General features: G+C 70.5%; 108 protein-coding genes, 1 tRNA gene and 1 pseudogene (1 of these 110 running past the window's edge). 61 read left to right on the top strand and 49 right to left on the bottom strand.

Going from position 1 to position 111,674, the window contains the following annotated elements:
- The first annotated feature begins 126 nt into the window (after positions 1-126).
- The 4 genes from AC3AGO_RS34595 to AC3AGO_RS34580 all read left to right on the top strand — a co-directional run bounded on the left by AC3AGO_RS34595 (position 127) and on the right by AC3AGO_RS34580 (position 2,858).
- Positions 127-450: a carboxymuconolactone decarboxylase family protein gene (locus tag AC3AGO_RS34595; protein WP_487824256.1), complete on the top strand. Its 324-nt coding sequence runs from the start codon at positions 127-129 to the stop codon at positions 448-450.
- Between the two features lie 44 nt (positions 451-494).
- Positions 495-1,337: an SDR family oxidoreductase gene (locus AC3AGO_RS34590; RefSeq protein WP_487824255.1), complete on the top strand. Its 843-nt coding sequence runs from the start codon at positions 495-497 to the stop codon at positions 1,335-1,337.
- A 33-nt stretch (positions 1,338-1,370) separates the two neighbouring features.
- Positions 1,371-1,781, top strand: a complete 411-nt coding sequence (locus tag AC3AGO_RS34585; protein ID WP_487824254.1) for a (R)-mandelonitrile lyase — start codon at positions 1,371-1,373, stop codon at positions 1,779-1,781.
- Between the two features lie 90 nt (positions 1,782-1,871).
- On the top strand, positions 1,872-2,858 hold the full coding sequence (locus AC3AGO_RS34580) for an aldo/keto reductase (protein ID WP_487824253.1): 987 nt from the start codon (positions 1,872-1,874) through the stop codon (positions 2,856-2,858).
- 102 nt (positions 2,859-2,960) lie between these two features.
- Here the strand turns inward: AC3AGO_RS34580 and AC3AGO_RS34575 are convergent, their stop codons facing one another.
- Positions 2,961-3,848 carry an alpha/beta fold hydrolase gene (locus tag AC3AGO_RS34575; RefSeq protein WP_487824252.1) on the bottom strand — a complete coding sequence of 296 codons (888 nt, stop codon included), beginning with the start codon at positions 3,846-3,848 and terminating at the stop codon, positions 2,961-2,963.
- An 86-nt stretch (positions 3,849-3,934) separates the two neighbouring features.
- Here AC3AGO_RS34575 and AC3AGO_RS34570 point away from each other — a divergent pair, with 86 nt between their 5' ends.
- Positions 3,935-4,999: an AraC family transcriptional regulator gene (locus tag AC3AGO_RS34570; RefSeq protein WP_487824251.1), complete on the top strand. Its 1,065-nt coding sequence runs from the start codon at positions 3,935-3,937 to the stop codon at positions 4,997-4,999.
- Between the two features lie 364 nt (positions 5,000-5,363).
- Complete coding sequence (locus AC3AGO_RS34565; RefSeq protein ID WP_487824250.1) at positions 5,364-5,801, top strand: VOC family protein; 438 nt, start codon at positions 5,364-5,366, stop codon at positions 5,799-5,801.
- Between the two features lie 68 nt (positions 5,802-5,869).
- On the opposite strand, the gene AC3AGO_RS34560 is transcribed toward AC3AGO_RS34565, so the two are convergent.
- The 4 genes from AC3AGO_RS34560 to AC3AGO_RS34545 form a co-directional block, all read right to left on the bottom strand.
- Entirely contained in the window at positions 5,870-8,272 is a 2,403-nt protein-coding gene (locus tag AC3AGO_RS34560) for an ATP-binding protein (RefSeq protein WP_487824249.1), read from the bottom strand.
- 148 nt (positions 8,273-8,420) lie between these two features.
- Positions 8,421-9,482, bottom strand: a complete 1,062-nt coding sequence (locus tag AC3AGO_RS34555; protein WP_487824248.1) for an ATP-binding protein — start codon at positions 9,480-9,482, stop codon at positions 8,421-8,423.
- A 239-nt stretch (positions 9,483-9,721) separates the two neighbouring features.
- Positions 9,722-11,170, bottom strand: coding sequence for an argininosuccinate synthase (argG, locus tag AC3AGO_RS34550; protein ID WP_487824247.1), 1,449 nt, complete (start codon positions 11,168-11,170; stop codon positions 9,722-9,724).
- Positions 11,171-11,331: 161 nt separating this feature from the next.
- On the bottom strand, positions 11,332-11,883 hold the full coding sequence (locus tag AC3AGO_RS34545; RefSeq protein ID WP_487824246.1) for a TetR/AcrR family transcriptional regulator: 552 nt from the start codon (positions 11,881-11,883) through the stop codon (positions 11,332-11,334).
- Between the two features lie 111 nt (positions 11,884-11,994).
- Between AC3AGO_RS34545 and AC3AGO_RS34540 the strand changes: the two genes are divergently transcribed.
- The 4 genes from AC3AGO_RS34540 to AC3AGO_RS34525 all read left to right on the top strand — a co-directional run bounded on the left by AC3AGO_RS34540 (position 11,995) and on the right by AC3AGO_RS34525 (position 15,586).
- On the top strand, positions 11,995-13,008 hold the full coding sequence (locus AC3AGO_RS34540) for an NADP-dependent oxidoreductase (RefSeq protein ID WP_487824245.1): 1,014 nt from the start codon (positions 11,995-11,997) through the stop codon (positions 13,006-13,008).
- A 141-nt stretch (positions 13,009-13,149) separates the two neighbouring features.
- A complete protein-coding gene (locus AC3AGO_RS34535) occupies positions 13,150-14,286 on the top strand; it encodes an NUDIX domain-containing protein (RefSeq protein ID WP_487824244.1) in 1,137 nt (378 codons plus the stop codon).
- Positions 14,287-14,419: 133 nt separating this feature from the next.
- The gene (locus AC3AGO_RS34530) at positions 14,420-14,860 is read left to right on the top strand and encodes an OsmC family protein (protein WP_487824243.1); all 441 of its coding nucleotides are present in this window, start codon (positions 14,420-14,422) and stop codon (positions 14,858-14,860) included.
- Positions 14,861-15,025: 165 nt separating this feature from the next.
- The gene (locus tag AC3AGO_RS34525) at positions 15,026-15,586 is read left to right on the top strand and encodes a GNAT family N-acetyltransferase (RefSeq protein ID WP_487824912.1); all 561 of its coding nucleotides are present in this window, start codon (positions 15,026-15,028) and stop codon (positions 15,584-15,586) included.
- A 17-nt stretch (positions 15,587-15,603) separates the two neighbouring features.
- On the opposite strand, the gene hisG is transcribed toward AC3AGO_RS34525, so the two are convergent.
- The 6 genes from hisG to AC3AGO_RS34495 form a co-directional block, all read right to left on the bottom strand.
- On the bottom strand, positions 15,604-16,452 hold the full coding sequence (hisG, locus tag AC3AGO_RS34520) for an ATP phosphoribosyltransferase (protein ID WP_487824242.1): 849 nt from the start codon (positions 16,450-16,452) through the stop codon (positions 15,604-15,606).
- 108 nt (positions 16,453-16,560) lie between these two features.
- Positions 16,561-17,772 carry a cytochrome P450 gene (locus tag AC3AGO_RS34515; RefSeq protein ID WP_487824241.1) on the bottom strand — a complete coding sequence of 404 codons (1,212 nt, stop codon included), beginning with the start codon at positions 17,770-17,772 and terminating at the stop codon, positions 16,561-16,563.
- Positions 17,772-18,590: a thioesterase II family protein gene (locus tag AC3AGO_RS34510; RefSeq protein ID WP_487824240.1), complete on the bottom strand. Its 819-nt coding sequence runs from the start codon at positions 18,588-18,590 to the stop codon at positions 17,772-17,774. The genes AC3AGO_RS34515 and AC3AGO_RS34510 overlap by 1 nt, the downstream gene beginning before the upstream one ends.
- Positions 18,591-18,622: 32 nt before the next feature.
- Positions 18,623-20,458, bottom strand: coding sequence for a non-ribosomal peptide synthetase (locus AC3AGO_RS34505; protein ID WP_487824239.1), 1,836 nt, complete (start codon positions 20,456-20,458; stop codon positions 18,623-18,625).
- A gap of 151 nt (positions 20,459-20,609) precedes the next feature.
- Entirely contained in the window at positions 20,610-20,888 is a 279-nt protein-coding gene (locus AC3AGO_RS34500; protein WP_487824238.1) for a hypothetical protein, read from the bottom strand.
- Positions 20,889-21,057: 169 nt separating this feature from the next.
- Positions 21,058-22,011 carry a LuxR C-terminal-related transcriptional regulator gene (locus tag AC3AGO_RS34495; RefSeq protein WP_487824237.1) on the bottom strand — a complete coding sequence of 318 codons (954 nt, stop codon included), beginning with the start codon at positions 22,009-22,011 and terminating at the stop codon, positions 21,058-21,060.
- 325 nt (positions 22,012-22,336) lie between these two features.
- On the opposite strand from AC3AGO_RS34495, the gene AC3AGO_RS34490 reads away from it, so the two are divergent.
- From AC3AGO_RS34490 to AC3AGO_RS34455, 8 genes are all read left to right on the top strand, one after another.
- Complete coding sequence (locus tag AC3AGO_RS34490; RefSeq protein ID WP_487824236.1) at positions 22,337-22,489, top strand: hypothetical protein; 153 nt, start codon at positions 22,337-22,339, stop codon at positions 22,487-22,489.
- Positions 22,490-22,556: 67 nt separating this feature from the next.
- A complete protein-coding gene (locus AC3AGO_RS34485) occupies positions 22,557-23,597 on the top strand; it encodes a pyridoxal-phosphate dependent enzyme (RefSeq protein ID WP_487824235.1) in 1,041 nt (346 codons plus the stop codon).
- Between the two features lie 72 nt (positions 23,598-23,669).
- Positions 23,670-24,872, top strand: a complete 1,203-nt coding sequence (locus tag AC3AGO_RS34480) for an ATP-grasp domain-containing protein (protein ID WP_487824234.1) — start codon at positions 23,670-23,672, stop codon at positions 24,870-24,872.
- Positions 24,869-26,083: an MFS transporter gene (locus AC3AGO_RS34475; protein ID WP_487824233.1), complete on the top strand. Its 1,215-nt coding sequence runs from the start codon at positions 24,869-24,871 to the stop codon at positions 26,081-26,083. Before AC3AGO_RS34480 ends, AC3AGO_RS34475 begins: the two co-directional genes overlap by 4 nt.
- A complete protein-coding gene (locus AC3AGO_RS34470) occupies positions 26,076-27,308 on the top strand; it encodes an ATP-grasp domain-containing protein (protein ID WP_487824232.1) in 1,233 nt (410 codons plus the stop codon). The genes AC3AGO_RS34475 and AC3AGO_RS34470 overlap by 8 nt, the downstream gene beginning before the upstream one ends.
- A gap of 111 nt (positions 27,309-27,419) precedes the next feature.
- On the top strand, positions 27,420-28,427 hold the full coding sequence (locus AC3AGO_RS34465; protein WP_487824231.1) for an ATP-grasp domain-containing protein: 1,008 nt from the start codon (positions 27,420-27,422) through the stop codon (positions 28,425-28,427).
- Positions 28,424-29,746 (top strand): hypothetical protein, encoded by a 1,323-nt coding sequence (locus AC3AGO_RS34460; RefSeq protein ID WP_487824230.1) that lies wholly within the window; start codon positions 28,424-28,426, stop codon positions 29,744-29,746. Before AC3AGO_RS34465 ends, AC3AGO_RS34460 begins: the two co-directional genes overlap by 4 nt.
- A 114-nt stretch (positions 29,747-29,860) precedes the next feature.
- Positions 29,861-30,532, top strand: a complete 672-nt coding sequence (locus AC3AGO_RS34455) for a class I SAM-dependent methyltransferase (protein WP_487824229.1) — start codon at positions 29,861-29,863, stop codon at positions 30,530-30,532.
- Positions 30,533-30,616: 84 nt separating this feature from the next.
- Here the strand turns inward: AC3AGO_RS34455 and AC3AGO_RS34450 are convergent, their stop codons facing one another.
- On the bottom strand, positions 30,617-31,258 hold the full coding sequence (locus AC3AGO_RS34450) for a TetR/AcrR family transcriptional regulator (RefSeq protein ID WP_487824228.1): 642 nt from the start codon (positions 31,256-31,258) through the stop codon (positions 30,617-30,619).
- Positions 31,259-31,391: 133 nt separating this feature from the next.
- On the opposite strand from AC3AGO_RS34450, the gene AC3AGO_RS34445 reads away from it, so the two are divergent.
- Complete coding sequence (locus AC3AGO_RS34445; protein ID WP_487824227.1) at positions 31,392-32,021, top strand: MSMEG_1061 family FMN-dependent PPOX-type flavoprotein; 630 nt, start codon at positions 31,392-31,394, stop codon at positions 32,019-32,021.
- Between the two features lie 32 nt (positions 32,022-32,053).
- Complete coding sequence (locus tag AC3AGO_RS34440) at positions 32,054-32,959, top strand: PDR/VanB family oxidoreductase (protein WP_487824226.1); 906 nt, start codon at positions 32,054-32,056, stop codon at positions 32,957-32,959.
- 23 nt (positions 32,960-32,982) lie between these two features.
- Here the strand turns inward: AC3AGO_RS34440 and AC3AGO_RS34435 are convergent, their stop codons facing one another.
- Positions 32,983-33,531: a helix-turn-helix domain-containing protein gene (locus AC3AGO_RS34435; protein ID WP_487824225.1), complete on the bottom strand. Its 549-nt coding sequence runs from the start codon at positions 33,529-33,531 to the stop codon at positions 32,983-32,985.
- Positions 33,532-33,661: 130 nt separating this feature from the next.
- On the opposite strand from AC3AGO_RS34435, the gene AC3AGO_RS34430 reads away from it, so the two are divergent.
- A complete protein-coding gene (locus tag AC3AGO_RS34430; protein WP_487824224.1) occupies positions 33,662-34,921 on the top strand; it encodes a benzoate/H(+) symporter BenE family transporter in 1,260 nt (419 codons plus the stop codon).
- Between the two features lie 255 nt (positions 34,922-35,176).
- Here AC3AGO_RS34430 and AC3AGO_RS34425 read toward each other — a convergent pair whose 3' ends face one another.
- Both AC3AGO_RS34425 and AC3AGO_RS34420 read right to left on the bottom strand, forming a co-directional pair.
- Positions 35,177-36,535, bottom strand: coding sequence for a cation:dicarboxylate symporter family transporter (locus AC3AGO_RS34425; protein ID WP_487824223.1), 1,359 nt, complete (start codon positions 36,533-36,535; stop codon positions 35,177-35,179).
- Positions 36,536-36,701: 166 nt separating this feature from the next.
- Entirely contained in the window at positions 36,702-37,868 is a 1,167-nt protein-coding gene (locus AC3AGO_RS34420) for a mandelate racemase/muconate lactonizing enzyme family protein (protein ID WP_487824222.1), read from the bottom strand.
- 111 nt (positions 37,869-37,979) lie between these two features.
- Between AC3AGO_RS34420 and AC3AGO_RS34415 the strand changes: the two genes are divergently transcribed.
- The 4 genes from AC3AGO_RS34415 to AC3AGO_RS34400 all read left to right on the top strand — a co-directional run bounded on the left by AC3AGO_RS34415 (position 37,980) and on the right by AC3AGO_RS34400 (position 41,121).
- Complete coding sequence (locus AC3AGO_RS34415; RefSeq protein WP_487824221.1) at positions 37,980-38,663, top strand: GntR family transcriptional regulator; 684 nt, start codon at positions 37,980-37,982, stop codon at positions 38,661-38,663.
- A gap of 202 nt (positions 38,664-38,865) precedes the next feature.
- Positions 38,866-39,462: a TetR/AcrR family transcriptional regulator gene (locus AC3AGO_RS34410; protein ID WP_487824220.1), complete on the top strand. Its 597-nt coding sequence runs from the start codon at positions 38,866-38,868 to the stop codon at positions 39,460-39,462.
- A 136-nt stretch (positions 39,463-39,598) separates the two neighbouring features.
- Positions 39,599-40,333 carry an NADPH-dependent F420 reductase gene (locus AC3AGO_RS34405; RefSeq protein ID WP_487824219.1) on the top strand — a complete coding sequence of 245 codons (735 nt, stop codon included), beginning with the start codon at positions 39,599-39,601 and terminating at the stop codon, positions 40,331-40,333.
- An 80-nt stretch (positions 40,334-40,413) separates the two neighbouring features.
- Positions 40,414-41,121 (top strand): nitroreductase, encoded by a 708-nt coding sequence (locus AC3AGO_RS34400; protein WP_487824218.1) that lies wholly within the window; start codon positions 40,414-40,416, stop codon positions 41,119-41,121.
- Positions 41,122-41,223: 102 nt separating this feature from the next.
- Here the strand turns inward: AC3AGO_RS34400 and AC3AGO_RS34395 are convergent, their stop codons facing one another.
- Positions 41,224-41,958, bottom strand: a complete 735-nt coding sequence (locus tag AC3AGO_RS34395; RefSeq protein ID WP_487824217.1) for an AMP-binding protein — start codon at positions 41,956-41,958, stop codon at positions 41,224-41,226.
- A gap of 178 nt (positions 41,959-42,136) precedes the next feature.
- Between AC3AGO_RS34395 and AC3AGO_RS34390 the strand changes: the two genes are divergently transcribed.
- From AC3AGO_RS34390 to AC3AGO_RS34365, 6 genes are all read left to right on the top strand, one after another.
- Complete coding sequence (locus AC3AGO_RS34390; RefSeq protein WP_487824216.1) at positions 42,137-43,357, top strand: PucR family transcriptional regulator; 1,221 nt, start codon at positions 42,137-42,139, stop codon at positions 43,355-43,357.
- Between the two features lie 133 nt (positions 43,358-43,490).
- The gene (locus AC3AGO_RS34385) at positions 43,491-44,447 is read left to right on the top strand and encodes a MerR family transcriptional regulator (RefSeq protein WP_487824215.1); all 957 of its coding nucleotides are present in this window, start codon (positions 43,491-43,493) and stop codon (positions 44,445-44,447) included.
- A 91-nt stretch (positions 44,448-44,538) separates the two neighbouring features.
- Positions 44,539-45,432 carry a dihydrodipicolinate synthase family protein gene (locus AC3AGO_RS34380; RefSeq protein ID WP_487824214.1) on the top strand — a complete coding sequence of 298 codons (894 nt, stop codon included), beginning with the start codon at positions 44,539-44,541 and terminating at the stop codon, positions 45,430-45,432.
- A gap of 112 nt (positions 45,433-45,544) precedes the next feature.
- On the top strand, positions 45,545-46,762 hold the full coding sequence (locus AC3AGO_RS34375) for an MFS transporter (RefSeq protein ID WP_487824213.1): 1,218 nt from the start codon (positions 45,545-45,547) through the stop codon (positions 46,760-46,762).
- A 203-nt stretch (positions 46,763-46,965) separates the two neighbouring features.
- Positions 46,966-48,126: a sensor histidine kinase gene (locus AC3AGO_RS34370; protein ID WP_487824212.1), complete on the top strand. Its 1,161-nt coding sequence runs from the start codon at positions 46,966-46,968 to the stop codon at positions 48,124-48,126.
- Complete coding sequence (locus AC3AGO_RS34365) at positions 48,123-48,803, top strand: response regulator (protein WP_487824211.1); 681 nt, start codon at positions 48,123-48,125, stop codon at positions 48,801-48,803. Before AC3AGO_RS34370 ends, AC3AGO_RS34365 begins: the two co-directional genes overlap by 4 nt.
- Positions 48,804-48,846: 43 nt before the next feature.
- On the opposite strand, the gene AC3AGO_RS34360 is transcribed toward AC3AGO_RS34365, so the two are convergent.
- A complete protein-coding gene (locus AC3AGO_RS34360) occupies positions 48,847-49,206 on the bottom strand; it encodes a DUF4333 domain-containing protein (RefSeq protein WP_487824210.1) in 360 nt (119 codons plus the stop codon).
- A 333-nt stretch (positions 49,207-49,539) separates the two neighbouring features.
- Between AC3AGO_RS34360 and AC3AGO_RS34355 the strand changes: the two genes are divergently transcribed.
- Complete coding sequence (locus tag AC3AGO_RS34355) at positions 49,540-50,841, top strand: polysaccharide deacetylase family protein (protein ID WP_487824209.1); 1,302 nt, start codon at positions 49,540-49,542, stop codon at positions 50,839-50,841.
- A 253-nt stretch (positions 50,842-51,094) separates the two neighbouring features.
- Positions 51,095-52,435, top strand: coding sequence for a CapA family protein (locus AC3AGO_RS34350; RefSeq protein ID WP_487824208.1), 1,341 nt, complete (start codon positions 51,095-51,097; stop codon positions 52,433-52,435).
- A gap of 87 nt (positions 52,436-52,522) precedes the next feature.
- Here the strand turns inward: AC3AGO_RS34350 and AC3AGO_RS34345 are convergent, their stop codons facing one another.
- On the bottom strand, positions 52,523-53,086 hold the full coding sequence (locus AC3AGO_RS34345; protein WP_487824207.1) for a DinB family protein: 564 nt from the start codon (positions 53,084-53,086) through the stop codon (positions 52,523-52,525).
- 99 nt (positions 53,087-53,185) lie between these two features.
- On the bottom strand, positions 53,186-54,178 hold the full coding sequence (locus tag AC3AGO_RS34340) for a calcium/sodium antiporter (RefSeq protein ID WP_487824206.1): 993 nt from the start codon (positions 54,176-54,178) through the stop codon (positions 53,186-53,188).
- 285 nt (positions 54,179-54,463) lie between these two features.
- On the opposite strand from AC3AGO_RS34340, the gene AC3AGO_RS34335 reads away from it, so the two are divergent.
- The gene (locus AC3AGO_RS34335) at positions 54,464-55,423 is read left to right on the top strand and encodes a LysR family transcriptional regulator (RefSeq protein ID WP_487824205.1); all 960 of its coding nucleotides are present in this window, start codon (positions 54,464-54,466) and stop codon (positions 55,421-55,423) included.
- A gap of 77 nt (positions 55,424-55,500) precedes the next feature.
- Here the strand turns inward: AC3AGO_RS34335 and AC3AGO_RS34330 are convergent, their stop codons facing one another.
- From AC3AGO_RS34330 to AC3AGO_RS34285, 10 genes are all read right to left on the bottom strand, one after another.
- Positions 55,501-56,739, bottom strand: coding sequence for a vWA domain-containing protein (locus AC3AGO_RS34330; protein ID WP_487824204.1), 1,239 nt, complete (start codon positions 56,737-56,739; stop codon positions 55,501-55,503).
- The gene (locus AC3AGO_RS34325) at positions 56,736-57,491 is read right to left on the bottom strand and encodes an SRPBCC family protein (RefSeq protein ID WP_487824203.1); all 756 of its coding nucleotides are present in this window, start codon (positions 57,489-57,491) and stop codon (positions 56,736-56,738) included. Before AC3AGO_RS34325 ends, AC3AGO_RS34330 begins: the two co-directional genes overlap by 4 nt.
- Positions 57,488-58,420 carry an AAA family ATPase gene (locus AC3AGO_RS34320; protein WP_487824202.1) on the bottom strand — a complete coding sequence of 311 codons (933 nt, stop codon included), beginning with the start codon at positions 58,418-58,420 and terminating at the stop codon, positions 57,488-57,490. The genes AC3AGO_RS34325 and AC3AGO_RS34320 overlap by 4 nt, the downstream gene beginning before the upstream one ends.
- Positions 58,417-59,037, bottom strand: coding sequence for a nucleotidyltransferase family protein (locus AC3AGO_RS34315; protein WP_487824201.1), 621 nt, complete (start codon positions 59,035-59,037; stop codon positions 58,417-58,419). Before AC3AGO_RS34315 ends, AC3AGO_RS34320 begins: the two co-directional genes overlap by 4 nt.
- Before the next feature lie 2 nt (positions 59,038-59,039).
- Entirely contained in the window at positions 59,040-59,927 is an 888-nt protein-coding gene (locus AC3AGO_RS34310; RefSeq protein ID WP_487824200.1) for an XdhC family protein, read from the bottom strand.
- Between the two features lie 149 nt (positions 59,928-60,076).
- A complete protein-coding gene (locus AC3AGO_RS34305; RefSeq protein ID WP_487824199.1) occupies positions 60,077-62,476 on the bottom strand; it encodes an aerobic carbon-monoxide dehydrogenase large subunit in 2,400 nt (799 codons plus the stop codon).
- Entirely contained in the window at positions 62,473-63,015 is a 543-nt protein-coding gene (locus tag AC3AGO_RS34300) for a (2Fe-2S)-binding protein (RefSeq protein WP_487824911.1), read from the bottom strand. Before AC3AGO_RS34300 ends, AC3AGO_RS34305 begins: the two co-directional genes overlap by 4 nt.
- 2 nt (positions 63,016-63,017) lie before the next feature.
- Positions 63,018-63,947 (bottom strand): FAD binding domain-containing protein, encoded by a 930-nt coding sequence (locus AC3AGO_RS34295; RefSeq protein WP_487824198.1) that lies wholly within the window; start codon positions 63,945-63,947, stop codon positions 63,018-63,020.
- Positions 63,948-64,198: 251 nt separating this feature from the next.
- Positions 64,199-64,843 carry a DNA alkylation repair protein gene (locus AC3AGO_RS34290; RefSeq protein ID WP_487824910.1) on the bottom strand — a complete coding sequence of 215 codons (645 nt, stop codon included), beginning with the start codon at positions 64,841-64,843 and terminating at the stop codon, positions 64,199-64,201.
- 161 nt (positions 64,844-65,004) lie between these two features.
- Positions 65,005-66,042, bottom strand: coding sequence for an MBL fold metallo-hydrolase (locus AC3AGO_RS34285; RefSeq protein ID WP_487824197.1), 1,038 nt, complete (start codon positions 66,040-66,042; stop codon positions 65,005-65,007).
- A 262-nt stretch (positions 66,043-66,304) separates the two neighbouring features.
- On the opposite strand from AC3AGO_RS34285, the gene lysA reads away from it, so the two are divergent.
- Positions 66,305-67,615, top strand: coding sequence for a diaminopimelate decarboxylase (gene lysA, locus AC3AGO_RS34280; protein ID WP_487824196.1), 1,311 nt, complete (start codon positions 66,305-66,307; stop codon positions 67,613-67,615).
- A gap of 169 nt (positions 67,616-67,784) precedes the next feature.
- Here lysA and AC3AGO_RS34275 read toward each other — a convergent pair whose 3' ends face one another.
- Positions 67,785-68,219, bottom strand: a complete 435-nt coding sequence (locus AC3AGO_RS34275) for an ATP-binding protein (protein WP_487824195.1) — start codon at positions 68,217-68,219, stop codon at positions 67,785-67,787.
- 183 nt (positions 68,220-68,402) lie between these two features.
- Positions 68,403-68,837: a DUF3662 domain-containing protein gene (locus tag AC3AGO_RS34270; protein WP_487824194.1), complete on the bottom strand. Its 435-nt coding sequence runs from the start codon at positions 68,835-68,837 to the stop codon at positions 68,403-68,405.
- Positions 68,838-69,532: 695 nt separating this feature from the next.
- On the opposite strand from AC3AGO_RS34270, the gene AC3AGO_RS34265 reads away from it, so the two are divergent.
- Positions 69,533-69,940, top strand: a complete 408-nt coding sequence (locus tag AC3AGO_RS34265) for an STAS domain-containing protein (RefSeq protein ID WP_487824193.1) — start codon at positions 69,533-69,535, stop codon at positions 69,938-69,940.
- Positions 69,941-70,415: 475 nt separating this feature from the next.
- Here AC3AGO_RS34265 and AC3AGO_RS34260 read toward each other — a convergent pair whose 3' ends face one another.
- Entirely contained in the window at positions 70,416-70,610 is a 195-nt protein-coding gene (locus AC3AGO_RS34260) for a hypothetical protein (protein ID WP_487824192.1), read from the bottom strand.
- Here AC3AGO_RS34260 and AC3AGO_RS34255 point away from each other — a divergent pair.
- The gene (locus tag AC3AGO_RS34255; protein ID WP_487824191.1) at positions 70,600-70,968 is read left to right on the top strand and encodes a VOC family protein; all 369 of its coding nucleotides are present in this window, start codon (positions 70,600-70,602) and stop codon (positions 70,966-70,968) included. The two genes, AC3AGO_RS34260 and AC3AGO_RS34255, sit on opposite strands and share 11 nt — an antisense overlap.
- Before the next feature lie 203 nt (positions 70,969-71,171).
- On the opposite strand, the gene AC3AGO_RS34250 is transcribed toward AC3AGO_RS34255, so the two are convergent.
- The gene (locus AC3AGO_RS34250) at positions 71,172-71,525 is read right to left on the bottom strand and encodes a hypothetical protein (RefSeq protein ID WP_487824190.1); all 354 of its coding nucleotides are present in this window, start codon (positions 71,523-71,525) and stop codon (positions 71,172-71,174) included.
- Between the two features lie 402 nt (positions 71,526-71,927).
- On the opposite strand from AC3AGO_RS34250, the gene AC3AGO_RS34245 reads away from it, so the two are divergent.
- Positions 71,928-72,491 (top strand): dihydrofolate reductase family protein, encoded by a 564-nt coding sequence (locus AC3AGO_RS34245; protein ID WP_487824189.1) that lies wholly within the window; start codon positions 71,928-71,930, stop codon positions 72,489-72,491.
- 289 nt (positions 72,492-72,780) lie between these two features.
- Here AC3AGO_RS34245 and AC3AGO_RS34240 read toward each other — a convergent pair whose 3' ends face one another.
- Both AC3AGO_RS34240 and AC3AGO_RS34235 read right to left on the bottom strand, forming a co-directional pair.
- Entirely contained in the window at positions 72,781-73,392 is a 612-nt protein-coding gene (locus tag AC3AGO_RS34240) for a GNAT family N-acetyltransferase (protein ID WP_487824188.1), read from the bottom strand.
- A 298-nt stretch (positions 73,393-73,690) separates the two neighbouring features.
- A tRNA-Met gene (locus tag AC3AGO_RS34235) sits at positions 73,691-73,764 on the bottom strand.
- Between the two features lie 262 nt (positions 73,765-74,026).
- Between AC3AGO_RS34235 and AC3AGO_RS34230 the strand changes: the two genes are divergently transcribed.
- The 3 genes from AC3AGO_RS34230 to AC3AGO_RS34220 all read left to right on the top strand — a co-directional run bounded on the left by AC3AGO_RS34230 (position 74,027) and on the right by AC3AGO_RS34220 (position 76,738).
- Positions 74,027-74,287 carry a hypothetical protein gene (locus AC3AGO_RS34230; protein ID WP_487824909.1) on the top strand — a complete coding sequence of 87 codons (261 nt, stop codon included), beginning with the start codon at positions 74,027-74,029 and terminating at the stop codon, positions 74,285-74,287.
- Between the two features lie 124 nt (positions 74,288-74,411).
- Entirely contained in the window at positions 74,412-75,368 is a 957-nt protein-coding gene (locus AC3AGO_RS34225) for an MBL fold metallo-hydrolase (RefSeq protein ID WP_487824187.1), read from the top strand.
- Positions 75,369-75,661: 293 nt separating this feature from the next.
- Positions 75,662-76,738, top strand: coding sequence for a metallophosphoesterase (locus tag AC3AGO_RS34220; RefSeq protein ID WP_487824186.1), 1,077 nt, complete (start codon positions 75,662-75,664; stop codon positions 76,736-76,738).
- A 168-nt stretch (positions 76,739-76,906) separates the two neighbouring features.
- On the opposite strand, the gene AC3AGO_RS34215 is transcribed toward AC3AGO_RS34220, so the two are convergent.
- Together AC3AGO_RS34215 and AC3AGO_RS34210 are read right to left on the bottom strand one after the other, a co-directional pair.
- Positions 76,907-78,556: an FAD-binding oxidoreductase gene (locus AC3AGO_RS34215; RefSeq protein ID WP_487824185.1), complete on the bottom strand. Its 1,650-nt coding sequence runs from the start codon at positions 78,554-78,556 to the stop codon at positions 76,907-76,909.
- A gap of 53 nt (positions 78,557-78,609) precedes the next feature.
- Positions 78,610-79,011, bottom strand: a complete 402-nt coding sequence (locus AC3AGO_RS34210) for a hypothetical protein (RefSeq protein WP_487824184.1) — start codon at positions 79,009-79,011, stop codon at positions 78,610-78,612.
- A gap of 467 nt (positions 79,012-79,478) precedes the next feature.
- Here AC3AGO_RS34210 and AC3AGO_RS34205 point away from each other — a divergent pair, with 467 nt between their 5' ends.
- Positions 79,479-80,447, top strand: coding sequence for an MBL fold metallo-hydrolase (locus AC3AGO_RS34205; RefSeq protein ID WP_487824183.1), 969 nt, complete (start codon positions 79,479-79,481; stop codon positions 80,445-80,447).
- 254 nt (positions 80,448-80,701) lie between these two features.
- On the opposite strand, the gene AC3AGO_RS34200 is transcribed toward AC3AGO_RS34205, so the two are convergent.
- Positions 80,702-81,175, bottom strand: coding sequence for a hypothetical protein (locus tag AC3AGO_RS34200; protein WP_487824182.1), 474 nt, complete (start codon positions 81,173-81,175; stop codon positions 80,702-80,704).
- Between the two features lie 18 nt (positions 81,176-81,193).
- Positions 81,194-82,435 carry a helix-turn-helix domain-containing protein gene (locus AC3AGO_RS34195; RefSeq protein ID WP_487824181.1) on the bottom strand — a complete coding sequence of 414 codons (1,242 nt, stop codon included), beginning with the start codon at positions 82,433-82,435 and terminating at the stop codon, positions 81,194-81,196.
- A 981-nt stretch (positions 82,436-83,416) separates the two neighbouring features.
- Between AC3AGO_RS34195 and tgmA the strand changes: the two genes are divergently transcribed.
- The 5 genes from tgmA (at position 83,417) to AC3AGO_RS34170 (ending at position 88,393) form a co-directional block, all read left to right on the top strand.
- Positions 83,417-83,710 carry a putative ATP-grasp-modified RiPP gene (gene tgmA, locus AC3AGO_RS34190; protein WP_487824180.1) on the top strand — a complete coding sequence of 98 codons (294 nt, stop codon included), beginning with the start codon at positions 83,417-83,419 and terminating at the stop codon, positions 83,708-83,710.
- A gap of 182 nt (positions 83,711-83,892) precedes the next feature.
- The gene (locus AC3AGO_RS34185) at positions 83,893-84,039 is read left to right on the top strand and encodes a hypothetical protein (protein ID WP_487824179.1); all 147 of its coding nucleotides are present in this window, start codon (positions 83,893-83,895) and stop codon (positions 84,037-84,039) included.
- A 320-nt stretch (positions 84,040-84,359) separates the two neighbouring features.
- A complete protein-coding gene (dctA, locus tag AC3AGO_RS34180; protein WP_487824178.1) occupies positions 84,360-85,937 on the top strand; it encodes a C4-dicarboxylate transporter DctA in 1,578 nt (525 codons plus the stop codon).
- Between the two features lie 177 nt (positions 85,938-86,114).
- Entirely contained in the window at positions 86,115-87,044 is a 930-nt protein-coding gene (locus tag AC3AGO_RS34175; protein WP_487824177.1) for a LysR family transcriptional regulator, read from the top strand.
- A 266-nt stretch (positions 87,045-87,310) separates the two neighbouring features.
- Positions 87,311-88,393, top strand: a complete 1,083-nt coding sequence (locus tag AC3AGO_RS34170) for a tartrate dehydrogenase (RefSeq protein WP_487824176.1) — start codon at positions 87,311-87,313, stop codon at positions 88,391-88,393.
- Positions 88,394-88,601: 208 nt separating this feature from the next.
- Here the strand turns inward: AC3AGO_RS34170 and AC3AGO_RS34165 are convergent.
- The 5 genes and pseudogenes from AC3AGO_RS34165 to AC3AGO_RS34145 all read right to left on the bottom strand — a co-directional run.
- Positions 88,602-88,760: pseudogene (locus AC3AGO_RS34165) on the bottom strand (IclR family transcriptional regulator domain-containing protein); the annotation flags it as partial.
- 47 nt (positions 88,761-88,807) lie between these two features.
- Entirely contained in the window at positions 88,808-89,779 is a 972-nt protein-coding gene (locus tag AC3AGO_RS34160; protein WP_487824175.1) for a PDR/VanB family oxidoreductase, read from the bottom strand.
- Between the two features lie 97 nt (positions 89,780-89,876).
- On the bottom strand, positions 89,877-91,166 hold the full coding sequence (locus tag AC3AGO_RS34155; RefSeq protein ID WP_487824174.1) for a cytochrome P450: 1,290 nt from the start codon (positions 91,164-91,166) through the stop codon (positions 89,877-89,879).
- Positions 91,167-91,291: 125 nt separating this feature from the next.
- On the bottom strand, positions 91,292-92,461 hold the full coding sequence (locus tag AC3AGO_RS34150) for a serine hydrolase domain-containing protein (protein ID WP_487824173.1): 1,170 nt from the start codon (positions 92,459-92,461) through the stop codon (positions 91,292-91,294).
- A 47-nt stretch (positions 92,462-92,508) separates the two neighbouring features.
- Entirely contained in the window at positions 92,509-93,318 is an 810-nt protein-coding gene (locus AC3AGO_RS34145) for an SDR family NAD(P)-dependent oxidoreductase (RefSeq protein WP_487824172.1), read from the bottom strand.
- Between the two features lie 223 nt (positions 93,319-93,541).
- On the opposite strand from AC3AGO_RS34145, the gene AC3AGO_RS34140 reads away from it, so the two are divergent.
- The gene (locus tag AC3AGO_RS34140; RefSeq protein ID WP_487824171.1) at positions 93,542-94,162 is read left to right on the top strand and encodes a TetR/AcrR family transcriptional regulator; all 621 of its coding nucleotides are present in this window, start codon (positions 93,542-93,544) and stop codon (positions 94,160-94,162) included.
- A 317-nt stretch (positions 94,163-94,479) separates the two neighbouring features.
- Here AC3AGO_RS34140 and pdxA read toward each other — a convergent pair whose 3' ends face one another.
- Together pdxA and AC3AGO_RS34130 are read right to left on the bottom strand one after the other, a co-directional pair.
- The gene (pdxA, locus tag AC3AGO_RS34135) at positions 94,480-95,451 is read right to left on the bottom strand and encodes a 4-hydroxythreonine-4-phosphate dehydrogenase PdxA (RefSeq protein ID WP_487824908.1); all 972 of its coding nucleotides are present in this window, start codon (positions 95,449-95,451) and stop codon (positions 94,480-94,482) included.
- 83 nt (positions 95,452-95,534) lie between these two features.
- The gene (locus tag AC3AGO_RS34130) at positions 95,535-97,001 is read right to left on the bottom strand and encodes a four-carbon acid sugar kinase family protein (RefSeq protein ID WP_487824170.1); all 1,467 of its coding nucleotides are present in this window, start codon (positions 96,999-97,001) and stop codon (positions 95,535-95,537) included.
- 230 nt (positions 97,002-97,231) lie between these two features.
- Between AC3AGO_RS34130 and AC3AGO_RS34125 the strand changes: the two genes are divergently transcribed.
- The 9 genes from AC3AGO_RS34125 (at position 97,232) to AC3AGO_RS34085 (ending at position 106,528) form a co-directional block, all read left to right on the top strand.
- Entirely contained in the window at positions 97,232-98,908 is a 1,677-nt protein-coding gene (locus tag AC3AGO_RS34125) for an ABC transporter substrate-binding protein (RefSeq protein ID WP_487824169.1), read from the top strand.
- A 3-nt stretch (positions 98,909-98,911) separates the two neighbouring features.
- Positions 98,912-99,841 (top strand): ABC transporter permease, encoded by a 930-nt coding sequence (locus tag AC3AGO_RS34120; protein ID WP_487824168.1) that lies wholly within the window; start codon positions 98,912-98,914, stop codon positions 99,839-99,841.
- Positions 99,842-99,844: 3 nt separating this feature from the next.
- Positions 99,845-100,777 carry an ABC transporter permease gene (locus AC3AGO_RS34115; RefSeq protein ID WP_487824167.1) on the top strand — a complete coding sequence of 311 codons (933 nt, stop codon included), beginning with the start codon at positions 99,845-99,847 and terminating at the stop codon, positions 100,775-100,777.
- Between the two features lie 3 nt (positions 100,778-100,780).
- Complete coding sequence (locus tag AC3AGO_RS34110; protein ID WP_487824166.1) at positions 100,781-101,698, top strand: ABC transporter ATP-binding protein; 918 nt, start codon at positions 100,781-100,783, stop codon at positions 101,696-101,698.
- Positions 101,695-102,636 (top strand): ABC transporter ATP-binding protein, encoded by a 942-nt coding sequence (locus AC3AGO_RS34105; RefSeq protein WP_487824165.1) that lies wholly within the window; start codon positions 101,695-101,697, stop codon positions 102,634-102,636. The genes AC3AGO_RS34110 and AC3AGO_RS34105 overlap by 4 nt, the downstream gene beginning before the upstream one ends.
- Positions 102,633-103,613, top strand: a complete 981-nt coding sequence (locus AC3AGO_RS34100) for an aldo/keto reductase (protein WP_487824164.1) — start codon at positions 102,633-102,635, stop codon at positions 103,611-103,613. The genes AC3AGO_RS34105 and AC3AGO_RS34100 overlap by 4 nt, the downstream gene beginning before the upstream one ends.
- 73 nt (positions 103,614-103,686) lie before the next feature.
- Positions 103,687-104,487 carry an HpcH/HpaI aldolase family protein gene (locus AC3AGO_RS34095; RefSeq protein ID WP_487824163.1) on the top strand — a complete coding sequence of 267 codons (801 nt, stop codon included), beginning with the start codon at positions 103,687-103,689 and terminating at the stop codon, positions 104,485-104,487.
- A complete protein-coding gene (locus tag AC3AGO_RS34090; RefSeq protein WP_487824162.1) occupies positions 104,484-105,818 on the top strand; it encodes a sialidase family protein in 1,335 nt (444 codons plus the stop codon). Before AC3AGO_RS34095 ends, AC3AGO_RS34090 begins: the two co-directional genes overlap by 4 nt.
- Before the next feature lie 161 nt (positions 105,819-105,979).
- A complete protein-coding gene (locus AC3AGO_RS34085; protein WP_487824161.1) occupies positions 105,980-106,528 on the top strand; it encodes a YciI family protein in 549 nt (182 codons plus the stop codon).
- A gap of 58 nt (positions 106,529-106,586) precedes the next feature.
- Here AC3AGO_RS34085 and AC3AGO_RS34080 read toward each other — a convergent pair whose 3' ends face one another.
- Positions 106,587-107,015: a VOC family protein gene (locus tag AC3AGO_RS34080; protein ID WP_487824160.1), complete on the bottom strand. Its 429-nt coding sequence runs from the start codon at positions 107,013-107,015 to the stop codon at positions 106,587-106,589.
- A gap of 151 nt (positions 107,016-107,166) precedes the next feature.
- Positions 107,167-107,778 carry a TetR/AcrR family transcriptional regulator gene (locus AC3AGO_RS34075; protein WP_487824159.1) on the bottom strand — a complete coding sequence of 204 codons (612 nt, stop codon included), beginning with the start codon at positions 107,776-107,778 and terminating at the stop codon, positions 107,167-107,169.
- A gap of 142 nt (positions 107,779-107,920) precedes the next feature.
- On the opposite strand from AC3AGO_RS34075, the gene AC3AGO_RS34070 reads away from it, so the two are divergent.
- Both AC3AGO_RS34070 and AC3AGO_RS34065 read left to right on the top strand, forming a co-directional pair.
- Entirely contained in the window at positions 107,921-108,655 is a 735-nt protein-coding gene (locus AC3AGO_RS34070; RefSeq protein WP_487824158.1) for an SDR family NAD(P)-dependent oxidoreductase, read from the top strand.
- A gap of 33 nt (positions 108,656-108,688) precedes the next feature.
- The gene (locus tag AC3AGO_RS34065) at positions 108,689-109,312 is read left to right on the top strand and encodes an NADPH-dependent F420 reductase (protein WP_487824157.1); all 624 of its coding nucleotides are present in this window, start codon (positions 108,689-108,691) and stop codon (positions 109,310-109,312) included.
- A 189-nt stretch (positions 109,313-109,501) separates the two neighbouring features.
- On the opposite strand, the gene AC3AGO_RS34060 is transcribed toward AC3AGO_RS34065, so the two are convergent.
- Positions 109,502-110,458: a LysR family transcriptional regulator gene (locus AC3AGO_RS34060; RefSeq protein WP_487824156.1), complete on the bottom strand. Its 957-nt coding sequence runs from the start codon at positions 110,456-110,458 to the stop codon at positions 109,502-109,504.
- A gap of 96 nt (positions 110,459-110,554) precedes the next feature.
- Between AC3AGO_RS34060 and AC3AGO_RS34055 the strand changes: the two genes are divergently transcribed.
- Together AC3AGO_RS34055 and AC3AGO_RS34050 are read left to right on the top strand one after the other, a co-directional pair.
- Positions 110,555-111,394 (top strand): TauD/TfdA dioxygenase family protein, encoded by an 840-nt coding sequence (locus tag AC3AGO_RS34055; protein WP_487824155.1) that lies wholly within the window; start codon positions 110,555-110,557, stop codon positions 111,392-111,394.
- Between the two features lie 214 nt (positions 111,395-111,608).
- Positions 111,609-111,674, top strand: partial view of a hypothetical protein gene (locus tag AC3AGO_RS34050; protein ID WP_487824154.1) — the 5' portion only. It continues 483 nt past the right edge of the window; only the first 66 of its 549 coding nucleotides appear in the window; it begins with the start codon at positions 111,609-111,611; its stop codon lies beyond the right edge, outside the window.

The raw sequence follows: 111,674 nt of genomic DNA, 5'->3' as shown, positions 1-111,674 counted from the left end.
TTGGAGCCCTCCCGGCAGCAGTCGGGAACAGGGTCGCAGCGGCTGCCGCGGGACCGGCCCGGCCACACAGTGGCCCGTGCCGACCCCGCCGTTGTGACCCGAGAACCGAGGAACCGAGGAGCCGTCATGCCGAAGCAGTCCGCACCCCAGGAGCTGGCCGGGATCGCGCCGAAGCTGGTCGAGGTCACCGACGACGTCCTGTTCGGCGACGTGTGGGAGCGCCCCGGGCTCTCCCCGCGCGACCGCAGCCTCGTCACGGTGAGCGTGCTGGCCGCGCTGTACCGCGGCGAGCAGCTCGGCTACCACCTGGGCGTGGCCCTCGACAACGGGCTCAGCGTCGAGGAGCTGTCCGAGGCGATCACCCACCTGGCCTTCTACGCGGGCTGGCCCAACGCCATGACCGCGGTCAACCAGCTCAAGAAGATCGCCGACGAGCGCGGCGCCGCCTGACCCCACTGACCCACCCCGCAGCACGTACGGAGCGACATCCCCTCATGAGCAAGGTCTTCTTCATCACCGGCGCCGGACGCGGCCTGGGCGCGGACATCGCCCGCCGGGCCCTGGCAGCCGGCCACCAGGTCGTCGCCACCGGCCGCCGTCCCGAGGGCGTACTGGAAGCCCTCGGCGGCGAGCAGGACAACCTCCTGACCACCGCCCTCGACATCACCGACTCCGGCGCCGCCGAGACGGCCGTCCAGGCTGCCGTCGACCGCTTCGGACGCATCGACGTACTGATCAACAACGCGGCCAACTTCTACGCCGGGTTCTTCGAGGAACTCTCCGAGGCGCAGATCCGCGCCCAGATGGAGACGAACCTGTTCGGGCCGATGAACGTCACCCGGGCCGTGCTGCCCGTCATGCGGGCACAGCGTTCCGGGCACGTCATCACCCTCTCCTCCCTCGCCGGCGCGATCGGCGTCGACTTCTGTGTCGCCTACTCGACCGCCAAGTTCGGCGTGGAGGGCTTCATGGAGTCCCTGCACCACGACGTCGAGCCGTACGGCATCCGCACCACCATCGTCGAGCCGGGCTTCTTCCGTACGGAACTGCTGGTGGACGCCTCCACGACGTACGCGGAGCTGTCGGTCGACGACTACGCCGAGCGCACCGCCGAGACGAAGAAGGTCTGGGAGTCCATGAACGGGCAGCAGGCCGGCGACCCGGTGAAGCTCGCCGACGCGCTGCTCGCGGTCGCGGATCTGGAGCAGCCGCCGCTGCGGTTCGTCGCCGGTGACGACTGCCTCCAGGCCGTCGAGGCGAAGGCCAACGAGCTGCTCGCCCAGGTGGAAGCCTCCCATGAGCTGGGCTCCGGCCTCGCCCACGCGGACGCCGTCTGACACTCGCCCCACTGACCCGCACAGGAGACGACCATGGAACACACCACCTCGACCCCCACCGTGAAGACCCCGGCGGAGCGCTTCACCGGCGACGTCTACCTCAACCTGCTGGAGGCTCCGTCCGAGCCGGCGCGGCTGGCCGTGGGGCACGTACGGTTCACGCCCGGCGCCCGTACCAACTGGCACTCGCACGCCAACGGTCAGACTCTCGTCGTCACCGACGGCGTCGGCCTGGTCGGCACCCGGGACGGCGATGTCGTCCGCGTCAGCGCCGGTGAGACCGTCAAGTGCCCGGCCGGTGAGGAGCATTGGCACGGCGCCACGGACGCCAATCTCATGGCCCACATCGCCATCGTCGTCGGCGACGGGAACGGCGACGGCACCACTTGGCTGGAGCCGGTCACCGACGAGCAGTACGCCGCGGCGCTCTCCGCCACCAAGTAGCCTCCGGCGGCAGCCGGGCCCAACAGCGGCCGCTGGACAGGTACTTCACCCACCGACTCCGCCCCCTCTACCCGTACGAGGAGACTCACGATGCACAAGCGCACGCTCGGCCAGGGGCTCCAGGTCTCGGCCATCGGCCTGGGCTGCATGGGAATGTCCCAGAGCTACGGACCGAATCCCGGCGACCGGCAGGACATGATCGGCGTGATCCGTGCCGCCGTGGACCGGGGCATCACCTTCTTCGACACCGCCGAGGTCTACGGCCCCTACGTCAACGAGGAACTCGTCGGCGAGGCCCTCGCACCTGTACGCGAACAGGCCGTCATCGCCACGAAGTTCGGCTGGAACATCGAGAACGGCAAGATCGCCGGGCTGGACAGCAGGCCGGAACAGATCAAGCGGGTGGCCGACGCCTCCCTGCGCAGCCTGCGTACGGACTCGATCGACCTCTTCTACCAGCACCGGGTCGACCCCGACGTCCCGATCGAGGACGTCGCGGGCGCGGTCGGTGAGCTCGTACAGGCGGGCAAGGTACGGCACTTCGGCCTGTCGGAGGCGGCCGCCGCGACGATCCGCAAGGCACACGCCGTCCATCCCGTGACCGCCGTACAGAGCGAATACTCGCTGTGGACCCGCGACCCCGAGCCCGAGGTCCTGCCCACGCTCGCCGAACTCGGCATCGGCTTCGTGCCGTTCAGCCCGCTCGGCAAGGGCTTCCTCACCGGCACCGTCGACACGTCGACCGCGTTCACCGAGGGCGACATCCGTACGACGATCCCGCGGTTCAGCCAGGACAACCTCGCCGCCAACCAGGCCCTGGTCGACCATGTCGCCGCGCTCGCCCGAGCCAAGGACGCCACCCCGGGGCAGGTCGCCCTGGCCTGGCTCCTCGCCCAGCACCCGTGGATCGCCCCGATCCCCGGAACCCGCCGTATCGGACGCCTGGAGGAGAACGCCGGCGCGGCCCAAGTCGCCCTGTCCGCCGACGACATTGCGGACCTCGACGCCGTGGCGGCCCGCATCGGCGTACGCGGCGACCGCTACAACGAGACGCACATGCGGCTCGTCGGCAACTGATACGTCACCCCGGCGCTCTCCTTGCGCTCGGGCCCGGCGCATTCCCTGCGGCTCAGGCCCGGCGCATTCCCTGCGGCTCGGGCCCGGCGCTCTCCCTGCGGCTCAGGCCCAGCGCTTCACGAACTCGATCGCCGCGGAGCCGACCTCCGCAGGGTTCGAGGCGCTCAGGAAGTGCTGTCCGCCCTCGACGACTTCCAGCCGCGCCTCGGGAGAGCGGGTGAACATCCGTATCTCTTCCCGGGCGTTGGCCACGGAGTACACCTGGTCCGCGGTGCCGTGCAGCCACAGGACGGGGCAGCGTATGTCGTCGAGCCGGCCGTGGAGCCCGTCGCGGTCGCGCAGGTTCACCGTGCTGAGGCGCAGGCGGCGGCGCCCGGCGTCACCTGCGTAGTTGGCGCGGTAGGCGGCGAGCCAGAACTCGCGTTCCTCGCCCGGGACACCGCCCAGGGCCGTATCGAACACGCCGTCCACGACCTCGTCCGGCACGACCCAGTCCTCGCCGACCGGGTCTGCGAGCGCATCGATGAGCGGCGTGTTGAACTCGATCCCGTCCCAGCACCCCAGGTCGCGGCTGCGCGGGCTCTCGAAGTCCATCGACGTGCCGAGCGGGATCAGTCCCTTCACCACGTCCGGGGCGAGCAGCGCCATGCGGACCGCCACCCAGCCGCCCTGCGAGGTCCCCAGCACGAAGGCCTCGCGGATCCCGAGCGCGTCGAGGACCTGCAGGTTCGCAACCGCGCTGTCCCAGTAGGTGAAGTGCTCGTACGAGGCCCTCGTGCGGCCGTGCCCGTAGGGCTCCAGGGCAAGCAGGTTGACCGCGGACGTGAGCGCCGGGTCGTCGAACTGCGGCCGGTACAGCTCGGCCGAGGTGGTGTACGAGTTGATCAGGACCAGCGTCGGAAGCGCGGGGTCGTACGGCCCGGCGAAGGTGTACCCGACGGTCGACCCGCCCAGGTGGGGAATCTCGACGGTCTGCTCGATCCTGCTCATCAATTGCTCCTCGATCCGTACGTAGGGAATCTCTGAATCGCCTCAAAGGTTCTGGTCAAGCCTGCACGCGATCTTCAGGATGAGCTATGACAGAACGTCCGCAATCTTTGACCGGGACTCCGGACGATGGGCCTGCCGGGGCTCCGGACGGGGCGCCTGCCGAGCCTCCGGACGGTGGACCTACGGGGCAGTTCGCCCTGTCGTCCGACCTCATCAGCGAGCTGCTGACCAGCATGCGGCTGCGCGGTGTTCGCTACCGTCGCGTTCATGTCGGCCCGCGGTTTGGCCTCACTCTCGACGCCGAGCCCGGACGTTGTTATTTCCACTTCCTCGCCGCAGGATCCGCCGTCCTGCGCACCGCGGACGGAACAGTCCACGAACTCTCGGCCGGCAGCGCCGTATTCATGCCACACGGCGAGTCCCATCAGCTGCTCTCCGGTCCGGACATACCGGCCCGGCGCATCGACAGTTTCCATGAGTCCCCCCTGAGCGACGCGGTTTCCGACGTGGACACCTGCCCGAGCACCGACCCGAATCCCAGCGCGGTCTTCTTCAATGGCTTCATGGAGTTCGACCTCGGCGGAATGCAGGGCCTCGGCCGGCTGATGCCCGACGTCATGCTCGTCGACGCCGGGGGAAAGCGTTACCCCGGACTCGTGCCGATCCTCACGTCGATGAAGCACGAAGTCTGCGCCGGACGCGTGGGATTCGCCGGCGTGCTCGCCCGGCTGGCCGAAGTGGCGGCGGCCATGATCGTACGGGGCTGGGCCGAATGCGGATGCGACAGTACGTCCGGTCTCGTGGCCGCCTTGCGCGATCCGCGCCTGGCCTCCGCCCTCCTGGCCCTGCACAGACAGCCCGGGCATCACTGGACCGTGGCCGAGCTGGCGGCGGAGTGCAACGTCTCCCGGTCCGTCTTCGCGGAACGGTTCCAGACCACGATCGGCATGCCGCCCCTCCGTTACGCCACGGAGTTGCGGATGCTCCTTGCCGGCCAGTGGCTGGCCCAGGACACGTTGCCCATCCACTCCGTGGCACAACGCCTCGGCTACACCTCTCAGGCCGCTTTCAGCCGCGCCTACAAACGCGTCACCGGCCAACCGCCCGGCGCGAGCAGAGACACCCCACGTTCTGTCGAACTCGCAAGGTGAGCAGTGCAGTTCGGGCTCGGGGGCCCGGCGCTCGGCCCGTACGGCGCGCTCTGGATCACCGTGGCGAGCTGCCTGCTGTCCGCCGGGCTGCTGCGCCGCCCGCGCTCATCGTCGGCGCCGAGGGCTCAGCGGCGCTCGTCGCGCCCGGACTCAAGGGCTCACATCCGTACGAGTGCCGGAACGCACGAGCACCACTCGTTCCCGGACGTCGGCGGTGACGGGGACGCCGCGGAGCGCGAGCCGACGGACCGGTCGGGAAGGTGACGCGGTGTCAGGCCCGGGGCCGAAGAGGGGAGACCGGCGCCGCGTCACCGTCGTACTGGACCGATAGGCCCAATAGGCCCGGCTCGGTAGCATGCACTGTATGGCCATCAAACTTGAGAACGTCGGCATCGCTGTTCGTGACCTCGAAGCAACGATCGCCTTTTTCACCGACCTCGGCCTCACGGTCGTCGGCCGGGACACGGTCAGTGGTGAGTGGACCGACACCGCCGTCGGCCTTGATGGCAATCACGCCAAGGTCGCGATGCTCCAGACGCCGGGCGGTCAAGGTCAGCTTGAGCTCTTCGAGTACATCCACCCCGAAGCGATCGAGACGGAGCCCACTCTCCCCAACGAGATCGGCATGCATCGCGTCGCCTTCTCGGTCGACAACCTCGACGAGGCCCTTGAGACGGCCGCACGGCACGGATGCCGTCCGCTTCGCGGCGTGGCCACCTACGAGGACATCTACAAGCTCACGTACGTCCGCGGCCCCAGCGGCATCCTCGTGATGCTCGCCGAGGAGCTCAAGAAGAGCTGACGGCCGGTCGGGCCCGCCCGCTGCTCCAGGCTTCCGGGGCCTGGAGGCCGGTCAGCCGCGCGCGGCCGTCACTCCAAGCCCGTGATCTGGGTGCGGGAGGTGAGGCCGAGTTTGTTGAGGATGTGCTCGACGTGGGCGTCCGCGGTGCGTTTGGAGACGACGAGGCGTTCGGCGATCTCGCGGTTGGTCAGTCCCTGGGCGACGAGTGCGGCGACCTCCCGTTCCCGGTTCGTGAGCCCGCCCTGCCGTGCGGGCGCGCGGCCGCTTCCCCGGGAGGCCGCCGTAACCGACTCCTCGACGGCAGCGGGCACTTCCGCGGTCACAGGGCCTGGCGCGGGAGAGACCGTGTCGGACTCCGGGAGCGTGTCCCGGTCCTCCCGTGCGTACGTCACCGCCTCTCCTCTCTCCAGCGCCGCGCCGCGCGCGTACAGCGCGTCGTAGGCCGTGTCGCCGAGTGCCGTCCGGGCCGTGGCGGCCGCCTTGCGCTGCTCTTCGTGCAGGAGCTCGATGTCGAAGAACGCGCAGCCGATCTTGTCCCAGATGGTCCTCGCGGCGCCCAGCAGCCACGCGGCCCGCTCGCTACGGCCGGCCTCGGCGGCGGACCATGCCAGCAGATCCATGGCGATGCCCATGCCGAGCCGGTCGTCGATCATCTGCTTGAGAGTCAGGACTTCGCGGCCGAGCCGGTCGCGCTCCGCGGCCCGTTCCGCCGGCTCACGCGTACGGCCGTCCGTGGCGCCGGCGCGGGACTGCCAGAGCGCCAACTGCCGGTAGAGCAGGCAGTAGCTGCGGGTCCAGCACTCCCCGGGGACGGAGGCGAGTGCCTCCAAGCCCTCCCCCGAGATCTCCCACGCGTACTCCGCGTTCCCCTCCAGCGCCGCGCCGAAGGTGTGCTCGAAGGCGGCGATCGCCAGGCCGTCGCGGTCACCCAGCTCGCGGAAGCGGCGGCGCGCCTCTTCGAAGCCGCGGTGCGCCTCGGGGAGCCGGACCTGCATCATCGCCTGACACGCCTGGTACTGGATCACGTAGGCGGCACTGCGCTCGTCGCCGCTCTTCTCGACGATCGCCTGCGCTTCGCTGAGGCAGGCCTCGGCCTCCTCGAACTGCCCGAGGATCATGACCATCCAGGCGAGCCGGTGCAGTGCTTCGACGCGCTCGGGGCAGGGGTGCCGCACCGTGGCCAGGCCGGTGCGCACCCAGCGTGCCCCTTCCTGGAACCGCCCCGCGGTGACCCAGTGGGCCCACAGCCGGGTGGCGAGGACGAGTCCGCGCAGCGCCAGTTCGGGGTTTCCCGAGTCGAGGGTGTGACGCAGGGCGACGCGGAAGTCCTGGAGCCTCTCGCGCAGGGCGACCAGCAGCTGGACTTGTTCGTCGCTGTGGAAGGGGCTGTCGGCGCGGTTGGCCAGGGCCTCCAGGTGGGCGAGGTGCTGCAGGCGGTACGTGTTCTCCTCGCCGCTCGCCGCGAGTTGTTCCGCGCCGTACTCGCGCAGGGTGTCCAGCAGCCGGTAGCGCGCCGGTTCGTCGCCGACGCGGAGCACGACCGACTTGTCGATGAGGCCGATGAGCGGGTCGAGCACTTCCTCGGCCGGCAGTTCGCCGCCTCCGCACACGACTTCGGCGGCTTCGGCGCCGAAGTCCCCGGCGAACACCGAGAGGCGCCGCCACAGCAATTGCTCCTGTGGCGTGCACAGTTCGTGGCTCCAGTCGAGGGTGGCGCGCAGCGTCCGGTGGTGGCCGGGGACGGCGGCCCGGCGGCCGCCGGTGAGCGACTGGAGCCTGCCCTGCAGCCGGGTGGCGAGTTCACCGAGTGACAGTGCGCGCAGTCGTACGACGGCGAGTTCGACGGCGAGCGGCATGCCTTCCACCCAGCGGCACACGGCGACGACGTCGTCCCGGTTGGCTTCGGTGAGGGTGAAGCCCGGCACGACGGCTGCGGCCCGCTCGGCAAACAGTTTGACCGCCTCGTCGTCGGTGGGCAGCGGTGTGATCGGGAGGACGAACTCGCCAGGAGTATCGAGAGGTTGGCGGCTGGTGGCGAGCACCGTCACACCGGGGGCCATGCGGAGCATCAGATCGGCGAGCATCGCGCAGGCGTCCAGCAGATGCTCGCAGGTGTCGAGCATCAGGAGCATCCGCTTGCGGGCCAGGTAGGTGACGAGGAGGCTCAGCGGGTCCCGGTCGGCCTGCTCGGACAGCCCCAGTGCCGCGGCGACGGTGTGCGGCAGCAGCACCGGGTCGCGCAGCGAGGACAGTTCGACGAAGCAGATGCCGTCGGGGAAGCGCGGCTGTGCCGTACGGGCCGCCCTGAGGGCGAGGCGTGTCTTGCCGACTCCCGCGGGCCCGGTGAGGGACACCAGACGGGCCCGGCTCAACAGGGCGGCGGTCTCCCGGAGTTCCTGCTCGCGTCCGACGAAACCCGTGACCTCCAGGGGCAACTCGCCTGCACGTTCCCTGACATATCCCAGCCGCATGGTCGCTCGCCCTCTGCCTGGTGTGCGTCCCGGAGTGGCATTTTCCAGATTACGCGGTGCGGCATCCCTGCGATGCGGTTCTGCCGGGACCTCCATGACGGCCCGGAAGCGCGGCGGGGCGCACACCTCACGGCGGGCTACAGGCCTTTCATTCCTCCTCGTCGCGCAGCGACCACGACAGGCAGCGCTGGAGGAACTCGCGTTCCTCCCCGAGCCGGCTCAACTGCTGCCGCCCGTACGCCCGTGTCGACCACGGCATGCGGAACGTCGCACCGTACGGCTCCTGCCGTACGATCAGCGCCTGCCGGTCCAGGGCCTGGAACGCCGCGCCCAACGTGTCGTACGGCAACCGGTCGTCGGCGCACACCTCTTGCGCGTCGTCCAGTCCGAAGGGGCCGGGGAAGACGGTGCCGCGCGCCCAGAGCAGCCGCTCCTCGGGCATGCACAGCTGATGGGTCCTCAGCAGGACGTCCCGCAGCGTACGTTGCCGTGCGGGCAGGCCGGGAACGGTGAGGTCGAGGACGGTCTCTTCCGAGGGGGCACCGGCCGGTGCGGCGGGCGAGCGGTGGCCGGTCTCCTGGCGGGAGACCCGGTCGAGGAGCTCGGCGGGCGAGAGCCACGTGAGCTGCCCGGCCGCGATGTGGACGGCGAGCGGCAGCCCGTCCAGGAACGTACAGATGCGCTGGGCCGTCTCCGTGTCCGGTACGTCGGCAAGGCCCCACCGCCGGGCACTGGCGACGAACAGACGGGTGGCGGCTTCGAGAGACAGCGGCCGCAGAGGGTACTGGCAGGCGGCGTCCAGCGGTCTGCGACTCGTGGCCAGTACGGTCAATCCGGGGCAGGCGTCGACGAGTTCGCGCAGAACTCCGGCACACACCTCGGCCAGATGCTCGCAGGTGTCCACGGCCAGCAGCGCCGGAGAACTCCCCAACGCCCGCGCCAGGTCCGCGAGTCGGGGACGGGCCCACAGGTCGCCCCTGCCCAGTGCGCGGGCCAGCTCCCGCGTCAGCAGAGCCGGGTCGGCCAGCCCGATCAGATCGGTCCGGCCCACGGTCTCCCACCGTCCGGGACGCATATCGCGCAGCAGCGCCGTGACGAGCGCGCTCTTCCCCACTCCCCCGGGACCGGTCACCGTGACCATGCGTTCCGCCCGCAGCAGGCCCTCCACCTCGGCCAGCGCGACGTCCCGTCCGGCGAGAACGGCCGGCACGTGGTTCCCCACACCCTGCACGGACTGCCTCCAGCCATGCCCCATGCCCCTGGCCCCCGCGATCACCCCCACAGTCCCCGCCCCACCCCGCACCCCGCATCGGTACCACCCCCGACATGCGTATACCTCGGTACACCGAACCCGAGGCGGTCACCGAGACGGACCCGGACACGCAAAGACCGGCCCGGCGCCGTGTGGGCGTCGGGCCGGTCTTTGCGGGGGCTCCGCGGGGGTGGGTGTCAGTCCGTGCCGTAGTCCATTGCGGCGCGGTCGAGGGCCGAGTCGTCGCCGGGGGTGGCTTCGCCGCGGGAGGCGATGGCCTCGGCGCCGCCCTCGGGCATGGTGCCGATGAGGCCGGTCGCGGCGGCCTGGGCCGCGCCGATGGCGGGGTTGGAGGTGCCGATGAGGCCGATGCCGGCGTACTGCTCCAGCTTGGCGCGCGAGTCGGCGATGTCGAGGTTGCGCATGGTGAGCTGGCCGATGCGGTCGACCGGGCCGAAGGCCGCGTCCTCGGTGCGCTCCATGGACAGCTTGTCCGGGTGGTAGCTGAAGGCCGGTCCTGTGGTGTCGAGGATCGAGTAGTCCTCACCGCGCCGCAGCCGCAGCGTCACCTCGCCGGTGACGGCCGCGCCGACCCAGCGCTGCAGGGACTCGCGGACCATCAGGGCCTGCGGGTCCAGCCAGCGGCCCTCGTACATCAGCCGGCCGAGGCGCCGGCCCTCGTTGTGGTACTGGGCGACGGTGTCCTCGTTGTGGATCGCGTTCACGAGGCGCTCGTACGCCGCGAACAGCAGGGCCATGCCGGGCGCCTCGTAGATGCCGCGGCTCTTGGCCTCGATGATCCGGTTCTCGATCTGGTCCGACATGCCGAGGCCGTGCCGGCCGCCGATGGCGTTCGCCTTCATCACCAGGTCGACGGGGGTGGCGAACTTCTCGCCGTTGATCGTCACCGGGCGGCCCTGGTCGAAGCCGATCGTCACGTCCTCGGTGGCGATCTCGACCTCGGGGTCCCAGAACCGCACGCCCATGATCGGGTCGACGGTCTCCAGGCTGACGTCCAGGTGCTCCAGGGTCTTGGCCTCGTGCGTGGCGCCCCAGATGTTGGCGTCGGTGGAGTACGCCTTCTCCGTGCTGTCCCGGTAGGGCAGGTCGTGGGCGAGCAGCCACTCCGACATCTCCTTGCGGCCGCCGAGCTCGCTCACGAAGTCCGCGTCCAGCCAGGGCTTGTAGATCCGCAGGTGCGGGTTGGCGAGCAGCCCGTACCGGTAGAACCGCTCGATGTCATTGCCCTTGAAAGTCGACCCGTCGCCCCAGATCTGCACATCGTCCTCGAGCATCGCCCGGACCAGGAGCGTGCCGGTGACGGCGCGGCCGATCGGCGTGGTGTTGAAGTAGGCACGCCCGCCCGAACGGATGTGGAAAGCGCCGCAGGTCAGGGCGGCCAGCCCTTCCTCGACCAGCGCCGCACGGCAGTCGACAAGTCGCGCGATCTCGGCACCGTACGTCTTCGCACGTCCGGGCACCGAGGCGATGTCGGGCTCGTCGTACTGGCCGATGTCGGCGGTGTAGGTGCACGGAATCGCACCCTTGTCGCGCATCCACGCGACCGCGACCGACGTATCGAGGCCACCGGAGAAGGCGGTGCCGACGCGCTCGCCGGCGGGCAGGGAGGTGAGGACCTTAGACATAGGAAGATTATGCACCCTCGCGTATGCCCATGCAAAACATGGGGGCAGCTTCTTTTTCCGCAGCGCGCGTGACGCCTGCCGGCGCCTGGAATCCGCCGCTCCGACGACCCTACGGGCCGCCTCCACGCGCCACCTCACCCAGACCGGCACCCCCCTCTACATCACCGCTCACTCACCAGGATCGCGCTCGCGACCACGTCGAAGAGGTGGTCGGCGCGTGGCGCGAGCGAGGGCTGGTCGCCGAGCCACGCGAGCGCCGCCACCAGCGCGAACAGATCCGTGCCGTCGATGTCGGTGCGCGCCGCACCCGCGGACTGGGCACGGGCGAGGAGCCGCGCACCGGCCGTACGCATGGCGACGCACGAGGCGTGGAGCGCGGACTCGGCATCCTCGATGGCGGCCGCCATCAGCTCCGTCACGCCCCGGTACTCATGTGCGCACGCGACACAGTCGCGCAGCCACGACGCCAGCGCGTCGCCGGGGGCGCTCGACGCCTCGAACTCCGCCGCACTGGCCGTCAGTTCGTCGAAGTTCGTACGGAGCAGGTCATCGAGCAGGGCCTCGCGGGTCGGGAAGTGGCGGAGCAGCGTGGCGAGTCCGACGCCGGCCCTGCGGGCGATGTCGCGCAGCGACACGTCGACGCCCTGCTCGGTGATGGCGGTGCCCGCTACCGCGAGCAGGTGGTCGTGATTCTTCTTGGCGTCGGCCCGCATCTACCCCTCTTGACTATCCGGATCAGTGGTCCATATATTCGGATCAGTGGTCCGTTTATGTGGACCGCTGATCCGGATAAGCCTAACTCGCAGCGCACACAGGAGAAGACGATGCCGACACACACGATGAGGGCGATCCGGCTGCACGAGCACGGCAGCCCTGAGGTCCTGCGCTACGAGGAGGTGCCGATTCCCCGGCCGGGGCCCGGTGAGGTGCTCGTCCGCGTCCACGCGGCCGGCGTCAATCCTCCCGACTGGTACCTGCGCGACGGGATGTCCAACCTGCCGCCGGAGACGAGGCCGAAGTTCGACCTGCCCGTGATTCCGGGGACGGACGTCTCGGGCGTCGTCGAGGGCGTCGCCGCGGACGTGGACGGCTTCTCCGCAGGTGACGAGGTCTTCGGCCTCCTGCGCTTCCCCGGCTTCGACGGCCACGCCTACGCCGAGTACGTGACGGCGCCCGCGTCGGACCTCGCACACAAGCCGGCAGGCATCGATCACGTGCACGCCGCCGGGGCACCCATGGCCGGGCTGACCGCGTGGCAGTTCCTGATCGAGCTCGGCCACGACCACCCCTCGCCCTTCCAGGCGGCGCGGCATCGCCCGGTCACGCTCGACGCCGACACGACGGTGCTCGTCAACGGTGCCGCGGGCGGCGTGGGGCACTTCGCACTCCAGCTCGCGAAGGGGAAGGGCGCACGTGTCATCGCGGTGGCATCGGGCGCGCACGGATCGTTCCTGCGTGAGCTCGGCGCCGACCAGTTCATCGACTACACCGAGAGCCGGCCCGAGGAACTCGTACGCGACGTCGACCTCGTTCTCGACACTGTCGGCGGCAGCGAGAGCAGGCGCTTCCTGCACACGCTCAAGCGCGGCGGCGCCCTGTTCCCGGTGTTCTTCGGCGAGTTCGACGACGAGGAGAACGCGAAGCTGGGCGTCACGGTCTCGGGTACACAGGTCCGCTCGAACGGCACGCAGCTCGCTGAACTGGGACGCCTGCTGGACGCGGGCACGGTTCGCGTCGCGATCGACAGTACGTTTCCGCTCGCGGATGCCCGGGCAGCCCACGAACGCGCCACACGGGGCCACATCCAAGGCAAGATCGTGCTCACGGTCGCCGAGTAACGAGCCGTTTCATGGACAGGGTCGGTTCATGGGCAGAGCCGGTTCATGGACAAGGCCGGTTCGAAGACCGAGCCGGCGCTCGTCGTCCATCGGCCGACGCGTGGCGGCCTGAACTGACCGCCGTCCCCAGGGAGGGGCACTGTGGACACACCCGCCACCCCGGCATTCACCGCTCCCCCGCTGTCGCCGGCCGAGTACGTCCGCTCCCGGCACGCGGTGTGGACAAGCGCCTCCGCGGTGATCACCGACAGGCTGGGCCGGGTGCTGATCGTGCGCCCCTCGTACCGGAGCGACGGGCGGTGGCTGCAGCCGGGCGGCGGGGTGGAGGCGGGCGAGAGCCCGTGGGAGGGGTGCCGGCGAGAGGTGCGCGAGGAGGTCGGGCTCGAACTCGACGCCGGGCAGTGCTCGTTGCTCGCCACCTGCTGGGTCTCCCCGCAGGACCGGGAGCCCCTGCCCGGTTTCCCGGGCGGCGTGACGAACGTCTTCGACGGCGGGACCCTCGACGACGAACAGGCCGCCCGGCTGCACTGTGCGGACGAGGAAGAGATCGCCGAGATCGCCTTCCACGACTCGGTACGGGCCGCGGAGCTGCTCACACCGCTCGGTGCGCGGATCATGCTGGCCGCGCTGCGGGCCCGGCTTGGCGGCAGCGGCCCCGCGTATCTGGAGGGCGGACGCCACGTCGGTACGCCGCCGCCGCTGGACCGGCACGGCGTTCATGTATTCCCGCGCTCGGACCGCAACTGGCCCTGGAATCCCGGCAGTCCCGTACCGGACGGGCTGCCGGTGAAGCAGGCCTGGGGCTGGCTCTTCGTACCCGACGGACGGGTGCTCCTGGTGTTCCAGAAGCACCCCGACGTACGGATGCGGATTTCGATGCTGCCCGGCGGCACCCTCGAGGAGTACGACGCAAGCCCCACAGCGGCGCTGGCCCGCGAAGCCGAGGAGGAGGCCAACCTCACCCTGGGCGAGATCCGCACGCTCGGCTGGCTGCACGACATGGACGGCGCGTTGTACGGGGGCATCGGACCGTGCGCCCGTATGCGGCTGGCCGCCCCGGTCACCCGCATCGGGCCCGCCCGTCCGGACCCGGCCACCGGAGACACCTTGACGCGGCTGCTGGCCACGCCGGCGCAGGCAGCCGAACTGCTCGGCTCGGGCGACAACGGCCGCCAACAGGCCCGCCAGGCAGCCGCCTTGGCCACCGAACGCTGGGGCATCCCGGCCGCGCCGCCGTGCCCGGTCGAGGAGGTGCCGCTGGCGGGGATGGAGTGGTGAGGCCGGCCCGTCCCTGCACCGCGACGCTGCGGCCGCGACCGCGCGAACCGCTCCGCAGACACGGAGCGGGCTCGGATCGGGCTCGGATCGGGCTCGCGCTGCGCGCACGGTTCGTGCGGCTACTCTCGGCACCATGGATGATGATGCACTGCGTTCCGTCACCGTCGAGCGTGCGGGCCCGGGCCGGTTCACCGCGACCAACGCCCGCGGGGACGTGATGAGTTTTGGCACCGGCCCGGATTCCGGATTCACACCGGTCGAGCTCTTCCTGGCGGCGATCGGCGGCTGCAGCGCAGCCGACGTGGACGTCGCCACGAGCCGGCACACCGAACCGGACACGTTCCGAGTCACCGTGACCGGCAACAAGGTGCAGGACGAGAACGGGAACCGGCTGTCGGACCTCGAAGTCACCTTCTCCGCCACCTTCCCTGACGGGCCGTCGGGCGACCGGGCCCGGACGATCCTGCCCCGGGCCGTGAAGACCTCGCACGACCGGCTCTGCACGGTCAGCCGCACCGTGGAGGCGGGCACCCCGGTCAGCACCGCCGTATCCGGCACGCCGGAAGGCGCCTGACACGCTCCGGTGAACTGCCGCCCCTCTGTATCGAGTCGGACGCCGCTCACGGGGCACTCCGCCCACGTCGGGGCGCGCCGGAGACGCGAGTAATCCGCTACGGCCGCCCCACCCCCTCATGGGAGGATCCCGCCGCAGGTGTGCCGGCTCGACGAGGGGACGCGGGTGTACGCGATATCGCTGGGCGACGACGGGGCGGAGCTGCGGCCGCTGGAGCCGTGGCAGTCCGAGGAGTTCCTGGCCCACATGGACCGGGGCCGGGAGTTCGTGGGGCAGTACATCGGGCTCGCGGACGCGGTCGCCGATCCGGAGTCGGCCCGCTCGTACCTCCAGTCGTACGCGGAGAAGGCGGCGGCCGACACCGGCCGGATCTACGGGATCCGGCTCGACGGCAAGCTCGTCGGCGGCGTCCTGTTCCGGACGATGGACATTCCGGCCGGCACCGCCGAGGCGGGCTGCTGGCTGGAGCCGTCGGCTGCGGGCAGGGGCCTGGTGACCCGCGCCTCACGGGCGATCATCGACTGGGCCGTCGAGGAGCGGGGCGTGCACCGGATCGAGTGGCGGGCCGCCGCGGCGAACGAGTCCAGCATCGCGGTCGCCCGCCGGCTCGGGATGACGAAGGAGGGCGTGCTGCGGGAGAGCACTCCGCACCGCGGCAAGCGGCACGACATCGAGGTCTGGTCGGTGCTCGCACCGGAGTGGCGGGCGGGCAAGCAGACGCCCTGACCGGTCTGCTGTGCCGGTCAGAGGCGGCACGCGTGGATCGCCGTCGTGAGGATGGCCCGCGCGCCGATCGCGTACAGGTCGTCCATGATCTGCTGCGCCGCACCGGCCGGGACCATGGCGCGGACGGCTACCCAACCCTCGCTGTGCAGCGGTGAGATGGTGGGCGACTCCAGGCCCGGTGTCAGGGCGATGGCCCGGTCGACGTGTTCGGCGCGGCAGTCGTAGTCCATCATCACGTAGGTGCGGGCGACGAGTACGCCCCGCAGCCGGCGCAGGAACTGCCGCAGCCTGGTGTCCTGTTGGTCGGTGTCCGACCGCACCACGACCACCGCTTCGGACTCCATGAGGGGCTCGCCGAAGGCCTCCAGGCCGGCGTTGCGCAGGCTCGTACCGGTCTCCACCACATCCGCCACGGCCTGTGCGACGCCGAGTTGGACCGCTGTCTCGACGGCCCCGTCGAGCCGGACGACGGACGCGTGCACGCCCTGTTCCGCGAGGTACTTGGCCACGATGGTCTCGTACGAGGTGGCCACGGTGCGGCCGTTCAGGTCCCGGACGCTCTCCGCGGTGCCCGGCCTGGCCGCGAAGTGGAAGGTGGAGCGGGCGAAGCCGAGCGGCAGCACCTCCTCCGCGTTGGCCGCGGAGTCGAGCAGCAGGTCGCGGCCGGTGATGCCGATGTCCAGACGTCCGGAGCCGACGTAGACGGCGATGTCGCGCGGTCGCAGGTAGAAGAACTCGACCTCGTTGCCGGGGTCGGCCAGTACGAGCTCCTTCTGCTCTGTGCGCTGCCGGTATCCGGCCTCGCGGAGCATCGCCGCGGCGGGTTCGGACAGGGAGCCCTTGTTGGGCACGGCGATGCGCAGCATGACGTTCTGCTCTCTCTGGGAGGGGGAGGTGAGGAAGGACGGGGCGGCGCACACGAGAGGCGCGGCCCGGGCGGAAGAGCCGTGACCGTACGGTGTGGTGGCGGGGCGTCAGCCGAGGACGGTCTTCGGGGTGAGGCGGAGCGGGAGCGTGCGGAGTCCGTTCACCACGATGGAGTCCAGATACTCCGGCTCGCCGTCCACGGACACCTCGTCGACCTGCGCGAAGAACTCCCGCAGCACCGCCTTGATTTCCAGCTTCGCCAGCTGGGCGCCCACGCAGTAGTGCGGGCCCGCACCCAGGGCCAGCTGCCGGTTCGGGGTGCGGCGTATGTCGAAGACGTCGGGCTGCGCGAAGTGGGCGGGGTCGCGGTCCGCCGACGTCAGCCAGCACACCACGAGGTCGCCGCGGCGCACCGTACGGCCGCCGAGCCGCACGTCCCGGGTGGCGCGGCGCATGATGTGCGTGGCGCTGGATGTCCAGCGCAGGATCTCTTCGACGGCGGTGTCCGCCACGTGCGCGAAGTCGTCCCGCAGCAGGGCCCGTTGGCGTGGGTGGTCCAGGAGCGCCAGCATGCCGCCCGACATCGCCAGACGTACGTTCTCCGTACCGCCGACGAGTAGGTTGTCGCAGTTGAGGACCACGTCCTCGACGGGCAGGAGCTCCCCGTCACAGGCCACCCCGGCCAGCACGCTGACCAGGTCGTCGCCGGGCTCGACGCGACGTTTGTCCACCAGTTCGCCGAAGTAGTCGAGGATCTGGAGGTGGGCGATGCTGCGTTCCTCGGCGCTGCCGGCGCAGAACGCGTCGGTGGACCATGCGACGAGGTCGTCGCGGTCCTCGTCGGGGATGCCGAGGAAGGTGCAGACGACCTCCAGCGGCAGTTTCGCGGCGACGTCGTGTACGAAGTCGATCCGGCCGGCGCGTACGGCTGCCGCCACCATGGTGTGGGCGGCGGAGTTCAGCGAGTCGGTCAGCAGGCGCAGGTTCCGCGGCGCGAACCAGCTTGCCACCGCCCCGCGCAGGAGCTGGTGCCGCGGCGCGTCGGACAGGGCGAGGGTCCGGTTGCTGCCGGGGTCCTCGCCCTGCGCCAGGGGCCGCAGCAGGATGCCCGAGGACGAGCTGAACGCCTCGGCGTCCCGCAGGACTTGCTTCACCTCGTCGAACCGGGTCAGCGACCAGAAGCCCGGGAACACACCGGGCTCGTGCCACAGCACGGGATCGTTCTCCCGCATCCACTGCCACAGGCCGAAAGGGTTGCCGGAACGGTAAGTGGCGCCGTCCACAAGGCGGTTGACGTCCTCGCGCATGTCCTCCCCCATCAGAGATCCCGCCCGGCAGGCACAGGCTCCGGAACGGTCACAGCCACGGGCCCCGACACCGGCACGGGAACGGGCACGATCGTCGGGCCGGCCGTCCGCTCCCGCGCCAGCTCGGCGTGGAGCAGCGGGACAGGGGGTGCGGTGCGCAGGTAGAAGTGCCCGCCCGGGGTCACCACGGGGACGAAGTCGCCGTCCGTGTGGTCCCGCCAGCCGGTGTGCCCGGAGCGGATGCCGGGGATGTCGTCCTGGCCGACCACGGCCACCAGGCGGGCCGCGAGGCGTTTGCCGGCGTGCTCCCGGTATGCGGCGACCATGCGGAGGTCGTCCTTGATGTAGCCGAGGATCAGCTCGAACAGCTCCTCGTCCTCGCGGATCTCGTCGCCCACCGGCCCGTAGCTCTCGAGGTAGGCCAGCACCTCGGCGGTGCTCTCGTACGGCACCGGCGGGCGCTGTCCGGGTGCCGCCGCCGAGGAGACCACCAGCGTGGGTACGGGCGCTCCGGCCTGCTGCAGCCGGTGGGCGACCTCGAACGCGACATAGGCGCCCATGCTGTGTCCGAAGAGCACGGCATACCGTTCGGAACCGGCCAGGATCTCGTCGGCCACCGTGGCGGCGAGCCGGGCCAGACCGGCCGCGGGCGGATCGCCGATGCGGTCCTCGCGTCCGGGGTACTGCACGGCGTGCACCCGCGCCGGGGACAGCAGCGGCTGCCAGGAGCGGAAGGACGAGGCGCCGCCGCCGGCGTGCGGGAAGCACAGGACGGCGGGGCCGGAGTCCGCCGGGGAGCAGGACTTCCTGAGGGACGGGCTCGGGGTCATGAGGAACCTATCGGTGCGTCGGGAAGGGGAGTTCACGGGTTCGACAGGAGCGCGACCTGTTGCGGGATCGTGCCGCAGCGGTAGACGTGCCGTACGCCGACGGGCCGGCCGGCGATCTTCCCCAGGGCGCGGGTGAGCCTCAGTACGGACAGGGAATTCCCGCCGAGCTCGAAGAAGTTCGCCGGTTCCGCCTCGTGCACGGGTACGCCGAGCAGCTCCTGCCACACCCGGGCGATCTCCGCCGCCAGGCCGTCGTCCGGAGCCGGTGTGGCGGCCGGGCCCGGGACGGGCGTCGGCGCGGTCGGGGTCTCGCGTACCGAGGCGAGCAGCGCGGCGCGGTCGACCTTGTCGTGCGCGGTGCGCGGCAGGGACTCGGTGAACACGATCCGGTCGGGAGCGACGGCGGCCCCGAGTTCGCTCTCCACGAAGCGGCGCAGCGCACCCGCACCGGGCACCGAGTCGCTGTCCCGCAGCACGAATCCGTAGCAGGTGGCGCTCTCCGCGTCGTACGCCACGGCCGCGGCGTGTACGTCCGGGTGTGACGTCAGGGTCTCCTCGACGGTCTCCAGGTGGACGCGCACTCCGCGGATCTTGACCTCGTTGTCCAGCCGGCCCACGAACTCCAGGCCGTCCGTGTCCGACCAGCGGCCGAGGTCGCCTGTCAGATACACCTTCGCGGTCCGGCCGTTCCCGTCCGGCAGGTCGATGAACTTGGCGCGGGTCTCCTGCTCGTCGCCGACGTAGCCGCGCGTCACTCCGGGGCCGGAGAGGGCGATCTGCCCGGTCTCCCCCGCGCAGACCGGGCGCAGCCGGTCGTCGAGGAGGTGCAGTGTGGTGCCGGCGACGGGGAAGCCGACGCGGGGTTCGGCGGGCTTGTCGTAGAGCCGGTACGCGGCCCATACGGTGCACTCGGTCGGGCCGTACTCGTTGCCGAGGGTGACGCCGGGCAGGTGTGTGAAGTGCTCGTCGATGACGCTCCGCGCCAGCGGCTCGCCCGCGCAGACGACCAGGCGCAGGGAGGCCAAGTCGGCCTGCATGCGGTCGTCCTGACGGGCCGTCTGCAGCAGTTCGGCGTGGAAGCTGGGCACGGTCAGCGTCTGGGTGACGCGGTGCCGGGCGATGAGCGCGGCGAGTGCGGCGGGGTCGCGGCGTTCGTCCTCGCCGGCGATCACGAGGGTGCCGCCGGCGGTGAGGGTGCCCCAGATGCCGGCCATCGAGGAGTCGAAGTGGAAGGGCGACAGCAGCAGGAACGAGGGGGTGCCGAAGCTCGCGTACGCCTGGAGGCGGGCGGAGTTGGAGGCGGCGAGGTTCCGGTGGGAGACGGACACGCCCTTCGGCTTTCCGCTGCTGCCCGAGGTGTGGAGCACGTACGCCTCGTCGTCGAGGGCGGTGTGCCCCGGGCCCGTGCGGTGCTGTCCCGCGAGGGCGTGGGCGTCGGGGTGTGTCCGCTGCTGCCCGGTCCTGGGGTCGATGGTCACGGATACACCGGCCGAGGTTCTGATGTGCCGCGCGGTGCGTTCGGGGGCCGCCGGGTCGAAGGGGACGAACGAGCGGCCGGACAGGGATATGCCGAGCTGGCAGGCCGGTGTGGCCGCCGTGCGGTAGGCGTCGATTCCGATGCGCCGCACGCCGGCGTACGTCTCGTCCTCGTCGATCCGGTGCGCCAGGGCGGTGGCGGACGCCGCGAGCTCTCCGTACGTCAGGGTCTCGTTCCCGCATATCACCGCGGGGCGGCCGGGAAAGGTGGCCGCGTGCGCCATGACGGTGTCGCACACGCGCTCTTCCGGCTCGGCGAGGCGGGGTCCGGTCGCGATTCCTCCGGACTGCGCGCCCGGGAGGGGGAAATGCATCGAAGATGCTGTTGCCATGAACCCGTCTTTCCTGTCTCAGCCGGTCACTTGGATGCACCGGATCCTTGCCGAAGGTGGCGGCGGGATTCCAGGAAGAAGGGGTGGCACAAAGCGCTCCTGGCACAACTGTGCCGAATGTGGAGGGCCGGACCGTGCTGAATCCGGAGTGTCAGGAGGGCAGCAGCGGGGAGCAGTCGGAGAGTTGCCAGCCGGCCAGGGACGGTTCGTCCACGAGGGTGCGCGCGAGGAGTTCCCGGCATTGTTCCCTGGCGGTGGCCAGTGTCGGCGCGCTCATGAAGAGCACGCCCCGGGCTCCGGCGCGGGAGATGTGGATGCGGGCGTGTTCCAGGGCTCCGTGCCCCTCGCCCGCACGCCACAGAGCGGAAATCAGCGCGTCCGACGCGATGGTGGTTTCCCCGGCGCCACGGCTCAGCAGAACATGGAACATGAACAAGGCGACACCTCTGCGGAAGTAGGGGGCGCGGTAGAGCGCATCCTATGCGTACGAAACCGATACGCAAGGCGCCTTCGCCCCGGAAATCATTGCCGCATGTTCCGTACGGTGGCCGCCATGTCCCGTGCGATGCCCGCCTGTTCGCCTTTCGCGGCTGTCCCCGTCACTCAGGGGAAAGAAGTCGCCTTTCGGAAGCGCGCCGGCCCAGCTGGAACCGGCTCTGTGCGCCCAGCCTGGCGGAAATCTCGGTGATCATGCGGCGTTCGGTGCGCAGCGAGATGCCGAGTTTGCGGGCCGACGCCTCGTCGGTGAGCCCCTGGGACAGGAGTCGCAGCAACTCCTTCTCCTGCGGGGTCACTTGGTCCTCGGCGGTCTGTTTGGGTTCCGCGATGGGGGTGGCCGCGTCCCAGACGTGGTCGAAGAGCGCGCAGAGTGCGGCGACCACGCCGGGTTCCCGCACGACGGTGGCCCCCTTGGAGCTGTCCTCGGGGTCGAGGGGCACGAGGGCCGCGGTGCGGTCCAGGATCTGGAGCCGCAGCGGGAGAGTGGGCGCCGTACGGGTTTCCGCGCCCTGTTCGGCCAGCCACAGGGCGTGGCGGAGGCTGTCGCGGTCGTTGCGGACGCTGTCGAGGTAGACGGTCTTCAGCGTGACGGAGCCGGCGAGCAGCGTCTCGGCGAGGGGGCGGCTGGCCGCGCGGTTCTCCGCGGTCTGGGGGCCGCCGGGGGCAAAGGAGAGTGCCTCTGTCCGTGTGGTGGCGACGAGTTCGTCGAGCCGTACGCGTACGGCTTCGAGGCTGGTGAGCCGTTCCAGGGCCTGACCGCTTTCGCCGGAGTACTCGGCCTCGTACTCCATGGCCAGCCGGGCGGAGGCCAGCTTGATGTCCTCGATCTCCTGCTGTTTGCGGGCCAGTTCGGCCTGCCGTTCGGCGAGGACGACCTGGAGGGCGGCCTGCGGGCTGACGGGGAGGAGCGTGTCGGGGTCCTGCCAGGAGCGTCTGATCAGCATCAGGTCGGCGAGGGCGTCGAGGGCCCTGCGGACCTCGGGTTCTCCCAGTCCGAGCGTGTCCGCCAGCTCGGCGACGGTGCTGCCCGGCTTCCGCAGGAGAGTGCGGTACACGGCGTCTGTGGCGCCCTCCAAACTCCACGAGTCCAGCACCCTTGCTCCCCCAGCGACACGATATTGGCGTACTTCGCAGGCATTGTCAGCCGAAGGGGGCGCCCGCGCAAGGCTGATCGCGGCGCCCGCGGCCCATCTCCCTGCCGGTATGGGCATGTTGGTGGCGTTTTGACTTCTGTGTCGGCCTCCTGGTGGCTCCTCCCTGTGGGCACAGTTGTGCCAGGGGCGCTTTGTGCCACCACGTTCTGCTGGAATCCGGCTGCCGCATTCGGCAAGTATCTGAGCTGTCCGGCACGGAACAGATCATGAAATGGGAGTTTCCGCCATGCGCCTCAGAGTGCTCTTTCGTTCCTTCGTGGTAGCGGCCGTCGGTGCGGTCGTGCTTTTCTCCGGTGCGCAGCACGGCGGTTCCGCCGACTTCCAGGCGAAGGAGCTGCCGAGGGTGACGGATTCGCAGGACGACCTCGGCTGGCAGTGACCATCCCGTAACGCCCCGACGATCCTCCCCTGCCCTCCCAGGGCCTTCTCGGACGGAAAGAGCCGCCGTGTACAGAACATTCGCCGAAAAGCTGGCCGAGCCCGATCTCATAGATCTCGGAAACGGAATCCACGTCCTCCGTTTCGAGGTCATGAAGGTGACGTCGGTCTACGCGGCGGTCAAGGATCTGCTGGCCCGCGGTGTGATATCGCCGGGGCAGACCCTGGTGGACAGCTCCAGCGGCATCTACGGTCACGCGCTCGCCCTGGTCTGCCGTGAACTGGGGCTCAAGTGCCATGTCTTCGCCTCCGTGGCGGTGGACGCCGCGATCAGGACGCAGCTGAAATACCTCGGCGCGACCTACGAGCAGGTGCCCTCCAGCGGAGACGGCGGCCTCAAGCACGACCAGGAGACCCGGGTGCGGCTGGTCCACGGCTATCTGCGCGCGAACCCGGACGCCTACTGGATGCGGCAGTACCACGACGACGTGCACTACGTGGGGTACGAGCGCGTGGCGCGCTCCCTCGTCTCCGAACTGGGCACGGACGGGATCACGTTGGTCGGCGGGATCGGCACGGGCGCCTCCACCAGCGCGATGAGCCGCTATCTGCGGGCTGCGTGCACCGGCGTACGGGTGGCCGGCATCCAGCCGTTCGGCAGCCGCTCGTTCGGCTCCGAGTCGGTGCCGCTGGACGGGTTCATCATCGCCGGAATCGGCAGCGGCATCCGCTTCGACAACATCGACTACAGCGCCTACGACGACATCCACTGGCTCGACTTCGACGTGTCGGCGGCGGGCTGCCGCCATCTGCTCTCCACCACCGGCGTGTTCGCCGGACTCTCCGCGGGCGCCGGCTGGCAGGTCGCACGCCATCTGCGGGACACCGAGCCGGACGGCGGGCCGATCGTCTTCCTGGCGGCCGACCCCGGACACCGCTACGTGGACACGGTGTTCCCGCCGGACGGGCCGCTGGTGGCAGACCCGGCGTACCGGCCGCGGGTGATTTCGGAGCTCACCGACATCGCGGTGCCCTGGTCCACGATGAGCTGGGCCCGGCGGCCGTACAGCGTGGAGGACGACCTCCCGGTACTGGCCCTCCAGAACTGAACCGCCCCTCCCCCGCTTTCCCCGCCTCTGCCCCGCCACGGCTTTCCGCCGCGACTCCCCCAAGTGACACGCATGCAACGTGAGGCCGCCTCCATGACCCATATCGCCGTCATCAACTACGGTGCCCAGCACGACTATTCCGCCATGCTCCCAGAAGTGGCGGAGAACCTCCACGTGTTCAGCCACAACGAGCTGGCGAACACGGAGAAGTTCGCCCTCTACGAACACGTGGAGGACTGCGAGCACGTTCCGTACGCGGAGCTGCGGATCAGACAGCTGGCGCGGAAGCGGCCTTTCACGCACCTCATCACGGACAACGAATACGACCTGGAACGCGCGGCCCGCATCCGGGAAAGCCTGGGAATACCCGGCCAGTCGCAGCAGAGCGCGCTGTCGTTCCGCGACAAGGCGGTGATGAAAGAAATCGCCGGACACGCCGTCGCCACGCCGCACTTCGCCCGGCTGGAGACGTTCACCGATCTCACGGACCTCATCGCGGACAACGGATATCCGGTTGTCGTGAAGCCGGTGAAGCAGGGCGGTTCGCGGGACATCACGGTGCTGCGCGGCGAGGAGGACCTGCTCGCCTTCAGCCGACGGCACTGGCGCGACGACCTCATGGCCGAGGAGTTCGTCGAGGGCGACATGTACCACGTGGACGCGGTACTGGCCGAGGGCTACCGCTTCGTCTCCTCGTCCCGCTATCTGCGCAGCTGCCTCAGCGTGCTCTCCGGGCAGAACAGCGGCTCCATCCAGCTGCACCCGCGGGACAAACTCGCCCAGCGGCTGGAGGAGTTCCTCGACCGGATGCTGGAGATCTTCGACACCCCGCCGGCTGCCGCCTACCACCTGGAGGTCTTCCACACCGCCGAGGACGAGCTGGTGCTGTGCGAGGTCGCCTCGCGCGCCGCGGGCGCCGGCATTCCGGCGATCACCCGCACCACGTACGGCGTGGACCTCCACACCACATGGCTCCGGCTCTCCTGCGGGCTGCCCGTCAACCCGCCCCCGGCCGGCCCGCCCGCCGTGCTGCACGGCTCGGTCGGCATCGTGCCGCAGGGCCGCCCCGTACGGCCGCCGGAGCGGCTGCCCTTCGAGTGGGTGGCGCACTACAAGGTGAACGAAGCGCTCCCGCTCGGCGCGACGCCGCAGAACAGCACGTCGAACCTGTGCTTCGTGATCGTGCGCGGCGCCTCCTCCGACGAGGTCGAACAGCGCCTGCTGGAGGCCGAGTCGTGGATCCTGGAGCACCTGACCGAGGTGCCCGGCTCGTGAACGCGTGGCGCCAGATGTCGGCGACCGGACGCACCCTGCTGACAGCGGTGCTCCTCACCGGCCTCACCACGTTCATGTTCCTGCCGCTGCTGGCGATCCAGCTCACCGGGCAGGGCATCCCCGCGGGCAGGACGGGCTTCCTGGTGGGGCTGCTCGCCTTCTGCGGGCAGGGCTTCTCCCTCGTGTGCGGGCTGGTGGTCGACCGGTACGGCGCACGGTCCGTCATGACGGCGGGCTTCGCGCTGCGCGTCGTCGGCTACGTACTGCTGAGCTTCGGATTCGGCACGGGCACGGGCAGCGGAACCGAGACCGTACCGCTGGTGGCGGGCATCGTCGCCATCGGGACCGGCGGGTCGATGCTCGGCCTGTCCATCAAGACGCTGCTGGTACGGGAAGACGGCGTCGGACAGCGCGACATGCTCGCACTGCGCTCCACGTTCGTGAACTTCGGCGTCGTCCTCGGACCCGCGCTGGGGGCCGCGGTCTACCCGCTCGGCTTTGACTACATCCTCGCGGCGTGTGTGCTCTCGCACGTGGTGCTCGGCGTACGCCTGGCGCGCGGGCGGGCCGGTTCGGTTCCGCGGCCGGCGGCGGCAGCGGCCGGGAAACCCGCCGCCGAGGCGCCCGTTCCCGACGGCCCGAGCTGGGCCCGCTGGCACTGGGCGCCGCTGTCCCTGCTCGGCGTCGCGTACTGGGCGATCTACAGCCAGCTCAACTCGATCCTTCCGATCACCGCGAGCGAGATGACCGGCAGCACCGCGGCGATCTCCGTCGTCTTCACCCTCAACGGCGTGCTCGTGGTGCTGTGCCAGTACACGCTGCTGCACCGCGTGTTCCGCCGGGCGGCCACCCGCACCCTGCTCGTCGTCGGGTTCCTCGCGTTCGCCTGCGCGTACACGGTCCTGGTGCCGCTCGCCGGCTGGTACGGGCTGCTGCTGTTCGTCCTGCCCGTCACCCTCGCCGAGATGCTCATCGGCCCCGCGCTCGACGAGCAGGCGCTCAAGGCGAGTTCGCTGCGCCGTACCGGGCTGGCACTGGGAGCGATGAGTGCGGCCGGGGCCTGCGGCAGCCTCCTCGGCTCCGGCATGGGCGGCTATCTGCTGGAGACCCTGCACGGCGGCAGCGAGGTCTGGCTGACGATCGCCGGGCTGTCCGTCGCGGCCGCCGCTTCCTGCTTCCTCCTACCGAAGGTGCACACGCAGCATGCCTGAGACAGCCAACACAGCCCCCTCGTCCGAGACCCCCGGGACAGCCGGAACATCCGGGCCGCAGCCCACCGTTGTCCTGCTCAACCCTCGCGACCGCGTCGTCACCGCCGCGCAGGCGCTGGGCGCCACGATGATCGTCGTGGCCGACCCGGACCAGCCCGCGCCCGAAGAGGCGCCCGGTACGGTCCTCACCTCCCCGTGGACCACCGACCCCGAGGACCTCGTACGCCGGCTCCGGGCGCTCCGACTCCCCGCCCCCGTCGCCTGCTTCGGCTTCGGCGAACTGGGCTGCGCGGTCTCCGCCGTGGTCAACCGCAGCATGGGCTGGCCCGGAAATCCGCCCGAAGCCATGGAAGCCTTCAAGAACAAGGCAGCACTGCGAGCGGCCGTCGGCGACCGCGCCGGCACGCCCGTGGCACACGCCGTGTGCGGGGCGAAGGACGAGATCCTGCCCGCCACCGACAGAATCGGCTTCCCCTGCATCGTCAAACCGGTGGACGGCACCGGCAGTTCCGGAGTGCGCCACCTGGCCGGCCGGGACGAGGCCGAGGCGTACGTGGCCGGGCTCGACTTCCACACCCCGCACCTGGTCGAGGAGTTCCTCACCGGTACGGAGTACAGCGTGGAAGCGATGAGCTCCCCGGACGGACACCGGATCCTCGCCGTCACCGAGAAGTCCACCACGGGCGCGCCGCACTTCGTGGAGACCGGCCACACGCTGCCCGTACGGCTCGGCCCTGCCGACGAGGAAGCCGTCACCGCGCTGGTCACCGCCACGCTGGAGGCGACCGGCTACCGCTACGGCCCCTCGCACACCGAGGTGATGCTCACCTCCGAGGGGCCCCGGCTCATCGAGTCGCACGGCCGCCCCGGCGGCGACCGCATCAGCGACATGCTCGATCTCGCCCTCGGCGAGGACGTGTTCGGGCAGCCCATGCGCGACGTCTTCGGCCTGCCCGTCCCCGCCGCGCCCACCCGCAAGCGGGTCGCGGGCATCCGGTACGTCACCTTCGACACCGGGCAGCCGATGCCGGAGATCGACACGGCCCCGGTCGCCGCGCTGCCGGGCATCACCGAGGTCCATCTCCTCGTACCGGCGGGCGAATTCCCGCCCGCCGTCTCCAAGTCCGGCAGCCGGCACGCCTTCGTGGTCGCCGTCCGCGACACCCGCGAGGAGCTGGAGCCCGCCCTCGCCCGCGCCGTACGCGCCCTCACCTCGTCGTCCTGAACGAGCCCGTCCCGCACGAACGAGCCCGTACCGAACGAGTCCGAACCGCCCCGCCCCGTCCCGAACAGGCCTGCCCCGCGGGCCTGTTCCCTCCACCGCAAGAGGTTTCCCTTGTCGTACAAGATCCTGATCCTGGTGTCCCAGGCGGAGAAGTTCGAGCTCGACAACCACTCGATCATCCCCAGCGCGCTCTACCGCGAGGGCCACGAGGTGTACGTCGGCGACGTCGACACGCTCAACGTGCACGACTCCGTCGTGGTGTGCGACCGGGTCAAGCTCACCGAGGAGTACATCGCGGGCGCGGACTTCCCCTCGCTCAGCGAAAGCTACGCCTCCGCCGAGGAGTTCGACCTCGTCTGGGTGCTCGCCAGCACCCACCCGGAGGCGCTCACCGACCACTTCCAGCTGCTGTGGCTGCTCAACCAGCGCGTACCGTTCGTCAACGACGCCTCCGCGCTGTTCTACCTCAACTCCAAGAGCACCCTCAGCGCCGCGGTGCCCGCCGAGCACCTGCCCACGTCCTACGTGTCCAACGACTTCGACCAGCTGACCCGCCTGCTGGAGTCGGACAGCGACCGCACCTGGGTGGTCAAGCCGACCAACGACGGCATCGGCGCCGACGTCTACTTCCTCAACGCGACCGAGCGCAACCGCTCCGCGCTGCTCCAGTCCGCCACCGGCAACGCCACGCCGCGCTACGGCAGATACGGCCGCGACATCATCGGGATGGCCAAGCGCCACACCACACTCCAGGAGTACATCCCGCATGTGCGCACCAACGAGAAGCGGGTGATCATCGCGGGCGACGTCCCGGTGAGCGGCTTCCGCCGCTTCCACCCCGACAACGACGACCGGGCCAACGTCACCCTCGGGGCCAAGTTCGAAGCCCTCACCCTCACACCGGAGGAGGACGACTTCGTCCGCACCCTCGGCAAGCGCATGACGGAGCTCGGCATCTTCTACTCGGGCATCGACCTGGCCTATCCGTACGTCATGGAGTTCAACCTGGTGAACCCCGGCGGCCTCAGCTACGCCCTCCAGGCCACCGGCGTCGACGGCTCCTCCGAGGCCGTCAACACCGTACTGGCCGCCCTGCGCACCGCCGGGAAGCTGTCGTGAGCGCCTGGCGGCTGGACCCGCGCGCGGTGGCGGCGTGGTCGGACTTCGCCCGCACCCCGCAGGCCGGCCCCGACCGCACACGGTTCCTGGAGCGCCTCCACCGTCCCGACTGGCGGAGCATGTATCCGCCGCAGTTCCTCACCGAGTCCGCCGCCGGTGAACTGGCCGGCGTCGGGGTACGCCTCGCCGAGCTCGTATCCGGCTTCCCCCGGCGGGTGTTCGGCGACGACTTCGCGGCCTGGGCCCGCTGGCTCGGCGTGCCCGACGAGGACGCCGGCCTGATGTGCGCCGCGCTGGACTCCCCGCGACTGCGCCGCGCCGCCACCGCCATCATGCGCCCTGACCTGCTGGTGACCGCCGACGGTCTGAAGCTGGTCGAGATGAACGTGGCCGCCTCGATGGGCGGGACCAGCACCCTCGACCCGTACGCGGCCGCCGCCGAGGACTCCGCCTACAACGGGTTCCTCCAGGAGCGCGGCCTGAAGCTCCGGGGCCCGGGCATGGCGGCGGTGTGGCGGGAGATGTTCACCGGACTGGTACGTCCGCGCGGCGACCGCCCGCTGCGCGTGTTCGAGGCGGTCGCGGACCCCTCCGACGTCGACTCCGGCCGCCGGTTCTTCGTCGACATGATCCGCTCCATGGGCCACGAGATCAGCTGCGGGCTCGTCACCGACCTCCAACTGACCGGCGAGGGCGCGTACTTCGAGGGCGACCGCGTGGACGTGGTGGTCACCATGTACACCTGGCACGAGTCGAAGGCCTTCGTCCCCCCGGCGTGCACCCGCGCGCTGATGGACCTCGACACGGCGGGAGCGCTCGACTTCATCGGCTCCCCCGCCGCCGCGCTCTACGACAACAAGGCCAACCTGGAGCTGCTCACGGCACCGGAGTTCGGCACGTACCTGAGCGACGACGAACGGGAATGGGTACGGGCCCACATCCCGCGCACCTTCCGGTTGCGCGAGGAGACAGCCGCCCGCGCCATCGCCGGTCGCGAGGACCTGATCTGCAAGCCGGCCTCCGCGTTCGGCGGCAAGGGCGTCGCGTTCGGCTCCGCCATGGACGAGACGGAATGGAGCACACTGATCCGGGAACGGCTGGCCGACCCGCAGGAGCGCCATGTGCTCCAGCAGCGGCTGCGCCCCGAGGTCGTCGAGCTGCCGGGGATGACGCCGTCCGCCCGCGAAGTGCTGCTCGCACCACTGGTGTTCGCCGGCCGCCACGGCGGAGTCTTCCTCCGCGAGGCCCCGCCCGCCGCCGACTCGACCATCAACGCCAAGAACGGAGCCGAGGTCGCCGCGGTACTGACCCTCGCGTGACGCCGGCCCCCTCGCCGTACGATGCTTCGGCACCGTACGGCCCCGGTGCCCTTCCCTTTTGCTGTTCCGGCAAGCTTTCTGGCGGCCCTCCGGGGGCGGGTGCACCATCGCGGCATGAGCACCCATGACGAGCACCGCCACCAGATGACCGAAGACGAAGCAGCCGCCATGTTCGAGCCGCACGGCTGGGACGAGCGGTACGAGGCCGCCGAGGAGAAGTTCTGGAGCGGCGACCCCAATCCGCGGCTCGTCGCCGAGGCGGCCCGGCTGACTCCCGGCAGCGCCCTCGACGTCGGCTGCGGCGAGGGCGGCGACGTGATCTGGCTGGCCCACCAGGGCTGGAGGGTCACCGGCGCGGACTTCTCCGCCAACGGCCTGGCACGCGCCGCCAAGCACGCGGAGGAAGCCGGGGTCGCCGACCGGGTCGACTGGTGGCAGGTCGACGCACGGACCTTCGCGGCGGACGAGCGGTCGTACGACCTGGTCACGTGTCACTACCTGCACGCCCCGGACGGCGGGATGGTCGAGGTGACCCGCCGGCTGGCCGACGCCGTCGCACCCGGCGGGCATCTCCTCGTCGTCGGCCACACCCCGTCCGAGGAGTTCGCCGATCTGTCCGTGAGCCATCGCAAGGCCATGTTCCTCGCCGAAGAACTGCTGCCCGGCCTCCCGGAGGACTTCGAGGTCCTGGTCGCCGAACAGCTGCCGCGGAAGCTGAACCGCAACGGAACCGCCATCGAGGCCCACGACTCCACCCTCCTGGCCCGCCGCCGGGCCCAGTCCTGACCCGTACCCAGTCGCTGCCGCGGACCACTCCCCGCGGCAGGTGCCGCCCGCCCGCGCGGCGGTCCCGCGCGGGCGGACTCGGCGTCAGTTCCCGGGCGCCGTAGGCGGGTTGCCCGTCAGATAGCTGGTGAGCATGGTGACGAGTTCGTTCTCGAACCGCGTGGCGTCGATGTCGCCGGGCCCCGCCATCACCCTGTGCACCACCATTTCCACCGTGGAGACGACGAGCCGGGCGGCGACGTCGATGTCCGCGACCCGTACGTCCGGATGGTTCCGGAGGAGTCTGCGGGTGGAGGCGATCTGCCGGAGCTCATGGCGGGCGACCCGCTCCAGCAACTCCGGTGCGCGGGGCCCCTGTTCCATCATCACGCGGAGCAACTGCGGATCGTCGCGGTGGTTCTCGACCGCTCCCCGTACGTAGAGGCCCATGACGTTCTCGATGGACTCCGACAGCAGTTCGTCCTGGTCCGGCGGGGCCGCGGCCATCCCGGCATCGAGGTGGCGGGTCAGCAGCTCGACCAGGATCGCGTCCTTGTTCGGGTAGTACTGGTAAAGGGATCCGATCGACACCCCGGCCCGTTCCGCGATCCGGTTGGTGGTCCCCGCCGCGTACCCGTGGTCGGCGAAAACGCGAGCAGCGGCGTCGAGGATGCGCTGCCGGGTGAGCTCGGCCCGGACCTGACGGGGCTGTTTACGTGGGTGAAGTCCGCGGCGGCCGGACGTCATGGCACCTCCTGCAGGGTCCGTGAAAGCGAGTAGCGCACGACCTGAGTAATTGCTCACAATAGTGCGATGAACTGCGGCGATGCCGGGCCGAGTGTCCGCAGCCGCATGCCGTCACCCGTTTTCAGGAGGTGCCATGACGCATGCCCCGACGCGTCCTCGCCGGGTCTCTGCGGACGAGGTCCGGGCCCGGCTCGGGCAGCCGGAGCCGATGGTCGAGGGGAAGGTGAAGGACCGTATCGACGACTGGTTCCGCCGCTTCATCGCCCACTCGCCGTTCTTGATGATGGCCACGGCGGACGCGGCCGGGCGCGCCGACTGTTCGCCCCGCGGCGACTATCCGGGCTTCGTGAAGGTCCTCGACGAGCACACCGTCGCCCTCCCCGACCGCCCCGGGAACAAGATCGCCGACTCTTTCCGCAACCTCGCAGAGAACGACGGCGTCGGGCTGTGCCTCCTGGTCCCCGGCATGCGGGAGGTCCTGCGCATCAACGGCAGCGGCTACGTGACCGACGATCCCGATGTGCTGGCCCGCATGCGTACGGAGGCGAAGCAGCCGGAGTTGGCGATCGTCGTCGAGGTGGCCGAGGCGTACTTCCACTGCGGGCGGGCGCTGATCCGCTCCCGGCTCTGGGACCCGGACAGCCAGGCGCTCGCCGAGGAGATGCCGTCGATCGGTGAGATCGCGGCCGCGCAGTTCGGCGCCGGCGGGGACCCCGAACTGTTCGAACAGGTTCTGGAAGACGGCTACCGCAAGCTCTACTGACCAGGCCGCACCGGCAGACAGAGGAATCACCGATGCAACAGACCGTCGTCGAGCACATCGACCGGGTCGCCCAGGATGTCGCCGCCGTCACCCTGCGCGCCGCCGCCGGGGAGTTGGCGCCCTGGGAACCCGGCGCCCATATCGACCTGTCCCTGCCCAACTGGCTGACCCGGCAGTACTCGTTGTGCGGGGACCCGGCCGACCGGGACGCCTATCGCGTCGCCGTGCGGTACGACCCGCTCAGCCGGGGCGGCTCGGAGTACGTCCACCGTTTCCTGCGCCCGGGCCGCACCCTGGACGTCTCCCTCCCCCGCAACCACTTCCCGCTCGTTCCCGCACCGGGGTACCTGTTCCTCGCCGGCGGGATCGGGATCACGCCCCTGCTGCCGATGCTGCGCGCGGCGGTGGCCGCCGAACTTCCCGCGACCATGCTGTATTTGGGGCCGTCGGTGGACAGCATGCCCTTCGCCGGTGAACTGCGCTCGTACGGGGACCGGGTGCGGATCGTGGAGACCGGACGACAGGGCAGGCCGGATCTCGAAGCGCTCGGGGCCACGCTGGAGGCCGGCACTCAGGTCTACTGCTGCGGTCCCGCGACCATGCTGGCGGCGGCCGAAGCGGCGTTCCCCGCAGGGCAGTTGCACGCCGAGCGGTTCCAGCCGGTGGCCCGGACCTTCGGCCCCGACACGGCGTTCGAGGCGGTCTGCTCCCGGTCCGGGGACACCGTCGCCGTACCGGCCGACGAGTCACTGCTCGACGCCCTCGCCCACGCCGGACGTCCCCTCCCCTCCGGGTGCCGAGAAGGCGTCTGCGGCAGCTGCGAAGTCACCGTCCTGGACGGCGAACCGGAGCACCGCGACGACATCGGCGCCCCCGAGGGCCGCATGTACGCATGCGTGTCCCGGGCCCTGTCCCCGCGGCTCGTCCTCGACCTCTGAACTGCTCGTTGCGCACCCGAACGTCACGAAGCGTCCTTCGGGTAGCGGACGAAGAGGATGCCCTGGACCTCGCCGTCCGGTGCGCTGTAGGTGTGCGGGGCGTCGGCCGGCCAGTGGGCGTGGCCGCCGGGGCCGGCCGTCTGCGGCGCGTCCGGCGGGCCGACGACCGCCGTGCCGGACAGCACCATCAGGCTCTCCGTGGTGTGCGGGACATGCGCGGCCGACTCCTGGGTCGCGCCCGCGGCGATGGTGACGCGGAAGACATCGGTGGCCGCGCCTTCGTCCTCGTACCGCTCCAGGAGGACCGCGGTGACGGCGGCGCCGGAGACTCCGCCGGCGCCCTTCGCGACAGCGGGGACCGGATCGTCGAGGACGGCGCTGAGCGGGCAGCCGAGCACGGTCGTCAGGGCGTAGAGCGTTTCCAGAGTGGGGTTGCGGCGGCCCGTCTCGAGTTCCGAGAGCGTGCCCTTGCCGACTCCCGAGCGGCGCGAGAGCTCCGACAGGGAGAGGCCGCCGTCCTGCCGCAGCTGCTTCAGCCTGCGTCCCACCTCGTCGTTCAGATCCTGCCCCAAGGTCTCGACTCCTTCTCCGAGCTCGGCGCTTTGACGTGCCGCCACCTGCGTCTCTAGTGTTCCACAAACAGAACGTTCCGTTTACGGAACGCCTGGAGTCTGTCCCGCCCCCTCCGGAAGTGATGCCCGCATGTCCCCGCTCGCCCGCATACGCGCGACCGCACCTCCCTCGGCCGTGGCGGCGGGGCTCGTCGCGGTCACCGTCGGCGTGACCAGTACCGCTGCCCTCGTGTTCACCGCGGCGCGGGCCGCGGGGGCTGACGCGCGGGAGATCTCTTCGTGGATGCTGGCACTCGGCGTCGGGATCGCCGTGACCAGCGCGGGTCTGTCGCTGCGGCACAAGGCTCCGGTCGTCACCTCGTGGTCGACGCCGGGAGCCGCGCTCCTCGTCACGAGCCTGAGCGGGGTGTCCATGGCGCAGGCCGTGGGCGCGTTCGTGTTCAGCGGCCTGCTGATCATGGCGAGCGGTCTGACGGGATGGTTCGCGCGGATCATGGACCGGATTCCGGTACCGCTGGCTTCGGCGCTGCTCGGCGGTGTGCTCCTCGAGTTCGGGACGGGGCTCTTCTCCCAGATGGGCGGCAGTTTCGCGATCGCGTTCCCAGTGTTCGTGCTGTATCTCCTCGCGCGTCGGCTGCTGCCCCGTTACGCCGTCCTCATCGCGCTCGGCGGCGGAGTCGTCGCCTCCGTCCTCACCGGCGGCTGGCACCTGGAACGGGTCCGACTCTCGCTCGCGCAGCCGGTGTTCACGGCTCCCGAGCTGGACTGGAAGGTGCTGATCAGCGTCGGCGTGCCGCTGTTCGTCGTCACCATGGCCTCGCAGAATCTGCCGGGGGTCGCCGTGCTGCGCGGGTCCGGCTACGAGGTGCCCGTCTCGTCCGCCATGACGTGGACGGGTGCCGTACAGGCGGTGCTCGCGCCGTTCGGCGCTTTCGGCATCAACCTCGCGGCGATGACCGCCGCGATCTGCACCGGCGACTCGGCCCACCCCGACCGGCAGCGCCGCTACCTCGCAGCCGTATGGGCGGGCGTCTTCTACCTCTGCGTCGGCCTGCTCGGCGCGACCGTCGCCTCGCTGCTCACCGCGATGCCGCACGCGCTCGTCCTCGCCGTCGCCGGGGTCGGGCTGCTCGCCACGATCGAGGCGTCCCTGGCCAGTGCCCTGTCGGACCCCGCGTCCAGGGAGGCGGCCGTCGTCACCTTCCTCGCCACGGCCTCCGGTGTGACGCTGCTCGGCATCGGCTCCGCGTTCTGGGGACTGCTCGCGGGCGTACTCACCAGCGTCATCGCGTCGGCGGGACGGCGCCGCCGAGCCGGCGCATCCACGCCCGCGCCGGCCCCGCAGCCGGCCACGGCAACCTCGCGCACACCGGAGCGAACCTCCGCGTGAACACCGGCGACGCCGGGACCGCCGCGCCCTCATCGGCCCCGGCCCCGCGTGCGGCCGGCCCCTGCCGAAGCCGGGCCGGCCGCGCCCGCTCCCCACCGACGAACCGCTCGCCCTCCGCCTCCGGTTGGAACGCCACGTCCCAGGCCCACGCCCCGGCCCGGATCGCCCGGGGCGCAGCCGCACGGCCGCCAAACAGGAGGCGTTCGGCGGGAGTTCGGCGATCGCCAACGCCCGGATGTGAGCGCGGTGGAGCGGTCAGGTGTCGGCGCCGACCTTGGGGGTGTCGGCGTCGGCCGCCGCTCGGGGAGGTGCCGTGCCCGTCTTGCCGGGACGGAGTACGGAGCGGGCCTGCTCGGTGTCGAAGTCGTTCTCCCATTTGCCGATCACGATGGTGGCGACGGCGTTGCCGAGCACGTTGATGAAGACACGGCCCTCGTTGAGGATGCGGTCGATGCCGACGATCAGGGCGAGGGCGGCCAGGGGAATGTGGCCGACAGCCGTGATGGTGCTGGCGAGGACGATGAACGCGCCGCCCGCGATGCCCGCGGTGCCCTTACTGGTGAGCATCATGACCCCCACCATGATCAGTTGCTGCTGCCAGGAGAGGTCGACGCCGACTGCCTGGGCCAGGAACAGCGAGGCCATCGTCAGATAGACCGCGGAGCCGTCCAGGTTGAAGGAGAACCCGGAGGGGATGACGATGCCGACCACCGGCCGGCCGACCCCGAGGGTCTCCAGCTTGCGCACGAGTTGCGGCAGTACGGCTTCGCTGGAACAGGTGCTCAGCGCGACGAGCAGTTCGTCCTTGAGGAAGCGCATCAGGCCGAACAGGCTCAGCCGGCAGGCACGCATGATGGCGCCGAGTACGACCAGGACGTAGACGACGCAGGTGCCGGTGAACAGCAGGATCAGATAGCCGAGTTGCTGGAGGCTCTCGGCGCCGTAGGTGGCGACCGTGGTCGCCAGCGCGCCGAAGGTGCCCAGCGGTGCCAGCCGCATCACCCAGCCCACGATGCGGAACACGACGTTGGACAGCGCCCGGATGCCGCGGGTCAGCGGCGCGGCGTCCTCCCCGGCCATGTTCAGCGCCACGCCGAAGACGATCGAGACCATGAGGGCGGCCAGGATCGCGTCACCGGTGATCGCGCCCAGCAGTGAGGTGGGGATCAGCGAGGAGACGAAGCCGGTGAAGGTGGCGTGTTCCTCGGCGGTGTCGGGTACGTGGTCCGCGTTCAGCGTCGAAGGATCGATGTTCAGACCGGCGCCGGGCTGGAAGACGTTGGCAACCGCCAGGCCGATCAGCATGGACACCAGGGACAGCACGAGGAAGTAGCCGATCGCCTTCACACCGATCCGGCCGGCCTTGCGCAGGTTGTCCATGGAGGCGATGCCGGTCGTCACGACGCAGAAGATGACCGGGACCACGATCATCTTCACCAGCGCGATGAACCAGTCGTTGAGCGGCTTGAGTTGCTCTCCGACGCCGGGGGCGAGGACGCCCACGGCTATCCCGAGGACCGCGGCCAGCACGACCTGGAACCACAGTTCACGCAGCAGACGGTTCAACCGGGACCGTGGCGCCCGGTCGGCAACGGCAGGGGTGGAACTTGTCATCGGTGGTGCTCCTTTGCACGACGATCGTCTGTAGCCCTGTCCCGTGGGGGAGTTCGGGGACGCGACGCGACTCGCGTCCTCTTGGTGTCGTTGTCGTGGCGCTCGGATGGAGCTGCGCCGATGGCCGGAGGCACACCGCGTCAACGGGCCTCCGGCCTCGTACGGGTCAGCTGTGGAGCTCGCGCAGCACCTTGTGGAAGGCGGCCTTGCCCTCGAAGCCGATGCCGGGGATGCCGGTGAGGCCGACGCGGCTCTTCTCGACGACCGCGTCGTCGGCGAAGCCGCCGGTGGGCTGGAACTCGCCCGGGTAGGACTCGTTGCCGCCGAGCTTGAGGGCGGCGGCGATGTGCAGGGAGAACTGGTGGCCGCCGTGCGGGACGCAGCGGCGGGAGGACCAGCCGTGCTGCCGCAGCATCTCCTGGATGCGCAGGTATTCGACCAGGCCGTAGGAGAGCGCGGGGTCGAACTGGAGGGTGTCGCGGTCGGGGCGCATGCCGCCGTGGCGGATCAGGTTGCGGGCGTCCTGGAGGGAGAAGAGGTTCTCGCCGGTGGCGATGGGTCCGGTGTAGTGCTCGGCGACCGTGGCGTTGAGGTGGTAGTCGAGCGGGTCGCCGATCTCCTCGTACCAGAACAGGCCGTACGGCTCGATGGCCCGCCCGTACTCCAGCGCCGTGGCGAGGTCGAAGCGGCCGTTGACGTCGACGGCGAGCCGGGAGCCGTCACCGTCCAGGACGTCGATGACGGCCTCGATGCGGCGCAGGTCCTCGGACAGGTCCGCGCCGCCGATCTTCATCTTGACCACGTCGTAGCCCAGGTCGAGGAAGCCGCGCATCTCGTCCTGGAGATCGGTGAGGGTCTTGCCCGGGGCGTAGTAGCCGCCGGCCGCGTAGACGAACACCGAGTCGTCGGGCTGGCCGTCACCGTAGCGCTCGGAGAGGTACTGGTAGAGCGGCTTGCCCTCGATCTTGGATGCCAGGTCGAACAGGGCCATGTCCACCACCCCGACCGCGACCGAACGCTCGCCGTGTCCGCCGGGCTTCTCGTTGCTCATCATCACGTCCCACGCCCTGGCGTGGTCGAAGCGGCCCTGCTCGTCCAGGAGACTGCCGGGCTCGGCAGCGGTCAGGCGGGGAAGGATGCGGCGACGCAGGATCTCGCCCGCGCTGTAGCGGCCGTTGGAGTTGAAGCCGTAGCCCACGACGGGCTTGCCGTCGCGGACCACATCGCTCTCGATCGCCACGATCGAGCAGTCCATGGAGCTGAAGTCGATCCAGGCGTTCCTGATCGAGGAGCTGATCGGAACGGTGCCCTCGTAGACGTTGGTGATCTTCACGTCGGCGCCTCTCTCGTAACTTATAAGATGTGACGGCTGTTAGAGTCAGGCGCATCAGAGGGCGATGTCAAGGGGTGGGGGAACCTCCGGGAAGGGGACGGTCGCAAGGCCATGGCGAGTCAGAACACGTTTCTCAGCAAGAGCGATCTCGCCTACGCGGAACTCCGGGGCCAGATCCTCGACGGGTCGCTCCCCGCCGGCTCGCGCCTGGCCCAGTACGAGCTCGCGGACTCGCTCAGCATGAGCATCACCCCCCTGCGCGAAGCGATCAGGCGCCTGAGCAGCGAGGGACTGCTCACCGTCGAAACCCACCGCGACGTCCGCGTCTCCACCATGAGCTCCGACGAAGCCCGCCAGCTCTTCGAAGTGCGGCTGTCGCTGGATCCCACCGCCGCCGAACTCGCCGCGCAGCGGCGCACGGACGACGACATCGCCACCATGCGGGCGGCCGTCGACAGGCTGCTGCCCGTCACCCGGCAGTGGGGCGAGGAGGCGCTCACCGCTCACCGCGTCTTCCATCAGGCGCTCTACCGGTCCTCGCGCAACGACGTCCTCATCCGCCTCCTGGACGATCTGTGGGACAAGTCCGACCGCTACCGCCGCCTCGGCCTCGAACTCCCGCCCGGCGACGAGCCCCGCACCCGCGACCTCCAGGAACATCACCAGCTGGTCGACCTCATCGAGCAGCAACAGGCCGCCGAGGCCGGCCGGCTGATGCGAAGTCACATCACCCACAGCCTCAACGCCACGGCCATCAGCGCCCTCGAAGACCGCGAGGGCGTCCGTACGGCGTGACGCGCCGCTGGATGTCCGGCTGACGTGCTGACGTGGCCTTCTTCGGTGTCGTGTGACCAGGTGTGCCGGTCCTCGTGCTGTCCCGGCACGGACGAGCAGCCGTCACGGGTTGACCGGAGGCCGCCTCCGTTTTACTGTCGTATCCATACGGAGTCAGCCTCCGTTTTTCGTGACCGGCAGAACGCAGGAGACAGGCGGGCGTATGAGCGACAAGGGGCAGCAGGGGCGTAAGCCCCGCGCGGACGTCCAGCGCAATCGCGCGGCTCTCCTGGAAGCGGCGCAGCACCACTTCCTGCGGGAGGGCGTCGGTGCCTCGCTGGAGGCGGTGGCCAAGGAGGCGGGTGTCGGGCCCGCCACGCTGTATCGGCACTTCCCCACCCGGGAGGCACTGCTCGCCGCCGTGCTCCAGACGCGCTCCGAGGAGCTGATGGACCGCCGGGCGGAGATCGCGCGGCTCGGTGACGCCTCCGAGGCGCTGCGGCAGTGGCTGCGGGCGATGGAGGAGTACTTCAGCGCCTTCAGCGGACTGCCGGAACCGCTCATGGCCGCGGCCAGGGAGCGGGAGCCGGACAACCCGCTCACCATTCCCTGCGACGACCTCATCACCACCACCGACGAGTACCTGCGGGCCGCTCAACTCGCGGGCCATGCACGGCAGTCGGTAAAGGGCTACGACCTGTTCCTCGCGGCGATCTCCACTGCCTGGATCATCGGCAACGGAGCCACCGACGAAGAATCACTCGACCACCTGCGCGCTCTCATCGAGAGCGGATACCGCGAACAGGACAGCGGGGAGTAGGCCACCGGCCGCTCTCCTCACAGCCGGACGCCGGCGCCGCCGGTCATGTCCGCGGTGTCGCATGCCCGCGTGCAGTCATCCATCACACCCTGGCCACCCCTTCAAGGGGGAGGCGCAACCCTGAGAGGGACAAATCATGAGAATTGGTGTTATCGGAACCGGACCGATCGGGACGACGCTGGCGCGCAGGCTCAGCGCCGGCGGGCACGACGTCGCGGTGGCCAACTCCCGGGGCCCCGAGACGATCGATGCCGAGGCGCTGGAGTTCGGGGCGCACGCGGTGACCGCGGCCGATGCCGTTCAGGGCAAGGACGTCATCGTTCTGTCCATCCCGTTCGCACGAATCCCGGCGGTGGCGCCGCTGTTCGCCTCCGTACCCGGCGAGACCGTGGTCATCGACACCTCCAACTACTTTCCCCACCGGGACGGCGCCATCGAAGCGGTGGACAACGGCCAGGTGGAAAGCGTGTGGGTCACCGAGCAGTTGGGGCGGCCCGTGGTCAAGGCGTGGAACGCCGTGCTGTCACAGACGCTCCAGGCCGGGGATGCTCCGGCGGGCACCCCGGACCGCATCGCGCTGCCGGTCGCGGCCGACTCCGAGGAGGCGCGGCGTGTGGGCATGCGTCTGGTGGACGAAACGGGCTTCGACCCCTTCGACGCCAGCGTGCTGGCCGGCTCCTGGCGCCAGCAGCCGATGATGCCCGCCTACTGCACCGAACTGGGCCTGCGGGACCTGGAGAAGGCCCTCGACTCGGCCGACCGGGACGCGGCCCCGCGCAACCGGGACCGCATGCTGCAGCGCGTCCTCGAATTCACCTCCCCGCCCACGCGGGAGCAGCTCGTCGAGCTCAACCGCTCCGTCCACCGCTGACACACACTGCCGCGCTCTTCAACAACCCCGTGAGACACACCGCGCCCACGGGAACCGAACACCCTTGAAAGGAAATCGTTTTGCCCGCCACAGCTTCGCCCATCACCGACGTCGTGCGCTCCCGGTACTCCGTCCGGAAGTTCCACCCCACCCCGCTGCCCCCTGAGGAGATCCGCGGCATCCTGGAAGACGCTCAGGCCGCCCCGTCGAACTGCAACACCCAGCCCTGGACGGTGCACGTCGTCTCCGGTGCGGCGCGCGACGCCCTGAGCAAGGAACTCCTCAAGGCCGACGAGGAGGAGCGGTTCTCCCCCGACTTCTCCTTCAGCTACGACGACTTCGGCGAGGGCGCCTACCTCGACCGAGCGCACAACCACGCCGCGACCGTGTACGGCGCTCTGGGGATAGCCCGCTCGGACCGGGAAGCCAGGACCGCGCACGCCCGGGAGAACCTGAACTTCCACGGAGCCCCCCACGCCGCTTTCCTCTTCATGCCGAAGTTCGGCGACGGCGTGCGGGTGGCCGGTGACATCGGCATGTACGCCCAGAACTTCCTGCTCTCGCTGGCCGCCCGGGGACTCGGCGGCATCCCGCAGACCATGCTCGGCATGTACGCCGACACCATCCGCGAGTTCCTGGACGTTCCCGACGACCTCAAGCTGCTGTTCGGCATCTCCTTCGGCACAGCCGACCTGGACGCTCGGGAAAACAGCTTCCACATGGGACGCACCGCGCTGGAACAGAGCGTCGTCCTGCACGACACCCCTGGGATCCTCGACGCGCAGTAGCGCGTGCCCGCCGAAGTCCGGTGTCCTGCCACCGCTTTGGCCACGCCCTTGGGGGCCGTCGAGGGGGCTCATGGGGCGGCCTCGGTGGCTGCGGCGAGGAACTCAGCCCCGGACCGGGGCGACGGCCGGCTCGGCCCACTCGTCGAGTGCGGTCGCCGGGGCGGGCGTTCGCCCCACGGGCAGACAGGCTCCTGTGACGATCACCGCGTTGAGGCCGCAGGTCTGACCGGCGGAGGAGAACGCCGGTAGCCGCCCCGGGGCGCCGTCCGCGGCTGTCTCCTCGAACAGCATTCCGGCGGTCAGCGCCGCTTGCCGGCGCAGCATGCCGTGGCCGAGTGCGGTGTCCTGGGGGCCGTCCACCATGTCTCCCGTCCAGACCATGACGGCCGGGTCGCCGTCGGCGCGCTCGACCACACCGGGGTGCCGGGGCCAGAGGGCCACCTGGTCGAGGAAATCGGGGCCGACCGGGATGAGCGTCGTGTCGCCCGTGGCGGCTTCCTGGGCCCACATCGTGTCGGGCGAGGTGAAGACAAGCCGTGCGCCGCAGGCGTCGCCGTGGGGCCACACCGCGTACGACCGCGGCCGGGGGTACATCGGCACGACAACCGCCCCGGCGCGCAGAGCACCGAAGTAGAGGACGGGAAAGGCGGGGACGTTGGGCAGCCGCATCCCCACTCGGTCGCCGGGGCGCACCCCGTGGGCCAGCAGCGCGCCGGCCGCCCGGGCGCTGCTCTCGTCCAGTTCGGCATAGGTCAGGACTCTCCCGTCGGCCCGTACCGCCGGCCGCTGGGGGTATTGCTCTGCTGCTTGCGCCAGGTCAGTGGCGAGGTTGCTCACGTCGGTCCGCTTTCGTGCACGCTGGTCTCGGCTTGACGCGACGATCCTCGCGACAGGGGCGCTCCGGACACCATGTCCGGGGCGACAAGGTCTTCTGTACGTGCCGACAACGACCTGACCGCTACTCGGGAGTTGGCGGACTCCGGAGTCCGCGCTGCCCTACCCTCACCCTGTGCACGTGACAACATCCAGACACCGGGTGGCCGAGCTGGCCGTGGCCCTGAGGGACAGACTCGACGCCATCGCCACGGCGATGGCCGAACTGACCTACGAGAACATCGAGTTCTACCGGACCATGGTCGTGGGCCCGGAGGACCTGTTCGCCTCCCTGCGCCACAACACCAAGCACACCATTGAGCACCTGGCCGATCCCGCGTCGTCGGCGATCGATCTGGCCGGACCCACCGAGACCGGCCGGAAACGCGCCCTGCAGAACGCACCGCTTCCGGAGATCCTGCGCGCCTACCGTCTGTGCTTCCGCTACTTCTGGGAACAACTCCTCGATGAGGCACGGAGGGTGGGCGGCGACGCGCCCGACGCGCTCATGGAAACGGCGTCGCACATCTGGGAGCTGTCCGACACGTATTCCACGGCCGTCACCGACGCCTACCGGCAGACCTGCGCGGAGCGGATGGTGGAGACGGACCGGCGCCGCTCAGCGCTGGTCGCCGAGCTGATCGACGGGCCGTCCTCGACCAGCGACACGGTCTGGGAGGTCGCCCGCATGCTCGGCTTCCCGTACCAGGGGACGTTTCTCGTCGTGACCGCCGAGGCCGCCACTGCCGGTGATCCGCCACTGCCGGGGCTGGACAGCCGGCTGCGCGCCCTCGATGTCGGATCGGCGTGGCGGGCGCAGCCGAGTTCCGAGACGGGTGTGCTCTCCTGCCCTCCGCTGCAGCCGGTGGAGAAGATCCTGGACGCCGTCCGTTCCGTCGCGAAGGGCCGCGTGGGCGTGAGTCCGCTCTACGACCGGCTCGACCAGACGAGCCGGTCGCTGCGGTACGCACAGGTCGCGGCGGAATCGCTGCCGCCGGAGTCGGCGGGGGTTCACCAGCTCGACGACACGCCGTTGACGGAGCTGGTGATGAACAATCTGGAAACCACCCAGCGCGCCGTGCGCCGCATTCTCGGCGGCGTGCTCTCGCTGCCCGAGGACGATCGCACGACGCTGCTCGCGACCGCCCGGGCGTGGCTCGAGGCGAACGGCTCGGCGGCCGAGGCGGGACGGGCTCTGTACTGCCACCAGAACACCGTCCGCTATCGCATGCACCGCCTCGAGGAGTTCCTGCGCGGCCCTCTCGACAATCCGAAGATCGTCGCCGAACTCTCCATGGCACTCGACGCCGTGGGCACCTTCCCCACCCTCCTGGAGCGCCACCAGGTGCCGCCCGGCCCCTGAGCGCCGGGGCCGAGCCGTACGGGCGGAACCGGGCACGTCCGACTGCCGCCGAAGAGCATCGCGCTGCCGCTTCCTCAAAGTGCCTTGACCTTAACCTCAGGGGCAAGGTTTAGCGTTCTTCGAGGTGAGAGACATGCGGATCGGCGAACTGGCCGACAGGGCAGGCGTGACGACGAAGGCGGTGCGCTACTACGAATCGTTGGGGTTGCTGACCCCTGAGCGGCTGGCCAACGGCTACCGGAACTACGACGCGCACGACGTGCGGCTCGTACAGGAGATCCGGGCACTGAGCGACCTCGGAATCCCCGTGGAGCGCACCCGCCCGTTCCTGGACTGCCTCACGGTCGGCCATGAGCACGGCGACGACTGCCCGGCCTCACTGGCCGGTTACCGGGAGGCGATCGACGAGCTCTCGCAGCGCATCGCGGGCCTCACCGCCCGACGGACCACGCTGGTCGCGCACTTGCAGAAGGCCGCCCACCGCAACAGCCGTGTCGCACCGGCCGACGGAGGAGAAGACCTGATGACGGATTACACGAGCCTGCCGGCCGATCTGCCCACGCCACAGGACGACGGCGCGGCCGCCCACTTGCCCGGCACGCCGGTCCCGCACCTGGAACTGCTCAGCAGCGGGGAGGTGACGGTTCGGCTCGACGCGCTCGGTGAGGGCCGGACCGTGGTGTACGTCTACCCGCTCACCGGCCGCCCGGGCACCGACCTGCCCGAGGGGTGGGACGCCATTCCGGGAGCGCGGGGCTGCACCCCCGAGGCATGCGGATTCCGCGACCACTACCAGGAGTTGCTGGCCGCCGGAGCGGTGCGCGTGTTCGGCCTGTCCAGCCAGGACACCGGCTATCAGCGCGAGGTCGTCGAACGGCTCTGTCTGCCCTTCGAGATGCTCTCCGACCCGTCCCGCAACCTGGCCCGTGCACTGGACCTGCCCGTCTTCGAGATCGGCGGGATGACGCTCTACAAGCGGCTGACGCTGGTCATCCGCGAGGGCGTGATCGAGCACGTCTTCTATCCGGTCTTCCCGCCGAACGAGCACGCCGACGAGGTTCTGACCTGGCTGCGGAACAACCCGCTGTAGGCATCGAAGAAGCAGCGGCCGCTGTCACCGGATACGGCAGCAACCTGCTCCCCTCTCTGCACACACCCCTAGAGCCATCAAGGAGAAGTCCATGTTCACCGGCCTGAGTGCCTTTCCGCTGACCCCGGTCACCGAAGACGGCATCGAGGAGAAGGCGTTCGCCGCTCTGGTCGGCCGACTCGCCGCCGCCGGCGTCGACTCCATCGGGGCCCTGGGCTCCACGGGGTCCTACGCCTACCTGACCCGCGAGGAGCGGGCCCGCGCGGCGCGCGTCGCGGTGCAGAACGCGGGGTCGACCCCGGTCGTCGTGGGTATCGGCGCACTGCGCACGCGGCACGTACTGGAGGTCGCCGAGGATGCCCAACAGGCGGGTGCGGCAGGGGTGTTGCTGTCGGCGATGTCGTATCAGCGGCTGACCGAGGACGAGGTGTTCGGGCTCTTCGAGGACGTCACGGCGAACCTCTCGGTGCCGCTGGTGATCTATGACAACCCGGGCACCACGCACTTCACGTTCACCGACGAGCTGTACGCGCGGGTGGCCGAGCTGCCGCACGTGGCGTCCATCAAGATCCCCGGTGTGCCCGCCGATCCCGCGGCTGCCCGGACCCGCGTCGAGGAGCTGCGGCAACTCCTGCCCGGAACGGTGACGGTGGGCGTCAGCGGCGACGGCTTCGCGGCGACGGGGCTCAACGCCGGGTGCGACGCGTGGTATTCGGTGATCGCCGGTACCCTCCCCGAGCCGGCGCTGACGATCACACGGGCCGCACAGTCCGGAGACGCCGAACGGGCCCGGGCGGAGTCGGAACGACTCCAGCCGCTGTGGGACCTCTTCGCCCGGCACGGATCCCTGCGTGTCATCGCCGAGGCCGCAGCGCACCTCAGCCTCACCCCGCCCCACAGCCTCCCGCTGCCGCTGCGCGGCCTCGGAGCCGAGGACCGCTCCCAAGTCGCGGACGTACTCGAACAGTTGCGGCTGCACGCGTGATACCGACAGCGAGCACACCACCGGCCCCCGGGCGCGATGCCCGCGGGGCCGGTGTGTGAGCAGCCGCCCCGACGACCCCCTGCCCGGCACACACCCTCGGAGACGTACGGCCATGAGCAAGGTGACCAGCGAGCACACCGCCGTCACGCCGCAGAGCCGGGGTGGTCTGGCCCGCTACGTGACGGCGGCGACCCTGGCCCGCACCTCCGACGGCGGCGCGGTGGTGGCGATCGTGCTGCTGGTGACCACCGACGGCGGCCCCGGCTGGCTGGCCGGCCTGCTCGGCGCCTGCATCACCGCGCCCCACCTGCTGGGCCCCTTCGTCGCCCGGCCCCTGGACACCGCACGCGACGGCCGCACCGTGATCGCCGGAGCCTGCGTCGTACACGGCGTCACCCTCGCGGCAGCCGTGCTCCTCTACCCCCTCACCACCCCGGTCGTCACCGCCGTACTGCTGATCGCCTCCGGGCTGGTGGGCCCGCTGCTCACCGGAGGCGTCAGCAGCCGCCTGCCTGCCATCGCCGGTGAAGGGCGGGAGCGCCAACGGCGCGCCCAGGGCTGGGACGTGGCCACCTACGGCATCGGCGGCACCGTCGGTCCCACCGTCGTCGCCGCCGTCTCCGCCTGGACCTCGCCCCTGACCGCCGCGCTGGTGCTGGCGGCAGGGACCTTCCTGGCCGCCGCCGTGATCCGCTTCCTCCCCTACGCCCCGCCCCCGGCCGCCGCCGCCGACGTACCCCGTCCCGGACGCACGCTCCTGGGGATCCTCACCACCGGCCCGTTGCGCCGCACGCTGTACTTGACCCTCACCGTCGCGTTCAGCGTCGCCGCCCTGCCCATCACCGCCGTGGCCGGCACCGGCGCTCTCGGCGTCGACAGCGCGGCCGCCGGCGTACTCACCGCGGCCTACGGCCTGGGCAATCTCGCCGGCTCCGCCGGGGTGATGATCCGCCCGGCGCGCGGAGACGCGGACCGGCTCATGACCCGGCTGGCCGCCGTGGTCGCGGCCACGCTCGTGCTCATCGCCGTCACCCATTCGTTCACGCTCGCCGTGGCCGCCTACGCGGCGGCCGGGATCGCCAACGCGTACTTCTTCGCCGCCACGCTCGCCGCCCGCAGCGAGTACGCGCCCGACGCCGCCCGCGGCCAGATATTCGTCTGGGTGGGCGCATTGAAGATCACAGCCGGGTCGGCGGGAACGGCGGTCGCCGGAAGCATCATCGGCACTGCCCTCAGCCTGCCCTTGATCCTCGCCATCGCTCTCACTATCGGCAGCGCGGCGCTCTCCCTTCTGGACCGCCACCGCCTCGATCCCCGGCCGGAGTCATGACGCGACCGCGGCGGGCCTGCCGATGCGAGCACCGGGCGTTGCGCAGGCGACGGTCCTGAGCCGTGTCGTTCTTTCGGCCGAGCCCGCGGAGGCGCGCCGTCCGTAGGCTTCACGATGTGCCAGTGACACGCGAGACGCCAGAGACAGCAGCGCCGTACGACCAGACGTCGGGACCCCGGTTGTCCCGTCACACTGCCCTCACCGTGCTATGGGTGATCATGGCGGTGCTGTGGGTGTGCGACGTGATGGGCGCCGAGGCCGCCTCCGGGCTCGAAGGAGCCGGCGTGTGGTGGCGGGTGGTTCCGGGCGTCGTCGCGGGCGTCGCCCTCCTGTGGCCCGACGAGCACCTCGCGCTCGCCTGGCGGGCGGGCGCCGCGGTGGCCGCCTCCGCCGCGCTGACGCTCACTCACCTGGTGGCCGTGGAGCCGCAGTTCAACGGGTGGGGCCTGCTGGAGACGCTGTGCCTGCTGCTTCTGCTGGCGCGGGTGACGCGGGAGGTGGCGCGGCCCTGGGCGGCCGCGGCGCTGGGTACGGCGGTGGGCGCCGCGGTGATCGCGGCGCCGCTGCGGATGCAGGACGCGGACGGCGTCCTCTTCTCGTTCCTGCTGACCTTCCTCGTGGGCGGGACCGTCGGGCTGGGCTGCTATCTGCGCGCGCTCGACGGTCGCAGGAGGCGGGCGGTCGCCCAGGTCCGGCAGAGTGAACGGCTCGCGCTCGCCCGGGAGTTGCACGACTCCGTGGCGCATCACGTCACGGGCATCGTCGTCCAGGCCCAGGCGGCCCGCACGATCCGCGAGAGCGCGCCGGAGCAGGTGGACCAGCTGCTGTCCCGTATCGAGCAGGCCGGCTCGGAGACCCTGGAGTCGATGCGCAAGCTGGTGCGCGTACTGCGTGAGGAGGACAGCGCGGCCGTACGCCCCGGGGAGCTGTTCGCCGAACTCTCCGAGCTGGTCGCCGCGTTCTCGGAACGCGACACCCCCGCCACCCTCCACGTCGCGGCCGAGGCCCGGCACGTACGGCCGGACCCCGAGGTGGAGACGACGGTGCGGAACGTGGTGCGCGAGGCGCTGACGAACGTACGCCGTCACGCCCCGGGCGCGCCGTCCGTCACGGTACGGGTCAGCCTGACGGACTCCGACGGTCCCCGCAGGCTGCGCATCGAGGTCCACAACGCGCCCCCGCCGAGGCACCCTTCACCGCACGCCGAACCGCTCGGCGGACGCGGCGGCCTCGGCCTGGTCGGGCTGAGCGAGCGCACCGAAGCCGTCGGCGGGGAGCTGCACGCGCGGCGCGCCGAGGACGGCGGCTGGACCGTGACGGCCGTCTTCCCCATACGGACCGCTGTGGAAGGATCACGAGCATGACGGGCACGAACGCGTCGGCAGACCCGGTCCGGGTCCTGATCGCCGACGACCAGGAGATGGTGCGCACCGGCTTCCGGCTGATCCTCCAGGCGCAGCCCGGCATGGAGGTCGTGGGCGAGGCCGCCGACGGAGCCGAGTGCGTCGAACTGGCCCGCCGGCTGCGCCCCGACGTGTGCCTCGTCGACGTACGGATGCCGAAACTGGACGGGCTGGAGGTCACCCGGCTGCTGGCCGGGCCGAAGGCCGTCGATCCGCTGCGCGTGGTCGTGGTGACCACCTTCGACCAGGACGACTACGTGTACGGCGCGCTGACCGGCGGCGCCTGCGGATTCCTGCTGAAGGACGCGGGGCCGGGTCTGCTGGTGGAGGCCGTGCGGGCGGCGGCGCGCGGCGACGCGCTGGTCTCGCCCGCGGTGACCGTTCGGCTGCTGGAGCGGATCGGCGAGCAGCCGCCCGCCGGGCATGAGGCCTCTGTCGGCCCGTTGACCGAACGGGAGGTGGACGTGGTCCGGTTGGTCGCGGTCGGCCGTACCAACCAGGAGCTCTGCGACGAGCTGCACGTGTCGCTCTCCACCGTGAAGACCCATCTCGCGAGCATCCAGGCCAAGTTGGAGCTGCGGAACCGGGTGGAGATCGCCGCCTGGGCCTGGCGCGGCGGCGTGGTCCGCGACGGCTAACGCGCCGACAGCCGGCGTCCCTCGGCCCCGTCCTCGACCCGGGTCACTCCCCTCCCCCGGGCTTGTCCTTCTCCAGCACCCCGTAGTCGAAGGTCACCTTGTCGCCCTTGACGTCGGTGACGGAGATCAGCATGGGCTTGCGCTCGCCGTTGATGACGGTGCTGCACCGTACGGTGTCGTGCTTCTTCGGGCGCAGACCGCGCGGGCAGGTCACCGACTCCGGCTTGTCCTCGAAGAAGCGGGCGAAGTTCTCCTCGGCCTGCTTCTCGACCTCCGCACGCGGCACGGTGTGCGCGCTGCCGCCCGCGGTGGCGACGGACGCGTTGTCCAGTACGTTCCACGCCGTCGCGGCCCCCACCCCCAGGACGGCGGCCACGGCCAGGGCGATGACGATGCGCAGCATGCGGTGCTCCTCGGATCCCGTTCGGCCGGCCCTCACCGGCTGTCATGCTCCAACCTTCTCCCGCACCCGGCGGCGGCTGCCTCGTCCCGGCGGCCGGTTGTCCGGGTACGAGGTCGGCCGAAGGTACGAGTCGCGGGCGCGAGCCGAAGGTACGAGTAGCGGGCCCCGCGCCCGGCGCCCGTGACGCCCGCCCCCAGGTGATGCTCCGTCAGCGCCGCTCCCCGCATCGGCACAGCGCCGACGTGCGCTCAATGAGTGATTGCGGACGGGCCCCTTCACTCCCGGCAGCCTGTCAGAGAGCCCCGCCCAGCCCGTTATGTGACGTTTTGTCATATGAACCGATCATCCACCGTCGTGCACAGACGGAGCCGCGCAGCCCTCGCTCTCACCACCGCCGCAACTCTCGCAGCGACGGCCGGCTGCGCCGAGACCGCCTCCGACGACAACGGCCAGTCCCGTACGGACCGGCACGCCATCGGGGACCGGCCACAGGCCGCCCCGGAACAGCCGGCGCGTGTCATCGGCGACGGTTCCACCGCGTACACCGGGCCCCAGCCGCGGCAGCGGCCGGCCGCCGGGAATCTGCGGGCGGGGAAGCGGCCCCCGCAGTTCGTGGTGTTCTCCTGGGACGGCGCCGGCGAGGACAGCAAGAAGCTCTTCTCCCGCTTCCGCCAGGCGGGCAAGAAGTACGGCGCCACGCAGACGTACTTCCTCAGCGGCCTCTACCTGCTGCCCGAGAGCAAGGCCAAGCGCTACAACCCGCCGGGCCACGACCGCGGCGCCTCCGACATCGGCTACCTCAAGGACCGCAACGTACGGGCCACCCTGAAGCAGGTCCGGGGCGCCTGGAAGGACGGCAGCGAGATCGGCACCCACTTCAACGGGCACTTCTGCGGCGCGGGCGGAGTCGACAACTGGAGTGTCCGGCAGTGGAAGAGCGAGATCCGCCAGGCCCGCGGATTCGTACAGAAGTGGCGCTCCAACACCGGCTGGAAGCACCTCGCCCCGCTCCCCTTCGACTACGGCCGCGAGCTCATCGGGGCTCGTACGCCCTGCCTCGAAGGGCGTCACAACCTGCTGCGCGCCGCCCGCGACATGGGCTTCCGCTACGACTCCAGCGGCAACGGCAAACAGGTCTGGCCGCGCAAGGAACACGGCCTGTGGGATGTGTCGCTGCAACAGATCCCCACCCCGGGCAGCAGTTTCGAGACGCTGTCGATGGACTACAACTTCCTCGCCAACCAGTCCGTCACCCCCGACGGCCCCCGCCACAAACGCCCCGCGTACAAGCGGCAGATGCGCGGCGCCCTGCTCGCCGGGTTCAACAGGGCCTACACCACCAACCGCGCCCCGCTGGTGATCGGCAACCACTTCGAGGACTGGAACGGCGGCATCTACATGGACGCCGTCGAGGACGTCATGAAACGCGTCTGCCGCAAGGACGAAGTCCGCTGCGTCTCCTTCCGCCAGCTCGTCGACTGGCTCGACGCCCAGTCCCCGAAGCAACTCGCGTCGCTGCGCTCCCTGGATGTCGGCGAACGGCCCAAGGGCGGCTGGGACTCGTTCCTGCCGCCCAAGCGCGTAGACGTACAGCCGGCCGGCGGCCCCGGCCGCGCCTTCGGGCCGACCCTCTGAGTTCACCGCCGGGCCGCCCCTGAGGGCTCAGCGGCGGCGGATGGCGGTGAGCGCTTCGCCCTCTGGCGGGCCTCACCGCCGTCCGTCCGTACGTACATGACGGGTCGTCATGCGTCCGTACGGGACGGCTGGTTCGGGGCGGTACGTGGCGCGCCCGGGATGGCCCGTTCAGCGGTAGCGGCGCCTGCCGTCCGGGCGACGCCCGCGGTGCGCCTCCCCGGCTTGTATGACTTTCAGGTCATCAGCTGGCCATATGTCCACAACACCACCACCGGGACACCTCCCGTCCCGCCACAGACGGTCCCCCTACCGCCGCCCCCGCACCCTCATCCCCGCCACTCTCGTCGCGCTGCTCGCCGCGGCCTCCGCCACCGCGTGCGGTACGGACGCGCCCCAGCACGCCGGCGGTGATCCGCAACAGTCCGCCGCGCACCCGCCTCCCGGCAGGGGAACACCGGACGAGGGGGCACCGGACAAGGACACTCCCGGCGAGGGAACACCGGGCAGGACGACTCCCCGGGAAGCCCCCGCCGAAGGAACTCCCGCGCAGGGCTCGGCGAACGGGTCCGGCACAGCCCGGCAGCGGCCCTTCACCGTGGTCGGCACGGGCGATCTGCTGATCCACGACTCGATCATCCGGCAGGCACGCGCCGACGCCCGCGGGCAGGGATACGAGTTCCACAAGATGCTCGCCGACGCCAAACGCACCGCCGACTCCGCCGACCTGGCGATCTGTCACATGGAGACCGTCTACGGCAAGCGCGGCGGCCCCTTCTCCGGCTATCCCGCCTTCCGTACGCCGCCGCACCTGGCCCGCGCCGTCAAGGACAGCGGCTACGACTCGTGCTCCACCGCCTCCAACCACACCCTCGACGCCGGCAGCGAGGGCATCCGCCGCACCCTCGACGCCATGGACAACGCCGGGCTGGGGCACGCCGGTTCGGCCCGCAGCGCCGCCGAGTCCCGCCGCCCGTCCTGGATGCGCGCGGGCGGCGCCAAGGTCGCCCACCTCGCGTACACGTACGGCACCAACGGCATCCCGAAGCCCGACAAGTGGTCCGTGAACCTCATCGACACGAAGCGGATCCTCGCCGACGCGCGCGCCGCCCGGAGGGCGGGCGCTGACGTGGTCATCGTCAGTCCGCACTGGGGCACCGAGTTCCAGCAGGAGCCCGACGCCCTCCAGCGCCGCCTCACCCGCGCCCTCACGGCGTCACCCGACATCGACCTCATCCTCGGCACGCACGCGCACGTGCCCCAGGCGTACGAGAAGCGCAACGGCAAGTGGGTCGTCTACGGCATGGGCGACCAGATCGCCGGCGTCATGGACGATCCGCGCGGCTCCATGGGCTCGGCCGCCCGCTTCACGTTCAGCCCGCCCGACTCCGAGCGTTCCGGCGACCGTTGGCACGTCACTCGCGCCGAATACATCCCCACGTACGCCGACCCGGACCGCGGCTACCGCGCCGTCAACCTCCCCCGCACCCTCGCCAAGAACCCCCACCGACAGCCACACGCCCACGCCCGGCACACCGTACGAGAAGCCGTCCTCAGCGAGGGCGCCGCCAAGCAGGGCCTTCGAGAAGGCCGCTGAACCCGCCTCCCGGCAACCGTCCTGGGCCCGGCACTCCGCCGGGCCCAGGACCGCTCAACCCGTGGCCGGCTGCTGGTGACCGGCGCCTCAGGCCTGGTTCCCCGACTCCGACACCGCTCGCTGGAGGCGGAGTTGGCCGATTTCCGCGACGTTCTTCATCAGTTCGGCGTTCACCCAGGCGACCATGTGCGCGACGGTGTACTGCGGATCGCCCTGCCACGGGAACGGGGCGGTGGCTTCGAGGTCGACGGCGGTGAGGCGCTCCAGCGCGGCCAGCCAGTCCTCGCGCAGACCGCGCAGCCAGGTGAGGGCCGGCTCTCCCGCGCCGGGCCAGACAATGCCGGTCCGCTCCCGAGGAGTTCTCCCGTGGGCGTGGTCGGTGGCCACGCTCCACCACCAGCCGATGTGCCAGCTGAGCCAGCCGATGGTCGGCACGGGTACGGGATCGGGCTCGGTCTCCGCCCAGTCCACGACCCACGCCCCGTCGCCGCCCCGGCGTACCGTCCAGCATTCCGCAGCCGGCTCCCACAGGAAGTCGTCCGGCTCCAGCCGCTCCAGGTGGTACTCGAACAGCGACCAGGTCAGGTCGAACTGCCAGCGCAGCAGGTCGAGCGAGGCCGGCGACGCGGCATCATCACGGGAATCGATCACGCCCCGACCCTCGCACGGCCCCGGCGGGCGCCCAAACGATTAACGGGGCCCCGCGGGTGGCGGTCTCTTCGGTCCGGGCCTTCTCCGGTGGCAGCCCGTTCAGAGGCGGGTCGCGAGCAGCCAGGTCATGTACGCGAGGTAGATCGTGACGAAGGCTCCGCCTTCGAGGCGGCTCAGCCGGCGGCGGGTGAGGAAGGCAGGGACGCACACGACCGCGGAGGCCACCATGATGACCAGGTCCAGCGCCAGTACGTCGTCGGGCACGGGCACTGTCCCGGGCGCCGCCAGCACGGTGGGGCCGAGGATGAGGGCGATGTTGAAGACGCTGGAGCCGAGCAGGTTGCCCAGCGCGATGGACCGGTCCCCGCGCACCGTGGAGACCAGCGTGGTGACGAGCTCCGGCGCCGACGTGCCGATGGCCACGACGGTCAGTCCGATCAGCGCGTCGTCGGCGCCCAGGCCGCGGGCGATGTCCACGGCGCCGTCGACGAGGAATTCGGAGCCGACGACCACGACGGCGAGCCCGAGAAGGAGCAGCAGCGCCGAGAGTCCTGCCGAGCGGGGCGCGGAGTGCGACGGCTCGGCCCCGTCTCCCTCGTCGGCGGGTGACGGGAAGTCAGCGGCAGGGCGAGGCCTGCGCTGTGACTGACGGCGGGCGAGTACGACCGTGACGGCCACGTACGCGACTCCGTAGAGGCACAGCAGCGAGCCGTCGAGGGTGTCGAGGTCGCCGTCACGTGCCACGAAGAACAGCAGGAGTGCCGCTGCGGTCATGACCGGAAGGTCCACTCGCAGGGTCCGGTTCTCGAACTGCACCGGACGGATGAGTGCGCTGAGGCCGAGGATCAGCAGGATGTTGACCACGTTGGTGCCGACGATGTTGCCCACCGCCAGGCCGGCGTTGCCCTGGTGGGCGGCGCTCAGGCCGATGGCCAGTTCGGGGAGGCTGGTGCCGAGCGACACGATCGTCATGCCGACCACGAGCGGGCTGATGTGGAACCGGGCCGCCAGCGCCGACCCTTCGCGTACGACGAGCTCGGCGCCCACCACCAACGTGCCGAGCCCGAAGAGGAACGACAGCACCGCGATCACCGTGCATCCCCTCCGGTCGTCCTCATCTCCGGGACCCCTCGTCTCCGCGGGGCCGTCACTTTCGGTGCGAGTATCTGCCCGGGGTGATGTCCCTGCACGTCGGGTCCGGTCTGGCGTGTCGCTGCCGGGCAGCGTTGAGGTGCCGCGGGTTGCGGGGTTCGCGCCACAGGGCTCCCCACGGCCCGTCCCTCCCGGCGCCGGTGGTGGCCGGACCGTGGCCCCGGGGCGCGCCGGCGGAGTAGGTTGGGGCCGGTGCCGTCACCGTGCGGCCGTGGGAGGCAGGAGTTGACTCCTTCGCAATTACGCGCCTTCGCGGCGACGGTACGCCTGGGATCGGTGAAGGCGGCCGCGGCCGACCTCGGCGTGTCCGAAGCGGCCGTGTCGATGCATGTGGCGCACCTGCGCAAGGAGTTGGGCGACAAGCTGTTCTCCCGGACGGGCTCGGGGCTGGTGTTCACTCCGGGCGGGTTGCGGCTGGCGAGCCGCGCGGCGGAGATGCTGGGTCTGCAGGACCGGACGGTTCTCGAGGTGCGTCAGGCCGGTGCGGGGCGGCGGTTGTTGCGCGTGGCCGCGTCGAGTCTGTTCGCGGAGCACGCGGCGCCGGGGCTGATCGAACTGTTCGCGGGGCGGGCGGCCGATCTGGATGTCGAGCTGAGCGTGCACGATCCGGAGCGGTTCGGCTCGCTGCTGCTGAGCCGTGCGGCCGACGTGGCGATCGGCCCCCACCCGGCCACCGTGGACGCGACGATGACCTGCACACCGTTCCTCAACTACCAGGTGCTCGCCGTCGCCGGAGCGCAGCATCCACTGGCCGCGGCCTGCCAGGTGAGCGAGGCGGAACTGCGGGAACAGACCTGGCTGTTGGGGCCTTCGGCGGTGGGCAGACTCGGGATGGTTCCGCTGATCCTGCGCAGCCTCAACGTCCCCGAGCACCGTCAGCGCATCTTCCAGAGCCACGCCGCGGCCGTCGAGGAGGCGAAGCGGGGGAAGGGCGTCGCGCTCGCGGTCGCCTTCGCGGTGACGAAGGATCTGGCCGGCGGTGACCTGAAGCGGCTCGACACGGCGTTCCGGCCGGCTCGCGGAGCGTGGCACATCCTCTCCTTCACCGACGGCAACGCCCCGCCTGTCGCAGCCGAGTTGCAGCGCTTCGTCACCACTCCCCGTGCGGCGCAGGCGATGCTGCGCGGCAGCGGGGTGACGGCCGGGCGCTTCCGGCCTGCGGTCCATGTGACGCTCTGGAGCTGAGGGGCCGGCCCACGTGCGGCAGCCGGTCGGTGGTACGCCTCATGCCTTATGGGGCCGCCTCCCCGTACCCGCCCATCTCACGCCCGGGCGCGGGGCGTTCGGCGTACGGAGCGGCTGTCGCTTCCGATCTCCCTGGTCAGCGCGAGCAGCGAGGCGAAGGTGTCACCGGGCAACAGGGCGTCACAGTACGGCAGCGCGGCGGACATGGTCGTGGTGCGCGGGGCGAAACCCGGCGCTGCGGCGCGGGGGTTGAGCCAGATGACCCGGTGGGCACGGCGGTGCAGGCGGGCCATCGCCACGGCGAGCCGCTCCGGCGGGTCGCTGTCCCAGCCGTCCGAGCCGATGATGACGACGGCGCCTCGCAGCAGTCCCCCGTGGTGCGAGCCGAGCAGCGTGCGCAGGCTGCCGGCGATGCTGGTGCCGCCGAACCGGTCGACGACTCGGCGTGTGGCCTCCTCGACGGCCGCCTCGGCCGAGCGGTGTGTGAGGGCGGTGGTGAGCCGGGTCAACGAGGTGGCGAACGCGAAGACTTCGGCGTCGGCGGTGAGGGCGAGCGCTCGCATCAGATGCAGGTACGCGACTGTCTGGGCCTGCATGGACCGGCTGACGTCGCACAGCATCACCACCCGTCGTGGCCGTGCCACGGGTTCGTCGTACACCAGCCGCATCGGCTCCCAACCGGTGCGGCGCGAGCGCGTCACGGTCGCGCGCACCGCGATCCGCGCGCCGTGCGGGCGGACGGCGAACCGCCGTGAGCGGCGCGTCGGCCAGGTGTCCAGCGCTGCCTCCAGCCACTCCCCCAGCAGTCGCGTCTCATGGGGCGCGAGCTGCTCGAACGGGGTGTCCGTGAGTCCCGGTCTGTCGGTGGGCAGCCGTTCCGGCACTGTCAGCGTGTGGCTCTCGCCGCGGTCGGCGGCGGCGACGGCGGTCGGCCGCGTGACCCAGGGAAGGGTGCCGCCGTCACGCGCGTCGTGTGAACCAGCGGGTGCGGAAGCGTCGTTGTCGTCCGCGCCCGGGGCGCCTGCCAGGCCGCCGCGGCGGCTGTGCGGGTCGGCGGCGAGGGCGAAGTCGCCGAAGACCGAGTCGAAGACGGCGTCGAACGTGGCCAGGTCGTCGTGGTTCCGTACGAGGCAGATCCGTGCCGTCCAGTACAGCCTGGTGCGCGTCAAGGGAGCCGTGTGGGCCAGGGCTCCCACCAAATCCCGGGTCAGCGTGAGCCCGACCGGCATCCCCCGCTCGCGCAGCCGGCTGCCCAGCGCCACGGCGAACGCGGCCCGGTCCACGGCCGGCAGCGGCGTTCCGCCCAGCCGGTTCACCGCAGGAGGAGGAAGGCGACCACGGCGGCGATCACCACGACAGCGATTCCCACCGGGATCAGTCGCTTGTACACCGACGATCCGGCCAGCGCCATCAGGTCGATGGGCGTGGAGCCGGCCTCGTCGCCGGTCCGGGTCTGCGCGTCACTGCGCGTCGGGGACCCCGACGGTGCGGCCTCCGTCGAGGCCGTGGCCGGGGGTAGGGGTTCCGCTTCCCGTAAGGGAGTTGGCTCCCCGGCGGCCTCGGGCTCCGGGGCCTGCGCGACCCGCTCTGTTCGTACGGGGGTCCCCTCGGGAACGCGCAGCTGCGCCTCCAGGTTGGCGACGAACTGCTGGAGCAGCTTCTCGGAAACCTCCTTGATCATCCCGCTGCCGAACTGTGCGAGCCTGCCGGTGATGGTGAGGTCCGTCGACACGGAGACGGCCGTACGGTCCTCCCCGTCCGGGTGGAGGCGCATGTCGATGACGGCCGAGGCAGTGCCGCCGCCTCGGGTGTCCTTGCCCTTCGCGCCGACCACGGCGTGCCGGGCGGCCGGGTCGCGCTCCACGAACCGGGCCGTTCCGGTGAACCGGCTGATGACCGGGCCGACTTTGACCTGTACCCGCCCGCTGTGGACAGGGCCGTCCGGGCCCTGCACGACTCCCGTGAGCTGGGCGCCGGGCAGGCACGGGGCGAGGCTCTCCAGATCGGTGAGGCGCTCCCAGGCGCGCTGCACCGGTGCGCTGACGGTGAACTCGTTGTCGATCTTCATGGCCGTTCCGGTTCCTCTCCGTGCGGCGCGACAGGGCTGTACGGCTCCTCTTCCGGCGGGCAGCCGAGCTGCGGGAGGGCTTCGGTGAGGGTGGCGTGGTCGTCGGGGCTCTTGGCGAGCGTGCTGAGCGTGCGCAGCACTTCGCCCCGCAGCAGCCGGGTGACGCGGAGCGCGGAGAGCGCGGCGACCCAGTCGATGGCCTCGGCCATACCGGGCGGCTTGTCCAGGTCGAGGGTGCGGGCGCGCCCGATGAACTCGGCCGCCGAGGCGATCAGCGGCGCGTCAGCGCCGGGCACCGAGCGGCGCAGGATGTCCACGACGCGGTCCGGGGCGGGAAAGTCGATCCAGTGGTAGAGGCAGCGGCGGCGCAGCGCGTCGTGCAGCTCGCGGCTGCGGTTGGAGGTGAGGACGACGACCGGCGGGCGTGCGGCGGTGAAGGTGCCGAGTTCGGGAACGGTGATCGCGGATTCGCCGAGGACCTCGAACAGCAGCGCCTCGAACTCGTCGTCCGCGCGGTCGATTTCGTCGATCAGCAGCACGGGAGGTACGGGTCCGGGGTAGCGGATGGCCCGCAGCAGCGGCCGGTCCTGGAGGTACTCCTCGGTGAACAGGTCGGCTTCGGTGCGTTTCTCGTTCCGCGCCTCGGTGAGCCGGATCGCGAGGAGCTGCCGCTGATGGTTCCACTCGTACAGTGCCTCGCCCGCGGTGAGCCCCTCGTAGCACTGGAGCCGGATCAGGGGTGTGTCCAGTGCCGCCGCGAGTGCCTTGGCGGCACTGGTCTTGCCCACGCCGGGCTCGCCCTCGAGCAGCAGCGGCCGGTCCAGGACGGTGGCCAGATAGAGGGCGGTCGCGGTGCCTTCGTCGACCAAGTAGCCGACGCCTTCCAGCCGTCGGCGCACGTCGTCCGCGTCGTCGAACAGTGTGCTCACCGGCCGGCCTTCCCGGTGCCGCCGCGCGCGGGTATGTGCGCGGGGCCGGAGAGCAGCGCACGGTAGTCGTCCCAGGTGTCGACGTCGCGCGGGACCGGCCGGTCGATGCGGTACTCGGCGACCGCGATGGAGTCCGACCCGAGGAGCTTCCAGGCGGCCTTGTCGCCGTGCAGGGCGGCGAGTTCGCCGAACAGTGCGCGGCCGAACCACAGTGGATGCCCCGGCCCGTCGGTGTAGCGGCACATTCCGGCGGGGCTGCCGGCCGCCCGGCCGATGAGGCCGCGTACCGCTTCGGGGCTGACGCCCGGCTGGTCGCCGAGGAGCAGCACGACTCCGTGTGCGCGCGGCGAGACGTGCGCGACGGCGGTGCTGATGGACGCGCCGCAGCCGTCTCCGTGGTCCGGCACGTCGACGGGTTCGGTGCCGGTGAGGTCGACGCAGTCACGGATGTCCGCCGCCGAGCCGCCCAGCGTGACCAGGAGTTGTCCGAAGTCGCAGGCGCGGGCTGTGGTGAGGGTGGCGTCCAGCAGAGTGCCGCCGCGGTAGGGCAGGAGCTGCTTCGGGCTGCCGAGGCGGCGTGAGCGGCCCGCGGCGAGGATGATGCCGGTGGTGAACATGCCTACTCCACCGCCCTTTCGGTGTAGCGGTCCCGGCAGCCGGTGCCACAGAACCAGATGTCGGTGCCGCCCACGGTCAGGTGCGGCGTCCCTGGGACCGCGGTGACGGTCATCCCGCAGACGGGGTCGGTCACTTCGCAGGGTGCGGCGGCCGTCTCCCCCTCCCCGCCCGGGCGGTCCCCGGACCGCAGGAGGGCGACCAGTTCCGCGACGATCGACAGCGCGATCTCCGGCGCGGTGCGGGCGCCGATGTTCAGCCCTGCGGGGGTGCTGATCCGGGCGCGTTCCGCGTCGTCGGCGCCGAGTTCGTCCAGAACGGACCCGCCTCGGCGGCGGCTGGCCACCAGCGCGATGTGCGGTACGCCGGCGTCGAGTGCGGCGCGCAATGATGCCGTCTCGTCGCGTCCGTGGCTGGCGACGATCACCGAGTCCGCCCGTTCGGCCAGGCCGGCCGGGGGTGTGCGGGTGGTCGCGTAGCCGAGCCGGCCGGCGAAGTCGATGACGGCCTCGGCGATCGGGGTGCGGCCCACGACGGCGATCAGCGGCGGCGGGAGCCGGGGTTCGAGGAAGATCTCCAGGGCGCCTCCGGAGAGGCAGGGGTTGACGACCACGCGGGCGCCCGGCGACTCGGGGAAGGACACGTCCCCTTCCGGCAGTACCCGCAGCAGGAGAGGGCCGCCGTCCCGCAGGGTGCCGAGCGCCGCGGTGCGGACGGCGCCTTCGGCGCACACGCCGCCGACGAAGCCGTCGATCGACCCGTCCTCGCACACGATGGCCTCGTCACCGGGGCGCGCCGAGGCCGGCGGCTGGGCCCGTACGACCGTGGCGCGTACGAACGACCGTCGCCGGTCGGCGAGTTCGCGCGCGTGGTCGGCCACTGTCGCTGCCATGGGCACCTCCCCGGGTCGAGCACCTGCGGTCGTGAGCCCCGTACGGGCACGGACGTCGGCCCTGTACGGGTGCGGGCACCGACGCCGTCCACCGGTGCCCGCACACCCCCGTTCATCGGACGGGCCCGTTTGTCGGGCGGGCCCGTTCGTCAGATGGGCGGGGTCGCCTGTCCCCGCATCGCCTCCCACACCCGGGACGGGGTGAGCGGCATGTCGGCGTGCCGCACTCCGTACGGCCGGAGCGCGTCCACCACCGCGTTGACCACGGCGGGCGGCGAGCCCACCGTCGCGGACTCCCCCACTCCCTTGGCCCCGATGGGGTGGTGCGGGGAGGGCGTGACCGTGAACCCCGTTTCCCAGTCGGGCACTTCGAGCGTCGTGGGGAGGAGGTAGTCCATCAGCGAGCCGCTGAGGCAGTTGCCGTCCTCGTCGAAGGCGATCATCTCCATCAGGGCCATCCCGACCCCGTCGGTGAGGCCGCCGTGCACCTGCCCCTCGATGATCATCGGGTTGATGCGGGTGCCGCAGTCGTCCACCGCGACGAACCGCCGCACCTTCACCTGAGCGGTCCCGGGGTCGACGTCCACCACGCAGATGTAGGCGCCGTGCGGGTACGTGAGGTTCTCCGGGTTGTAGCAGATCTGCGCCTCCAGCCCGCCCTCCACACCGTCCGGGAGGTCACCGGCGCCGTGCGCGCGCATCGCGATGTCCTGGATCGTGACGGCAGCGCCTGGGTCGCCGGCGACGTGGAAGGAGCCCTTGTCCCACTCCAGTTCCCGCACCGGCACCTCCAGCATCCCGGAGGCGATCAGCTTCGCCTTGTCGCGCACCTTGCGGGCCACGAGGGCCGCCGCGGCGCCGGACACCGGAGTCGAACGGCTGCCGTACGTACCGAGCCCGAACGGCGTCTGGTCGGTGTCGCCGTGCACCACGTCGATGTCCTGCGGCGGTATCCCCAGCTCCTCCGCGACGATCTGCGCGAACGTCGTCTCGTGCCCCTGGCCCTGGCTCTGCACCGACAGCCGCACCACCGCCTTGCCCGTGGGGTGCACCCGCAGCTCGCAGCCGTCGGCCATGCCCAGGCCGAGGATGTCCATGTCCTTGCGGGGTCCGGCGCCCACCGCTTCGGTGAAGAACGACACGCCGATGCCCATGAGTTCGCCGCGCGCCCGCTTCTCCTTCTGCTCCAGACGCAGTTCGTCGTAGCCGGCCAGCCGCTGTGCCAGCTGCATGGTGGGGTCGTAGTCGCCCGAGTCGTACACCCAGCCGGTCTTCGTCGTGTACGGGAACTGCTCCGGCCGGATGAAGTTGCTCCTGCGCAGCTCGACCGGGTCAGCGGACAGCTCGTACGCCAGGCAGTCCACCAGCCGCTCGACCAGGTACACGGCCTCGGTGATCCGGAAGGAGCAGGCGTAGGCGACGCCGCCGGGCGCCTTGTTGGTGTAGGCGGCGGTCATCTTGCAGTACGCGGCCTCGATGTCGTAGCTGCCGGTGAACACCCCGAAGAATCCGGCCGGATACTTCACGGGCGCCGCCGTGCCGTTGAACGCGCCGTGGTCGGCGAGCACATGGGTGCGGATGGCGAGGATCTTCCCGGCCGAGGTCGCGGCGATCGCCCCGCGCATCACGTAGTCGCGGGCGAAGCCGGTGCTGACCAGGTTCTCGGTACGGTCCTCCATCCACTTCACCGGTTTGCCGGTGAGCAGCGAGCCGACGATGGAGCAGACGTAACCGGGGTAGATGGGCACCTTGTTGCCGAAGCCGCCGCCGATGTCCGGGGAGATCACCCGGATCTTGTGCTCCGGGAGCCCCGCGACGATCGCGTACAGCGTGCGGTGGGCGTGCGGCGCCTGCGTGGTGGACCACAGGGTGAGGCGTCCTTCGACCGCGTCGTAGTCCGCGACGGAACCGCAGGTCTCCATCGGCGCGGGATGTACCCGGGGGTAGACCATGTCCTGGGTGACCACCAGGTCCGCGTCTGCGAACACCGCGTCGGTGGCGGCCGCGTCGCCGGTCTCCCAGTCGAAGCAGTGGTTGTCGGTCTTGCCTTCGATGTCGTCCCGGATGACCGGGGCGCCTTCCGCGAGGGCGGTGCGGACATCCACGACGGGGTCGAGCGGCTCGTACTCCACGTCGATGAGTTCCAGCGCGTCCCGGGCCGCGTAGCGGTCCTCGGCGACGACGAACGCGACCTCCTGGCCCTGGAAGCGGACCTTGTCGGTGGCGAGCACGGCCTGGACGTCGTTGGAGAGCGTCGGCATCCACGCCAGGCCCTTCTCCGCCAGCATCGCGCCGGTGACCACCAGCTTCACCTTCGGATAGGCCTCGGCAAGGCTGGTGTCCACGGAGACGATCCGGGCGTGCGCCATGGGGGCGCGGAGGATCGCCAGATGCAGCATCGCGGGCAGCTGTACGTCGTCCACGTAGCGGCCCTTGCCGCGGACGAAGCGCGGATCCTCCTTGCGCAGCATCCGGCCGTGACCGCACGGCTTCCCGTCGTTGTCCTCGAACGCGGTGACCGGCTCCGGCCCGGTGCCGGTGGCCGTCATGACGCACCCCCTGCGGTGCCGGCGGGCGCGGTCTCCGGTGTCTCGCCGCTCGGCTGCGCCCCGTTCGTCGTGCGGGTGCCCGCCTCCTCGGCCGCCGCCCACTGCACGGACCGCACGATGCTCGCGTAGCCGGTGCATCGGCAGATCTGCCCGGACAGCGCCTCGCGGATCTCCCGTCCGGACGGTGCGGGGTTGCGGTCCAGCAGCGCCCGCGACGTCATCATCATGCCGGGCGTGCAGAAGCCGCACTGAAGGCCGTGACACTCGATGAACCCCTGCTGTACGGGGTCGAGTTCGCCCTCCCGCTCCAGCCCTTCGACGGTGGTGATGTCGTGCCCGCCGGCCATCGCCGCCAGCACCGTGCAGGACTTGACCGGCTCGCCGTCCATCCGCACGACGCAGGTTCCGCAGTTGCTGGTGTCGCATCCCCAGTGCGTGCCGGTCAGCGCGAGATGGTCGCGCAGGAAGTGCACGAGCAGCAGCCGGCCCTCGATCTCGCGGGTGACCTCTTCGCCGTTGACCACCATGGTGACCTGCATGCTCACGCTCCCCCTCCGCCGGCTCCGTGCACCCCGTGGGCTGTGCCTGTTTCCGCGTCCGTATCGCGGATCCGCGCCACCGACCTGCGCAGCGCCCGTACGGTCAACTCCCGTGCCAGATGGCGCTTGTAGTCGGCGCTGCCCCTGCGGTCGGTCACCGGATCGCACGCCTGAGCCGCGAGCTCACCCGCCATCGCGAACAGCTGCTCGCACGGCCACTGGCCGCGCATCGTCTCCGCGATGCCGGGGATGCCCGCGGTGTTCGGGCCGACCGCGGCAAGACCCACCCGGGCGTCCTCGACCGCCCCGTCACCGTCCAGCCACACCGCGGCGCCCGCCGAGACCACCGCCCAGTCCCCCGCGCGGCGCTCGACCTTCTCGTACGCGCTCGAACCGTTCGGCCGGATCGGGAAGCGGATCTCGATGAGCATCTCCGCGTCGCCGACCGCGGTCTCGTACGGGCCGCAGTGGAACTCCTCCATGGAGACGACGCGTTCGCCGTCCAGGCCCCGGATCACGCAGGCCGCGTCGAGAGTGGTGCACACGGCGGACAGGTCCTCCGACGGATCGGCCTGGCACAGCGCGCCCCCGAGCGTCCCCCGGTTGCGCACCACCGGGTCGGCGATCACCCGCTCGGCATCCCGGAACACCGGGAAGGCGGAGGCGAGTTCCTCCGACTCCAGCAGTTCCCGGTGCCGGGTCATCGCGCCGATCCGGATCCGGTGCGGCTCGACCGTCACGTAACCCAGCTCGTCGTGCAGGTCGTTGATGTCGATCAGATACTCGAAGTTGGCCAGCCGGAGCTTCATCATCGGGATGAGGCTGTGCCCACCGGCCACGATCCGTGCGGTGTCCCCGAGGCTGTCCAGCAGCCCGATCGCCTCATCCACCGTGCTCACTCGCTGATACTCGAACGGCGCGGGAACCTGCATGCGGGACTCCCCCCTGCCGCGACCGCCGCCCGGACCCACCGCCCGACGGCACCCGCCTGACGCCTGCGCCCGGACGCGGCGCGCTGTAGGCCCCACATTGAGCGCCCCGCCGGACGCCGCGGTCAACAGCGACTTCAGCGAATGCTTAATCAGGACCTGTCAGCGCACTCTCGCTGGCGGCGTTCGGCGTGGTCGTTGCGACCGGTGTGGATCCGCACGCGTTCTACGGCTCCGCGACCGGGGTGCCTGCGCTACTTCTCGTTCTGCCGGCGCACGATCTCGGTGATCCAGGTCGGCGCGAACGGGGACGTGCAGCCCGGGGACGTCGGGTAGTCCTTGAGGACCTGTAGCCGCTCGCTGATGTCGATGGCGCGGGTGCGGTGCTCGGGGTGCTCGATCCCGATCTGGGCCAGGCAGTGGTTCATCGCCCACTGCAGGCGGTCCGGGGCGTCCCGCATCTCCGCCTCGATGACGTCGAGCAGCCCCGCGAGGTCGAGGCCGTCGGGCTTCTTCGCCACGCGTTCGGTGGTCAGCGCCCAGCCGGCGCTCGCGACCACCGGGTCCGGGTCGGCCAGCCAGGCCAGGCGCAGCTCTTCGGCGTGCGGGTTCTTCTTGACGACGTAGTTGACGAGCCAGTCGTGCACCTTGGGTGTACGCGCCTCGCGCAGCATGCCGTCCAGCTCGTCGCGCTCGAACGCCTTCGGGCGGCAGATCAGGAGCGCCAGCAGTCTCGCCGCGGTGTCGCCCGTCTCCCAGAGCCCGCGCGCGAGGTCCTGCTGCGTCTTCAGCCGCTTCGCGAGGGCACGCAGCTTGGTGAGGTTCACACCGTGGTCGTCACCGTGCTTCTCGTTCACCGCCCGCGCTTTCGGGTCCTCGAGCGCGGCCAGCTCGGCCATCACCTCGGCCACCGTCGTCCCGGCCACCTCAGCCTCCTGTCCCTCACGTACGGGCTTCACCTTACGACGGCGGCGGCCCTCTGAGCTGCTGCCCGCTCCTGGTGGCCTGACGAGGCACGGCACCGCGGACCGGAGTCCTCCGACCGGAGGAGCCCCAGGGTTCAGCGCACTCGCGTGTACCGGTTCACGTCGTCCGTGGACTCCATCGTGGCGCTGCCTCGCAGGACGAGAACCTCCAGGTGCGCGGCTGTTTCGTTGATCGCGAGCATGCGGTTGAAGGTGCTGAGGTCGTCGTACGGCACGTCCCGGCGCGTCCAGTACAGCTTGCGTGCCACGGTGTGGGCGTCGAGCGTGTCCTCGCCAAGCGCCGCCAGGCTCTCGCGCAGCCGGTTGTCGTGGTGTGTCAGCAGCTCGGCGACGCGGGCGTGGACGCTGTCGGTGACGGGCCCATGCGCGGGCAGCAGCCGGGCGTCGGCGTACCGCGTCATGAGCCGCAGCGAGTCCAGGTAGTCGGCGAGCGGCCGCCCTCCGGGCTCGGCCAGTTCGAAGCCGATGGACGGGGTGATGTGCGGCAGGACATGGTCTCCGGAGAACAGCAGCCCGCGCTCCTCGTCGAGGTAGACCACATGTCCCTTGGTGTGCCCGGGGGTTGGGACGACGCGCAGAGCGTGGCCGCCGAAGCGCAGTGTCTCGGCTCCAAGCCACCGGTCGGGCGCCTCCCAGACGCTCGGGTCGTAGCCGCCGTGGTCCATCTGCCGGACGCGGTCGGCCAGTTCGGCTGCCCCGGCCCTGCGCACGGTCTCCAGGACTCCGGCGGGCTCGCCGCTGCGCTGCCGGTGGAACATCTCCAGGGCCGGGCGCTCGCCCACCCCGAGGTGGATGCGGGAGCCGTGCAGGCGTCGCAGCTCGACGGCGTTCGTGTAGTGGTCGCCGTGGACATGGGTGACCAGGATGTGCCTGATCTCGCCCAGGTCCCGGCCGATGGCGGCCAGCGCCTGCTCCAGCGTCTTGCGGGCCTCCGGGATCGCCCACCCTCCGTCGATCATGACGAGGCCGTTCTCCGTCAGGTTCTCCAGCAGATAGACGTTGACGGCGCGCAGCCCGTCGTTCGGCAGCGGAAGGGGTACGCGGTGCACCCCGGGCTGCACGGTCTGGATTCCGGTCGCGGCCCACGGGCCCTGCTCGAACCGCTGCGTCATTGTTCCCCCTTGCTGGTACACCGTTGCCGGGCGGTACGGATGTGCTGCTGTGCATCACCGCGGCCGGCGTGCGGTCGGGGCGTCCTCGCGCGCTGCGGGGTCGGGCCGGGCCAGGAGTACGCTCGCACAGCCGCTGGCCATACTGCGGTCAAGCTTGCCCGCCCTGGTCTGCGGCAACTCCGTGTCGTCCCATGACGGCCCGTGGGGCCTCCGGACGTGGCTACACTCGCCCTCCGACGCCCGTCTCAGAAGGGACAATTCGGTGGACAGATTTCACTTCCATGACGGAGTGCTGCACTGCGAGGAAGTGAATCTGGAGGACGTGGCCGACGAGTACGGCACACCGGCGTACGTCTACTCGCGGGACACGTTCAGGACCCATCTCGCCGACCTGTCCACGGCCTTCGCCGAGCTCGATCCCCTCGTCTGCTACGCCGTGAAGACCTGCAGCAACGTCCACCTGCTGCGGGAACTCGGCGCCGGCGGGGCGGGCGCGGACGTGGTCAGCGGGGGCGAGCTCTACCGCGCGCTGGCCGCCGGTATCCCCGCGGAACGCATCGTCTTCGCGGGCGTCGGCAAGTCCGAGGACGAGCTGCGCGAGGCGGTGGAGTGCGGCATCGGCTGTGTGAACGTGGAGTCCGAGTCCGAGCTCGAACTGCTCGCCAAGGTGGCCGAGGGCGCCGGACGTACGGTCAGGGCCGCCGTCCGCGTCAACCCGGACGTCGCCACCCAGGGCACCCCGTTGAAGACCACCACCGGCACCCGGGGCGGCAAGTTCGGCGTGGACCTGGAGCGCGTACCGGGCCTCTTCGCGCGCGGAGCGACGCTGGAGTGCGTACAACTGGTGGGCGTCCACGTGCACTTGGGCTCACCGATCTACTCCCCCGAGCCCTACGTACGGGCGCTGACCCGCATCGTGGAACTGGTCGACAAGCTCCGCGCCGACGGCCACGTCATCGAGTCGGTCAACATGGGCGGCGGGTTCGCAGCCGACTACGAGACCGGTCTGGCTCCCGGCTGGGACACGTACGCGGCCGCCATCACCCCCGTACTCAAGCCCTTTGTCGCAGCGGGCGGCCGAGTGGTGATGGAGCCCGGGCGTTCCATCGCCGCCAACGCCGGAGTGCTCCTGACCCGGGTGCGGTACCTGAAGGACGCCGGTCCGCACCGAGTCGCCGTCGTGGACGCCGGAATGACCAACCTCATCCGCTCCGCGCTCTACGACTCGTTCCACTTCCTGTGGCCGGTACGCCCCGCGGACGGGCTCGTGCCGCCCGGCCGGGCCGCGCACATGGAATTCACCGGCCTGGGCCGCTACGACGTGGCAGGCCCCATCTGCGAGTCCAGCGACTATCTGGCCCGCGACCGGAACCTGCCCACGCTGGCGGAAGGGGATCTGATCGCCGTCTTCGGAGCCGGCGCCTACGGCATGGCGATGGCCAGCCAGTACAACTCCTCGCTACGCCCCGCCGAGGTCCTGATCGACGCCGCGTCCAGCCGCCTCATCCGCCGCCGCGACACCTACGCCGACCTGATCGCAGCCGAACTCCCCCTGCCGGACGGGCAGATCTGACCAGCACATCACGCGTGGCCTTCCCGGAGCGAGCCGTCAGAATGCACCGTCTGGTGCGCCAGGGCAGGCTCCATGGGCGAGCACCGGTGTGGTCAGCAGTGCAGCCAGTGCGTTGGCTGGCTGCACTGCTGATCAGTCACCGGAGGAGGCTGCGGCTGGTGTGTCCGCGCTACAGCGGGAGGCCGACCCGGATGGTCTTGGTGTGGTCGGGTCCGAGCCGGATGTCGATCTGGTGGGCGAAGTACTGCACCAGTGGCCATCCGAAGCCGCCGGTCTCTCCCAGGTCATTGCCCGCGACGTCGGGCGTGCGCTGACGGGGCAGCGATGAGCTGGCGTCGGCCACCGTGACGTACAGCATGCTCCGGTGCATGGTGAGGCCGAACTCGGTGACCCCGGAGGCGTGCTGGAACGCGTTGGTGACCAGTTCGGAGACCACCAGCAGGACGTTGTCCATGGTCTCCGGGGACGGCGCGGAGGAGAGCGCGCACAGGTATCCGCGGGTGATATCGCGGGCCTGGGCACTGCTGTTCAGCATACTGGTGCGGGTTTCGGGCCCGGCTCCATTGCTGTGGTAGCTGTGCTGGAGAGTGTCGGTGGAGCTCATGCGTATCCCCTCTGGCCGAGATGGAAGCTGGAATTCCGGTCGGTTGCTGGAGATGCCGGGCCGACGACTCACCTCCTTTCTCTGGCACGCTGCGGGCCTGTATCCCAACAGGCCCCGTATTCCGCGCCGTTGCCGGAGCGGAGTGCACGGTCACTTACCCGGGCGCCGCTTCCCTAATCCCCGTCATTCCTTCGGCTTCACCGCTGGGAGGGCTTTGGTGGAATCGTCGAACGGGGCCGGTGCCTGACAGGGAACAATGTGGCTGCGGACGCGGTAACGGTCGGAATCCCCTCCCGCGTGCGGTGTGAGCTGCACCGTGACCGGGCCGGTGAAGTGGTACCGCCGCTCGGCCGCATGCCGGCGGACCTGCGCTGCCAGCTGCGCCGACACGTCCCCACGGTGGCCGGAGAGTTGACCGTGCGCGGCGCGCGGCAGTTCGATGGTGAAGTGATTGGGCACCAGGGTGCGGCCCCGCTTCATGATCAGCGCGTTGTCGTCGCACTCCCGGCGCAGCACCGCCACCACTTCCATCGGCTTGGCGCGCGACGGGCGCACGACCGACCAGGCGGACTGTGTCCAGCGTTCCATGGCACGTTCGAAGTTCCGGATGAGTCTCATCGCGCTCGACTCCCCGATTCCACATGAAGCATGTTCCCCCATTCCGGTGTTCCAGAAATTTTCCGGTCTGCCATGCTCAACAGCCCGAATAGCCGGGAGGAAACGCCCGAAGTGGACGATGCGGCAAATCTGTTGCCGGTCGGGAACACCAGTACGCGGACACCTGTCCGCGATATCGCAATTCAGTTGGCACTGGCGCGGCAGGAAGGCGCATGACCAGCGCCTTCCCGGTGATACCGGCACCGCTGCCCAGCGCTTCTCTGCCCTCAAGCCGACGCTCCGTCATATATGGCCTGAGGCTGCGTTCGAAAAAGGGGGCGGTGAGCAATTACGAGGCCGGGAGCGCCCGCAGTTCGAGGGCCGCCGTGTCGAGGTCGGCTTCGCGGGCCAAGGCATCCATTTCCTGGGTACGTTGCCGGGGTGGCCGGCTGGTCGTTCTGCCCTTCCCGGACAGATCGCGCGCCCTCCCGGACAGATCACGCGGCCGGCACGGCTTCAGCTCTGCCACCTGCCACGCTGTCCGGCCCGTTGGCCGATCTTGTTGTGCGGATATAACTCTCATGAGGGATAGCGAAGCGCGATCGCCCCAGTCCGGCCCACAGGGGTCCGCGCCCACGATGAAATGCAGCCGGCCTGCCGAAGCCTGGGCTTCACCGGCGTCGGGGAGTCGGCACGTCCAACGCCCGGAGGGGACCATGTCGAAGGGCCCACCGTCACTGCGACTCACCACCGTGTTCGACACCCCGCAGTGCGCAGTACTGCGCCTGGCGGGCGAGCTGGACGTACATGGCGAACAGCAATTCCTCGCGTACGCCGGGACGATGGTCACACGTGGGCACCGGTATCTGGTGCTGGACCTCACGGCGCTGCGGTTCTGCGACTCGCGGGGGCTGAACTGTCTGCTGGCCCTTGAGTGGCTGTGCCGCCAGTTGAACGGGCACCTGCTGCTGGCCTCCCCCGGAGCCCGCCTGGTGCGGCTGCTGGTGCTCACCCAGACCCAGGAGATCCTCGCCTGCTACCCCACCGTCCGCCACGCACTCGGCACCCTCCCCGCCGCCACCCGCCCCACCTGGCCGCCCCTGGTCAACTCCCCCACCACGTAGGCGGTACGGGTGAGCAACTACCGCCCGGTGACGGCCCCGTGGCGCGGCCAGTGCCGCAGCGGCGTCCACGACGGCTACCCAGCAGTCGCCTGACTCCCCCCTCACTGGAGCGACCACAACGGCAAGCTCAGGGGCCGCCCCGCAGCACAGTCTGCTGACAAGCATCACTGGCGCGGCCAGTACCCCAGATCGTCAGTGACCGGGTTACACGGGGTTATGGGTGACGGATGGCAGTGCTGGTGCGGCCGCCGCGCCGACTGAAGCTGACCCGTCATCAGCCCGCGCTTCTGCGACCCGAGCCCGCCGCGAACGGTCCCGGACAGACCGTCGTGCCGCACGATCCACGCGGGGCGCGAACGCTGCACACCAGCCCAGCAATACGCCGATCCCCGCCGTAATCACCACTGGCAGCCACGTAGTTCACCGCATGCCCGAAGCATGGGCCCACACCCCGCTGCCGACAAGGCTTGGCCTGTCAATGAAGCTCCGCCTTCTTGAAGAGGCTGGTCAGCGGGGCGGCGTGACCTCGTTTCGGGGTGCTCGTGCTGGTCGTGGGCAGCAGCCTGTGTTGTAGATCGTCCGGCGGGGCGGTTTTGCCGATGAGTTCACCGTCCTCGAACGGTCTATCCAGCGACACGACCGTTCTCGACAGGAGTGCCATGTCCACCATCCAGCCAGTGATCCTGACTGCCGACCAGGACGTTCTGCTCGGCTTCTATACGAAATTGTTCGGCGCTGAGGAGAACTTCCGGGTGCCGGCGGAAGGCCCGGCCTTCTACCTCGGCTTGCGCATCGGCGACACCGACCTCGGGCTGGTGGCCAAGGCGAACCCGGGGACCGGGGCAGCGTCGCGGATCCTGCTCAGCATCGGCGTCGACGACGTCGACGAGACGCTCGGCCGGGTGGAGGCGCTGGGCGGCTCGGTCAGCGGAGGCCCCAACGACATGCCGTGGGGACAGCGCGTCGCCCACATCAAGGACCCCGACGGCAACCCGGTGAACCTCACTCAGCCGATCCCGGCCCGGTGACGCTGTTCCGCGGTGCTTGTGTTGGTCGTGGCGGCGATGCTTGCCGGAGTAGTTCGGGCGGTTCGCCTCTCCGGTACAGCGCTGGGTGGGGATGAGGGTGCCGTCGATCAGGACGACCTCGCCGCCCCGCCGGGCGATCTTCTTCAGGGCGCGGTCCAGGCGAGGGGCCTTCGCGGCCACGCCCCGATCGCCGTGCGGACCGGTCACGGGCGGGTGGTGAACTTCCCGTCGGGTCGTTTGTGCAGCCAGCCGCGGTCGGCCGGCTTCGTGAGCTTCCCGCGCAACGGCTCCAGCTTGCCCTGTACCCCGGTGTCCAAGCCCAGCACCTCGCCGATCTGCCGGGTGGAGACCGGGCCGGCGGCCTGCCGCACCGCGGTCAGGATGCGCTGGTACTCCGCTGGCAGTGCGGACTCAGCCACCCCCGGCCCACGGTCCGGGACCAGCCGCACCGCCCGACCTGCCACCTGGACCACCGGCGACCCGGCCTCCGTGCGCTCGTCGGCGAGCTGCTCGTTCATCCGCTGCCACACCCGCTCGGCCACGGCCGGCACGAGCACCCCGAAACGACATCACACCAGCACCTTGACCAGCCACTTCAAGATGGCGCAGTTTCAATGGGCTTGGCACTCCCCTCCCCCGCGCTGTCGATGGCCTGCAAGAGCCCCGGCCCCACTCCAGCCCAGCCGATCAGCAGCAGCGGGCACCGCATCGAACGCCCCTCCCGAACTGGCCCTGCAGCAGCGGCTCAGCCACGTTGAGCGTCAACGTCATCACTCCCACCACCGTGCGGGGCGAGTGCTCCGCGAGGGCCGGAGAAATGGCGGAGGTCATGCCCGCGTCATGGTCCACGCCCCTGCCGGGGGACTCGGCCCGGGGGCCCGGGGGATCCCGCGCGTCGCGATGAGTTCTCCGGCGTTCGGTGGTCATACTGTCGAATCCGTCGACGAGGAGGTCTTCCGATGCGCAGCGTGACCTATTCGATGGGCGTCTCGCTGGACGGCTACATCGTCGGGCCGGACGGCAACTTCGAGTGGACGGCGCCCGACGAGGACGTCTTTCGCTTCTGGATCGACGAGATTCGAGAGGTCGGCGTCCATCTGCTGGGACGGCGGCTGTACGAGACGATGCTGTACTGGGAGACGGCCGATCAGGATCCCTCGCTCGACGACTCGATGCTCGAGTGGGCCGCGCTCTGGAACCCGCTCCCCAAGGTGGTCTTCTCCACCACTCTCTCTGCGGTGCAGGGCAACGCCCGCCTGGCCTCCGGCGGCCTGGCGGAGGAGATCAAGCGGTTGCGGGCCGAGCCGGGAGAGGGCGAGATCGCGATCGGCGGCGCGACTCTCGCCGCCGAGGCGGCCGCGGCGGGTCTGATCGACGAGTACCGGACCATGGTCTACCCGGTGCTGGTCGGCGGCGGCATCCCGTTCTTCCCCCGGCACGAACGCCGCGTGGATCTCGAACTCGTCGAGACCCGCACCTTCAACTCGAAAGTCGTCTACCTCCGCCACCGCGTGACGCGTTAGCCCCGTCGTCCGCCGAGCCCTGGGCAGTACGGGCCGGCCCGTGACGTCCTCTCGGCGTCATGGCCTCCGTGAAGCGACCTGAACTGCCGCCTGCCGAAAGCGAGTCGGACCCCACCGTTCACCGGCTTCGGCATACGCTCCGAGGCCGCCGACCCGATCCGGGCCCGTCGTGCGCAGACCCGTCGCGCCCACCGCCCCGCAGAGACAAACGAAGCTGCCCAGCGGCACCGTCCCGCTCCAGCGGCCGGAGCGTCTGAGCGAGCATCTTCGCGTTCACCTGCGTTCGCGTTCACGTGCGCGAGGTGCTCACTCGGTCAGCGCCGCGCGCGAACTGCTGCTTCACCAGCGGCCACTCGGCTCGCAGCACGCTGAAGAAGACGACGTCGCGGCGGCATCCGTCGAGCATGAGGTCGTAGCTGCGCAGGATGCCCTCCTCGGTGGCGCCGATGTTGCGCAGTGCGCGACGGGCCCGCTCGTTCCGCACGTGCGTCTTGAACTCCACACGCTCGGCCTCCATACGCTCGAAGGCGTGCTCCATCATGAGGTAGTCCACCCAGCGACTGACGCCCCGCCCCTGGAACTCGCGGCCGAGCCAGGCTTTGCCGATCTCCAAGCGGCCATCGGACTCGCTCATGTTGCAGAAGCTCCTGCTGCCCGCGGCACGGCCACTGCGCTTGTCCGTGACGTGGAAGACGACGCGCCGCCCCGCCAGGTGTTCGCAGAGCACGCCCTCGAAGAACGCGTCGAAATCGGTGCGGGTCTCGACCTGGTCGACGGTATAGCGCCAGATCTCGGGATCCCTCGCGAGGGCGTACAACGACGCGTGGTCGTCCCGGTCGATCGGCCGCAGCCGGACGTACTCGTTCTCCAGCGTGGTCGCCGCCATGTCCGGCCAGCTCATGCCGTGTCTCCGTCTCTCCGCCCCGGTCGCGGGCAGTCCGGGCGCTCGGAGCGTTCCGCCGACCGCACCCGGGCGTTGTCCTCCACAGGATTCCGACCTGACAGAGCGTCACATATCAGCGGATGTGACACGTAGCGGCTCGCTGAGGGTGCGGCAGCCGGCCGCCGTCGGATTCCACAACGGGCCGCTGATGAACGGGGACTGCCGGCGCAGTGCTGATGAACCGGAGCTGCCGCCGCAGTCACGTGAACACGACGAAGGCCCGGCGCGCAGTGCGCACCGGGCCTTCGGACCTGAGTAGCGGGGACAGGATTTGAACCTGCGACCTCTGGGTTATGAGCCCAGCGAGCTACCGAGCTGCTCCACCCCGCGGCGGTGAAAAGAACACTACAGCACCACAGCCCCTGCTCGTGACAGCCGCCTGCCGCAGCGGCCCCGCGGGGGTCTCCACGTACGGTGCCCGGCCCCGGGCGCAGGGGGTGGCGCGGGTCCTCGCCGTAAACACGCGTCCTCGCCGCACAACAGACTCGCCGCACAACAGAGGGGCGCAGACCCCGGCACGTACGGGCCGACCCAGCTGCGCGCCACGACCAGCCGTCGCGATGTCAGTGCCGGCTGCCAGGATGTCGGCATGATGGACGAGTTGCCGCAGCGCCGGGTCTACGGCGCCGACCCGGAGGACCCCGCCCCCTCTCCCGGCCGCTCCTACCGGGAGCTGGTCGGTGGGCCGCTGGACGGGATGCTCCTGGATGTCACCGGCTGGACCGACCGGGAGCTGACCGAGGGGGCCGCGCTGCACACCGAGATAGGCCAGTACGGCGCGGGTGGCCGCGCGCTCTACGAACCGCGGTCGGCCGGCGCCGAGTTGTGGGACTGGCAGGGCGACGCGCCCTGAGTCCGCCCCTCCCCCGTCTTCGAGCGGAACCGCTGTGACCTGGCGTTATTGGACTCGTCCGGCGTGCCGCCGATACCGTCGCGGGGACCAGGCGCTGAGGGTGAAGGGGAACGGGACGTTGCAGGTGCGTGAGATCGCCGCGGGGATACGGGCCTTTCTGGCCGACGAGGCGGGCTGGGGTTGGAGCAACTCCGCTCTGGTCGCCGGCGAGGACGGAAGCGGGTTGCTCTTCGACTGCGGGATGACCGCGCGGCAGGGCGAGGACCTGGTGGCGACGTCCCTCCAACACGCGCCGGGCGGCCTGGAGTTCGCGGTCTACTCGCACAGCAATCCGGACCACACCTGGGGCTCGGTGGCGTTGCCGGAGTCGGCGCAGGTGATCGCCTCCGCGGCCACGGCACGCGAGCTCCCGAACGAGACGAGTCCGGCGCAGCTGCGCGAGGTGCTGGCCGCGGATGCGCCCGCGGAGAGTGGGACCGCCTACCTGCAGCAGCACTTCTCGGTGTTCGACCTGGAAGGGACGCCGGACGCGGGGCCGCGGCTTCCGGACCGTACGTTCGAGCACCGGCTGCCGTTGAACGTGGGCGGCCGGCACGTGGAGCTCGTACGGGTCGGTCCGGCGCACACCGCGGGCGATGTGATCGCGCATGTGCCGGACGCCGACACCGTGTTCGCCGGGGACGTGCTCTTCTTCACCGACCACCCGATCTCCTGGGGTGTTCCGCTGTCGGGGTGGCTGCGGGCTCTGGAGCTGTTGCTGGAGACGGGAGCGAAGGTGTTCGTCCCCGGGCACGGTCCGGTGGTCGGCCGCCGGAAGGTGCGTGAGCTGCTGGACTACCTCGCGCGGCTGGAGGCGTTCGCCACCGAATCGGCGACCGCGGGTGTGCCGCTGCGGGAGGCGGCGCTGCGGATGCCCACGGACCTGCGGTGGCGGCAGCCCGAGCGCGCCATCAGCGTCCTGCTGGCAGGCTACCGCGCGGCCGGACTGAGCGAGCAGCTGCCCCAGTTGGGCATGACGGCCCTGATCGCCGCGCACTCGCACGCGCTGGCGGGGGCTGCGGCGCAGCAGTCGGCATCCTGATCGCCGCGGACACGAGCGGGCCGGCACTTCCCCGCAAGCCGCGGCCCGCCGGAGGCACGGGCGCCCGGCCGTGACCGGGGCGGGCCGCGGGGGTAGCCGGCGCTCCGGGGGGGGCTCAACTGCGTTGACGCATACGGGAGATGACGTTGCGAGGCGTGGGCGTCGCGTGAGGGAGGCGGTCCCGTGTCGTGAAGGCCTCTTGCCGGGATTCATCGGGCCGTCCCGGACGGTCCGGGCTGCGTTTACCCTGCCGGGATTGTCTGTGGGGCAAGCGACGCGGGAGGGGCCGGAGGATGCAGGGACGCGGAATCAGCAGACGTGCGATGCTCGCGGGTGTCGGCGGGGTGGGTACGGCGGTCGCGCTGGGCGCGTCCGGGTGGCAGGCGGTGGCGGCCGAGGGCGGTACGGCCAAGTTCCCGATACCTGACAAGGCCGAGTTGAACGTGCTGCTCACGGGGGACGCGGGGACGGGCGAGCCGGAGCAGTTCGCCGTCGCGACCGCCGCGCGGAAGCTGTGCGAGGAGCGCGGCGTGGACCTCGCGATCGGGCTCGGCGACAACATCTACGAGAACGGCCCGGAAGAGGTCACGGACGACGAGTTCACCTCGAAGTTCGAGGAGCCGAACAAGGGCATCGACGTTCCCTGGCTGATGGTGCTGGGCAACCACGACACCAGTGGCGTCATCCCCGGCAGCGGCGGCCGTCCCTCCCGCGGTGACCACGAGGTGGCCTACCACCAGCACTCGGCCCGCTGGTACATGCCCGGCCGGTACTACTCCGTCGCCGTCCCCCAACAGGCCCCCGTCGCTGAGTTCTTCGCCCTCGACACCACGCCGCTGTCCTCGTACGTGCTGCAGACCGATCCCGAGTACCACTGGGACGGGCCCTTCGCTCGCAAGCAGCGGGACTGGCTGGCCGAGTCGCTCGCCGCCTCCCGCGCCCGCTGGAAGTTCGTCTTCGCCCACCACCCGCTGCGCAACAACGGCACGCACGGCAACGCGGGCGCGTACGAGGGCGTCTCCTGCGGCGACTACATGAGCGGGAAGCACGTCAAGAAGCTGTACGAGGAAGTGGTGTGCGGAAAGGCCGAGTTCCTCCTTTCCGGGCACGACCACACCCTGCAGATCCTGGACACCGGCGCCGCGTACCGGGGCACCCAGCAGATCGTCTGCGGCGCGGCCGCGAAGACGAAGGGACGGGCGGCCGAGCCGGAGAACAAGGCGTTCTGGGAGGCGTACGACACGCTCGGCTTCATGATGCTCTCGATCAGCGCCGGGCGGGTCGTCACGGACGCGTACACCGTCGACCCGGAGACGTCCGCGTACACGCACGCCTATCGCCACACCCGCACGGACCGGCTCGCGAGCTGACGTCGGCGTACGGGCCAGGCGTACGGGCACGGCGTACGGGCCCGGCCTACGGACCCGGCGTACGGGCCCGGCGTATGAGCCCCAAGGCAGCCGCGCCGCTCGACGTAACTGACGTATCAATCCACGGGAGTTGACGTATCAGCGCGAAGCAGGCCGGGCTCGGCCTTGTCAGCTGTCGGAGCTGTCTCGTGAAGAGGGCGCGAGGACACCGGGGTTGAGGATCCCGGCGGGGTCGAGGGCCTGCTTGGCGCCTCGGAGTGCCGCGGCGAACGGGTCGGGGCGCTGGCGCTGGTACCAGGGGCGGTGGTCGCGGCCGACCGCGTGATGGTGCGTGATGGTCCCGCCGTTGGCGGCGATCGCCTCCGAGACCGCGGCCTTGATCTCGTCCCACTGGGCGACGACGCTCCCCCAGCGGCCGGGTGCGTAGATGCCGAAGTAGGGCGCGGGACCGTCCGGGTAGACATGCGTGAACCGGCACGTCAGCACCCCGCCGCCGCACACCTTGTCGAGTGCTGACTGCGCGGCGGAGACGACGGCGGAGTGCAGGGCGTGGAACCGGTCCCACGTACACGCCGTTTCGAAGGTCTCGACGATCATGCTCCGCCGTGCGAGCGCGTCCCGCTGGTAGGGCATGCGGATGAAGGACGACTTCCAGGCCGCGGCTGCCCCGGGCTGCGCGGTCTCGCTGTGCCGCGCGTCGCTGTGTTGAGCGTCGCTGTGCTGGACGTCGCTGTGCTGCGCGTCGCCGAGTGGCGTGCCGCGGTGGTCGCGCGCGAGGGCGAGGGCGTGAGTGAGCCACTCGTCGACGGGGTGGTGTGCCGATTCGAAACCGAGCACGAGCAGCCCGCCGGTGACGGAGACGCCGGCGTTGAGCAACGCCTCGGTCGGGTCGAGGAGGCGGCAGTTGGAGGGGTAGAGGCCCGCTTGAGCGATCGCGCGGGTGGCGGCGACCGCGTCGTGGAAGGCGTCGAATCCGACCGAGACCGTCGACTTCCACCGCGGCCGGTCCTGGAGGCGCATCCATGCTTCGGTGATGACGCCGAGGGTGCCCTCGGAGCCGAGGAACATCCGGTCCGGCGAGGGCCCGGCGCCGGAGCCGGGCAGCCGGCGCGACTCACCGGTTCCGGCCGGTGTAACGACGCGGAGCGACTCGGTGAGGTCGTCGATGTGCGTGTACAGGGTGGCGAAGTGGCCGCCCGCGCGGGTGGCCAGCCAGCCGCCGAGCGTCGAGAACTCGAACGACTGCGGGAAGTGCCGGAGCGTCAACCCGTGCGGCCGGAGCTGGTCTTCGAGGTGCGGACCGTAGACACCGGCCTGTACGCGGGCCGCTCTGCTCTCTGTGTCGACCTCCACGACCTGGTCGAGGCGTTCGAGGTCCAGCGTCAACGCCGGTCCGTCGATACGCGGTTCGACCCCGCCGACCACCGAACTGCCGCCGCCGTACGGGATGACCGCGACCGACTCCCTGGCACACCAGTCGAGTACGTCGGTCACGTCCCGTTCACTGGCCGGCCGGGCGACGAGATCGGTGACGTACGTGGTCCGGCCCTGCAGATTGCGTACGACGTCCCTGAACGCCTTCCCGCGGCTGTGGGACAGCCGGTCGGTCACGTCGTCCGAGACCAGATGCGCCAGCGAGTCGGGCGCTTTGATGCGCGGCGCGGGTACGGGGAGGTCGCCCGGGGCGGGCGGCACATGGTCGGAGAAGTCGTGCCCCGGGAAGAAGGCGGCCACCCTCTCGACGAGTTCGGCGGCCTCCGTCGCGGACAGCGCCGAAGCGTCATCGCCCCAGCCCCACCAGGAGCGAGTGTTCACCATGTGTCCTCCACCGTACGGTTGTTGACCGTCCCTGTGCGCGAAGCGGGCCGGCCTCAGTGCTCCTGTACGAGCCAGGGCATGTTCCCCGGTTCCTTGCGTCCGGGCAGGTACGCGTTGAGCAGCGGCGGCAGCCAAGTCGTCACCGGTACGCCGAGCTCGGCGGACACCTCGTCCAGCACGGCCTCTTGGCCCTCTTCGGGACGAACGCGTACCTGCACCCGTCCGGAACCGAGATAGTGGACATCCTTCTGAGCCCATGGGGAGGCAAGGCGCGCCCGGGCGGTGCGCATCAGTTCCGGCAGTTCCCCGCGGAAGTGCTCGATGGCCGCGAACACCACCGATGTCGCCGTGCGGTCACCGCCCTCGCCCTGGACGCAGTAGGTGTCCAGGCGATCCTGCAACGCGTCCGACACGTACACGGTCCTGGACTGGACACTCTGTATTCGATTGGCCATGCCGGATGTCTACCAGCCCGAGATCACCGACGCCAACGTCCGTGGAGACCCGCCACACCCGCCTCGTCGGCCGCGACCAGGACATTCCCGGCCGACGAAGTAGCGGCCCGGTGCCAGCAGACCCTTGAGACGTCGGCGGGCGGCCACTCGCCAAGGGTTCCGGGCGGGGCGTGCGTCTCTCGGCTCCGTCATGCCGGCGACTCCTTTGCGGGGCCCTGAGGGCTGACGGACTTGTCGGCGGCGGGATCTGACGGCTCGTCCGGTGAGTCTGCTTCCGCGTCGGCGAGGGAGACGCCTGGGCGTTCCTTGAGTACGAAGGAGACGTCGAGTCGCCGTTGTCGGTGAACGGCGTGACGACGGGGGCGATGGACCCGCACACGGTGATCGGCGGAATCCGGCCCCCTGCGCAAGGCGCGCCGATACCGTCAAAGGGCCAGGCGCCGACGGATGAGCGAGGGGACGTAACAGTGCAGGTGCGCGAGATCTCGGCGGGTGTGTGGGCGTATCTTGCCGACCGGGAGGGGTGGGGCTGGTCCAACGCCGCCCTCGTGGCCGGTGAGCACGGGCGGGGGCTGTTGTTCGACTGCCGGATGACTCGCGCCCAGGGCGCCGAGTTGGTGGAAGCCGCACAAGAGCGTGCCCCGCACCTGGAGTGCGCGGTCTACAGCCACGGGAACGGCGACCATACCTGGGGCTCCGTGGCGCTCCCGGAGGCCACGGAGATCGTGTGTTCCGCGGCGACCGCTGACGAGATCCCCCACGAGCTCACCCCCGCGCGGCTGCGCGCGATGACCGAAGGCGCCGGAGCGGCACCCGGGGATGCCGGCGCGGGCGGGAACTACTTCCGCGAGCACATGGGCTGGGTTGATGTGACCGGTCTACCGTCCGATGGCCCCCGGAAGCCGGATACGACCTACACCGGCCGCCACGAAATGGCCGTCGGGGGCCGGGAAGTTGAGCTCATTCAGGTCGGACCCGCACATACGAAGGGTGACACCGTCGCACACGTGCCGGACTCCGGCGTCGTCTTCGGCGGAGACGTGCTCTTCTTCGGTGACCATCCGATCTCCTGGGGGCAGCCGCTGACGGGGTGGCTGGAGGCGCTGCAGACGTTACTCGACACCGGCGCCAGTACGTACGTCCCGGGGCACGGGCCGATCGTCGGGCGACGCGAAGTCGCCGAACTGCTGGGGTATTTGGAGCGGCTGGCGTCGTATGCGGCCAAGTCCGTGGCCGCGGGGCTGCCGCTGATGGAGGCGGCTGTCCGGATGCCGACCGACGACCGCTGGCAGCAGCCGGAACGGGCGGCAAGCGTGCTGCTGGCCGGCTACCGCGCCGCCGGAGCGGAGTCTGCTGCCGGGCTGCCGCAGATGGGCATCACGGACTTGATCGCTCGCATGCGGCAGGACCTGGACGCGCAGGCCGTGGGAGGCTAGCCGGAACTCGGCACTCCTCCTGAGGACATAGCCCAGCTCTACCGGATCCAGAACCCGCCCGCCCTGAAGTGGAATTCGGCGCCGCGATCCTGGACGTCCTGCGCCGCACTCACATGGCGCCACCCCCCCATGGCGCGCCGGGCGTCGTGGCCGCGTTCGGCCCCGGTTTCGTTCGCCGCCGGCCTCCGCGGCATCTGGCACAACACAGCCACTGTCTAGGCCAATTCGCCCACGGCCCCGGCCGAAGCGAGCGTCTACCGGGAAGCGCCTTCGGGCCACAGCACCCGTACGCGAGTGCCGTTACGTTCGGCGTACGCGACGACGTCCGCCGTCCCGCCATACCCACGGGCAGGCTGTCCGTCCCAGACGGCAAGGAGCTCGTCCGCGAGGCCGACCAGGATCTCGCTGCCTGCCATGTGGGCTTCCTCGGTGGAAGCGGTCATGCCGGTCTCATGCACATCGCTGGCATGGTTGAGCAGCCGGTCATACACCGGGTGGTGCCACCCGGGGAGCCCGTCGCGGTACTCGGCGGCCGGCACCACCACTTCCAGTCGGCCGCCGTGCCCCAGGACGGCCTCGGCGAACCATGCGTCGGGGCCATCCGCGATGCAGGAGAGGGCTACCAATTCGGTTGGGTCGTACCCGCGCACTGTCTCATCGAGCAGCTTCTTCACCTGCTGCTCGACTTCGATGGGGAGGCCGCGGTGTCCGGTGATCCCTAGGCGCATGAAGTTCCGTGTCCCTCTCTACAGGTAGACGCCATGAAGGCGCTCGTCGAAGTCCCGCACCACCTTGGGCGGGGAGTTGGTGGACAAGGTGCGGCGCAGTCCGCGTGCCCGCTCCACGATGCGGCCGGAACGGTAGTGCAAGCCTGTCTCCAGCGCGCGGGCGGCCAGGGCAAAAGCGGCGTCGGCCCTTCCGGCTGCCAGGTGACCTGCGGCGATGTCCAGCAGCACCAGCGCACGTTGCTTCGGGCGCCCAGCAGTCAACGCCTCAACGTTCTCGTCGAGCACCCAGTCCTCCAGGCCCAAGCGCGCGCCGCAGGTCACTCTGCATGCAGCCACCTTGGCGGGGTCGAAGGTGAACACCCAGGGCCACGGCGGCGGTTCCTCGGGCAACGACTGGGCGCCGGCGAGGCTGGATGACAGTGCCCTGTCGCTGCTGCGTCGGTCGCCGGCGGCCGCGTGCGCGAGCGCTTCGACCGAATGCAGCCACGCGTCTGCCACAGCCGGACGCTGTGCGCCCAGGGTGCGGTGCGCTCTGCGGGTGAGGTTGAAAGCTTCGGTCGGGTTTCCCGCGTGTGCTTCGAACTGGGCGAGGCTGCCGATCTGGTACGCACTCAGCAGCGGGTCGCCTGCGGCACGTGCGGCTTTGACCGAGGTCCCGTACCACGTGCGCGCTGATCCGCTGTCCCCCATGTCCCAGGCCAGCCACCCGGCGAAGGAAGCGGCTTCACTCGCGACCGCAGCCAGATGTGGACGCTTGCTTTCAGATGCGGAGTGCGTGACGTTCTGGATCAGTCGCAAGTGGGCGTGTACGGCCTCGGACAGGTCCCGGGAGGGCGTGGAACTGTCCAGTCTGCGGTAAGCGGTGGTGTTCAGCCGCAAAGAGGCGGCCTGGTCTGTGGCGGCCTGTGCCGCAGGGTTGGGCAGGGCTGCAATTGCCGGGGATGCCGCCGTGGCGACCACCCCGCCGATGAATCCGCGTCGTTCCACGACTTCTGACTCGTCTCTCACCGCGCGCCGGCTGTCTGCAAGCCCTACGAGCCCCGGAGGGATACCCAGGTGTGCGGATGCCGCCGCGAGGACGTCCGTGCTGTATGCGGCCGTGCCGCGCTTCTCGAGGCGGGAGACGGCGGACTGGGACATGCCCAGGGCCTGCCCGAGCTGGAGTTGGGTCATCCCGGCGGCCTGCCGGGCCAGCTCGATCAGCCCTCCGTAGTTCCCGCTGCGGGACGCTTCCTGAACCGGTTGCGTCTTCCATTCCATGAGTCCCCCAAGTTATGGGTCTCCACCCGCTCTCGCACGTGTCCGTACCCGCGGCGCGCATAACCGTATGCGGAGGCCGCATGCGCGATGGCCCCAACGCTGCAATTGATCGTTGACTGAGTGTCATCAACCCCAATTCGCCAGCGCAAAAGCGAGTTTCACATCCCCCGCGCTGTGCCTTGCGGAAGGAGTCCCCGAGATGCGAAGCGAAACTCCGTCAGATCCTCGCCCATCGACATGCAAGAGGGAACGCCACACAACGGCTGCTGCCGCCGACACGTACTTGTGTGTGGACGTAAGGGCCATCGAAACAACCCTCAGTGAGGCTCTCCTGCACGGCGCCATGCCCACCCTGGCGAGCATCCGCACCTTGGACTCAAAGCTGCGCGACCACATGCGTGTTCTCCATCCGCATCACGATCCACTCGCCGGAACTCCCTGGGAAGCACCCGACTCCCTTCCCTCCGAGTGGGTGTACGCGAACGCCCACCTACGCGGCCTGGCTCACCAAGTCCGGCTTTCCCTCAAGCTCTACAAGCGCGCACAGGGGACGCCAGCATGAGCCCGTACTTCTGCGCCCGTTGTCAGAAACCGTGCAGCGCCGACCATCCGCACTATGTCGAGCAGTGCTCAGGCCCCGGCCGCACGTTGTTCCTGTGCGACAGCTGCGCCCCCGCTCCCCCGCCGGTCAAGGCCGCGCCTCCCAGCCGCCGGAGGCGCCGATGACGAAGCACGCCGCCGAGCGCGGAAGCCGCACAAGGCGTCGGATGACTGAGTTGAAGGACTCAGTCTTCCAGTTCGCGGGCCCCATCTTCTTCACCTCCGTCGTGCTGGGCTGCCTCACTGTCGTGGCATCAGTCCTGTCGAACTGCACCTGTTCCAGCTGATGTTCCGCCTGGCCAGCTGGTCCTGGAACCGACTTCAGGCGGGCGAATGGCTGTTCCCCCAACACGCACAACGAAGCACCAAGGAAGGTACGCAATGTTCAACCACGCCGAGCGCATCCCGACCGGTAGCCCGCTCCCGCAGGGTCACCTCACACCCGCCCCCTGGGGTCTGCGCCGTCTGACCTCGTACCCGACCGGCAAGACGCCGCAGCACGCCCGCGCGGAGATCGACCCGGACACGCAGACGGCCCGGTACTTCGACGAGGCCGGCATGCCCGTGATGGGCCCGGGGCACGGCACGAGCACCGGCACCAACCCGGCGACCGGCACCTCGCCCGACGGTCACGGCGGCGGTGACACGGACACCGAGAACGACACCGACCAGTGACACACGATGCCCGCCCGGTTCAGGTCGTCACGAACGACGAGGACCCGACCGCCGATCTCGTGATTGCCGAGCTGCACGACCGGGGTGTCCCTGTCGTGCGGCTCGGCTCCGGTCACTTCCCCGCGACTTTGTCGTGTTCCGCCCACATCGGGGGCGACGCGGCGCGGTGGCAGGGAAGCGTTGTGACACCGACGCGCATCGCCGGCCTCGGCGACGTCCGCGCGCTGTACTACCGGCGCCCGTCCGCGTTCGCCTTCCCACACCTCATGGCGGCCACCGTGCTGGGCGAGGAGCGCGGCTCGGCGTGTCCGAGCACCAGCCGGCCGTAGGCGGCCGGGGTTCCCGTGTCGCAGGACAGTCTCCCAGCGCATCAACAGCTGATCGAAAGCGGCGGCTACGGCCTCCTCGGCGTCGCCACGGAGGCGTCCGCGCATCTCATAGGTGGGGCCTATGCGGGGCATCGATTTTTGGTCGTGGACCCGGGTCGTGTGGGCCGGTTCACTGTGGCTGCCAGTACGCGTGGTGCCGGACGGGCTCGGGCCGCGCGGGTCCCGCTCTGTCTGTTCGCGCGCGGTCCCACGGGAGACGCGCGCCGACGCGTGCCCTGGGAGCAGTCGGGGCGGGCAGTTCACTGCCTGAGGAGGTTGCAATGACGCACACCCCGCCACCTGCCGAGGCCGCAATCGGCGCGCCGTCGAAACCGTGGTACCGGCAGCTCTACGTGCAGGTGCTCGCAGCGATCGTCATCGGCATTCTGCTGGGCTGGCGCTGGCCGGATCTCGGCGCCTCGATGGAGCCGATCGGCACCACGTTCATCGACGCGATGAAGATGCTCATCGGGCCGATCGTGTTCCTCACGATCATCGGCGGCATCGCCGGAGTCGCGGACCTCAAGAAGGTCGGGCTGACGGGCGTCAAAGCCCTGACCTACTTCCAAATCGGTACGATCGTCGCGCTGTTGGCGGGGCTCGTGGCCATGAACGTCTTCCGGCTGGGCGACGGCGTCCACGCCGACCCCTCGGCGATCAGTACGTCGGGGGAGGCCGATCAGTACATCAAGAGCGGTGAGCACCAGCAGTGGTGGGAGTTCCTCACTGACCTTGTGCCGCACAGCTTCTTCGGCGCGTTCGTCGAGGGCGAGATCCTCCAGGTCATCTTCCTGGCCGTGATTTTCGGTATCGCGCTGAAGGCCGTGGGCAGCGTGGGTGAGCCGATCATCGCGAGCGTGAACCGCCTCACCGAAGTGGTGTTCAAGGTGCTGTCCTTCGTCATGAAGGCCGCTCCGCTGGGCGCGTTCGGGGCGATGGCGTACGCGATCGGCAAGTTCGGGCTGTCCACGCTGAGCAGCCTCGGTTCGCTGATCGCGCTGTTCTACGCGACGTCGATCCTGTTCGTCGTCGTGGTGCTCGGCGGGGTGCTGGCCGCATACGTGAAGCTGAACATCTTCCAGCTCTTCCGCTACTTCAAGGAGGAGTTCTTCCTGGTGCTCGGTACGTCGACGGCCGAGCCCGCACTGCCGGGTCTCATGCGCAAGCTCCAGTTCATGGGCGTGGAACGGTCGACAGTCGGGCTGGTCGTACCGACCGGCTACAGCTTCAACCTCGACGGCGCCGCCATCTACCTCTCGCTGGCCACTCTCTACATCGCGCAGGCCACGGACACGCCGCTCTCGATCGGTCAGCAAGTGGGCCTGCTGGCCGTGATGTTGCTGACGTCGAAGGGCGCGGCGGGTGTGGCCGGTGGCGGGTTCATCGCGCTGACGGCGACGCTGTCGACGGTGGGCCACGTTCCCGCCGCCGGCATCATGCTCATCTTCGGCATCGACAAGTTCATGTCCGAGTGCCGTGCGCTGGTGAACTTCTACGGCAACGCGGTCGCCACATTGTTCGTGGCCAAGTGGGAGAAGAACCTGGACCTGCCACGGGCCCGCGCCGTCCTGGCCGGCGACATCGCGCACGTACGCCATCAGCGTACGGGCGCGGAGGCGGACGCGGCGGATGGCGACTTGGACGCAGCGGATGGCGAGTTGAAGGCGGTGGCGGCCGTCGACGCGTACACGGGTGGGGCAGCTCTCGCGGAAGCCGGGCCACGCGGCTCCGCAGTCACCTCCGCGCCGGGCGCCCTCGACGCGAACGGGGACGGCGACAGCACGGGCGGCGATCTGGACGGCAGCCCGAGTGGAAGCCCCACCGGTACGCAGCAGAGCGTCGACGTCACGAAACACTGAGACCGGGTCCGTGGCGCCCCACACCCCTCTCAACTGCCACGCGGGCATGGGCAGTAGCGCGCCCTGCCGCACGGGATGGCGGGCCCGTGCGAGCGGTGTGGGCCCTCTCCGTACCCGCCCCGACCTCGATCGATAGGCTCCGCCTGTTGTTCGCGGAGCAGGCACCGTGGAGGGGTCATGGACGCCAGGCAACTTGAGTACTTCCTTGCCATCGTCGAGCACGGGGGCTTCAGCAAGGCGGCCGCCGCGCTGCACGTGGCGCAACCGTCGTTGTCGCAGGCGATGGCCAATCTGGAGGCCGATCTCGGAGTTGCCCTCTTCCACCGGGTGGGCCGCGGGGTCGTGCTGAGCGAGGCGGGTGCTCAACTGCTCGGCCCCAGCAGGCGTGTGCTGCGCGACATGACGGCCGTACGGGATGCCGCGGCGTCGCTGTCCGGGCTGGCCCGGGGCACGGTGGAGGTGGCCACCATGCCCTCCCCCGGCATCGAGCCGCTGAGCAGCCTCATTCACCGTTTCGCGCAGCTGCACCCGGGCGTGACGGTGAGCGCCCAGGCGGCCTTCACGCCGGACGAGGTCGTCTCCATGGTGCGCAGCGGGGCGTGTGAGCTGGGCCTGTTGGGCTCGGCAGCCCCCGTACACGTAACAGGACTGGATGTGCTGCCAGTTGAGGAGCAGCCGTTCGTCGTGGTGGCCGCACCGGGCGGGCCGGTCGAGGACGGGGCGCCGATTCGTCCGGAGGAGCTGGCGGGTCAGCAGCTCATCGCCACCCGTCCCGGCAGTCTGATGCGCAGCATCGTCGACGACATCACCGCCGGCGGCACCGGTACGGAGATCGTCACGGTCGTCGACCACAGGACGTCGATTCTGCCGCTGGTCCTCACCGGCGTCGGTGTCGCCGTCCTGCCCTCGGCGTGGATCCGGCTGGCGCGGCGGAGCGGGGCCGTGGTGGCGCCCGTCGAACACACCGCCAGTCTGCATGTGGCGATGATCAGCCTCCCGGCCCCTCTCACCCCGGGGGCCGCGTCGTTCCTGCGCCTCACCCGCTCGCTGGCCGGCCGGCGGGCGCAGGACTCCGGCCTCGACGTGTTCTCCGCGGATCACGGCTGACGGGGCCGTACGGGGCGGCCGCTGAGGCCTGTCGACACCCCTGCTTACTGCCGCAGGTGCCGCGTGCTGCCACGGAGCCACGCACGGATGCGGATCCACGTACGGCGGCGGAACACCGTTACAGCGACAGCGCCACGTACCACTGCGGCCGTACCCATCGGCCCCGCCTATACGTGGCATCGGAAGCATGTCTTGGACGCCTCACCACCGCGCTGTGTTGACTCGTGAACGTCGCAGAAGACGTTCCCCACGTGCAGGAGGCAGCCATGACCACGCCCAGGACTTTCCGTATCGCCGCCATACCCGCCGACGGCGTGGGGACGGAGGTCGTCGCCGCGGGGCGTGCCGTCCTCGACGCACTGGCCGCGGAATCCCATGGCGCCTTCGCCTTCGACTGGGAGGAATTCCCGTGGGGCTGCGGCTACTACGAGCAGACCGGCAAGATGATCGACGACGACGGTCTGGAGCGTCTGAAGGACTTCGACGCGCTCTACTTCGGCGCGGTGGGCTGGCCCAGCGTCCCCGACCACATCAGCCTGTGGGGTCTGCGGCTGAAGATCTGCCAGAGCTTCGACCAGTGGGCCAACGTCCGGCCGGTAAACTTCCTGCCCGGTGTGCAGAGCCCGTTGCGCAAGGCCGATGACACGCCGCTGGACTGGGTCGTCGTACGGGAGAACAGCGAGGGCGAGTACGCGGGGCTGGGCGGGCGCAACCTCTCCGGACGTGGGCCGGGCAACGAAGTCGCCCTACAGACGGCCCTGTTCACCGAGGTCGGCTGTGAGCGGATCATCCGCTTCGCCTTCGATCTGGCCCGTACCCGGGACCGGAAGAAGGTCTCCAGCGTCACCAAGAGCAACGCCCAGCAGTACGGCATGGTCCTGTGGGACGAGGTCTTCAAGCGGGTCGCCGAGGACTACCCGGACGTGGAGACCGAGAGCGTCCTCGTCGACGCCATGTCCGCGAAGTTCGTCCTCAAGCCGGAAGACCTCTCCGTGGTGGTCGCCTCCAACCTGAACGCGGACATCCTCTCCGACCTGGGCAGCGCACTGGCCGGCAGCCTGGGCCTGGCCGCAAGCGCGAACCTGAACCCGGAGCGGCGCTTCCCCAGCATGTTCGAGCCCGTCCACGGCTCGGCCCCCGACATCGCCGGGCAGGGCCTCGCCAACCCCATCGGGGCCGTCGGCAGCGCCGCGCTCATGCTCGACCACTTCGGCCTGCCCGAACAGGGCAACCGCCTCCGCAAGGCCATCGCCTCCACCACCGCCGCCGGCCTCCTCACCCGCGACCTGGGCGGCACCTCCACGACCGACGACGTCACCAAGGCCCTCATCGACGCCCTGGGCGACTGACACCCATCAGGTCACCCGCCCTTTCCGCGTACGCCCGTTGAAGCGTGGATGCACCACGGGGCGGGCGTGGGTGCATGCACAGACGCACCCACGCCCCGATTTCTGCCGCGGCCGGCTGAGGCACCTCTGTCGGAGACATCCGTTTCAGGCATCGCCACGTCCACCGTCACGCCGCGGTCGCGGAACTCGCTGCCGCGTTGTCCGGACGTCAGCTGCGGGCGCTGAAGGTGCGGGAGAGTCCGAGTGCCGCGGTGCGTACGGCCGGGGCGAGGCGGGTGGGTCGGAAGCGTTTCCGGTCGACGGCGACGGAGAGCGCGACGACGACGGTGCCGCCGCGGCCGAAGACAGGTGCGGCGATGCAGCTCACTACATCGGATCGTGCAGCCGATGAACCACGTCGGGATCGAGGCGAAATCACAGGTCCAGGACCAGCCGGCGGGACTTGGCGCGGGAGACGCAGACGAACATGACGTCTCCGGCGGCGCGTTCCTTCTCGCTCAGTAGCGAGTCGCGGTGGTCGGGGTCGCCGGCGAGTACGGCGGTCTCGCAGCTGCCGCAGGTGCCCTCCTCGCAGGAGGAGAGGACGTCGGCCCCCGCTTCCTGGACCACGTCCAGGACGGAGCGCTCGGCCGGCACCGTCAACGTCACGCCGGACTGGGCGAGTTCGACCTCGAAGGCGGTGTCCTCCGCCTCGTCCGTACGCGCCTTCGGGACGAACCTCTCCACGTGCAGGGCGTCTTCGGGCCACGGGGCGCACGCCGTCTCGACCGCGTCGAGCAGCGGCTCGGGGCCGCAGCAGTAGACCGCCGTGTCCTGCTGCGGCGTCCCGAGCAGGGCAGGGAGGTCGAGATGGCCGGTCTCGTCCTGGGGGCATACGTCGACCTGGCCGGGGTGGGTCCGGTCCAGGTGTGCGGCGAAGGCCATGGACTCGCGGGTACGTCCGCCGTAGGTGAGTCGCCAGTCCGCGCCGCGCCGTTCGGCCTCGGCGATCATCGGAAGGATGGGCGTGATGCCGATGCCGCCCGCGATGAACAGATAGCGCGGGGAGTCGACCAGCGGGAAGTTGTTGCGCGGCCCCCGTATCCGCACAGTCGCTCCCTCGTCGAGTGCGTCGTGCACGTGGACGGAGCCTCCCCGCCCCGCGCCCTCGCGCAGGACCGCCACTTGGAGGACGGAGCTGTCCGCGGGATCACCGCACAGTGAGTACTGGCGGACGAGGTCCGGGCCGAGAACCAGATCGAGATGGGCTCCCGGTTCCCAGGCGGGGAGGGGATCTCCGGCGGGATGGGCCAGGGTGAGGCGGACGACGCCGTCGGCGAGTGTCTCCTTGCGCACCAGGCGCACGTCGAGTTCTGCTTCGGTGCGCACGGGCACAGTGCTGGTCATGCTGCTGCTCCTTGTGCTGAGCCGGGAGGACGTTGAGGGTCAAGACGCCCTGCATGACACGGCGACGTACCACTGGTTGCGGACGAAGGCGGTCATCTCAGTGCTCCTTGCTCTCGGAGGCCCCGGCCTCGTTCCGGGTCCAAGTGACCTGGAGGCTGCGGCGGATGGGCAGCATGGCCAGGGGGAGGAAGTCCTGCTTCTGGTCGGGTACGGCTCGCAGTCCGGGCAGCCGCTCGTAGGCCACGCGCAGTCCGATGGCCCCCTGGGTCCGGCCGAGAGGTGCACCCAGACAGGTGTGACGGCCCTTGGTGAAGGCGTAGTGGTCGTGTGCGTCGAGCCCGTCGCGGTGGATGTCGAAGCGCAGGGGGTCCGCGACCGAGGCCGGGTCGGTGTTGGCACTGGCCAGCGCCAGCCACACCATGTCCCCTTCGGGGATGGTCACTCCGGCGATCTCCGCGTCCCGGGTGGCCACTCGGGACGCGAACGGCGCAGAGGGGCGACGCCGTACGGTCTCCTCGAACACCCGGCCCCACAGAGCCGGTTCGGCTTGCGCTTCGGCGAGCTGGTCCGGGGCCTCGGACAGGAAAAGGATCGCGTTGGCCATGGCCTGCGCCGTGGTGTCGGTACCGGCAGCGGCGAATTCCGTGAGGTGCATGGCGATGCGCTCCACGGACAGAGCGTGGTTGCCTTCCCTGTCCTTCGCCCTGGCCATCAGGGTGATGATGTCGTCGCCATCACCGCCCCGGCGTTCCTCCGCGAGCTCCCGCAGGCGCAGTTGGGCGGCCGCATACCGGCTCCAGACCTCGCCGCGCTCCGGCTCCGGAATCGGCTCGCGGCCGCTGGCCATCACCCGGAAGTGATCGTCGCGCAGCTGCCGCATCATCGGCTCGTCCTCGGTGGACAAGCCGAGCAGCGCCATCAGCGTCTGGGTCGTCAGCTCCAGGCAGTACGTCTCCATCAGCTCGGCGGCGCCGAGGTGGGCGAACCCGTCGAGGATCCGGTGCGCGCGGGCCTCGATCTCGGGGGCCAGGGCCTCGATGACCGGCTTGAGGAATCCGCGCTGGGCGACCTTGCGGGCCGCCGTGTGCTTCGGCGGATCCATACCGATCATGATTTCGGCCATCAGCTCCGGCGGTACGACGTCGGCGTACTCGTCGGGTACGGGAAGACGTCCGCCGTTGGCCTGGCAGGACCAGCTCTCCCAGTCCATGAGGATGGCGTCGATGTCGGCCCGGCGGGTGACCACCCAGGTGCCGAGCCCTTCGTGCCAGAAGACCGGGGCTTCTTCGCGGGCGCGGACGAAGGCCGAGGCCGGGTCGCGCAGATACGCGTCGCTGAACGGGTCGAACCCTGGGGGTGGGGCCGGCCGGCCCGCGATCTGAGTCATCTGTTGATCACTCCGAGTGGTGTGGGGAAGGAAGGTTTTTCGGCAGGGGGTGCCGAACTCCACGGCGGATAAAGGGAGTTGTCACCAGGCGGCCCGTCGGGTGAGGCCGGCTGGAGGCGGCCGGGTCAGAGCGCGGCGGCCGCGGCCAGGGTCGACAGGCGCTGGAAGCGCAGCACGTTCTCGCTCTCCTCCATGACGCCGGCGGTCAGGCAGGCGAAGGTCAGGTCGCGTTCGGGGTCGACCCAGAACAGCGTGGAGCCGGCACCGTAATTGCCGTGCGTACGCGGGCTGGTGGTCGGGCCGAAGAAGGACGCGTGGGTGCCCGTTCCGGACAGGGCGAAGCCGAGGCCGAAGTTGCCCGGGGGCACGTCCCAGCCGCGCGCCTCGGCCAGCCCTCGGTAGAGGTCGTTGGGCAGGTCGCCGGTCTGGTTGGTGGCGGCCAGTTCCAGGATCGCCGGGGAGAGGACGCGCTTGCCGCCGTACTCTCCGCGCCGGCGCAGCATCTCGGCGAAGGAGTGGATGTCCTCGACCGTGGAGACGGCGCCGACCCAGGGCATCTCGGCTTCCTCGGTGATGATCTCCTCCATCACCTCGATGTCCGAGGTGGACAGCCATCCGCCGTCCGGGAAGCTCGCGCGAATGGGCACGTAGCGCTCGGCCCACTTCCGGGGAGCGCCGAGGGCCGTGCTGTCCATGCCCACGGGCTCGAAGATCTGCCGCTTCATCAGATCGCGCACCGAATCGGCGCCGGTGGCGCGGCGGACCATCTCGGCGATCAGCACGTGGTTGAGCGCCGGTGAGTAGTTGAGTGTCGTGCCCGGTTCGCCGACCACGTCGAGCTGGCAGACGGCGTCGATAACTTTGCCGAGGTCTCCCAGCTCGTCGTAGGGCAGCGGCGTGGGCGTGGTCACCAGGCCCGCGCGGTGGGTGAGCAGGTGCGCGAGGTTGACCCTGTCCTTGCGCGCGGTGCGGAAGCGGTCGCGGCCGTAGAACTCGGGTATGACGTCGACGACTCGGGTGGTGAGCGCCAGTTCTCCGCGGTCGACCGCCTGCAGGGCGAGAACGTTGGTGAACGCCTTCGTCATCGAGAAGATCCGGTAGATGTCCTCCGGGGCGGCGGCGCGTCCGGCCTTCCGGTCGGACCAGCCGATCGAGGCCTGAAGACCGATCTCGCCATGACGCGAGACGATGATGTTGGCTCCGTCGTACCGCCCGTCCTCGATGTCACCCTCGATGGCGGCCCGGAGCCTGTGCAGGGCTGCGGCGTCCAGCCCACTGTGCTCTTCGTTGATCACGCTTGTTCCTCTCTGTGCGGAAGGTTCGGGGCGAGAAGGACGCCTGATCACATGTGCAGGCCGCCGGACGGCGAGAGCGTCTGGCCCGTGTAGTAGGCGCCGTCGTCGGAGGCGAGGAAGAGCATGGTGCGGGCCAGCTCGTCGGGCGTGGCGGGCCGCTTGATGGGCTGCATCGAGACGATGCCCTCCACGATCTCCGGCGGCTGCGCGTTCAGCAGCGGGGTGTCCACCGCGCCGGGGGCGACCGCGTTGACCCGGATGTTGTGCGGGGCCAGTTCGCCGGCCGCGGCCCGGGTGAGGCCGAGGACGCCCGCTTTGGACGCCGGGTAGTACAGCGGCATGGGCGCACCGACCAGCGCGGCCACGCTGGCGATGTTGACGATTGATCCGCCACCGCTCCTGCGCATCAGGGGAACCGCCGCGCGCAGACAGTAGAACGGTCCGGTCAGGTTGACCGCGAGGACCTTGGCGAAGTCCTCGTCCGTGGTCTCGCTCAGGAAGTCGGGGTGGTAGGTCTCCCCGCGGCCCGCGGCCTGGAACGCCTCCACGTTGATCTCGACCAGACGGTCGTTGGCCTTCTTGGTGGGGGCGTTGACCCCGGCGCCGTTGACCAGCACGTCGAGCCGTCCGTGCTCTCGTTCCACCGCGCCGAAGGCGGCGTCGACTGCGGCGCTGTCGCTGACGTCCAGCGACATGCCCTGGACGCGGCCGGCGTCGCCCAGTGCGTCAGCGACCTTCTCCGCGGACAGGTCCGCCCCGATGACCGTCGCCCCTTCGGCGGCGAACAGCTTGGCGGTCGCGGCTCCGATGCCGGAAGCGGCTCCGGTGACGAACGCGACCTTGCCGTGCAGCTTCATCCGACTCCTCCTCAAGTCCCCCTGCCTGCAAGCGGCAGGGCTGCGATGCGGGCCACCATGCCATTTCACTAGACAGGCGTCTAGTGAGAGGACGCATGTTCAGTGGTAAATTTGCTGTCATGATCGCGACTTCGGCACGGGGGAACACGGGAGGCCCGCTGACGGCGGTGAAGGCCGTTACGAGCAGGGGCGCTGCCGCGCATTCGGTGAGGACGTGACACGCATGGCGGAGGCGAGGGAAGCGGCCCGGTCGGAGGGGACATCCCTGAGGGATGCTCAGAAGCAGCTCACCCGCGAACGGTTGGTCGATGCCGCCTTCGAGGCGTTTCGCGACAGGGGCTATGCGGCCGTGACCGCCGCACACATCGCTTCGGCAGCCGGCGCCAGCCGCGCCACGTTCTATCTGCACTTCCCGAGCAAGGCCGATGTGGTCATCGCGCTGCTGGAGCGCATGGAGCCCTCCGTGCTGGAGTCCTACCGCGAGCTCGATCAGCTCGCGGATCCCACTCTCGATTCGGTCCGGGAGTGGCTCGACCGCACTGTCGCCTGGTGGGAACGCGACAGGCTCCGCTTCGAGGCCTTCGAGCAGGCCTTGGCCATCGAGCCGAGGGTGGCGGACCGTTGGTACGAGAGCACCGTCCGGGCCGCGGGCGCCATGGCGAATCATCTGGCCGCGTTCACGGAGGGGGCCGACCGGGACCGTGCACGGCTCCGCCTCATCACACTGATCAGTCAGCTGGAACGGGCCATGTATTTCACGGCTGTTCGGTCGGTTCCGCACGACCGCGAGCAGCTCGTGGACGTGCTCGCAGAGCAGTGGTGGGCTGCGTTGAAGCGGCCCTGACCACAGCTCCGCGAACCGGTGTCAGCTCCGCCCGGGGCCTGTCTGCACCGCCGGCCCGCTCCCTGCTGCGCCGGTGTGACGGAGGCGGAGCGGTGAATTCGGCACTGCAGGCATCACGCTGACGGAGCGGGAGAGGGCCGCCGAGGCATTCGACGTGCGACGCGTCCGCCTCGGAGGGCCGGGAGTTCGTCAATGCCGGCGCGTCTCATGGCGTGACGAGGTTGGCGATCCGGCTCTGCCGGGCCGTGGGTCCCGTCGCAAATATCCTTCTTCTCTCGCCCCCTGTTCAGCCCACCGCTCTTCTCTCGCCCCGCTGTTCAGCCCACGGCCGCCGTGGACATCTCCGCCGCCTGCCGCAGCGCTTCGATCATGCTGCCTGCCTCGGCGCGGCCCGTGCCGGCGATGTCGAAGGCTGTGCCGTGGTCGACTGAGGTGCGGATGACGGGGAGGCCGACGGTGATGTTGACGCCGGCTTCGATGCCCAACACCTTGACGGGGCCGTGTCCTTGGTCGTGGTACATGGCGACGATGAGGTCATAGTCGCCGCGGGAGGCGAGGAAGAAGGCGGTGTCGGCGGGGAGGGGGCCGCGGGCGTCGATGCCGTCGGCGCGCAGGACCTCCAGCGCGGGGACGATCTTCTCGTCCTCCTCGCCGTGGCCGAACAGGCCGTTCTCCCCCGCGTGCGGGTTGATGCCGCAGACGCCGATGACGGGTTCGGGGGTTCCGGCGCGGGTCATCGCTTCGTGGCCGCGGCGGACGGTGCGTTCGACGAGGCCGGGCTCGATGAGGCGGACGGCGTCGATGAGGCCGATGTGGGTGGTGACGTGGACAACCTTCACCTTGGGGGTGGACAGCATCATCGAGACCTCGTCGACTCCGGTGAGGGCGGCGAGGAGTTCGGTGTGTCCCGGGTAGATGTGGCCGGCGGCGTGCAGGGCCCCCTTGTTGAGGGGTGCGGTGCAGATGGCCTGGACCTCGCCTGCGACGGCGAGTTCGGCGGCGACGCGGATGTACTGGTACGCGGCTTCACCCGCCACCGCTGACAGCTCGCCCCAGGGCAGGTCGGCCGGCAGGAGCTGAAGGTCGATGACGTTGAGGCGGCCCGGGGCGAACTCGGCCGCGGCGGGGTTGTCGACGGCCACGATGTCGCAGGCGACGTCGAGGAGTTGGGCGGCCTGGCGGAGGCGTTCGGCGTCACCGATGACGACGGGGCGGCATACCCGCAGGGTGTCGGGGTGTAGCAGTGCCGGGACGATCACTTCGGGACCGATGCCTGCGCCGTCGCCCATGGTGACCGCGACGATGGGGAGCGGCCGGGCGGGTTCGTCGGACTGGCCGGGCTGCTCGGCGCGGGCGGCGGTCGGGACTGCGTTCACGGGGTTTCTCCTTGTGGTACGGGCGAGTTGGCCTGTGCGGGCTGCTGCCTGTGCTGCGGGGGTGGCGCGGGGAGGCGTGGTCGAAGGGCGCGGGCGATGCGGAGGAGGGAGTCGGTGGCGCCGTAGCTTCCCGGGCGGGTGACGACGTGGCGGCCGTCGGCGGTACGGGAGTGGACGGCGCCGTGGTGGATCTGGCGCAGGGGCGTCAACTCGCCGATGCGCAGCGCTTCCAGGACGCGGCGGGCGGTTTCGCCGCCGGTGAGGACGAGGTCGGCCGTGTGGGGCAGGGCGGCGACCGTACGGGCGAGGCCGTCGGCCAGGCGGGCACGTTCGGGGTGCAGGCCACGGGAGGCGTCGATGCTGACGACGGTGATGCCGTGCCGGTCGACGGTGAGGCGGGGGGTGGCGTCGGGTGGGGCGAGTTCGTCGGCGGGCAGCGCGGTGTGTGCGGCGCCGAGGGCGGTAAGTTGCGCGATCTGCGCAGCAGCGGCCGGTTCGGCGGTGCCGACGACGACCAGTAGGGGACGTACGGTCGTCGTGGTCGCGTCGGGCACCGGCGTGGGCAACGGGTTGCTTCCGACGGCAACATCGCTGCCGGTCTCGACGTCGATGCCGATGTCGAAGCCTGTGCCGGTGCGAGTGCCGGAGCCGACTCCGCTGCGGGAGCCGAAGCCAGAACCAGTGTCGGGGCCGGCCCCGATGCCGACTCCGGTCCCGGGCCCGACTCCGGCTCCGGAACCGGGACCTGGGCCGGCTCCGGGACCGGGACCGGGAAGAATGCGTCCGAGCGCCCCCGCCAGCCCGCCCGTCCCCATCAGGCGCACGCCCGGCCCGAGTTGAAGCGCTGCGTCCGCGACAGCATCGAGGTCCGCGTCGGTCTCCGCGTCGCACACAGGGTGCCGTCCCTCATCAATGACCGCCCGGAGCCTGCGGGCCAGCCCCGGCCCGCGCACAACCTCCAGCCGTACGACCGCAGCCGGCAGCCCACCGAGCGCATCGGCCACCGAGCGAGGGGCCGGACGCGGTTCCGCCCGCCACGCGTCGGTCGCGTGCAGCGGCACACCGTGCAGGTGGACGACCCCGTCCCGTACGGTCCGCCCGTTCACCGGCAGCGCGGGCGCGATCACGACACCGGCGGAACCCTCGGCGTACGCGACAGCCTCCGCTGCGAGGTTGCCGCGCAGCAGTGAGTCGGTCTTCTTGAACAGCAGCGTGTCATCACGGGCCGGACAACGGCGGAGGACCCCGTCGACGATGCCCGCCGCAGCATCCGGCGACAGCCCGCGCGTGTCCAGGTCGAGCACCGTCGCCTCCCCCGGCGCGGGCCGCCGAGCCGCGGTCGGGTCCAGGGCGATGCGGGCGGGAAGGCGCAGGCAGGCGGCGGTTTCGGCGGCGCCGGACAGGTCGTCCGCGAGGGCCAGGACCCGCCATGGACTGCGCGCGTTGCGGGAGTTGAGGGACACGGGACCTCCTCGGGCCGTCCGGTCGGGCGGTCTCGGGCGCCGATGATGGCACAGCTTGCGCGATCTGCGCGATACCTCTTGCGCACAACACGCAGCCGTGCCACCTTTCCTGACGCGAAAGACGCGATAAACCGCCGCTCCCCCAACCCCTCGGGACAGCGGCAGCACGAGCCGGTCGCCACCCCTCGAAGCGACTGAACGCGACGCCCCTGAACGCGAGAAGGTCGACGATGACCCCACCTCCCCCGAGCGCACCCCGACCCCGGCCACCCGGCTCCCAATCCCCCGGCCCCCAGCCGACCGGCTCCCGGTCACCGGGTCACCAACCGCCCGACCCCACGCCACCCGGCCCCCAACCACCCCGCCGCCGCACCCTCCTGCGCTGGAGCGCCGCCGCCGGCGCGGCCCTGGGCCCGTTCCCGCTGACCGCTTGCGCCGGCCCCACCGGAGCCCCCGGGCCCGGCACACTCACCCTCGGCCTGAACCGTTCGCTGGTCAGCCTGGACAACAAGCTCAACCAGTTCGAGGCCGCGGTCACCGTGCAGCGCGCGGTGCGCCAGACGCTCACCCGTATCGGGCCCGGGATGCGGCCGCAGCTCGTCCTCGCCGACCGGTTCGAGATGACGGAACCGACCGTGTGGAGCGTGCGGTTGCGCAAGGACATCGTCTACTCGGACGGCAGTCCCGTCACGGTGCAGGACGTGGACACCGCCCTGCGCATGTACGGGAAGGTCGAAGGTTCCTTCCTGCTCGGCCTGTTCCCGGAGCTGCCCACCATCGAGCCCACCGGGGAACGTACGTTCAAGCTGCACACCGAGCAGCCCATGCCGTACCTGGACCGGCTGATGGCCAACATCCACATCACCCCGGCGCAGGCCAACCGCCCCGAGGAGCTGCGCAGTGGCCTGGGCACCGGCCCGTACCGGGTGGTGAGCGCCAACAGTGGCACCGGCGAGTACACGCTGGCCCGCAACCCCCGGTACTGGGGCCGGCGTCCGGCCGTGGAGCGGGTACGCGTGCGGTTCGTGCCGGAGGAGTCCAGCCGGGTCGTGGCGTTGCGCAGCGGCGAACTGGACGTGGTCGACACGCTCACTCCGGACTCCGCCGAGCAGCTCACCGGCCTGCCGGGCGTCCACCTGGACGAGACCACCGGCTCGCGCATGTGCCAGCTCTTCTTCAACTTCCGCAAGCCGCGCGGGCATCCGCTGGCCGACGCACGGGTGCGGCACGCGCTCACGTACGCGGTCGACGGCTCGTCCCTCGTACGCGATGTCCTCACCGGCACCGCGGAGGAGGCGGCAGGGGTGGTGCCGCTCGGGCTGGACGGCGCCGTACGCACCGGGTCCTACGCCTACGATCCGGGCGAGGCGCGCAAGCGGCTGCGGGCGCTCGGCGCGGAAGACCTGCGGGTCAAAATCATCTGGGAGTCCGGGGAGTTCGCTGCGGACACCTCCGTCATGGAGGCCGTGCTCGACATGTTCAAGGACGTCGGCGTACGGGCTTCGTTGCAGCAATTCGAGCCCGGCGGCGACATTCTGAAGTGGCGTCAGGGGCGGGGCGGCGACTGGGACGTCATCGGCAACGGCTTCAGCAGCCCCACCGGGCAGGCGCTGACGATGTTGCAGGGCATGTACGGCGGGACGGCGAAGAAGGACCGTACGGGCGATGCCTTCATGGGCTACGTGATCCCGCGCATCGAGCGGCAGTTGTCGGACGCCGCCACCGACATCGACGACAAGGACCGGGCCCGCAAGCTCAGCGCCGTGCAGCATGCGATATGGGACACCTGGCCGAGCCTGTGGGCGTTCGCGCCCAAGACGCTGCTCGCGCGCAGGAAACGCGTACACGATCTGTCGATCCAGCCGCTCAACTCCTACGAGCTGTCCGCCGTGCGACTGGAGGCCTGAGCCGTGCCGACCTACCTCGCCCGCCGCGCCGGACAGAGCCTGCTCACCGTCTTCCTCACGCTGAGCACCGTCTTCCTGCTGGTACGCCTCGCCCCCGGTGATCCCGCCGCCGCCTACTCCGGGCCCAACCCGTCGGTCGCGGAACTCGCGCGCGTACGGGCCCAGTTCGGGCTGGACGAGCCACTGTTCACCCAGTACGGGATGTTCCTCAAGGAGCTGGTCACCGGGCAGCTGGGCACCAGTTACTCCTTCCACGCCCCGGCCCTCGACGTCGTCCTCGACCGGATGCCGTACACGCTCACCCTCGCCACCTCGGCGATCGCCGTCACCGCCGTGGTGGCCGTACCGCTCGGCGTGTGGATGGCCCGACGGGCCGACACGGCCCGCGAGTTGGGTGCGAACGTCGCGACCGTCGCCGGGCAGTCCATGCCGGACTTCTGGACCGGTGTGATGCTGCTGACCTTCTTCACCGTGCTCATACCGGTGCTGCCCGCCTCCGGCTTCACCACCTGGAGCGGCCTCGTCCTGCCCACGATCACCGTCGCCGTTCTCCAACTCGCCCTGATCTCCCGGCTGGTGCGGCGCGAGATGACGGCCGCGCTGGCCTCCCCGTACGTCACCGTGGCCCGCTCGCGCGGTGTGTCCGAGCGGGGGCTGACCTGGCGCTACGCCCTCGCCAACTCGGGTGTGCCGCTGCTGACCGCGCTGGGTACGCGCTTCGCGGCGCTGCTCAACGGCGTGGTCGTGGTCGAGGTCGTCTTCGGCTGGCCCGGCGTCGGCTCGCTCGTCGTCCGCGCCCTGGAGACCCGCGACTATCCGCTCATCCAGGCCACCGTCCTGGTCACCGCGTCCCTCGCGGTCCTCGTCCAACTCCTCGTCGACCTGGCCTATCCGCTGCTCGATCCGCGGGTACGCCTCGGAAAGGCGGCCTGAGCCATGACCACCGTCCTCCCCACGGCCGCGTCCGGGGAACGGCCGAGCGCCGTGACCGCGCGCGACCTGGCGCGGGCCACCGCCACCCGGCAGCAGCGGGGCGCCCGCATCAAACTGTGGGCCGGCGCCGTGTGCACCGCGCTCGTCGTCCTGCCCATCGTGCTCGCCCAGTTGCTGCCGCTGCCCGCCGCCAACGAACAGGATCTGAGCCGCCGCAGGCTGCCGCCGCTCACCGACGGGCACCTGTTCGGCACCGACCAGCTCGGCCGCGATCTGCTCTCGCGGGTGCTGCACGGCGGCCAGGTCTCCCTCACCGTCGGGCTGCTCGCCGTACTCGTCTCCGGCGTGATCGGCATCGTCGCCGGCTCGGCCGCCGGCTACTTCGGCGGTTTCCTCGATACCGTCGTCTCCCGCGTGCTGGAGGCCCAACTCGCCCTGCCCCTGCTGATGATGCTCCTCCTGGTGGTCGCCCTCTTCGGGCCCTCGGTCACCGTCATCACCTGCGTCATCGCGGTCGCACAGTGGCCGGAGGTCGCCCGGCTCTCCCGCTCCCTCGTGCTGGTCGAACGGGAGAAGCCGTACGTGGCTGCCGCCAAGGTCCTCGGCCTGCGCGGCCGGCACGTGCTGGCACGGCACGTCCTGCCCAACATCGTGCGCCCCGCCAGCCTCGTCGTCCTGCTGCTCCTCGCGCAGGCGGTGCTGCTGGAGAGCGCGCTCAGCTTCCTCGGCGCGGGCCCGCAACGGCCGTTCGCCACCTGGGGCCGCATCGTCTCCGACGGCCAGGACTACCTCACCACCTCGTGGTGGCTGGTCACCCTGCCGGGCCTGGTCATCGCGCTGCTGGTCGTCGGCGTCAACCTGCTCGGCGACGGACTGCGGGACCGTACGCCGTCGCCACGCGGCCGCCGTACCCAGCTCACGGAAAAGGGGGCCTGAAACATGAGCACGGAAACCCAGCCCGGCACAACGGGCCCCGCCCCGGGAGACGTTCCCCTCCTGGACGTCGAGAACCTCCAGATCGAACTCGTCACCGCACGCGGCGTCGTCCGCGCCGTGGACGGCGTCGGCTTCACCGTCCACCGCGGCGAGACGGTCACGCTGATCGGCGAGTCGGGATCCGGCAAGTCCACCACCGCCATGGGGGTGTTGAGGCTGCTGCCGGACGGGCTGGCCGTACTCTCCGGCAGCGCACGCATCGCAGGCCGGGACATCGTCGCCGACCCCGGCGCGGCCCGTGCCGTACGCGGCCGGACCGTGTCCCTCATCCCGCAGGACCCGATGACGGCGCTCAGCCCGGTGCACACCATCGGCCGCCAGCTCGGCGAGGCCCTGCGGCTGCGGCACCCGGGCCTGTCCCGGGCCCGGGCGCGAGAGCGCGGTACGGAACTGCTGGCCCAAGTCCGCATCCCCCGTCCGGAGTCGCGCTGGAAGGCGTACCCGCACCAGTTCTCCGGGGGCATGCTGCAACGTGTCCTCATCGCGCTCGCCCTCGCCGGCGAACCCGAACTGCTCATCGCGGACGAGCCGACCTCCGCGCTCGACGCCACCGTCCAGGCGAGCGTCCTGGACCTGCTGCTGGAGCTCCAGGAACGCACCGGCATCGGCATCTTGATGATCACTCACGATCTGGGGGTCGCCCGGATCGTCTCCGACCGCATCCACGTGATGAAGGACGGCCACTTCGTCGAGTCCGGCTCCGCCGAGCAGATCACCGTACGGCCCGAAGCCTCCTACACCCGCGACCTGCTCGCCGCCGTGCCGGCGCTCGGGCCCTGGGACGAGGACGGCAGGGACGAGGACGGTCGGGACGGGGACGGCGGCCGTACCGCACCCGCAGCTCCCGGAGCCGCCCTGTGACCTCCCAACCTCTGCTGTCCGTCGAGGACTTGACCGTCGAATACTCCACGCCGCGCGGCCCGTTCCGCGCCGTGGACAACGTCGGCTTCGAGCTGGCGCGCGGCGGCTCCCTCGCCGTCGTCGGCGAGTCCGGCAGCGGCAAATCCACCCTGGCCCGCGCCCTGGTACGGCTGCTGAAACCGGCGTCCGGGCGCATCGTCCTGGACGGTACGGACATCGCGACGCTGCCCGAGCGGCGGCTGCGGCCCCTGCGCCGCCGCATCCAGATGATCTTCCAGGACCCGTACGGCTCCCTCGACCCGCATCTGACGGCCCAGCAGATCGTCGCCGAGCCACTGCGCCTGGCAGGTACGGTCGGCGGACGTGCCGAACGCGACCGGGAGGCCGCCGAATTGCTGGACCGGGTGGGATTGCCGGCCTCCGCGCTGCACCGTCGCCCCGCCGAGTTCTCCGGCGGCCAGCGGCAGCGCATCGGCATCGCCCGCGCCCTCGCCTCCCGCCCCGACGTGCTCGTGTGCGACGAGGCGACCTCCGCGCTCGACGTCTCCGTACAGGCCCACGTCCTGCAACTCCTGCGCGACCTCCAGGCGGAGACCGGCATCGCCTGCCTCGTCATCGCCCACAACCTCGGCGTCGTCCGCGAGATCAGCACCGACGTGGTCGTGCTGCGCGCCGGACGCGTCGTGGAGACCGGCCCCACAGCGGACGTCCTCGCCTCCCCCACCGACCCGTACACCAGGGCGCTGCGCCGTGCAGCGCTCGACCCGCTCGCGATCCGGGGCGTGAAACCGCGGGCGCTTCTCACGCCCGCATCGGAGGGGCCGGACCCGGATTCCGTACGGGACACCGCACCCAACGCCGCCTCCCCGCACGCCCTTTCCGCACCGCAGGCCACGCCTCCCCACGCCACCCCCTCATCGAAAGGCAGCCGCTCGTGACCACCGGCATCACCCTGCCGAACCTCCCCCTCCCGCTGTCCCGGCTGGTGCTCGGCACCATGACCTTCGGGGACACCGTCGACCGCGTGGGCGCCGCCGCCATGGTCGACGCGGCCCTGGACGCGGGCATCACCGGCATCGACACCGCCAACGGGTACGCGGGCGGCGAGAGCGAACGCCTCCTCGGGGAACTGCTGCCCGCCCGCCGGGACCGCATCGTCCTCGCCACCAAGGCCGGCATCCCGCACCCCGACCAGGGCTCCCACGCACCCCTGTCGGCGCCCGGCATGCGTGCCGCGCTGGAGGGCAGCCTCAAGCGGCTGGGCACCGACCACGTCGACCTGTTCTATCTGCACCAGCCCGACCGGGCGACTCCGCTGGAGGAAACCCTCACCGCCGTCGCGGAGTTCGCCGCCGAGGGAAAGATCCGCGCGCTCGGCGTCTCCAACTACGCGGCCTGGCAGATCGCCGAACTCACCCGTACCGCCGACTCCTGCGGCGCTCCGCGCCCGGTCGTCGCGCAGCAGCTGCACAATCTCCTCGCCCGCCGGATCGAGGAGGAGTACACCGAGTACGCGGCAGTCACCGGCCTGCGCACCATGGTCTACAACCCGCTCGGCGGCGGCCTCCTCACCGGACGACACCGTTACGAACAGGCCCCGGACTCCGGCCGGTTCGCCGACTCGCGGGTGGCGGAGATGTACCGGAAGCGGTACTGGGACGAGCGGCTCTTCGCCGCCGTCGAGCAGCTGACCGGCGTCGCGGACAAGGCCGGCGTGCCGCTCACCGAACTCGCCCTGCGCTGGCTCCTGGACCGCGACTCCACCGACGCGCTGCTCCTCGGCGGCTCGAAGACCGCGCACCTCCAGGCGAACATCGCCGCTGCGCAGGCCGGCCCGCTGCCGGCCGAAGTGACAGCGGCCTGCGACGAGATCGGCGCACAGCTGCGCGGCCCGATGCCCGCCTACAACCGCTGACAGCCCGCTGCCCACCGCCTGACTCGAACGGCCGCCCCCTCGTGGAAGCCGCCCCCTCACAGAAGGAGACCGCATGCCCACCGCCGCACCGTCCGGCACACCCGCCGCCTTCGCCGCAGCCCTGCGCGCCCGCGAACAGCTCGTCGGCTACTGGTCCGTCCTCGACTCCCCCGTCTCCACCGAACGCCTCGCCCGCCTCGGCTACGACTACGTGGCACTGGACGCCCAGCACGGACTGATGGAGTACAAGGGCCTGTTGGGCTCCCTCACCGCGATCGACACCAAGGGCAGCAGCGCCGTCGGCCTCGTACGCGTCGAGGCCAACGACCCCGCCCCCATCGGCAAGGCCCTCGACGCGGGAGCGGCCGGCGTGATCGTCCCGCTGATCGACACCGCGCAGGACGCCGCCGACGCGGTGGCCGCCGTACGCTACCCGCCGCTGGGACGCCGCTCGTACGGGCCGATGCGCTCCGGGCTGCGCATCGGCCCCGATCCCGCCCAGGCACACGAGCAGACCGTCGTCCTGGCGATGATCGAGACGGGTGGCGGACTCGCCGACGTCGCGGAGATCTGCGCCACTCCGGGCCTCGACGGCGTCTACATCGGCCCGTCCGACCTGCGCCTCGGCATCGGCGGCGCGAGCCCCTCGGACCCGTCGGTCACCGACGAGTTCGAGGCGGCGCTCGTCTCCGTACGGGAGGCCGCGGCAGCCGCCGGGATCGCCGCGGGCATCCACACCCCGGACGGCACGATCGCCGCCAAGCGCCTCGCCGAGGGCTTCACCTTCGCCACCGTCGCCAGCGACCTCACCCACCTGGAACAGATCGCCGGCCGGCACCTGGCGGCAGCCCGTACGGCGAAGGAGGACCGGTGACCCAGGCCGGCCCGGCACCGACCACGGCTGACGGCGTCCCGCGCGCCGATGGCGTTCTGCGCCCTGACCCCGCCGAACCCGGTCGCGCAGAGACCCATTTGGCCGCGCCCGCCTCCCAGAATCACGCCGCCAATCTGACGGTTCTGCCGGGTGGCGACCTCGGCTGCGTGTGGTTCGGCGGTACGCAGGAGGGCGTCGCGGACATCTCCGTATGGTTCGCCCGGCTCCGGCCGGACTCCGACACCTGGACCGCGCCCGTTCAACTGTCCGCCGACAGCGCCCTGTCCGAGCAGAATCCCATCCTCTTCCCCACGTCCGCCGGGGAGTTGTGGCTGCTGCACACCGCGCAACGCGCCGGCCATCAGGACACCGCGGAAGTACGGCTGCGGGTGAGCGACGACAACGGCGCGACGTGGGGGCCGGCCCGTACGCTGTTCCCGGCCTCGGGTGCGGGCGGCGTCTTCGTACGCCAGCCGGTGACCGTCCTGCCGTCCGGACGGTGGCTGCTGCCGGTCTTCCGCTGCACGGCCGTCCCCGGCAAGGCCTGGTCCGGCGACCGCGACACCAGCTCCGTCATGGTGAGCGACGACGCCGGCGGCACCTGGCGGGAGCATCCGGTACCGCACTCCACCGGCCTGGTCCACATGAACATCCGCCCCCTGCCGGACAGTTCACTGCTCGCGCTCTTCCGCAGCAGGCGGGCAGACGTCGTACACCGGAGCGTCTCCCTCGACGGCGGCGAGACCTGGTCCTGCCCCGAGCCCCTGCACGTACCGAACAACAACTCCTCGATCCAGTACGTCCCCCTGTCCGACGGCCGCCTCGCCCTCGTCCACAACCACAGCAGCGCCGCCGACGCCACGGCCCGCAGGCTGTCCCTGTACGACGAGATCGACGACGAGGGCGTACGGGATGCGGGCACCTCGGCGGAAGGCGCGTCCGTGGCCGGCGAGGCGGGTGGCAGCGCCCCAAGTGCGGTCGTCGGGAGGGCAGTTACCCCGGGCGAGACCAACCCGCCATCGGGAGACGTTCCGGCCGAGGGCGCCTTCTGGGGTGCCCCGCGCGCGCCGCTCACCCTCACGCTCTCCTCCGACGGCGGCCACACGTGGCCCGTACGCCGCGATCTGGAGACCGGCGACGGCCACTGTCTGACCAACAACTCGCGCGACGGCAGCAACCGCGAACTCTCCTACCCCACCGTCACCCAAACCCCCGACGGAGCACTCCACATCGCCTACACCCACCACCGCCGCACCATCAAACACGTACGCCTGACCCCGGAATGGCTGCACCGGGAACTCCCCGATGAGGGCGCACCCGAAGGGCGCTGACCGGCAACCTTCCGGCAGGACGGGCGTCCGGAGCCTCCCAACGGGACTCCGGGCGCCCGTCACTTGAGTCACGGCGCTCCATGGCCCCGTTGGCAGCACCACCCGACGGAATGGCGCCCTCCCGTTGCCCTGCCGCCCTCCCTCGATGAGGCTCTGCCCTCATGGAGTTCTTCTGCTATCACCGTGACCGGCCCGGCTCCCTCACGTTGCGCGGGGAGCTGCAGGAGGAGCACTGGTCCTACATGGACCGGTACGCGGCGCAGCTGGTCGCCCGAGGCCCCACCTTCGCCGACGACGGCGAAACCCCCACCGGCAGCGTGCACATCGTCGACCTCCCGGATCCCGCCGCCGTCCGCGCGTTCGCCTTCGACGAGCCCAACTACCAGGCGGGCGCGTACCGGGACGTCCTGCTGCGCAGGTGGCGCAACGTACTGGGGCGCACCATGTGGGACTTTCCCGCCGGCCCGATCGGCGGCAACCGGTACCTGGTACTCGGCCTCGGCTCGGGCCGGCCCGCAGACCTCGGCATACCGCCACAGCGGCACGAACTCATCGCGTACGGCCCCCTCTTGTCCGACGACGGCGCCACCTGGCTGGGCACAGCGGCCCTCCTCAAGGCCCCCGACCCCACCACGGCCCGCACTCTCCTCACCCCGAACCGCTACGCCGACATCGAGGTCCACAACTGGGAACCGGGTGGCCGCCGTTGACGGCAACACTGGTGAGGGCGCACGAGACGGCTTCGCACCTCTCCCGCTCGCAGGGTGCTCAGTCGATGCAGAACTCGTTGCCCTCGATGTCCTGCATCACGATGCACGAATCGTGGCCGTCATACAGGAGTTCCAGACGTACCGCGCCGAGCGGGACCAGGCGTGCGCATTCGGCCTCCAGCGCGGCGAGGCGCTCCTCCCCCACGAGCCCGGTGCCGACCCGCACGTCGAGGTGCACCCGGTTCTTGACGACCTTGCCCTCGGGGACGCGCTGGAAGAACAGACGCGGGCCCACACCCGAGGGGTCACTGCAGGCGAACGAGGAGCCCTGGTCCTCGGGAGCCCGGGAGCGGTCGAAATCGTCCCAGGTGGCGAACCCTTCCGGCGGCGCCGGTACGACGTACCCCAGCACCTCGCACCAGAAGCGAGCGAGACGCTCGGGTTCCGCGCAGTCGAAGGTGATTTGGACCTGCTTGACCGATGACATCGGCGCACCATAGCAGGGTGCTGTCGCCCAAGTCCCGGCATGATTCTCCGAGTTGGCGGGAGTGACGTACGTCAGGCCGTTCCTCGGTCAGTCAGGAACCGTCGCAGCGGAGCCGGCCGCCGCGGGGTCAGCCTGGCCGCGGAGTGCCACGTCAGCTCGACGTTTCCTCCCGACGCCCGTCATCGCCGGCTGGGGCGGCGACGGCGTTGTCGATGAGGACGGCGGCGATGGCGGCGGCGGTGGGGAAGGCGTCGGCATTGAGGACCCGGGTGCGGGCCGCGGCGCCGTCGAGGAGCAACGCGAGCTGCTCGCCGAGCTGTTCGGGGTCGGCGGCGCCGGCTTCGCGGGCGGTTTCGGCGAACCGCGCGGCGACGGCTTTCTTGTGGTCGCGCGCATACTCGGATGCGGGGTGCTGGGGGTCGTGCAGTTCGACGCTGGCGGCGATGTAGGGGCACAGGGGGGTGGTCGGGGGGATGTCGAAGGCGGCGAGGATCCGTTCGCGGGGCGTGAGGTCGGTGCGGTCGAACACGCCGGACAGAACGGAGGGGTCGAACCGGCGCAGGTACTCGGCGACGAGTTCGTCCTTGCCGCTGAAGTGCTGGTAGGCCGTGCGCTTGGACACCTCGGCCGCCGCGCAGAGTTGGTCCATGCCCGTGCGGTTGATGCCCTGCTCGCGGAACAGCTGCTGGGACGCACTGAGGATGCGCTCGCGGGCACCCCGTCCGCGGCGGCGGCCCGTGGGGCCCTTCTCCAACTCCGTCATGACCCCATCGTACCGCGGCGGGTAACGACCGGTGTACATAGCTTGCGCTCCGGCCGTCCGCCCCGTAGCTTAAGCGCACAGAGCGGTGTACTTAAGCCGTCGTCCCAGGCACACACGGCACCACCGGCCCAAGGGAATGACCATGGGAAAGCTCGACGGCAAGGTCGCGGTCATCACCGGCGGCACCACCGGCATGGCGCTGGCAGGCGCGAAGCTCTTCGCCGCCGAGGGAGCGCACGTCTTCATCACCGGCCGCCGCCAAGAGGCCCTGGACGACGCCGTGCAGCAGATCGGCCACAACGTCACCGGCGTCCAGGGCGACGCCGCCGACCTGGACGACCTGGACCGTCTGTACGACACCGTCAAGCGGGAGAAGGGCAGCCTCGACGTGCTGTGGGCCAGCGCCGGCGGCGGCGAGCCCGCCCCGCTCGGCGAGATCACCGAGGCCCAGTTCGACACCTGGTTCGGGCTCAACGCCCGCGGCACCCTGTTCACCGTCCAGAAGGCCCTCCCGCTCTTCAACGACGGCGGCTCCATCCTCATGACCGGCTCCAACGCCTCCCTCGGCGCCTTCCCCGGCTGGAGCGTCTACGCCGGCAGCAAGGCCGTCCAGCAGGCCTGGGCCCGAACCTGGCTCAACGAACTCAAGGACCGCCGCATCCGCGTCAACGTCCTGACCCCCGGTCAGGTCGCCACCGCCAAGCAGGAAGAACTCTTCGACGAGGCCACCAAGCGCCAGTTCGAGTCCCTCATCCCCCGCGGCCACATGGGCCGCCCCGACGAAATCGCCACCGCCGCCCTCTTCCTCGCCTCCGACGACTCCAGCTACGTCAACGGCATGGAACTCGTCACCGACGGCGGCACCACTGCCATCTGACCCGAACAACACTCAACCAGGGCGGGACACTTCATGAGTAACATCAGCATCATCGGCACCGGGAACATGGCCCGCACCATCGGCGCACGGGCGATAGCCGGCGGCAACACCGTCGAGATCATGGGCCGCGATCAGTCCAAGGCCGCTGATCTGGCCAAGGCTCTCGGCGGCGACACCACGACGGGAGAATGGGGCACCGCCCCGGCCGGGGACATCGTCATCGTGGCCCTGCTGGCCGACGGTGTCGTGCCGGTCGTCGCCGAGTACGGAGACGCTCTCACGGGCAAGGTCATCGTCGACATCAGCAACCCCTTCAACTCCACGTTCGACGGGCTGGCTCACCGCGAGGAGACCTCGATCGCGCAGGAAGCCGCCAAGGTCGCCCCGGCCGGCGTCGGCGTGGTGAAGGCGTTCAACACCGTCTTCAGTCATGTCCTGGAGAAGGGCCGTCCCGACGTCTTCATCGCCGGCGACGACGCGCAGGCCAAGGCGAGTGTGGAGGCCTTCGTCGAGAGCCTCGGGCTGCGCCCGCTGGACGTCGGCGGCCTGAAAATGGCGCACTGGCTGGAAGGAGCGGGCCTGTTCACGGTGGGCCTCGCCAACAACGGTGTGGGGAACCTGGACTTCTCCCTCAGCATCACCGAACTCCCCGCCTGAGCCTCATCCTCGCGGAGGCGGGCGGCCGATCCCTGCCGCGAATTCCGCCGCGCTGCTCGGCCGACGACCTCCTCGCCGTCGGCCGAGCAGCAACGCGCTTACCCGCAGCGGCGCCTGGTCGCCTGCCCCCGCCGGGATGGTCACCTCCAGCCGCGTACCGAGCCCGCGCGGGCGATCAGAACAGCATCGTCAGTTTCCGCTCCGCAGGGACAGGCCCTCACGCCGGTCGTCTCCCTCTCCCCGGCTGGAGACCGTTTGCCCGACCCATGTTCGGAAGCGCTGGAATCCGGCGTCGCGGGTGAGCACAGGCGGCCACTGCAGGAAGTAGCCCCGGCCGGTTTCCGTGACCACGGGGCCCACTTCGCGCAGCAGTCCGCGCCGCAGATGGTCGCCCATGAGTGTGCGCCAGCTCAGCAGGACGCCGTTGCCGCTGATGGCGAGCGGGACGGCGCTCCCGTAGGCCGGGTATACGACCGTGTCGGCGGGAGGGGCGTACGTCAGGCCGTTCCCGGCGAACCACGAGGTCCAGTCCTGCCAGCTCCGGCCGGTCTGGTCGACGTGCAGCAGGGGCGCGGTGAGCAGCGCGTCGGCCGGCGACTGCGGTGTGAGGCCCAGCCTGCCGGCGAGCTCGGGGGAGGCGACGGGGACCACCGCCTCGGTGACCAGCTGGTCCGAACACAGCCCCGGTGACGGGCCGTTGCCGAAGCGCACGCTCACGTCGTGATCGATGTCGGCGAGCTCGTGGTCGGAGTCGAAGATGGTGAGTTGTACGTCGGTCGGGGCGACCGCGGCCCGCATCTCCCCCAGGCGCGGTACGAACCAGCTCTCGGCGACCGAGGGCTGTACCGCGACGCGCAACTGGTCGGCCCGGCCCCGCAGTCGGGACAGCCGGGCCTCCAGGAGGTCGAACGCCTCGGTGACGGACTGGTGCAGGGACGAACCGTCGCGTGTCATGTGTGACCGGTTGGTCCCGCGGTCGAAGAGCGCGGTCTTCAACGAGCCTTCCAGCGCCTTCATCTGCTTGGAGACCGCGGGCTGTGTCATGCCGAGTTCGGCCGCTGCGGCTGCAAAGCTGCCAAGGCGGCCCACCGCTTCGAAGACCACGAGTCGCTGCAGTTGTCGGACATCGCGGACCAGCAAGCGCACAGTGTCCTCCTCTGACGTTCACCCCAACCTCCGGTTGGGCCAGGCTAGCCATCCGAGGTCTGTCGGGGCCGCCCCGGGGGCTCCTAGCCTCCAACCATGAATCTCTCCTGCACTCGACTCACGCCCGCGCTCGGCGCGACGGCCACGCTGCCGACCGAAAACGGCGACCTCTCCGAAGAGGTCGCCGACATGGTGCACTCCGCCCTGATGGAGCACTCCGTTCTCATCTTCCCGAATGCCAACCTCGATGCGAAGCGCATGGTGCGGCTCGGAGACGCGCTGGGCACCCTCGGCGCCCGCCACCACTCCTATACGACCCACCCGGACTTCGAGGACATCGTCGTCCTGACGTGGGGAGGCGATGACAAGCCGGACGCCGCCGAGTGGCACTCCGACATGACGTACCGGCGCCAACCGCCGTTCGCCTCGATCCTCAAGGCGGTCGAAGTCCCTCCGGTCGGCGGCGACACGCTCTGGGCGAGCATGTTCGCCGTGCACGACGCTCTGGACCCGGGGCTGCGGCGCGACCTCGAACAGCTCGAAGCCGTCCACGACATGGGAGCGTTCCGGACCGGCGCCTACAGGCAAGGCGGCGACGAAGGGATCAGCGAAGCGTTCGCGCAGGCCGGAACGGCCGTGCATCCCGTGATCGCGCACCATCCCGTGACGGGCCGCCCGTACGTCAACGTGAGCGAGTCCTTCACGCGATTCCTGATCGGTCTGTCGGCGCCCGAGAGCGCCAGGATCCTGACCTACCTGTTCGACCTCATCAACCGGCCCGACTTCCACGTCCGCCTCAAGTGGGAAGCAGGCACGGTCGCCCTCTGGGACAACCGCGGAACCCAGCACTACGCGGTAGCCGACTACCTCCCCCACCGCCGGGTGATGCACCGCGTCGCAGTAACAACCGACAGCCGCACGCCGGCGGCCGACTGAGGCCGGTTCGAAGGCGCGCGGCCATGGCTGGCAGGGGTGCAACTCGGCCGGGCGGATGGGTCGCTGATCAGCTGTCAAGGTGTTTCGGGCACGCCTGAAAGGCCGTTGCATGACGCCACGCCCATGCCAATCTCCCCGTACGCGGGGCGGCACAGCCCCGCCGGGGGAAACGTGCCGCCCCTTGACGTGCGGCACACAGAACGGGGAGAAATCCATGCGCACAGCTCAGAAGGTGGCAGCTGCCGCGTGCACCGCCATCATCGCCGCCGGCGGCCTGACC

This window comes from Streptomyces sp. BL1, from assembly GCF_057628045.1.
The sequence above is the reverse complement of the archived record's forward strand: the minus strand, read 5'-3'. Positions and strand labels throughout refer to the sequence as shown.

Coding starts and splice junctions, on each gene's coding strand:
- AC3AGO_RS34595 (WP_487824256.1), top strand. CDS start 127: ATGCCGAAGCAGTCCGCACCCCAGGAGCTGGCCGGGATCGCGCCGAAG.
- AC3AGO_RS34590 (WP_487824255.1), top strand. CDS start 495: ATGAGCAAGGTCTTCTTCATCACCGGCGCCGGACGCGGCCTGGGCGCG.
- AC3AGO_RS34585 (WP_487824254.1), top strand. CDS start 1,371: ATGGAACACACCACCTCGACCCCCACCGTGAAGACCCCGGCGGAGCGC.
- AC3AGO_RS34580 (WP_487824253.1), top strand. CDS start 1,872: ATGCACAAGCGCACGCTCGGCCAGGGGCTCCAGGTCTCGGCCATCGGC.
- AC3AGO_RS34575 (WP_487824252.1), bottom strand. CDS start 3,848: ATGAGCAGGATCGAGCAGACCGTCGAGATTCCCCACCTGGGCGGGTCG.
- AC3AGO_RS34570 (WP_487824251.1), top strand. CDS start 3,935: ATGACAGAACGTCCGCAATCTTTGACCGGGACTCCGGACGATGGGCCT.
- AC3AGO_RS34565 (WP_487824250.1), top strand. CDS start 5,364: ATGGCCATCAAACTTGAGAACGTCGGCATCGCTGTTCGTGACCTCGAA.
- AC3AGO_RS34560 (WP_487824249.1), bottom strand. CDS start 8,272: ATGCGGCTGGGATATGTCAGGGAACGTGCAGGCGAGTTGCCCCTGGAG.
- argG (WP_487824247.1), bottom strand. CDS start 11,170: ATGTCTAAGGTCCTCACCTCCCTGCCCGCCGGCGAGCGCGTCGGCACC.
- AC3AGO_RS34545 (WP_487824246.1), bottom strand. CDS start 11,883: ATGCGGGCCGACGCCAAGAAGAATCACGACCACCTGCTCGCGGTAGCG.
- AC3AGO_RS34540 (WP_487824245.1), top strand. CDS start 11,995: ATGCCGACACACACGATGAGGGCGATCCGGCTGCACGAGCACGGCAGC.
- AC3AGO_RS34530 (WP_487824243.1), top strand. CDS start 14,420: ATGGATGATGATGCACTGCGTTCCGTCACCGTCGAGCGTGCGGGCCCG.
- hisG (WP_487824242.1), bottom strand. CDS start 16,452: ATGCTGCGCATCGCCGTGCCCAACAAGGGCTCCCTGTCCGAACCCGCC.
- AC3AGO_RS34515 (WP_487824241.1), bottom strand. CDS start 17,772: ATGGGGGAGGACATGCGCGAGGACGTCAACCGCCTTGTGGACGGCGCC.
- AC3AGO_RS34510 (WP_487824240.1), bottom strand. CDS start 18,590: ATGACCCCGAGCCCGTCCCTCAGGAAGTCCTGCTCCCCGGCGGACTCC.
- AC3AGO_RS34505 (WP_487824239.1), bottom strand. CDS start 20,458: ATGGCAACAGCATCTTCGATGCATTTCCCCCTCCCGGGCGCGCAGTCC.
- AC3AGO_RS34500 (WP_487824238.1), bottom strand. CDS start 20,888: ATGTTCCATGTTCTGCTGAGCCGTGGCGCCGGGGAAACCACCATCGCG.
- AC3AGO_RS34490 (WP_487824236.1), top strand. CDS start 22,337: ATGCGCCTCAGAGTGCTCTTTCGTTCCTTCGTGGTAGCGGCCGTCGGT.
- AC3AGO_RS34480 (WP_487824234.1), top strand. CDS start 23,670: ATGCAACGTGAGGCCGCCTCCATGACCCATATCGCCGTCATCAACTAC.
- AC3AGO_RS34470 (WP_487824232.1), top strand. CDS start 26,076: ATGCCTGAGACAGCCAACACAGCCCCCTCGTCCGAGACCCCCGGGACA.
- AC3AGO_RS34455 (WP_487824229.1), top strand. CDS start 29,861: ATGAGCACCCATGACGAGCACCGCCACCAGATGACCGAAGACGAAGCA.
- AC3AGO_RS34450 (WP_487824228.1), bottom strand. CDS start 31,258: ATGACGTCCGGCCGCCGCGGACTTCACCCACGTAAACAGCCCCGTCAG.
- AC3AGO_RS34445 (WP_487824227.1), top strand. CDS start 31,392: ATGACGCATGCCCCGACGCGTCCTCGCCGGGTCTCTGCGGACGAGGTC.
- AC3AGO_RS34440 (WP_487824226.1), top strand. CDS start 32,054: ATGCAACAGACCGTCGTCGAGCACATCGACCGGGTCGCCCAGGATGTC.
- AC3AGO_RS34430 (WP_487824224.1), top strand. CDS start 33,662: ATGTCCCCGCTCGCCCGCATACGCGCGACCGCACCTCCCTCGGCCGTG.
- AC3AGO_RS34425 (WP_487824223.1), bottom strand. CDS start 36,535: ATGACAAGTTCCACCCCTGCCGTTGCCGACCGGGCGCCACGGTCCCGG.
- AC3AGO_RS34415 (WP_487824221.1), top strand. CDS start 37,980: ATGGCGAGTCAGAACACGTTTCTCAGCAAGAGCGATCTCGCCTACGCG.
- AC3AGO_RS34410 (WP_487824220.1), top strand. CDS start 38,866: ATGAGCGACAAGGGGCAGCAGGGGCGTAAGCCCCGCGCGGACGTCCAG.
- AC3AGO_RS34405 (WP_487824219.1), top strand. CDS start 39,599: ATGAGAATTGGTGTTATCGGAACCGGACCGATCGGGACGACGCTGGCG.
- AC3AGO_RS34385 (WP_487824215.1), top strand. CDS start 43,491: ATGCGGATCGGCGAACTGGCCGACAGGGCAGGCGTGACGACGAAGGCG.
- AC3AGO_RS34380 (WP_487824214.1), top strand. CDS start 44,539: ATGTTCACCGGCCTGAGTGCCTTTCCGCTGACCCCGGTCACCGAAGAC.
- AC3AGO_RS34375 (WP_487824213.1), top strand. CDS start 45,545: ATGAGCAAGGTGACCAGCGAGCACACCGCCGTCACGCCGCAGAGCCGG.
- AC3AGO_RS34365 (WP_487824211.1), top strand. CDS start 48,123: ATGACGGGCACGAACGCGTCGGCAGACCCGGTCCGGGTCCTGATCGCC.
- AC3AGO_RS34360 (WP_487824210.1), bottom strand. CDS start 49,206: ATGCTGCGCATCGTCATCGCCCTGGCCGTGGCCGCCGTCCTGGGGGTG.
- AC3AGO_RS34355 (WP_487824209.1), top strand. CDS start 49,540: ATGAACCGATCATCCACCGTCGTGCACAGACGGAGCCGCGCAGCCCTC.
- AC3AGO_RS34350 (WP_487824208.1), top strand. CDS start 51,095: ATGTCCACAACACCACCACCGGGACACCTCCCGTCCCGCCACAGACGG.
- AC3AGO_RS34325 (WP_487824203.1), bottom strand. CDS start 57,491: ATGAAGATCGACAACGAGTTCACCGTCAGCGCACCGGTGCAGCGCGCC.
- AC3AGO_RS34315 (WP_487824201.1), bottom strand. CDS start 59,037: ATGTTCACCACCGGCATCATCCTCGCCGCGGGCCGCTCACGCCGCCTC.
- AC3AGO_RS34310 (WP_487824200.1), bottom strand. CDS start 59,927: ATGGCAGCGACAGTGGCCGACCACGCGCGCGAACTCGCCGACCGGCGA.
- AC3AGO_RS34305 (WP_487824199.1), bottom strand. CDS start 62,476: ATGACGGCCACCGGCACCGGGCCGGAGCCGGTCACCGCGTTCGAGGAC.
- AC3AGO_RS34300 (WP_487824911.1), bottom strand. CDS start 63,015: ATGCAGGTCACCATGGTGGTCAACGGCGAAGAGGTCACCCGCGAGATC.
- AC3AGO_RS34295 (WP_487824198.1), bottom strand. CDS start 63,947: ATGCAGGTTCCCGCGCCGTTCGAGTATCAGCGAGTGAGCACGGTGGAT.
- AC3AGO_RS34290 (WP_487824910.1), bottom strand. CDS start 64,843: ATGGCCGAGCTGGCCGCGCTCGAGGACCCGAAAGCGCGGGCGGTGAAC.
- AC3AGO_RS34285 (WP_487824197.1), bottom strand. CDS start 66,042: ATGACGCAGCGGTTCGAGCAGGGCCCGTGGGCCGCGACCGGAATCCAG.
- AC3AGO_RS34275 (WP_487824195.1), bottom strand. CDS start 68,219: ATGAGCTCCACCGACACTCTCCAGCACAGCTACCACAGCAATGGAGCC.
- AC3AGO_RS34270 (WP_487824194.1), bottom strand. CDS start 68,837: ATGAGACTCATCCGGAACTTCGAACGTGCCATGGAACGCTGGACACAG.
- AC3AGO_RS34265 (WP_487824193.1), top strand. CDS start 69,533: ATGTCGAAGGGCCCACCGTCACTGCGACTCACCACCGTGTTCGACACC.
- AC3AGO_RS34255 (WP_487824191.1), top strand. CDS start 70,600: ATGTCCACCATCCAGCCAGTGATCCTGACTGCCGACCAGGACGTTCTG.
- AC3AGO_RS34260 (WP_487824192.1), bottom strand. CDS start 70,610: ATGGTGGACATGGCACTCCTGTCGAGAACGGTCGTGTCGCTGGATAGA.
- AC3AGO_RS34245 (WP_487824189.1), top strand. CDS start 71,928: ATGCGCAGCGTGACCTATTCGATGGGCGTCTCGCTGGACGGCTACATC.
- AC3AGO_RS34240 (WP_487824188.1), bottom strand. CDS start 73,392: ATGAGCTGGCCGGACATGGCGGCGACCACGCTGGAGAACGAGTACGTC.
- AC3AGO_RS34230 (WP_487824909.1), top strand. CDS start 74,027: ATGGACGAGTTGCCGCAGCGCCGGGTCTACGGCGCCGACCCGGAGGAC.
- AC3AGO_RS34220 (WP_487824186.1), top strand. CDS start 75,662: ATGCAGGGACGCGGAATCAGCAGACGTGCGATGCTCGCGGGTGTCGGC.
- AC3AGO_RS34215 (WP_487824185.1), bottom strand. CDS start 78,556: ATGGTGAACACTCGCTCCTGGTGGGGCTGGGGCGATGACGCTTCGGCG.
- AC3AGO_RS34210 (WP_487824184.1), bottom strand. CDS start 79,011: ATGGCCAATCGAATACAGAGTGTCCAGTCCAGGACCGTGTACGTGTCG.
- AC3AGO_RS34200 (WP_487824182.1), bottom strand. CDS start 81,175: ATGCGCCTAGGGATCACCGGACACCGCGGCCTCCCCATCGAAGTCGAG.
- AC3AGO_RS34195 (WP_487824181.1), bottom strand. CDS start 82,435: ATGGAATGGAAGACGCAACCGGTTCAGGAAGCGTCCCGCAGCGGGAAC.
- tgmA (WP_487824180.1), top strand. CDS start 83,417: ATGTTCAACCACGCCGAGCGCATCCCGACCGGTAGCCCGCTCCCGCAG.
- dctA (WP_487824178.1), top strand. CDS start 84,360: ATGACGCACACCCCGCCACCTGCCGAGGCCGCAATCGGCGCGCCGTCG.
- AC3AGO_RS34175 (WP_487824177.1), top strand. CDS start 86,115: ATGGACGCCAGGCAACTTGAGTACTTCCTTGCCATCGTCGAGCACGGG.
- AC3AGO_RS34170 (WP_487824176.1), top strand. CDS start 87,311: ATGACCACGCCCAGGACTTTCCGTATCGCCGCCATACCCGCCGACGGC.
- AC3AGO_RS34160 (WP_487824175.1), bottom strand. CDS start 89,779: ATGACCAGCACTGTGCCCGTGCGCACCGAAGCAGAACTCGACGTGCGC.
- AC3AGO_RS34155 (WP_487824174.1), bottom strand. CDS start 91,166: ATGACTCAGATCGCGGGCCGGCCGGCCCCACCCCCAGGGTTCGACCCG.
- AC3AGO_RS34145 (WP_487824172.1), bottom strand. CDS start 93,318: ATGAAGCTGCACGGCAAGGTCGCGTTCGTCACCGGAGCCGCTTCCGGC.
- AC3AGO_RS34140 (WP_487824171.1), top strand. CDS start 93,542: ATGGCGGAGGCGAGGGAAGCGGCCCGGTCGGAGGGGACATCCCTGAGG.
- pdxA (WP_487824908.1), bottom strand. CDS start 95,451: ATGGGCGACGGCGCAGGCATCGGTCCCGAAGTGATCGTCCCGGCACTG.
- AC3AGO_RS34125 (WP_487824169.1), top strand. CDS start 97,232: ATGACCCCACCTCCCCCGAGCGCACCCCGACCCCGGCCACCCGGCTCC.
- AC3AGO_RS34115 (WP_487824167.1), top strand. CDS start 99,845: ATGACCACCGTCCTCCCCACGGCCGCGTCCGGGGAACGGCCGAGCGCC.
- AC3AGO_RS34110 (WP_487824166.1), top strand. CDS start 100,781: ATGAGCACGGAAACCCAGCCCGGCACAACGGGCCCCGCCCCGGGAGAC.
- AC3AGO_RS34095 (WP_487824163.1), top strand. CDS start 103,687: ATGCCCACCGCCGCACCGTCCGGCACACCCGCCGCCTTCGCCGCAGCC.
- AC3AGO_RS34085 (WP_487824161.1), top strand. CDS start 105,980: ATGGAGTTCTTCTGCTATCACCGTGACCGGCCCGGCTCCCTCACGTTG.
- AC3AGO_RS34080 (WP_487824160.1), bottom strand. CDS start 107,015: ATGTCATCGGTCAAGCAGGTCCAAATCACCTTCGACTGCGCGGAACCC.
- AC3AGO_RS34075 (WP_487824159.1), bottom strand. CDS start 107,778: ATGACGGAGTTGGAGAAGGGCCCCACGGGCCGCCGCCGCGGACGGGGT.
- AC3AGO_RS34070 (WP_487824158.1), top strand. CDS start 107,921: ATGGGAAAGCTCGACGGCAAGGTCGCGGTCATCACCGGCGGCACCACC.
- AC3AGO_RS34065 (WP_487824157.1), top strand. CDS start 108,689: ATGAGTAACATCAGCATCATCGGCACCGGGAACATGGCCCGCACCATC.
- AC3AGO_RS34055 (WP_487824155.1), top strand. CDS start 110,555: ATGAATCTCTCCTGCACTCGACTCACGCCCGCGCTCGGCGCGACGGCC.